Raw genomic sequence first — 115,343 nt, forward strand, 5'->3', positions numbered from 1 at the left:
GGTCCCTCGGGGCCGCCATTTCCGTATCCGCAAAGGCCGACAGCCGCCGCTGCGGGGAGAACGGCAGCGGTGGTTCAGAACTTGTCGGTCGTCGACGATTTGCCGGTCTGGAGCCGGTATTCCACCGGGGTGTCGCGCTCTATGGGGACGGTCCAGTCGGCGTTCGCGTAGAGGCGCATGGCAGGCAGCGATGCGCAGTTCCTGCCCGCCGCGTCGCATTGCCGGCCTTCGGACATCTCCACGCTGGCATTCGAGCCATTGTGGAACGTGATCGCCCTGGCCGTTCGCGTGGCCGTGACTTTGCCGGTGGCCACTGCCGGGCGGACGATAATCAGCACGTCGTAGCCGATGAAAACCTTCAGCGCGCTCTGTTCTGCCGATATCGATCCCGCCACCGGCTTGATCGCCAGGCGATAGACCCGCTCGTCCCTGCCGCGCGGCGCCACCAGCGCTACCCGCACCAGCTTGCGCTCGCCGGGTTCCAGCACCAGTTTCTGCGGCGTGACCAGCAGGCCCGTCACGGCAGGGTCGGCGGAATCCACGCGCTTTTCCTGGGGCGTGCCCGGAGCCTGGATCACGGCAGGCTCGGCCAGGACATATTGGCGCTCGTTGCTGTCGTTGCTCACTTCTATGTCGTCGCGCGGCGGGGTGTCGGCGGGCAGGTCCACGATCACCTTGCTCAAGGCGATGCCCGCCTCTGCGGGAACCGCGCCGGCCATGGCGGCAAGGGGCAGGGCGGCCCGGATCGCGATGCGGCGCAGCAACTGCGGTTGCGAAAGGCTGGGAGCAGGCATCATCATGGTTCGACCTTGGTTTGGCTGGGCGGAGAATCGGAATCGGCGGCCAGCCGCGCGACCGGCTGGCAGATGAGGTCGCCCACGGCGGCATAGCCGTCGACGGGATCGAGGGCGTCCAGGGCGACCTTGCAGACCGAGCCGTCGCGGCTGCGGACGATCAAGGTCGCGCCCCGGCTGGTCTGGATAAGGAAATGGCCCCGCTCGTCGCTTTGGGCCAGGTCGCCGCCGGCGGCGATCTCGGCCTGGACGATCGGCTGGCCGTCGGCGCGCACCAGTCGCCCGAACACTGCCGCGACCGGCCTTGCGCGCCAGACGAGTTGAACGACATTGCCGGGGTAGAGGCTCACTTGCCGCGCCTTCGCGTCGTAATCGCTGAGAACCTGGCCCTTGGCACGAACGCGCACGGCATAGGCGCGATAGGAGGGCAGCGTCACGGTGAGGTCCTTGCCGCCGCGCGCGGTTCCCATCACCCGGTTGTCCACCAGCACCTCGAAGAAGGCGTCGGCATCGCCGTCGTCGATGTGGACGACCACCATGGCATCGCCGTTCCTGCCTTCGTTGAAGCGGACGCCGCCCTGGCCCACGATCAGCGCCGTGTTCAGCGATGCGGCGTACTGGGTTGCGCCGCCGGAGAAGGGCTGGACCAGATTGACGTTACCCCCGCCCACATCGCTGCGCGCCTGGACTTGCGCCTGGGCGTAAGTAAGGCCGTTGGCGTGCTGCACGCCGCCGTCGGCCTGGACTTCCGCGCCCGCCACGTCGTCGAACCGGCGCGAGACGTTGATGCCGCCCTGTAGCTCGTCGCGCAGGCCCTCGTTGCCCGGACCGACCTGGCCGGCGCCGGTCACCGTGTAGCTGGTGCGGGGGCGGGTGACGATCAGGTTCAACCCGAAGTAGGCCTGCCGCCCCAGGCTCGTGAAGGTGTAGTTCCCGTTGAAATCGAGCGATGCCGAGCGCCAGCGCTTCAGCGGGAGATAGAGGGCCGGGCCAAGCGAATAGTCGCGGCTGGCTTCCTGCCGGCGGTAGGTGCCGACAAGGGACAGCCGCCCTTGCCCGATGCGATAGCCCACCGCGCCGCTGAACTGGGTGTAGGCGCCCGAATAAGGGGCATATTCAAGGCCGCCCGGTGCCGGCAGGACCAGGTCGGTGGTCGCCAGCAGCGGCCCTCCGCCCGGGTTCGCGATATGGCGGGCGTCGAGGTCGAGACTGAGCCGCCCCGCGCTTGTGCGCGAAATGTGGCCGTAGAGCCCCAGGCCGCCGCTGTTCGAGACATGGACCGAAGCGTCCAGTTGCCAGTCGCCCTGGAGCACCGTGGCGCCCGCCGCGCCCCATTGGCGCTTGTCAGTGCCGATCACGCCCAGGTTGACGGCCAGAGCGGGCGAGATGCGCCGCGCCCAGCCTCCTTGGAACAGCGGTGTATGGGTGATGTCTCCGATCAGGCCCCGGTTGTTGCGCACCAGCGCGCCCGCATAAAGGAAGAACGCGTCATGCCCCGTCATCGGCAAGGTGCTGCTGCGCGAGAAGAAGCGCTGCTCGTCGCGCGTCGCGCCCGAAGCCGAGGTAATCCGCAGGATCACCGTGTAAGAGCCTTCCGGCAGTGCGGACGTATCGAGGGCCTGGTTCCCCGCATCGTACATCTGCGATGCCATGATGCGCCCGTTCACCAGAATATCCACCCGCGCGCGCTGATCGAGGAACAGGATCAGCGGGCTGCCCATCAGCTGGTCGCGATCCAGCCTGGTGTTGAACTGCGTGGCGAGGCCGAGGCCGACCATCTTGACGCGGTCCAGCAGGGTGTCTCCCGGAATCCAGAAGGCGCCCGCGGTATAGCGTAGTCCGGGACGGTCGAGTTCGCCGGCCAGCGTGTCGGTCTGGAACCCGGAATAGCTCGCCTGCTGGAAACTGGCGCGGATGCGGCCCGTGCCGATCCCGATGACGGCGGTGTCCTGAAGGTAATACTCGGCCGCTTGCCCGCGCGCGCCGGTGATCGTTCCCGATATGAAGTTGACCAGCGCGGGCGTGTCGGCGGGGGGCGGCAGGTTCTGCATCCGCACCGCCGCCTGAACCGAGAGGAAGCGCGGGGCGACGATGATATCCACCCGGTAGCGCGCCGGATCGAAGACGATGGCAACGACGTCCGGCTTGGGCCGGGGGCAGGGGCTGGAACTCTCCACCGGGCAGATCGCCTCGGGATGGGGATCGAGGTCGGGCGCGCCAAGGGCGGCCGTCAGCCGGGGGCGGTCGCTGATGTCGGGCAGGCTCTCCACCAGCTTCTGCGCGTCCACGAAGCGGAAATGGCCGGGCTGCACCACCGCCACGGCCTCGCCTATCCGCACGCCGCCCATGTAGACATCGAGCACCACCTGCTGCGGACCGGTCAGGTCCTCGAAGCCGGGCGGCGCGTCCACCTTGAGGGCGGGGGCGGCCGCGGCCGGGCTTGCGATCGCTCCCGCGCCGGTGATGGCCATGCCGCCCAGAGCGACGAGAAAGCGTGCCCGCGCCATGCCCCGCCGGTCAGTTCGGCGACACCATGAGCGTCAGCGTTCCGGTATAGGTTCCGGCCTGGGCGGCACTCAGACTGGCGGCGGGCAGGGAGACGATGAGACTGGCACTGCTCGCCAGCAGGCCGCCCAGCGAACAGAGAATGTTGATCCCGTTGGGCGAGGTGAGGGGCTGGCCGGATGTCATGGCCATGCCGCTCGTCTGCCCTCCGGAAAAGGACCATTGCACGGTATAGGCCAGCAGGGCCGCGCCATTGGCGGTATTTGCCAGCGTGAAGGCATTGCTCGCGCCCGATCCGGTGGCCCTGATCGTATATCGCGAAAGGCTGGCATAGACGCACACCGTCTGCGATCTCGTCTGGCTGGCCGTCAGGGACGAAAGCGTGCCGAAGGAGACATCGCTCAGCGCATTGATCTGGAATTGCTGCGCCTGCACCTGGGAGACAGGCAGGAGCAGGCCGGTCAGCGCAAGAGCGCAGCCTGCCGCCCGCCCCATCGACGAAGCCATGAACGGTCCTTCCCTTGGAGAGGCCGCTGCCGCTTCCGCATCGGGCGGGACCCGATGTGCCGAAGCGGCAGGCCCTGGTGAGCGCGCCTTACTGCGGCGTCACCAGCAGGGTCAGTACCCCGGTGTAAGCCGCATTCGCGATCATGGAGTTCTGGTCGGTGGCAAGGATGGTCACGAAGAGCTTCGCGGTCGGGCTGGCGCCGGCGGCGCAGAGCGGGGTGACCGCCGTGCTGGTGAAGGCGGCGGAGGCGACATTGGTCGTCAGCCCGGTGCCCGAAGTTGCGCTAGCCGAATTGGCCCAGGCGACGGTGTAGGGCACGGGCGCGTTAGTGCCGCTGGCGAGTGTGAAGGCGCCAGTCGTGCCATTGCCGGTGGCCCTGATCGTATAGCTCTTGCTGGAGGTATTGCTCCACACGCAGACGTTTTCGGTCTGCTGCGCGTCGGCGGCACCCGTCAGCGCGCTGAATGTGATGTCGGTCAGGTTCGAGATCTGCACCAGCCCCGCGATGGTGGCGTTGATGGTGACGGTGCCGGTGGATGTCGTTCCCAGCGCGCCCTGTGTTGCCGCATGGGCAGAGGCGACAGGAAGAATAGAGCCCATCATGGCAAAGATCATTAAGGAACGGCGCAAGCGATTGTTGTTAATCACATTCATGGCCTTCAATCCTATCAGGACCACCGAAGATGGATATGATCCAATATGACTTCGATTGCGGTCGTTGAAGACCACCTATCTAACTCAATAAATTCGTTCAGTGCCATAGAGATCCCGAATATATTGGATGTCAGACCGGCTGTAATTTTGCACCGATCCAGTTCCATCATTAATAATGACGAAAATCTGTTCATTCGATGATCTGGCGGGGGTGCCGCGGGCGCTCGCGGGGCGGCTGCGACTGTGGCCCTTCAACCCTGCGTAAGGCGCGGATCGACGATGGTGCGGATCGGTGCCGATGGGCCGGACATGTCCGCCATGGCCTGCGCCACTCCGGCGATGCCGATCCGTTCTCCAAGCCAGGGACGCACATCGATGCGTCCATCGGCGATCGCGCGCAGGGCAAGCTGCATGTCCTGCGGCTCCTCACCCCCTGCGAACTGGATGTTGAGCCGCTTGTTCTGGGCCGCGAAGACCAGCAGCTGTTCCGGCTCCATGCAGTAGCCGCCCATGACGATGCGCGCATCGAACCCGACGGAAGAGATGATCTGCTGCAGCATGCCCGGCATGCCGACGTTCTCGTAGACCAGGTTCACGCGCCGGCCGCCAAGATCCGGCAGCGGCGCATAAGGAGAGATCTCGCGCGGATCGACGGCGATTTCCGCGCCCATGGCGATGGCAAGGTCGCGGCGATCCTGATGGAAGTCGGCGGCAACGACCGGCGCGATGCCCAGAAGCTCCAGCCCGGCGATGACGCCCAGGCCGATCGCCCCGCAGCCCAGCACCAGGACGACATCCTCCTTTGTCGGCCGCCCGCGCCGCGCATGCTCCAACCCCACGGCGAGCGGTTCGGTGAGGGCCGCAAGATCGTCGTCCAGATCGGACGGCACTTCCAGCATCATGTCCTCATCGAGGAGCATGTATTCTCCGAAACCGCCCGGGCAGTCGTGGCTGAAGCCGACGATGGCATGGGCGCCCGACTGCCGCATGATCGGGATGGAGGTGACCTTCCGCCCGGGCTTCACCTTGCATGCACTGCCGGGACCGTAATCGATGACTTCGCCGACATATTCGTGCCCGGGCACGAAGGGCCGCGCGAAATCGAGACCGGCGTAAGGCCCGCCGTGCGACCGGGACAGGGCGATGATCGTCTCGCCGGCGTGGAGGAAGTGTGCGTCGGACGCACACATTCCGCAGCTATGCGTTCGCACCAGGGCCTGGCCTTTGCCGGGGACGGGGTCGGGCATGTCGCCAAGGCGGACCAGGCCGTTCTGGATGTAAGCGGCTCGCATGGGACGGGGCCTTTCGGATCAGGGCTGCGCGCGGAGCACCGCGTAGGAAGGGTCCTTTGCATCGCGCCGGGACAGCGGGTCGGCGGAGAGGCCGCCTATGTCGCGCATCTCGTCGAAATCGCGAATGGCCATGCGGTGATCCAGCGCCCAGCGGCCATCGCGGCGCGACCAGCGATCGACGTAACGGGAGCAGGTCGTGATCTGGAACGGCGTCTCTCCGCGCAGGCCTTGAAGCGTGGCGGTGACGTAGGACTCGCTGCCGGCGGTGTCGCCGCGCAGTTCGATCAGGATGTTCGCGATCTGGTGCGAATGGCGTAGCAGTTTGCGGTGATCGGCGCAGATCCTGTCGATCACATCCCGCCCGCGCCCGCTGTAATAGCCGCCGCCGTATTCGGCCGTCGCATCCACGTGCCAGACCGAATGCCCGAGCGGAATGTCGAGCCGGTCGACGGCCCGGCAATAGCGATGGATCTGTTCGGTGATCGCCTGCTTGTCCAGAAGGGCCTGAATGTCGCGGGCCTGGATATCATTGCGCCCCGTCATGCCGAACACCTCAATTTCGTGTGCTCCCGGCCATGTCCGCCATGGCCTTCTCGACCATCAGGATGCGCTCGCGCCGCGCTGCCGCCGATTGGGGCGCGTAGCCCTGCTCGTCATCGGCCAGCCCCCAGTTATGGACTGGGCCATGGGGCAAGCGCTCAAGCCCCACCCGCGCGACGTCTTCGGGCGAGGCGAGGCCGCCGGGGACGGGCGCGCCGCGGCTCTCCAGCAGGCGCCGCAGCTCCGGCGTATCGGTGCGGCCGAGCAAGAGGTTCAGCACATCGACGCCGTGCCCGCGCAATTCGGCCCAGAGGCCCTCCCCGAAGCACAAGTCGAACGCTTTCGTGCCGGAGTAGACGCCAAGCCCCCGTGCGCCGCCGTAGCAAGCCCCGGAGCCGACCAGGATGATCCCTCCGCGCTTTCGGGTCTTCATCGCCCCCGCGAAATGATGGCAGGCCAGCATCGTCGTCACGACATTGCGCTTCACGAGATCGAGCCAGGCCTGCGGATCGTTCGAGAGAAAGCTGGAACTGTTGGGATCGGCACCGGCATTGCTGACGAACAGGCCGATTTCCCGCCCTGCGCTGACAGTCTTGAGCTGTTCGGCGGCACTGTCGGAGGCCAGATCGATCGTTTCGGCGGTGCATTCGATGCCGTGGGTCGCCGCCAATTCATGGGCAAGCGCCTCAAGCGGCGCGCGCCTTCGGGCGATCAGCACCAGGTTGAAACCGCGCGCCGCCAGTTCGCGAGCGAAAGCCGCTCCGGTTCCTTCGGATGCACCGGCGATCAGCGCCCAAGGGCCGTACTTCTCGGTAAATGCCATGGCAGGCCGCTCCCCCTCGTGTTGTTTCATGGGGACATAAAATGGCTGTACCCATGCATCCATTTCAATTTACGTGCTCCTGTCATCGCAGAATGAGATAGGTCGTCATATGGAAATGCGCCGCCTGAGCTACTTCGTGCGGGTCGCCGAAGATGCCTCGCTGACCCGCGCGGCAGGGGTTCTCAATATCGCGCAATCGGCCTTGAGCAGGCAGATGCGCTTGCTTGAGGAGGAACTGGGCGTCGCGCTGTTCGCCAGAACGCCGCGCGGCATGCGCCTGACGAGCGAGGGCGCGCAGCTGCGAACCGCCGTTGCCGGGCCGTTGCGCGAACTGGAGCTGGCTATCCAGAACATGCGCGCGCTCCCTTCGCAGATCGACGGCAACGTGGCGCTCGGCCTGACGCCGGGCATCGCCGATCTGATTGCGCGGCCGCTGGCCGAGGAACTTCACGCGACTTTCCCGAGAGTCCGTTTCCGGCTGAGCGAAGGGCCGACGGGCAGCCTGGAGGATTGGCTTCGGCGCGGGATGATCGACCTGGCGGTGCTGGAGCAGCCCTCCCAGAGCGAGCAGCTGGTGGTCGATCCGCTGGCCGATCTGCCGTTCTGCCTGTTCGGCGCAAGCGCGGCATCCGAACTCGGGTCGCAGGCGCCGGACACGCTTCTGAGCCCGGATGCGGCCTTCGCGTTCCCCCTGATCGTGCCTTCCCACCATATGGGCATGCGCCCGGCCATAGACGATGCCGCGATGCGAACGCGCGTGCAGCCCCGGATCGCGTTCGAGGCGGACTGCACCCGGCTTATCAAGGATCTGGCGCTTTCCGGAATGGGCCACGCCCTGCTGCCGCTGGCCTACATCGGCGCGCAGGACGGGAATATGCGCGTGCAACGGATCGACGATCCCCTGTTCACGCTGAGGATTTCGCTCTGCACGCGCAAGGACAGCCAGATCTTCGGCAGCAAGCGCGCGATGATCGATGCCGCCATTGCCCGGATCCTGCGCGAGAGGCTGGCGCTGGTTTAGGGCAGGGCCTACAGCTTTCCCCGTATGGATGCCCACCGAGACGAGGGGCGCGTGATTGTCGCCCCGTCACCGCGCGGTCCCGACGCTCACCAGCCACGCAGTAAATATGCTAATGAGAATCGGTTGCAATAGCTGACCTGTCTGGCTAGAGGCCGCCCCAACAAAACAACAGGGGTCGCCCAATGCATATTACACTCGCGCGAGCGTTGTTCGCGACGGCTATGGTCGTGCCTGCCATTCCGGTGCAGGCGCAGGACCAGTCCGCCTCCGGCACGGTCGAGCAGCAGTTGCCGGCAGTCGTCGCGGACGGAGAGCGGGCCGATGAAAGCTATGTCATGGGCACCGGCGCGGAGGCCGGGACGACGCGGATTACCGAGAAGGAAATTCGCGCCCGCGCGCCGGGCTCCGGCGATGCCAACCAGTTGCTGAAAGCGTTGCCCACCGTGCAGTTCCGGCGCGACGAGTACATGGCAACGCGCGAGGATATCCAGGATATCCGGCCGTCCGACATCTCGATCTCTGGCGGGCGCTACTACGAGAACCTCATTACGCTCGACGGCATCGATGCCAATGCGCGGGTGGATATCACGGAGAGCAAGGCCGCGAACTTTGCCGAACCCGTGGGCGCGTCCGCGCAGGCGCTCTGGGTCGACACCAATCTGATCGGCGAGATCACGCTTCGTGATTCCAACGTCTCGGCAGAGTACGGCCGTTTCACCGGCGGCGCGCTAGACATCAAGACCCGCGCACCGAAGCGCGAGTTCGGCTTTACCAGCACAGTGTCCTACAGTTCGGACGCGATGACCCATTTCAGGATCTCCGAGGGATCGCGCGAAAGCCTGGACGGAGAACTTCCCGCAAAGCCCTCGTTCGAGAAGTGGCGCTATGGTGCGACCGTCGACCTTCCCGTCAGCAGCGCCATCGGCCTGCTCCTGGGCTACAACCGATCGCAGTCGCGGGTCACGTATACCAAGGCGGAAGCCTACGGCAGCAAGCCTTACGGCCAGTCCAGCACCAGCGACAACTTTCTCGCCAAGGCGGATGCGGATCTTGCCGGCGACCTGAAGCTGACCGGGCAGTTCTCCTACACGCCTTACGAGAGCGAGGCCGAGGTGAACAACTCTATCGATTCGCAGATGGTGTCACACGGGGGCGGCGTGACCAGCCGGCTTGAACTGGCCAAATCGGGCGAGACCAACTGGTCGCTTTCCGCCAGCTTCTCGCACAGCGATACGAGCCGCGATGCGCCCGGCACGCTCTACAGCATTTCTTCGTGGACCGAAGTGGGCAGCGGATGTTCCACCTCCGCCAACTGCGCGATCGGCAGCTTCGGCGATATCCGGCAATGGCAGAACAATTATGCGTTGACCGGGCGCTGGTCGATGCCGCTGGGGCCGGGCCGTCTTGCCGCCGGCTTCGACTACCAGCGGATCGAGGCCATGCGCAGCCGCCTGGAGGACAATTATTCCTACCGGGGAACGACGGACCAATCGGACGCGGCGACCATCGCCTGCGCACAGCCGGACAGCCTGACTTGCACCACCGGTGAATATGCGCTGACGACCGCTTCGCTCTATCAGGCCTATCGCGCCCGCGTGAACCTGGACAGCGTGTCGGGATGGGCGGAATACACGGCCGAGATCGGCGATTTCACGCTGCGCGGCGGGCTGCGCTACGATTACGAGAGCTTCCTCGGCAATAGCAACTTTTCCCCGCGCCTTTCCGCGACGTATGCGCTGCCGTGGGACGGCTGGAGCGTGACGCTGGGCGCCAATCGCTATTACGGACGCTCCATGCTGGGTTATGCGCTGCGCGAGAAGTACCCGGACAACTACATCTATACGCGCACCGGCGTCACGAGCAGTGGGATCACCACCTATTCCGACGAGGACTGGTATCTGTCCAGCACCAGCCATACGGCCAGCTATTCGGACGGCAAGAAGAAGACGCCCTATTCGGATGAACTTTCGGCCGCACTGTCGGCACGCCTGCTGGGCGGCAGCCTGAGGATCAAGGGCATCTACCGCGAGGGGAATGACGAGTTCACCCGCTCGGCGGGTGAGAAGGTGAGCAAGACTCTCGATAACGGTAAAATCTCGACCTATACGCAGTACGTCCTCACTAACGACGGCTACAGCAAGTACCGGGGCGCCTCCTTCGAATGGACGCGCAGCTTCGGCAAGCACTCGGTCGCCTTCAATACCAACTTCTCGAAGACCACATCCACCAACGACGACTACATGGTGGAGGTGGACGACGACCTGGCGAACCTGATGGTGTCGTTCCAGGGACAGGTCCTGAGCTATTCCGAGGTCATTGCCCTCAACCAGCGGCCCGACATGGCGGTGCCGTTCATGGCCAACATGACCTGGACCGCGCTCTGGCTGGACGACCGGATCACCACCAACGTCAATCTGCGCTATACGGACAAGTTCAAGCGTATCGAGGATACCGGCAGGAACGAGACCATCGATGGCGCCAGTTACGATGTCTACGACTATGTGAAGTATCCGCGCTCGATCGACGTGAACCTCAATGCGCAGGCCGAACTCGTCCGCCCCAGCTATGGCGTGCTGACTGCGGACGTGCGCGTGGCGAACCTGTTCGACCGGATTCCCTCGCCGAACAGCACGGCGACCGCGCAGCCCTACCAATATGGACGCTCGTTCTGGGTCGGCCTCAACTATCGGTTCTGATCGTCTCGATGTCCGGTGTCCGCCTGCTGCCGCGTATCGTTCTGACACTCGCGATCCTCGCGGTCGGGGGGAGTGTCGTGGGCCGCGCGCAGCAGGCGGGCGGGGAGGGAGTTCCGGCAGTGGGGGCACTGCGGGCGCTCTATGCGGGCGGTCCGGCAACATGGCCGCGCCCGCGCCTGGGGGAGGGGGCTCGCTTCACCGAGTTCGGCCCGCTTCCCCGGCTCCCCGAAGCCTCTCCGCGCGAAAAGGCGCTGGCGGAGATCGGCAGGCGCATGTTCGACGATCCGGCGCTGTCGCGTTCCGGCCAGATCGCCTGCGCCTCGTGTCACAGCCCGGAACTGGGCCTGGCGGACGGGCTGCGCACCGCGTTCGGGCATGACCGGCAGCGGGGGCGGCGCAATGCCCAGTCGCTCTATGCCGCGGCCTGGATGACGCCCTTGTTCTGGGACGGCCGCGCGGCAACGCTGGAAGAGCAGGCGCTCCACCCTCTGCTCGACGGCAAGGAGATGGCGGGCAGCGCGCGCCTGATCGAACCGCGCATCAACCGCGACAAGGACTACCGCGCCGCGTTTCGTGAATTGAATGGCCATCGCCGCGTGACCTTGCAGGACGCCGCCGCCGCGATCGCGGCGTTCGAGCGGACCTTGCAGCCCCCGCGTTCGCGTTGGAGCCGGGTAATGGAGCGGGGCGTCTCGGTGCTGACCGATCAGGAACTCGCGGGCCTGCATCTGTTTCGAACGAGGGCGGGGTGTGCCGCCTGCCACAATGGGCCGCTGCTGAGTGACGGGCAGTTCCACAATCTCGGCATCAGTTTCCATGGGCGGTCTCGCGAGGATCTGGGGCGCTACGAGGTTACGCGCGATCCGGCGGATGTCGGTCGGTTCCGCACACCCTCCCTGCTGGGCGTAAGCCGCAGCGCGCCTTATATGCACAATGGTCTGTTCCCCACGCTCGAGAATGTCGTTGCGCTCTATGACGGCGGGGGCGGACGGGATCGGGCGAGGCGAATGGGCGAGGCACCGGCGCCGATACCCGACCCGCTGGTTTCGAAGCTCGGTCTGACGCGAGACGAGCAGGCCGCGCTCGCTGCCTTTCTCAGGACGCTTTAGCGTGAGCGCGTCTGGCTACGAGATAAGTGAGCGCGGGCGGCAGGATCGCCACCGGTGCGATCCAGGCGAATGGATCGGCAAAGCCGAACAGCAGGCCGAACAGGCCGAAAACCAGCGCGGCGCCGTTCACGAGGGTCTGAAACACGATGCGGCGGCGAAGCGGGCACAGGATGCGGGCGACATTGCCGAGCCAGAGCAGCGCCAGCAGCGCGAAACCCGCCACCAGAGCATGCTCGGGAGAATTGCCGAGCGCATGCAGCGACAGCAACTTGCCGACGAACCCGAGGCAAAGCAGCGCGTAAGCGCTATTCACGGAAAGGGCCAAGGTATCCAGCCAGCGCAATTTCATCGCAGTTTCCCGATATGCTATTGCGACACGATAGCAATAAAAACAGGCGACGCGCAATGAATTCGTTCCGAATCTCGTCGCTTGCTCTGACTTGCGCCGTCCATGTGACTGTTCTCGGACTGGCGTGGATGGCGTTTGGTCCCTCCAGACAAGTGGGCGAACCCGGGCACAGGGGCGTCGTGTCGTTCCGCTCCGTGGACCTGTCCCGGCCGGACGAGACGCCGCAGGCCGAGCCCGCGCCGGATCCGCCTCGCAAGTCCCTTGCCGTAGCGAATGCGACCGATGTGCCCGCGCCGACCGTCAGGCCTCTGGTACAGGTGGTCGCCCCGGTTTCCCCGCTGCGCCTGTCGGACGACATGGCTCAGGCACCTGCCGTTCCGCTTCTCGCGGCATCTCGGCCGCCGTCTTCGAACCCTGGGAGTGGATTGACGGCGGGGTCGTCATCCGGCGAGGGCAAGGCAGCCGCGCAGGACCGTGCCGCGCCGCCGTCTGCGGGTAGCCGGGGCGAGGATTCCTATGCGCGCCGGGTCTTTGCATGGATCGGCCGCCACAAGGGTTATCCGGGGCGTCTCGCCCGCAAGGGCTGGGAGGGCACGGCCTTGGTGCGCCTGCTGATCGACGAGAACGGCCGCCTCGAAACGGCCGAACTGGTTGGCTCCAGCGGCCATCCGCCCCTGGACGGCCTCGCGCTGAAACAAGTGCGCGACGCAGTGCCCTATCCGCGTCCCCCCAAAGGCCTCCCGCGTGCCGGACGGCAGTTCCTTGTGCCCATGACTTATCAGCTGGAAGGATGAGCGGCCGGTTGATTCCCGTGATTCAGCCGGACGAACTCAAACCGCGGGTTCCAGTTCGACATGGAGGTTCGCGAGGCCTCGCATGCTATAAGTGGGCTCGAAATCCAGGATGCGGTTCTCGGCGGTGCCGTGGCGATCTTCCGACAGCGATATCCAGCGCGTGTGTTCGAGGAACTTCTCGAAGATGATGCGGACCTCATAGCGCGCCAGCGGCGCCCCGGCGCAAGTATGGGCGCCGCGGCCGAAGGCGAGGTGCTGTTTGATGCCCGGCCGCCCGAGCCTGAATGCGTGAGGTTCCTCCCACCGGCGTGGATCTCGATTGGCGGCGGAAATGGCGATCACCACCTTGGTCCCCGGTTCGATCTCCATGTCGCCGACCCGCATGGCACGCCTGGCAAGGCGCTTGACCACTTTCGTCGAGCCTTCGAGCCTCAGCACCTCCTCGAGAAACGCCGGGATCAGGCTATGATCGTCGCGGAGTTGCTGCTGCAGGCCCGGCACGTCGACGAGATAGCGCATGGCATTGCCGATCAGCTTGGCGCTGGTGTCCTGCCCCGCTCCGAACAGGAAAGTGGCGAGACGGATCAGTTCCGGGATGTCGGGCTGGGTGCCGTCCGGATAGCGGGAGTGGGCGAACTCGGAAAGGACGTCGTCCCGGGGCGGCTGGGCCCGGCGCTCGGAAATGTAGCGGTAGAAATAGGCGGCCATATATTCGAGCGGATTGACTTCTTCGGTCTCGCGCGGCCTTGCAGCCCATTCCGCTTCCTTGCCCGGAGGCGGCGCGGCCTCCATGTTTCCGGGCGGCGGGGCAAGGTCGATGATGCGGCGAAAATCGTCCCGGTCGGCTTCCGGCACGCCGAGGATATCCGATACCACGAAAGTGACGAAGGGGCTGGCGATCTCGCCGATCAACTCGCATCCGCCCTGCGCGACGACGCCGCGAACCATGCGATCGGCGAGCGCGGTGACGTAGGCCTGGTTGGCCTTGAGGCGCGAGGGCGTGAAGAGGGCGGAGATCAAGGCCCGCGATTGGACATGCGGCGTGCCGTCCTTGGCCACGAGGAGATCGGCAAGCGGGATGTCGCCGCGGTGCTCCTCGATCTGCCCGGAGATGTCCTCGGCGTCGGGTTCGAACGGCAACGGCAGAAGCGGGCCGCTGACACTGATCGCGTTCGACCAGTCGGCCGCGTTGTTGAGCAGCTCGACCGCTTCCGCAAAGCCGGTGACGAGGACCAGGTCGCGGTTGGCCATGCGGCATACCGGCCCCTTGGCGCGCATTTCCTCGAACCAGTCGTAAGGATCCAGCAGGACCGTGCGGTCGGTGTAATAGTCGCGCTCCGTCGTGTTCATGATGCTCTCCCGTCAGATAGGGCCAGGGTCTCGGTCCGCACGGGGCAGGACCGCCGCCCATCGGCGCCGCTTCGAATGATTTTAGGCATATGAAGGCCGGCAAATGCCTTGACGCGGCGGGCCATTCGATGATGACGCCGATACCACCGCGTCGATGAATGAGCAGGCCGCCTTGCCGTTTCGGCACGCCGCGTATTACCGTCAGCGTGCAACAGAGGATTGTTCGAGTGTCGATTCCAGACCGCGCCCGCGAACGCATCAGCAGACCGCACGACGCCCGCGTGACGCGCTCTCGCGAAGCGCTGAAGACAGCGCTGCTCGAACTCATAGACACCAAGCCCCTCGATCTCATCACCATCAAGGAGATCACGGCGCAAGCGAAAGTCAGCTACCCGGTGTTCTTCCGGCAATTCGCCAGCAAGGAAGACCTGCTGGCCGATGTCGCGACCGAACAGGTGCGCCATCTGCTGCGCCATTCGCAGCCCGCGTTCGAGCGCAAGGCCACCAGCTCGCTCGATGACTTGTGCCGCTACGTGAACGGTCATCGCAAACTCTGGTCGACCCTGCTGACAGCCGGCGCGAACGAGAAGATGCGCGCGGAATTCTCGCGCATCGCCAACGAGATCGCGGAGAGCAGGCCTCGCGCCAACCCGGCTTTGCCGGCCGACCTCGTTACCGAACTCGTCACCAACGCCATATTCGACATATTGCGCTGGTGGCTGCGCCAGGACGAGGACTATCCCGTTGGCAACGTGGTCAAGTTGCTGGACACGCTGGTCGTGCGCGCGTTCACGCGGCCGATCGCGATCCATCTGGACTAGGCTGCCCGTCATCGGCCGGCTCAGGAGTACATGCCGCCGTTCACGTTGATCTCCTGCCCGGTCACGTATCCGGCATGGTCCGAACATAGCCAGTCGCAGGCAGAGGCAATGTCTTCGGGCATGCCGATCCGCTTCAGGGGGACGCCCTGCACCATCGCATCGATGCGCGGGTTGCTGCCGTCGACCTCGGTACGGCGGCTCAGCCCGGTATAGACGATCGCCGGCGGGATCGTGTTGGCCGTAATGCCCAGTTCCGCGAATTCGCGTGCCACCGCCTTGGTCAGCGACGTGACGCCGCCTTTCGATGCCGAGTAATGCGCCATGCTGGGCGCGCCGACTTGCGCGCTCATGGACGAGATCGTGACGATCCGCCCCCACTTGGCCGCGATCATGTCGGGGATGGCCAGCTGGATGCAGTGGAACATGCCGGAGAGGTTGACGTCCAGCATGCGCTGCCATTCTGCCACGGTCATTTCGACGAAGGGCTTGTATTCCGAGATGCCGGCATTGGCGATCAGCAGTTCGATCGGTCCAAACGCCTGGCGCGTTTCGGCGACAGCCGCTTCCACCTGATCGCGATCCGCCACATCGACGGTGAAGGGACGCGTGTCGAAGCCCCGCGCATTGAGCGTGTCCGAGGCTGCCCGCACCTCATCCCCATTGCGGTCCATCATCGCCACCCGGTGCCCCTTGGCGGCAAACCACTGCGAAACACCCAGGCCGATGCCGGAAGCAGCGCCCGTCACGATTGTCACTCGTCCCATATCGAGTCCTTTTACATTATTAGGAATAACGTAAAATCCGAAACCTCGCAGGTCAATCCACGCCGGAGCGCGCGATGGGACTTCGCCCCGGCGTTGTTTCACGGTCGGGCTGGCTCGCTGATCCCGATCAATCGCAAAGCGCCTGATCTCCCCGCAGCGGCAAGTTCATCAGACAGTGCGCAGCCTGTCACGGTTGGTGCGTCCGGCGACGGGACATTCCAGAGGGTGGCGGCATTCCGGTCATCAGTACCGGGCCGCTACCCTTCAAAGATTTAATCCAACAGCCGCCGAGCCGGAGCCGCCGCCTTTGTCGCCACTTCGATGGCCGGTCAGCGCACGGCTTTGCGACATTATCTGACGCAGGCGATATACTCAGACTAATTTTTGATTGTCGAATCGATTTGAGAAAGATAAATGAAACTCAAATATACAGATATTCCCGATCATACGGACCTTTAGTGGGTCGTTAGATCAGCGGAATTGGGGAAACGGGGGAGATGCCAGATGCTTAAAGTCGGACTGTATCTATCGTGCGCCTGTGCCGCGTTCGCGGCGCCTGCTTATGGTCAGGACATCGCACGCGATGAGGCCAATCAAACGGATCAGAAGTCTTCGCAGCAGGACAAGGCCGATACTGCGGCTTCGGATCCTGTCTCGGCTGAGGACATCATCGTCACGGGCTTCCGGGCCAGCCTGTACAATGCGGCGCAGATCAAGCGGGAATCCGATGCGATCGTCGATGCCATCGTTGCGGAAGACATCGGCAAGCTGCCGGATAACAACGCAGCGGAATCGCTTGCGCGGATATCGGGCGTCCAGGTCAGCCGGTCCGGCGATGAAGCCAACCAGGTTCTTGTCCGCGGCCTGCCCGATGTCGCCACGACTTTCAATGGACGCGACATATTCACGGCGGAATCTCGCGGGGTCGCGCTCTGGGACTTCCCTCCGGGCGCGTTGCGCGCGCTTGAAGTCTTCAAATCCGGCACGGCCGATCTGGTCGAGCCCGGGCTGGCCGGTCTCATCAACGTCCGCACCTGGCGCCCGTTCGACTTCAAGGGGTTCGAAATCGCAGGCGCCGTTCGCGGTACTTACAACGACCAGTCGAAGAAGTACGATCCGGCCAATGCCAATCTCCAGATCACCGACCGCTGGCAGACCGGTATCGGCGAGATCGGCGCGCTCATCAACTTCGCCTATACGCAGCAACAGTTCCGTAATGCTGCCCGGTGGAACAGTGCCGACGTATTGGCGCCAGATGTCGCCAATACGGTCGAACCGGAATCGGTCGGCCGCGACTTCGTGTTTCCCGAGGCCGTCGGCGTCTTCTACAACAGCGGCATCCGCAAGCGTCCGTCGATCAATGCCTCGCTTCAGTGGAAGCCGGCGCCCAATCTCGAAATCTACGTCGATGGCCTGTGGCAGGCCTATCGCGGCCGCGACGCCAACGACTTCTTCGCGACATCGCTTCGCTTTGCCGGCGCGCAGCTCAGCAATGTCGTGCTCGATCCCGACGAACCGAACAAGGTCGCAAGTCTGACCAAGACCGGAGGCTGGCGCCCGGACATCTATCGTTCGACCGTCAATGGCGACACCAACACCTACCAGGGCGCGATCGGCGCGATCTGGACGACCGGCAAGGCGACGATCTCAACCGACTTCGCTTATACCGACAGTACCTTCAAGCAGACCGAATGGAGCCTCGATTCCGCCCTGACATCGGCCCCGACGGTGGATGCTGCGTTCGACGTGAAGGGATCGGCTGCCTTCTCCCTGCCTGGCTTCGATGCAACCGACCCCAGCCATTACCAGTTCCGCGGGTTCTTCGACCGCACATATGTCGGCAAAGGAAACGGCATCCAGTGGCGGGGCGACATTTCGCTCGAAACCGACATCCCGTTTCTTCCGCAGTTGCAGGTCGGCAGCCGCGTGACCACGCGCAATTCTTCGGTCCGCTCAGGTTCGCGCTATGCCTACCTCATGGACCTTGGCATCGGCATGAACGAACTCGGCCTGGGCGCCATGTCGCTGGTGGACGACAGCTTCCGGGGCGGCGTGCAGGGCTTCACGCAATGGCTTGCCCCTGAACGGTCGGCCATCCGCAGCAACATCGATGGCCTGCGAGCGATCGCCCTTGCCGGTTTGCAGCAACTCTCGGCTCTCAATCCGAACGATGCCGGGCTTGCCGACAACGTCGCGCGTTGGTCCAGCACCGACGTGCCGATCGACCCATTGGCATCGTGGGAGGCCAGCGAAAAGACATATGCCGCCTATGCCCAGGGCAAATATGCTTTCGACATCGGCGGAGTGGATGTCGGCGGCCTTGTCGGCGTGCGCATCGTCAACACCGACGGCGTCTATTCGGGCACGTCACTGGTGGACGGAGTTCAGACCCCGGAACAGAACCGGCAGAACTACGTCGACGTCCTGCCCAACGTCAGCATGCGCATTCGTCCCACCGACAAGCTTCAGGTTCGACTGGCCTATACCGAAACGCGAACCCGGCCGACTTTCGGCCAGCTCAATCCGGCGGTGAACATCACGCGCGCGCAGAACACCGGGGGCACGCCGGGGCGCTATGACGCTTTCGGGCGCGCCGGCAACCGCGATCTCGCGCCGCTGACCTCGCGCAATTACGACGGTACGATCGAATACTACTTCTCACCCCGGGCGGCGGCAGGGATCTCGGTGTTCTATCGCGATCTCGACGGCTTCATCAGCGACTATACCCGCGATGTACAGGATCCGGTCTATGGCCTGATCCAGGTCGTGCGCCCTGAAAACGCGGGTTCCGGACGTATCAAGGGCATCGAGGCCGGGTTCCACAGCTTCTTCGACTTCCTGCCGGGCTGGCTTTCCGGGTTTGGCGTTCAAGCGAACGCAACTTATCTGGACGGCAAGAACCAGCTTCCCAACGCTCTAGGGCAAGACACCAAGATGGTGGCCATTCCCGGCGTGTCGAAGTGGAGCTACAACGCCGTATTGTTCTACGAGCGGGGTAAGCTCTCGACCCGCCTTTCTTACAACTATCGCTCGAAATTCACCAATTTCTATTCGCCGGATGCCAATGGAAATCTCTACGTAGGCGAAGGCACCAAGCCGATCGCACGGTTGGACTACTCCCTTTCCTACACCGTCATTCCGGCCATCACGATCACGGCGGACGTCAGCAACATCCTGGGCAAGCCGTTCAACAACTACCGGTACTTCAACCAGACCCAGACCTACCCGCGGGATATCCGATACGAAGGCCGCTATTTCGGATTGGGCACGCGCTTCCGCTTCTGAGGACTTGCAGGCGCCATTCAACCTTCCGCGCCTGCAGCCACTAACCCGTCCGGTTCAATGATCGGACGGGTTCCTTGTTTGCACAGATGATCTTGTGTCCTTCGCATTCTGCCTTGTTCGGCCGCGCTGCCCCTGAAACGCTCAAGCGTGGGAAGCCTTTGCCCGGGATTGCGGAGGGCGTGCCGGATCCGCAGGAACTTGTCCATGCCGATCGATTTTGGCACGCATCGCGGATCGCTGCATCATTCACGATGGACTTAAGCGCTGCCTCTTCGTAGCAATTCCTGACGAGGCGGAAGCGGTTGGTCTTTGGCCGGGAGAGAGCATCGTGAGCGAGAACCAGGGCAGCGCCAGATCCGCGATTACCGTGTTATCCCCGCAGCATTTGCCCTCTCCTTAGGTGTCGTGGATTTTTCCCGAGGTGGCTGATGGGCTGAAGCTGGGGCGTATTGGCGTGCGTTCGACTTTAGCGGGAAAATTCGGCTCCAAATCGTGAGTTTGGTTGGAAAGGACACATCCTGATGAATGCGACGCTTTTCCGGGGTGTGCTGGTCGGCGCATTGGCCGGGCTCTTGTTCGGGTTCGACACGGCGGTGATCGCCGGCACCACGGAAGGCATCCGGACCGCCTTCGGCCTCGACGCCACCGGCGTCGGGGTGACCGTCTCCAGCGCGCTCTGGGGCACGCTTGCGGGCGCGCTGCTCGCAGGCATTCCGGGGGACCGCTACGGTGCGCGCGCGTCGTTGTCGGTGATCGCGCTGCTTTACCTGGTGTCCGGGATCGGTTGCCTGCTGGCGGTGAACTGGCCGATGCTGCTCATCATGCGGGTGTTGGCGGGATTTGCGGTGGGCGCATCGTCGGTACTGGCGCCGGTCTACATCGCCGAGATCGCCCCGGCCGAGCGGCGCGGCATGATGGTGGGCGCCTTCCAGCTCAATGTCGTGCTGGGCATTCTGGTCGCCTATCTCAGCAACTATTTCGTATCGAGCCTTCATCTCGGCGCGCTCGACTGGCACGTCAAGTTCGGCGTCACCGCGCTTCCGGCCGTGCTGTTGCTGGTGATGATGCGAACCATCCCCGACAGCCCGCGCTGGCTCTTCGCCAAGGGCCGCGAGGCGGAGGCCGCCGCCGTGCTCGGCAAGCTGGGCAATGCCGATGTGGCGGGCGAGATGGCCGTCTGGCGCCGGGCGGAGGAGCAAAGCCACGCCCCGCGGCTCAGCTGGAAGCGACACCACCGGCCGATGCTGCTGGCGATCGCCATTGCCGCGTTCAACCAGCTCTCCGGCATCAACGCGATCCTCTATTACCTCAACGACATCTTCGCTGCTGCCGGTTTCACGGGTGTTTCGGCGGACCGGCAGGCCATCGTCATCGGCGCCTGCAACCTGCTCTTCACCGGGCTGGCGCTCACCGTGATCGACCGGATCGGCCGCAAGACCCTGCTGTTGATCGGTTCCGTGGGATTGACGGCCGCGCTGGCGGGGGTGGCGACGATTTTCGGCAGTGGCACTCATCAGGGCTGGCTGCTCTATTTGCTGATCGGCTTCATCGCCTTCTTCGCTTTCTCGCAAGGCGCGGTGATCTGGGTCTATATCAGCGAGATCTTCCCTACCGACGTGCGCGCACGCGGTCAGAGCCTCGGCTCCTCGGTCCACTGGTTCATGGATGCGGTGATCGCCTTCGGCTTCCCGCTCGCTGCCGCGCATGCCCGCGCGCTGCCGTTCTGGCTGTTCGGCGCGATGATGGCGCTGCAGTTCGTGATCGTGCTGGCCTTCTTCCCGGAGACCAAGCGCAGATCGCTGGAAGCTATCGGCGAGGCCATGTAAGGCAGGATCCGTCCGGGACTGGCTGTCCTCCCCGCGTATTCGCAGGGACCGCCGAGCAATCGGGATTGCCATCGTCACGGCCGAATTGACCCCGCCGCCCATCGCGGCGGGGTTTCGCATGTCGGGCCTCTCGTGCATCCTTTCGGGCGATCACGGGCCCCGGCGGATCGGGCAAGGCATGGAGAGCATCATTCACAAGCAGCCATCGGACGCGCCCACCGCTTCGGAACGGGCGGCGAAACAGGGCGAAGCTTCGGGCGGCCGTCGGCGGCTGTCGCAGGCGCGGGCCGAGGCCACGCGGTCGCGCATCCTGCATTGCGCGCGCCAGGTTTTCGCCGCGCACGGGTTTGCCGCGGCCAATGTGCGCGACATCGCGCGCGCCGCCGGCACGACCCATTCGATGATCACCTACCACTTCGGCAGCAAGGACGAACTCTGGCGTGAGGCCGTGCGCGACATGTTCGCCCTGCTCCAGCGTCAGGTCATCGACCCGGTGGAAGCCGAGGCGGAACTCGATTTCGAACAGCGGTTCCGCAAGCTGGTCCACCTCTACACCCGCTACAGTGCCGAGCATCCGGAGCATGCCCGCATCACCGTTTCCGAAACGATTGCGGGCGGCGAAAGGCTGGAGTGGATGGTGCGGGAGTTCGTCAGCGCCAACCAGGCCGCCACGACCGGAAATCTGACGCAACTGCTGGACCGCGGCCTGGTGCCGGACATGCCGCTGCCCTCGCTGCTCTACGCGATGGTCGGCATGATCCAGCTGCCTTTCATGCTGCAGAAGGAGGCGCAGCTCGCGATGGGTTACGACTTCATGACGGACGAGGCCGTGGAGGCCCATGCCGAGGCCGTGGTCAGGCTTCTGACGGGCTCGGTTCACGACCCCGCGACAAGGAAATCTCCGAGCTGATCCATTGACCCGCGGCGCGGCGCAACAAGCCGCTTGACGCGGCTGGCGTTCGCCCGCATTTCTTTTCGTCCAGATGGACGAAAACAGGGGAGGGGGTTTGTGATGTCGCGATCGGCTGGTCTTTCGGCGCGCTTCTCCGCCTTCACCGATGGTTTCGAGACACGCCATGGCGGCGTTCGTCCTGCCATCCGGGCCGACCACCGCCGCTTGAAATCAGGATCGCCGACATGACCCTTCGCCATTCGTTTCTTTTCGCCGGCGCGGTTGCCGCGTCCACGGCCATGCCGGCTGCCGCGCAGGATCGCGGCGCGGCGGCTTCCGCGCGCGCGGAACGGACGCTTGAGGCGATGACGCCGGAAGAGAAGACCGTGCTCACGGTGGGCATCATGCCCATCAAGCTGACGCCGACTTCGCCCGAGCCGCCGGCCGAAGCCGTTCCCGGCGCGGGCTATATCACCGGCATCCCCCGGCTCGGCATCCCGGCGCTTCTGGAAACCGACGCCAGCCTGGGTGTGTCCTATGTGTTCGGCCTTCGCAAGGACGGCGCCACGGCGCTGCCTTCGGGCCTGGCGCAGGCGGCCACCTGGAACCCCGAACTGACCGAGCAGGGCGGCCGGATGATCGGCGCGGAGGCCCGCGCCAAAGGCTTCAACGTGCTGCTGGCGGGCGGCGTGAACCTGATGCGCGATCCGCGCAACGGTCGCAATTTCGAATATTTCGGCGAGGATCCGCTCCTGGCCGGTACTCTGGCCGGCCATGCCATTCGCGGCGTGCAATCGAACCACATCATCGCGACCATCAAGCACTTCGCGCTCAACGGGCAGGAAACCGCGCGCAAGGAAGTCGACAGCGTCATCTCTCCGGCGAATGCCCACGAAAGCGACCTTCTGGCGTTCAAGATCGGCATCGAGATCGGCAATCCCGGCGCGGTGATGTGCGCTTACAACAAGGTCAACGGCCATTCGGCCTGCGACAACGACTGGCTGCTCAACAAGGTTCTCAAGCAGGCCTGGGGCTACAAGGGCTTCGTCATGTCGGACTGGGGCGCGGTGCCTTCGCTCGGCACGGCGCTGAACGGACTGGACCAGCAGTCCGGCTCGGAGCTGGACAAGGACGTGTTCTTCGCCGCGAAGCTGGGCGCTGCGGCGAAGGCGGACCCGGCCTATGCCCGGCGGCTGGATGATATGAACCGGCGAATCCTCTGGGCCGTCTACGACAACGGCCTGGTCGAAAATCCCGTGAAGCCGGGCGGTGCCATCGATTTCAAGGCGCACGGCGACGTTGCCGAGGCGGTGGCGCGGCAGGGTATCGTGCTGCTGCGCAACGCGCGCGGCGTGCTGCCGCTGGCGGCTTCGGCCAAGCGCATCGCCGTGATCGGCGGTTATGCGAACAGCGGCGTTCTGTCCGGCGCGGGCTCCAGCCAGGTGCAGGGCGAAGGCGGCGCCGCCGTGAACGTGCCGCAAGGAGGCGAGGACGATTTCTCGCCCTTCCTGTTCGAAGCCTATCATCGGTCGGTGCCGATCAAGGCCATCCGCGCCGCCGCGCCTCAGGCCCAGGTGAACTATCGCAGCGGCCGCTACATCTCCGAAGCCGTGACTCAGGCCAAGGCGGCGGACATCGCCATCGTGTTCGCCACGCAGTGGTCCAGCGAGGGCTTCGACCAGCCCGATCTGTCGCTGCCCAACGGCCAGGATGCCTTGATCGCCGCTGTCGCCGCAGCCAATCCCAATACCATCGTCGTGCTGGAAACCGGCGGGCCGGTGCTGATGCCCTGGCTGGACAAGACGGCCGCGGTGCTGGAAGCCTGGTACCCCGGGGCAAGGGGCGCGGAAGCGATTGCCGCGGTGCTGTTCGGCCAGGCCAATCCTTCGGGCAAGCTGCCGATCACGTTCCCCACCGGCATCGACCAGTTGCCGCGCGCCACGATCGAGGGCTTCGATACGGTCGAGCCGGACTTTGCCGGAGCGCCCGACGTGCACGGGCAGAGGCTGGTGGCGGACTACAATATCGAAGGCGCGAATCTCGGTTATCGCTGGAACGCGGGCAAGGGCCAGAAGGCGCTGTTCCCCTTCGGCTACGGTCTCAGCTACACCCGGTTCGCGGCTGACGCGCTGAAGACCGACGGCGCGAAGGCGACGGCCCGTGTCACGAACACCGGCAAGCGCGCCGGCGCCACGGTGGCGCAGCTCTACCTGGTATCCCGCGCGGGCAAGCCGGTGCAGCGTCTGGTCGGCTTCCAGCGCGTGGAACTGGCTGCGGGGCAGGGCAAGGCAGTGGCCATGACCATCGACCCGCGTCTGCTCGCCGACTGGCGCGAGGGCAGCTGGGTGCTCGCTCCCGGCGATTACGGCTTCGCGCTGGGTGAGGATGCCGAGCATCTCGGCCCGGTAACGACGGCGCGCCTCAAGGGCCGGACCTGGAAGGACTGATCCCGGCCAGCTTGCCCTGTCCATGAAAAAGCGGCCTGGATGTGCATCCAGGCCGCTTTTCCCCTTTGCTTACGGGCAGGCAGCGAAGGCAGCTTACGCTGCCCCTCTGGTCCCGGGGTTCAGCCGGCGGCCTTTTGCGCCGATACCCAGTTGTCGACCACGCGTTCCAGGACCGTCAGCGGCATGCCGCCGCCGGCCAGGGCGGTGTCGTGGAAGCCCCGAATGTCGAAGCGGCTGCCGAGCGCCGTGCGCGCCTTCTCGCGCAGGCGGACCCATTCGTTGTGCCCGACCTTGTAGGCACAGGCCTGTCCCGGCCACGAGCAATAGCGCTCCACTTCCGAGGTCGCCCCGCCTTCGGCGCGGCCGGTATTGTCGATGAAATAGCGGATGGCCTGTTCACGGCTCCAGCCCTTGGAATGGATGCCGGTATCGACCACCAGTCGCACCGCGCGGAACAGCAGGCTCTGGTAGAAGCCGACGCGGCCGAGGGCGTCGTTGTCGTAGGCGCCCAGTTCGTCCGCCAGTTGTTCGGCATAGAGGCCCCAGCCTTCGGCGTAGCTGGAGAAGAACATGAGGTTCATCAGCTTGGGCGCGGCGGGGCTTTCCTGCTGCAGGGCGATCTGCAGGTGATGGCCCGGAATGGCTTCGTGATAAGTGAGGGTGGGCAGGCCGAACTTGGGCCAGTTGGCCGTGTCGGTCAGGTTGATCCAGTAGATCCCCGGCCGCGTGCCGTCGAGGCTGGGCGAATTGTAATACCCCTGCGAGGCGCCTTCCTGGATCTCCGGCGGGACGCGCTTGATCTGCACGCCGGACTTGGGCAGGCGGCCGAAAGCCTTGGGCAGCAGGGCCTGCATCGCCGCCATCTGTTCGTTGAGATGGGCGACGAGTTCGACTTTGGCGGCGTCGGTGTTGGGATAGACATTGGCCGGGTTGGCGATCAGCGAGGCCATGCGTTCGCCCACCGTGCCTTGCGACATGCCCTGCTTCTTCAGCATCTCGTCCGAACGCGCGGTCAGGTCCGCCACCTGCTCCAGGCCGATGCGATGGATTTCGTCGGCAGTCATGCGGGTGGTGGTGATGTAGTTCAGGCTATTGGCGTAATACTGCGCGCCCTGGGGCAGGCGCGATACCGAAGCCTCGTGGCCGGCCTTGGGCAGAACGGCCTTCAGGGCGTCGTTCTGGCGCTGAAGGGCGGGATAGACCCGCTCGGCAACCAGCTTTTCCACCCGCGCGCCCCATTCGCCGGGGATCGACTGTTCGTGCGTGCGCCGCATGATCGACTGGACGAGCGTGGATTCTCCGGGCTTCGTGCCCAGCATGCCCGCCTGCAATCCGATGGTCTTCTTGAGGATGAAGTCGGGCGGGATCACGCCCCGGCCGAAGTCTTCGTTCATCCGGTCGGTTTCTGCGGCAAGGACATCCGCGAAGTCTCCGACGCGGGCCACATAGGCTTCGGCATCGGCCGCAGTCTTGATGGTGTGCTGGTTGTCGAGGAAGTCGCCGGTGTTGAGATAGGCGCCGCCGCCCTGGCTGACGCGGTAGACCTGCGGCCATCCGCCCTGCCCATAGGGGATGGCGTAAGTCTTGATGATGGCATCGAGGTTCGCCGCGACGGTGTCGTAATAGATGGCGTCCTGCGCCGTCATCGAGGCGCGGTTCAGAGTGCCCAGTTCGGCGCGTGCCGCGCGGACGCGGGCGCGGTCCTTCTCTTCCTGCTCCAGCGTAGGCACGGTGAGGCGGGATTTCAGCGCGGCGCGGGCCCCGGTATCCAGCCCCAGCTGCGTCGCGGTTTCCGGCGAGGCATCGACCTGGGCTTCGAAATACTTGTCCATGAAGGCGGCCAGGGCGGGATCGGCCGAACCGGCAGCGGCGCCCTTGGGCGCGGATATGCGGGCAAATGCCGGACCGGCGGCGGCGAGTGCGGCCCCCGCGGACGCGGTGGCAAGGAAATGGCGACGGTCGATCATGGCGGCTCCCGCTTTGTTGCGGCGGAAGCCTACGCCACTTGCCCGCACGAATGCAATTGAAGCCATGCCGAAGATTTCCATTGTCCCATCGGTTCGGGCCGGTGCGCCCTATCCTGCCGGGCGGACACTTTTCGAGGAGCGCATGGGGCGGCGATGCGTTGGGAAGGTTTGGTCATTCGAGGAGCCATCATGTCGAAAACCGTTGCCGAACTTCTGGTCGATACGCTTGCACAGCTTGGCGTGGAACATGTGTTCGGGGTGGTCGGCGATGCCCTCAATCCGTTCACTCACGCGCTCGATGCCGATGACCGGGTGGAATGGATCGGCGTGCGGCATGAGGAAGGCGGCGCGCTTTCGGCAGCCGGGCAGGCCAAGCTGACCGGGCGGCTCGGCGTGTGCTGCGGCACCACCGGTCCCGGCGGCAATCACCTCGTCGCCGGACTGTACGAGGCGCGCAAGGACCATGCGCCGGTGCTGGCGATCACCGGCGGCGTGCCGGCCGAGAAGCGCGGCACGGACTATCTGCAGGAAGACGATCCGGCGCTGCTGTTCCGGGACGTGTCGGTCTACAGCCAGGTCATATCCGCCGCGGAACAGGCCCCGGCGGTGATCCGCGAGGCGATCGCGGCGGCTTATGCCGAGCGCGGCGTGGCGCATATCAACGTGCCGCCGGATGTCTTCTCCGCGGCCGTGCCGGGACCGGTACAGAGCCTGGCCACCCTGCGCCCCCGCCCCCAGATCGCGCCGGCGCCTGCCGACATTGCCGAAGCCGCGCGCCTGATCGGCGAGGCGAAGACCGTCGCGGTGTTCTGCGGCAACGGCTGTCACGGCGCTGCGGGCGAGCTGGAGCAGCTCTCGGAACGGCTGAAGGCGCCGCTCATGCACACCTTCCGCGGCAAGGACATCCTGTCGTTCGATCACCCGCACTGGATCGGCGGCGTGGGGCTGATCGGCTCCCGCGCCGGTGTGGATGCCATCAACGCGGCCGACCTGCTGATCATGCTGGGCACGGACTATCCTTATTCCGAGTTCCTGCCCGGCCACGGCCATGTGATCCAGATCGACGAACGCGCGCTTGCGCTGGGGCGCCGGGCTCCGGTGGCGCTCGGCATCGTCGGATCGGTTCGCCCCGCGCTGACGATGCTGCTGGAACAGCTTCCCGCGCGGACGGACACGGCGTTCCTGGCCAAGGCGCAGGCCGCGCGGGCGGACTGGAACGCCATGCTCGACAAGCGTGCGGACACGGCGCGGACGCCGGGCAAGTTGCATCCCCCGGCGGTGGCACGCGCCGTGAGCGACCACGCCGCGGATGATGCGATCATCGTCACCGATACCGGGGAGGTTACGCTATGGGCCGCGAACTGGTGGCGCCAGAGCGGGCGGCAGCGGGGCACCGGCTCGTTCAACAATGCAGCGGTCGGCACCGGGCTGGGCCTCGCCAACGGGGCGCAGTTGCTCGATCGCGGGCGGCAGGTGATCGCCCATGTCGGCGACGGCGGCATGACCATGCTGCTCGGGGAGTTCATGACCAGCGTAGAGCACGACTTGCCGGTGAAGATCGTGGTCTACGACAATGCCCAGTGGGGTCTCGTCCATCTCGAAATGGAGGCGGCCGCGCTTCCGGCCGCGAAAGGAACCACTTTCCCCAATGTCGATTTCGCCCTGTTCGCGCGGGCCTGCGGCGCGCAGGGCTTCACCGTCAGCGACCCGGCGCGGCTCGACGCCACGATGGCGCAGTTCCTGGTGGCGCCGGGGCCGGCCATCCTCCACGCCATCGTCGATCCCGACGAGTTGCCGACGATGCCGCACATAGAACCCGCCCAGGTCGTACGCTTCGGCATCGCAAAAGTGCGGGAGGCCTGGCGGGGGCTGCGCAAGACCGGCAGCTGATCCGGGTTCAGGGCGTCACTCGAACTCGCTGCCGACCGGCTGGCCATCCACGAAGACCTGGCGGCGCGTGACCTTGCGGATCTCGACGCGTCCGGCCTTGAGCGCGGTTTCGAGGCGCTCGACGGCCTCCTGGCCGGTCACGTTGGGCCGCCCCGGTGCGGGGTTCCAAGTGCCGTTCTCGCCCTTCCAGAGGAAGCTCCGGTCGTTGGTGACGATCACGGCCTCGTCGCTGTTCTTCTCGAAGAGAACGGTACAGGCGCCGGAGTATCCGCAGGCATTGTAGTCCTGGAGCTGGTCGTGGAGCGCCTTGGGCAGCACCGTGCCGCGTGGCAGCACCAGCAGGCGCGCGGGGTCGATGGGCGTCTGCCGAGGTTCGATCGAGACCGGGTCGAGCGACCAGCGGTTCTTGGCATCCCGCGCCTTCTTCGCGGCGGCGCGGATTTCCGGCGTGCGGCCGGTTTCGGCGAGGCGGCGGGTGGCAGCTTCACCGGCGCGGCCGAAGTCGAAGCGCATGGCGCGCCAGTCGAACCTGGCCAGCGGTGTCCGTCCGCTCTGCAGCCGGGCGAGTTGGTCGCGCGTGGACAGGGCGCCGAAATTGATCAGCGGCGTGGAGAGTACCAGCGCCACGAGGCAGAGCCCGGCCGCCAGGCGCAAGTTGGCCGTGCGCAAGTGCGGTGCCGCGCGGATGCGCCAGCGCACGAGGACGACGAGATAGGCCAGGCCATAAGCGCAGGCGATGGCCGTGAAGACCACGGCCCAGAGCCGGTCCGGCGTCAGGCCATATTGCTGGATGCGTAGGCCGGTGGAGATCGCGGCAATCGCGCCGAGCGGCAGCATGGCGATGCCGAGCGCGGCCACGCTGCCGCGCAGCAGGGGACTGCGCGCCTCGTGCGGTGCCTCGTCCCCGATCACGGCATTGGCCAGGGATAGTGCGCCGATCACGCAGCCGAGCAGGATCGGGCTGGTCGAACGGGTCGCGTCCCACAGCGGCGCGAGGCCGGTGAAGGGGATCGCCGCCAGGAAAACGACCAGGCCAAGCGCGAGCACCGGCGCCAGTACGGACAGGATCGTCGTCACCACGCGCTGCAGCAGGCGCAGGATGCCGTCACGCTCGCGCAGGAGGCCGATCCCGGCGCCGAGCGCGGCGCCCGTGAGCAGGAGCGCTGCCCAATCCTTTGCCAGCAGGTCCTTGAGCAGGCTGATGCCGATCAGGCGGAACAGTTCGGACAGCAGCAGCACCATCGCCCAGACCACGCCGACGAAGACCCATGCCGCGCACCACAGCACCACATTGGTCCAGGCGTGGCCATGCGCTTCCGGATAGGGAATGGTGAATGACCGGGGGCGTCCCCGCTGCCCATCGGCAGACGAGCCCGGCATCAGGCGGGCGTCCCGCCAGGCCTGGAAGAGGGGCGCCGCGATCACCACGGCCAGCACGGCGCAGACGATCCGCCAGGGCTCTTCGCCATGTTGACTGCCGAAAGGGCCGTTCCAATAGATCGTCAGCGCGACCACCGCTCCGCCGATCGCGGCACAGGCGGCGCTCCAATGGATACGCGTGCGCTCCACGAGGAAACCGAAGATCAGCGACCCGATGCCCAGGAACGTGGCCAAGGCCATGCGGGTCTGCATCAGGTCGTAATCGCCGTGATGCTTGTCCGGGCGGACGATCCAGTAGATCGCCAGGCCCACCACTGCCCCCAGCAGGGCAAGGCCCCAGGATCGCAGCGGCCATTCGCCCGCCTCGGCTTCGGGAGAGGCGGCCCCATGTTGCGGGATCGCGGAATCTTGGGGGCTGTTCATCGCTGTCCTCTCGCGTCTGCTGCTTGTCCCGACAGCTATCGCAAAATTAAGCGGCGTTCAATATCTTATTATACGCTGTGTATTTCGGAGCACGAGGGTGCATTCGCTATAGGGGAATGCTCGAAACCTATCGGCGCGAACTTGCCGCGCTTTCGGCTGACGATGCTCCCGCGCGGTAGTGGCTGCGTTTGCCCGGTGACGGCGAAATGGGCCTGACGCGACAATCGCGAAAGCGCCGGCGGGCGCTCTCGCGATCTTCTGTCGGTCATGCCGGGCGCGAAGCCGGTGCTTAGACGTTCGCCACTACGACGGCGCGCGTGTTGAGATAGTTGTCCAGTGCTTCGGGGCCGCCTTCGGTGCCGTAGCCTGAATCCTTGATGCCGCCGAAGGGCAGTTCCGCCGAGGAAGCCGCGGGCGTGTTCACCCAGAGCATCCCGACTTCGACCCGCCGCGTCAGCAGGTCGGCATTGGCGAGCGACCGCGTGAAGGCATAGCCGGCCAGCCCGAAGGAGAGGCGGTTGGCTTCGGCGATCGCTTCTTCCAGCTTGTCGAAGCCGCGAATTCCGGCGACCGGACCGAAGGGCTCGTCGTTGAACAGACGGGCATCGAGCGGGACATCGGCCAGCACGGTGGGCTGCCAGAAGTTGCCGACTTCGCCGATCCGCTCGCCGCCCGCAAGCAGGCGCGCGCCGCGTGCCACGGCGTCCTGCTGGAACTCGGCCATGGCCGTCAGGCGGCGGTCGTTGGCGAGCGGGCCCATCTGGGTTTCCGCGTCCAGACCGTCACCTACGGAGATGCCCTTGGCCAGCTCGGCCATGGCCTGCGCGAACTGCTCCTTCACGCTGTTGTGGACCAGGAAGCGTGTCGGCGAGATGCAGACCTGCCCGGCATTGCGGAACTTGGCGCGCCCGGCGCTGCGCACGGCGAGGTCGACGTCCGCATCCTCGCAGACGATCACGGGCGCATGCCCGCCGAGTTCCATCGACACCCGCTTCATGTGCTTGCCGGCGAGGCTGGCGAGCAGCTTGCCGACGGGCGTGGATCCGGTGAAAGTGATCTTGCGGATCACCGGGCTGGCGATCAGGTATTCCGAGATCTCGGCAGGGTCGCCATAGACCAGGTTGAGCACGCCGTCGGGAAGACCGGCATCCTGGAACGCGCGAATGAGCGCGGCCGGGCTTGCGGGGGTTTCCTCCGGCGCCTTGACGATCATCGAGCATCCGGCGGCCAGGCCCGCGCCGATTTTCCTGACGACCTGGTTGATCGGGAAATTCCAGGGCGTGAACGCGGCGACCGGGCCGACCGGGTCCTTGATCACCATCTGGCGGACCGACAGGTCGCTGCGGTGCGGCACGAGACGGCCGTAGACGCGGAAGCCTTCTTCGGCGAACCATTCGATGATGTCGGCCGCTGCCATGGTCTCGCCCTTGGCTTCCGCCAGCGGCTTGCCCTGCTCCAGCGTCATCACCCCGGCAATGTCGGAGGCACGCTCGCGCAGGAGCGCGGCGGCCTTGCGCATGATCGTGCTGCGCCTGGCGGGCGTGAAATCGCGCCAGACTTCGAACCCGCGCTCAGCCGAGGCGAGCGCGAGGTCCAGATCCGCGCGGTCGGCATGGGCAACGCGGCCGATTTCCTGCCCGGTTGCGGGGTTCTGCACCGCCAGCGTCCGGCCACCGGCGGCATCGCGCCACGCCCCATCGATGAAAAGCTGGGTATCGGGATAGGCCATTGCTGCACTCCTTTAGGCGGGGCCGGCGCCGGAAGAAACCGCGCTCGGCCGGACCGACCATATCGGAAGCCGAGGCCATGGCCGCAACCGGCGCAAGGCCGGATGGGCCGTGCAATGGGAGTTTCGGGACTTGCCCTTTTCTCATCGTTCGGCGCGCTGGGACTGCCGGCGCGCCGCCGATGAAAACGCGGGCGCGAGGATATCAGGGCAGATTGCTGTCCCGCCGCTTTTCGCTGAGTTTCCGGGCCGCATAGGCGCCCACGGCCGCGGCGGCGATCCCGGCGAGGCCGAAGCGGCGCAGCACGGTTGCAGCCACGACCCCGGCAATCGCGCCGCCGGTTTCATCGACACCCGCCACATTGCGGGCGATCCGTTTGCCCGCGATTCCTCCGATGATCTTGCCTAGCATTCAACAGTCTCCTTCTGAGAAAATAGCGAGCGGGGCCGCCGATGGTTCCGTGCCCGACCGGCTGCGATCCCGTCAGGACCGACCTTGGGTTCTGTCCTTTCGCCCCGAACCTGGCTAGGGCGGCGGGAATTGGAGATAGAGATGAGCGATCCGTCGAAGGCATGGGATGGGGAACAGGTCCGCAAATGGCTGGAGCGCCGGTTCGAGGCTTCCCGGCTGGATCAGGCCGCGGCGGATCGGCGCGGGTATGAAGCGCAGGACGATTACGACAAGGCGGCGGCCGAGGAATGGGTCTGCCGCACGTTGAAGTCTGCCGACTGCACGAACGAGCAGGCCGCCTTCGCCCAGCGTATCAAGGAACTGATCGCTCAGGACGAGTACAAGGTGACGGGCATCTACGATGACACGCGGTTCGAACGGAACGTGCGCGGTCATCTGAGGAAACTGGCGAAGATGACCAAGGCCAATGAAGGCTTCGAGAAAACCCTGCGCTATCAGTGAGCAGGGCCGAAGGGCCGGGCGCGTCCGCGCTCCAAACCCGTCGGCCCCGGCGCTGCATCAGGTCTCCCGGCGGATCGGATAGACCCCGGTTTCCCGGTTGGGCGCGGGCGTGCGCTCCATCAGCCATTCCAGCCGCGCTTCGGGGTCCTGCGCGAAGTGAGCATCGCTTGCCACCCGCGCTTCGAAAGCGGTGCGGATTTGCGCATCGCGGGCCAGCAGCGCATCGGCGATCGGCGCCAGCACGAAGTCCTCGCTTCCCGCTGGCGGGAAAAGCACTTCGGGGAAGAAGCCCCAGGCCAGGAACGAGTCCTGGCTCTCCGGCTCCAGCAGGGCCGCGGCCAGAAGCCCGAGCGGCTGGTCGGACGGTACGCGGATGGTGCCGGCGGGCACTGTCTCTCTTGCCCGGGCATGCTCGAACCTTGCCTGCAGCGGCACCCGGCCGTCGTGCGGGGCCTGGAGGGCGGGATCTTTCAGGCGCACCCGGTCCAGTTCCAGCGCGCGGGCCTGTTCGAGAATTTCCATGCGGATCCCGTGAAGGCGCAGGCGGTCGATCACTTCGGCTTGCGCGGCCGGCACCAGCCAGGCCTTGGGCAGGGTTACGGTTTCCACCGGCTCCTGGCCGACGATCGGCATGCGCAGGGTCTGCGGCCGGGCGGTCCAGCGCTGCTCCATCCGTCCCGAAGCGGGCGAGGCATAGCTTTCGAAGGCGACGCCCTTGAACCCTTCGACCCAGCCCACCGGCTCCTTCGCCGGTTGCCAGCGGGTCAGCAGGGTTTCCGGGCGGGCGGCACGGTCCGCCGCTTTTGCCGCGGCGATGGCGGGGGCATCCTGCGCCGCCAGCGTCATCGCCCTTTCCAGCAGGACGTAAGTGCCGAGCACCCGCTGGCGATAGGGCTTGAGCATGTGGTTCTCGACCAGCACCGTGGGCACGCCGATGAAGTCTCCATAGCCCGTCGAGTAGCGCGGCCCTTCCGGGCTCTGGCGGATGCCGCTCTCCGGGCGGCGCGTGTCGATCGGGCTGGGGTAGATCGTGGGGGTGTGGCCCGCCTTGGCAAGCGCTGCGGTGACGCCGGGGCCGAAGCGCTGCTCCAGCCAGTTCGCCGTCGCGCGGTGGCGCGCATAGCGGCCCCACCCGGCATAAGTGAACGTGATGTCGTACTGCATGTCGAAGCCGCCGCTGACGTGGCAGTCGATGTAAAGAATCGGATCGAGCCGCCGCAGCAGGGCGATCATGGCACGGGTTTCAGGCGCATCGGCCTTGGCATAGTCGCGGTTGAGATTGATGCCGCGCGCATTGCCCTCGGTGCCCTTTTCGTCCGGCCCGCGCACATGGAGGAAGTTCCAGACGCTCATGCGCTCGTGGCCGTCGATGTTGAGGATCGGAACGAAGACCAGGTCCACCTTGTCCAGCAGGCGGTCCTTGCCGCGCACGGCGATATCGCGCAGCAGCATCAGGCCGGCGTCCTTGCCGTCGATCTCGCCCGCGTGGATCCCGGCCTGGACCAGGACCACGGGCTTGGACTTGCCATCGGCGGCAGGGCCCTTGCTCGCGCGGACCAGCAGCATGTCGCGACCTTCGCCGGTCTTGCCGAATGTCTCCAGTGCGATGAGCGGCGACGCCTGGGCAAGGCGTTCGAGCCAGGCGCGCACTTCCGCGTAGCGCGGCGTGGCTGCGAAGTCGGACACTTCGGCCGGGGTGATCCAGGGGTCGTCTTCGCGCGCGACCAGTTTCTCGCTGGCGCCCGACCAGGCGAGTGCCGGGGGCAGGACATGGGGCGGCGCGTGGCTCGCCTGCGCGGAAGGCTGCGCGAGTGCGGGCGAGGCAAGCATGGAGAGCGCCGCGAGGGCGAGGGAAGTCTTCAGCATGAGGAGGGTCTCTCGGAAGATATCAGAAGCGGGCGCGCAGGCCGACGGTGGCGGTGCGAGGGGCGCCCGGCTGCACCCACAGCGGGGTATAGCTGTTGGCGTACCAGTCCGCGTCGAAGAGATTGGTCACGCTGCCGAACAGCGCGACTGTTTCCGTCAGTTCCAGTTCGCCGAACACGCGGGCCAGCGTATGCGCGGGCAGCGTGAAATCGGTGCCGGTTTCGCCGCGCCGCCGGCTGACATGCTGCACGCCGCCCCCCAGTGTCGCTTCGCGCGAACCGATGGCGAATGTGCGGGCGATCTGCATGTTGACGTTGTGGTCCGGGATGTTCGCCAGCGGATCGCCGGGATTGACCTGGAAGGAATAGGCGGGGTCGAGAACGCTCGAACGGGCCTCCGCATCGATATAGGCATAGCTCAGCAGAAGGTCGAAACCGCCGGGGAGCCGCCCGGCAAGGTCCAGTTCCACGCCGCGGCTGCGGGCCTTGCCGATCGCGACCGAGAAGCCGGGGTTGTTGGCGTCGCTGGCGAGCACGTTGGACTTTTCGAGTTGAAACATGGCCAGGGTTCCATTCAGCTTGCCGCCCAGCAGCGAGAGCTTCACGCCCGCTTCCAGGGACTCGCTGGTCTCGGGATCGAAGATCAGCCCGGCCGCGTCGGTCCCGACATTGGCGTGGAAACCCTGGCCGTAAGCGGCATAGAACGTGACCGGCGCGCTCAGCTTGTAGACAAGCCCGGCCTGGGGGCTGAATCGACCCTTGGTCCGTTTGCTCCGGGTGGCGGTCAGGCGGTTGTCGGTTTCCAGCGTCACGCTGTCGTAGCGCCCGCCCAGACGAACCTGCAGGCGATCGGTCAGTTCGATCTGGTCCTGGACATAAGCGCCACCAGCGCGTTGCCGGTCGACCCTGTCAGTGATGACGGCGGTGGCGGGCAGGGGATACTGTCCGTAGACGGGATCCAGAATGTCGATCACGTAGCCTGCCGCAGCGCCGGGGTTCGATGCCAGGAGCGGCGGCCGAAAGCGGCGGAACACCTGGTCGTACGTGAAGGAGTCGTAGTCGGCCCCGATGAGGACGCGGTGGCGCAGGCTGCCCGTATCGAACAGGCCGGCGAGTTCGGCGCGGACGACGGAATGGTCCGCATCGTAGTAACGCGAGCGTCGTTGGCGCGACAGCGAGCGACCATCGCTATAGACCGCCTGGCGCGAAGCCACCGTTTCCGCATCGGAGGAAAAGCCGGTCAGCAGGGTCTTGCGGATGCTGCCGCCGACAAGCAGGCTCCAGCCGCCGCCAAGCTCGTGCTGAAGGCGCAGTTGGTGGCCGGTGGCGCGTGCGATCGTGTCTCCGTCTCCCGGCTCGCCCAGAAAACGGGAGCGTGGAACGGTGTGGAAGTTGCCGTCCAGAACCACGATACCGCGATCGAACGGCACTTCCACCCGGCTCTTCTCGAAATCATAGGTCAGGCGGGTGCGCTCGCCCAGCGAGAGGCCGATGGACGGCAGGAAGCCCCAGCGTTTCTGGTGGACATGGTCGCGGAAGGTGTCGCCGTCCTCGGCATAGCCGATCAGCCGCGCGGTGAGGCCGCCGGTCAGCGCCAGATTGACGTCCGCCTCGCCGCGCAGCCGGTCGAAGCTGCCGTATTGCACCGAGGCAGTGCCGTAAGAGCGGCCCAGTTCGGCCTGCTTGGTCACCAGGTTGATGGTGCCGCCCGGCTCTCCGCGCCCGATGAGGGCAGCCGCCGGGCCCTTGAGCACTTCCACGCGTTCGATCCCGGCCACGTCGCGCGGGCCGCCGAAGCCGCGTCCGCCGTTGAAGCCGTTGACGAGATAACCGCTCGGCATGTTCTCATCGCCGGTGAAGCCGCGAATGGCGAAAGCGTCCCACAGCCCGCCGAGCGTGTTCTGGCGGGCGACCGATGCGTTGAGGTCCAGCGCGTCGCTGAGCCGCTGGATGGTGTTGCGTTGCAGGGTCTCGGCATCGATTTCGGCAATCGACTGCGGGATTTCGGACAAGGCGAAATCGCCGCGATAGGCCTGGCGCACGCCGGTGACGGTAATGGCGCCGCTGCGCTCTTCGCCCGAAACCTCTTCTTCCCGGCGCTGCTCCTCCTCGACCGTTTCCGCAGAGACAGGAAAGGGCGCCATCGCAAAGGCGAGCGGCAGGGTTCCGGCCAGCAGGCGGCCGTCCTTGGCGAAACGAAACATGATGACCCCCGGTAGTGACGTTGCGGCGGAAGCGCGCAAACGCTCCTGACGAGGGGCTTCTGTCAGTGCGCCTTTCGCGCGTCAATGATATGTTGCAACATCACTTAAATTTCGGAGGTGATCCCGTTGTCGTCCCGGCCACCGGTCTCTTTTGCAAGGCCCGCTTACAGCTCAGGCCCGCGACCGGAAGTTATGGGGAATAACCTCGGTCACGGGCCTGAAACTGCGCCGCTATGTCGATCGTGCGACCCGAAGGACTGCGGCGGTGTGGTTCTCCCGGCCATGGGACCGGGAGAGGGTTATGAGGCAGCGACTCTTGTCAGTCGGCCCCATGCGGGAAAACCGGTGTCAGGGCATCAGGACGGTGTCGACGACATGGATCACGCCGTTGGACTGCATGACATTGGCGATGGTGATCCTGGACTTCCCGCCCTTGGCATCGGTGAGCCACCAGGCGCCGGCCTTGTCCTTCCAGGCGGTGAGCTTCTCGCCCTCGACCGTGGTCAGCATGGCCTTGCCGCCGTGCGCCATCGCATTGGCGGCGATGTCGGCGGCGGTCATCCGTCCGGCCACGACGTGATAGGTCAGGACCTTGGTGAGCATCGCCTTGTTCTCGGGCTTCATCAGCATGTCCACGGTTCCGGCGGGCAGCTTGGCGAAGGCGGCATTGGTGGGTGCGAAGACGGTGAAGGGCCCCGGTCCCTTGAGAGTGTCCACCAGCCCGGCAGCCTTGACGGCGGAGACGAGCGTGGTGTGATCCTTGGAATTCATCGCATTGTCGACGATGTCCTTGGTGGAATACATGGCAGCGCCGCCTACCATCGGATTGCTGGCCATCGGATTGCTGGCCATCGACTTGCCGGCCATCGCCTTGTCGGCGGGCGCCTTGGCACCGACCGAAGCGGCGCCGGAAAGCAACAGGGCGGCGGTGAATGCGGTTGCAAGCGTGCGGGGTAGGGCGTGCATGTCTGACATCCTCTCTTCCGTTTCGCATTCCGTTTCCTGGGATGCGCTCCAGATACGGTACGGCGCACGGCCCGGATGCAGAGGCGATCAGATTTCCGAGATTTTTCCGGTCATGACCGGCGCGGCGCTGGGCGCCTGGTGCGGTGCGGTGGCCGGATCCTCCATGGTGATGGCCAGCGTAGCCCCGGTTTTCAGGAAGGGCCGCATGGGATCGGCGACCGGCATTTCGGCGCTACCGGCCTGAATGAGCCCCAGCGAGCGCGGTACGCCGTCCTTCGGGATAACCCATAGTTCCGGACTCTTGCCGGTGCCGGTGGGAGAACCGGCGTCGAAGCGCAGGACCCCGCGGCGGGGATCGAACGCGACGGCCATGATCGCGCCGCCTTCCACGCCGGACATCTGCGACACCGCCATGCTGCCGTCGGGCACGGTGGGCGCCGGTCGCATCGCCACGAACAGCGCTAGGCTGGCGGCAAGGGCGCCCGCGCCCAGCGCGGCGGCCCGCCAGGCACGCAGCCCGCGCGGAGCCGCGGCGACCGGCGCGCCGATCCGCGCCGCAATGGCGTTCCACACCGTGGATGAAGGCTCGGCGGCGGGAACTGCGGCCAGCATGGGCGAAAGCCGGAGCTGCCATTGTTCCACCCGCCGCGCGAAGGCCGGGTCGCTCAGGCAGAGGCGCAAGGCGGCGGCGCGATCAGCGCCGTCAAGGAGGCCGAGCGCAAGTTCGGCCGCCAGGCCGTCGCGATCCTGATCTTCGGGCATCTCAACCATCGCCCAGGCAATCCTTCAATTTCTGCATTCCCCGTCTGATCCAGCTCTTGATCGTCCCCAGCGGCGTATCCGTGCATTCCGCCAGTTCCTGATACGTCAGCCCTTCCAGGAACGCGCGGCGGATCGCCTGCGCCTGCTGCGGTTGCAGCCCTTCCAGGCAGAGCCGCAAGCGCCGGTGCTCGTCGTCTCCCTCGATCACCGCATCCGCCAGCGGGCTTTCATCGGCTATGGCTTCCACGACACCCTCGGGCGCCGCGTCGAAGCGCCGGTCGGAGCGGCGCCAGTCGATCGCGGCATTGCGCGCAATGGCGGCGAGCCAGGTGATCGGGCTGGCTTTCGCGGGATCGAAGGCCGAGGCGCGGCGCCAGACCTTGACATAGACGTCCTGAAGCACGTCTTCCGCCGCCTCCCGGTCTCCGCAGATGCGCAGGCAAATGCCGAAAAGCTTCGCGCACGTCATGTCGTAGACTCGGCGCAAACCCGCAGGATCGCCAGCGGCGGCCAGATCCATGGCCGAAACCAGTCTTGCCCGCTCGTCTGCCACGGCTGTCTCTCTCATCCGTCCGTCCTGACCTCAAGCCTTCCCCGATCAACGGCCGACGGCGCAATTGGCTGCCCGGGCTTCCGGGCGAATTCGCATGATATACGCAGCGGGCCGGTGCGCGGATGCACCCTTGTCGCAATCCGCAATTTCAGCGCCTTGTCGCGCCGATCTGCGCGCTTCGTCAAATGCCTGTAACCGAAGGCGGGAAGGGGCCTTGCGCCAGACCGGCATTTTTTCGGAGCCTTCATGACCCTGTCCGTCCTCGTCCTTGCCGCCGCCGCGATTGCCGCCCAGCCTGCCCCTGTTCCTGCACATGCGCCGAAGATGAACGATATCCAGGCCGTTGGCACGCACAATAGCTACAAGCAGGCGATGAGCGATGCCGTCCGCGCCCGGATCGCGGCGCAAAGCGAGAAACTGGAAATGGCGCTCGACTATTCCCACCGCCCCTTGTCGGAGCAGCTCGACCATGGCGCGCGCCAGTTGGAGATCGACGTCAACTACGATCCCGCGGGCGGCTACTACGCCAAGGGCGCTTCCGACGCGGAACTGCTGAAGCCGGGCTTCAAGGTGCTGCACATGGCCTTCAGCGATGCGGCCAGCAGCTGCGAACGGCTCGTCACCTGCCTGGCGGAGATCCGCGACTGGTCCGACGCCCATCCCGATCATGCGCCGATCATGCTGATGTTCAACGCCAAGGAAGACGCCGATCCCGAGCACGGCAAGGCGGCGCTGCGCTTCGACGAGAAGGCCTTCGACGCGCTGGACCGCGAGATTCTCTCGGTCATCCCGCGCGGGAAACTGATCCTGCCTGACGACGTACAGGGCCGCTATCCGACCCTGCGCGAGGGCGTGCTGGCCGGAAACTGGCCCAGCCTTGCCGCGGCGCGGGGCAAGATCTTCTTCGCGCTCGACGAGCACGAGGCCAAAGTCGCGATCTACCGCGGCAAGCGCAAGTCGCTGGAAGGGCGGGTCTTCTTCGTGAACACCGACGAGAACTCACCGGCTGCCGCCTATCTCACCCTCAACGATCCCATCGCCGAGGCCGACCGCATCGCGCGCGACGTGAAGGCGGGGTTCATGGTGCGGACCCGCGCCGATGCCGATACATGGGAAGCGCGCGCGGGAACGCTGGCGCGTCTGCGCGCGGCCTTGGGGAGCGGCGCGCAGTACATCTCGACCGACTATCTCTGGGAAGACCCGCGCCTGCCGGGATACCGCGTGTCGCTGCCGGGCGGCGCGCCGGTTCGGTGCAATGCGGTGCGGCATGCCGGTCAGGACCTGGCGGACTGCACGGCGGACCTCGCATCGGTTCGGTAAGGGCCTGGAGGCCTCTCAGGCCTGAGCGGACGGCTCGCCCGAGGGCTGGTCGTCCCGCTCGCGCAGCAGGAGCAATGCTCCTGCCGCGACGAGCGAGCCCATGCCCATCAGAACGGAGACGATCGACAGGCCGAACCCGGCATTGAACAGGAAGCCCGCGACGATCGGGCCGAGCGCGGCACCGCCCCGGCCGATGCCGATGACGAAGCCGGTGCCGCCCGCGCGCACTTGTGTGGGGAAGACCCTGGCGAAGAGGGCGTAGAGGCCGACCACGCCGGCATTGGTGCAGAAGCCCGCCGCTCCGGCGATCAGCGCCAGTCCGGCGAGGGTCTCCTGTCCCTGGCCGAACAGCGAAACCAGTACGGTGGAGGCCAGCATGGCCACGATCACCAGCTTGCGCACCGCGATCCGGTAAGTCAGCAGGCTCAGCAGCGTGGCTCCGGCCAGGCCGCCGACATTCGCCCAGACCAATACGTCGCCCGCCTTGGATGCGGCATAGCCCATGTCCACGACGATCTTGGGGATCCACTTCAGGATGAAGTAGAAGGTCATGATGTGGCAGAAGTAGCCGAGCGTCAGCAGGACGGTGCTGCGCGCGAGGCCGGGGGCGAAAAGCTCTGCGATGGACGCTCTGGCGGCGGTGAGGGGCGCAGGCGGAAGCGCGTCGACCGTTTCGTGGCCGAGGCGGCGCAAGGTGGCGTTGATCCGCTCCAGCGCGCCGGGGCCGCGCTTCTGCAGCAGGAAGCCGATCGATTCCGGCAGGAGGAACCAGGCGATCGGCAGGAACACGGCCGTCACTACCGCGCCGAACATGAAGACGTCGCGCCAGTGGCCGGTCGCCAGCAGGCCGGTGGCGATCGAGCCGCCGACGATGGCGCCCATCGGATAGCCTGCCGCCATGATCGCCACCGCCAGGTTGCGATGGCGGTCGTTGGAGAACTCCGCCACCAGGGCATTGGTGCAGGCCAGCATGCCGCCGATCCCCAGCCCGGTGACGAGCCGGATGATCGAGAGGTTCACCACCGAACTGGCCGTCGTCGCCATGGCCATGCCGCCCGCCATGATGACGAGGCAGGCCAGCACCGTCGGCCGCCGTCCGATCCGGTCGGCCAGGTTGCCCAGCGCCACCGAGCCCACCGCCATGCCGATCAGTTCCATCGACAGCACCAGGCCAAGGGCGGCCCGGTCGATCCCCCATTCCGAGGCGATGCCCGGCGAGGCGAAGCTGATCGCCAGCACGTCGAACCCGTCAAGCGCGTTGAGCAGCACGCAGAGCGTCACTGCCGCGATTTGCAGGGGTCGCATCGTTCCCTTGGACAGGATAGTCTGGGGCGACAGGATGGATTGGGGATCTCTGGTCATCGTCATGTCCGGTCTTGCGCGTTTACGCCCTAAAGCGACGGCGGATGGTGAACGGCGCGGTCGATCCGGCCGTAGGTTCGTTCCAGGCACCCCGCGGCCATCATGACCAGGGGCACCGGCAGCGCGAGGCACAGCAGCGAGGTGCCGCTTTCGACATCGCGCATCGTCAGGTAGCCGATCAGCAGCGGCCCGCAGGCCGCGCCGATCCGTCCCAGGCCCAGTGCCCAGCCCAGGCCGGTTGCGCGCGCGGCGGGGGGATAGAACAGCGAGGCGGCGGCGATCATGCCCTTCTGCCCGCCGCCGATGCCGACCCCGGCCAGCATGGCGGCGGCATGGAACGGTGCGCCGCCCCTGGCCGCGAAAGTGCCGAGGAAGACGATGCCGGTCAGCCCTACCGCGCTCATCGCCACGAGGGCGCGGAACGGGCCCATGCGGTCCGCCCACCAGATCATCGGCAAGGCGCCCAGCGCGGTGCCCAGCGTGAACATGCTGGTTGCCGCGACGGCGCTGGAATAGGACAGCCCCTCGCGCGCGGTCAGCAGCGGAAGCCAGGACTGGAGCGCGTAGAACAGGCCCAGCCCGATCGAGAACATGATCCAGAACAGCACCGTTCCGGCGCGCAGGCGCGGCGCGAAGAGGGCGGCGAGGGGGCTGGCGCTCCGTGGCTTGATCTCCTCGACGGGCAGCGCCGCGCTGAGCATCGCGGCGATGAGCAGGGCCAGGGGCACGGTCGCTCCCCAGGGCGCGCGCCAGCCGGAGCGGGGGACGACCCAGCCGCTTACCAGCCCTGCCGCCAGGAAGCCGAGCGAGAAGGCGACATAGATCCCCACCACTTGCGCGCCGCGCCAGCGCATGCGCCCATGCTGGCTGGCGATGGAAACCGCGCTGGGCAGGGCGGCGCCTATGGCGATGCCGGTCAGCACCCGGCCGAGGAACAGCACTTCGAACCCCGGCGCGACCACGCAGACCATCGTTGCCAGCGCCAGGCCCAGCATGGCCCCGCAGAGCACCGGCCTTTCGCCCACGCGATCGGCCAACGGCGCGACGAAGATGTAGCCCAGGAGCAGTCCGAAGATCGCGGAGGACAGCAACGGGCCGATCAGCGCGCTTTCGAGCTGCCAGTCGTGGACCAGTCCGGGCATCGAGAAGCTCAGGGCCTGGAACGCATAGCCGCTGACGAACAGGGCCATGGCGCAGTAGAGGACCACTTGCCGTTCGCGTCCCTTGGACCGCACCACCCGCACACCGTCTCCCGCCGCCCGGCCGCGCCACGGGGGGCAGGCCCCCGTCCCGGCAGATGCGACCATCGGGAAAGCGGAACCGGCCACCGCGTCAGAACCGCAGGGTCATCATTGTCTGGACGAACAGGTTATCGCCATAACCCGCGCGGCGTAAGACCTTTCCGGCGTCTACGTAATTTACGAAGCCGGTGAGTGCGACATGCGGGTTCAGCGCCCAGTTCGCCTTGAGGCGGGCGACATTGGCGACATGCTTGCCCGCCACGTTCTGCGTGCCGGCGTAGACTTGCGAGTTGCCGCGATAGACGGCGTCGTTCTGGTCCGGGCGCCAGTAGAACCCGGTTTCGCCGGTCAGTGAGAATGTCTTCGTCACCGGCACCACCAGCGTCGGCGCCACGCCCATCAGGTTGACCGCGCCCAGGTAATTGTCGTCGCTGAAAATGATCGTGGCGTTATAGAGGAAGTTGAACGAGCCGACTTTGCCCGAACTGTCGAAAGTGCCGCCGCCCGAGGCATAATCGGCATGGAAACCGAGCCGGGGCGACGAGGCGCCCTTGGCCAGCGCGACCGACTGGTTGGTGCTCACGGCCCAGGCATCGACGGCGCGGGCGCCGAAACGGCCGTCCTGCTTCATCGCCGTCCAGTCGAAGGCGACCGGGCCGAGGTGGCCCCAGAGCCGCGCGCCGTAGGTCTCGCGCCGGTCTTTGCCGGAAAGGCGGCCTAGGGTGCGGTCGTCGTCCTCGAAGTGATAGTAGAAAGGATCGAGGTAGACCGCCGTGCGGCCCTTGGGCGCGCCGCCGGCAACCACGAAGCTGGAGTAGATACCGCTCAGGGTCTCGCCGTTGCCGATCTTGTCGTCCAGCAGGCCGGTGCCCTGCTCGGTCGGCACGAAGTGGAAGGCGCTGAAGCGGAACCGCCGCCAGTCCATCGACAGGCGGGCGCCGTTCATCGAGACGCGGATGTTGGGATTTTCGCGCGGGCTGATGATGAAGCGGGGGCCGTCGAAGAACTCCTGCCGGCCCACCGTCACCCGTGCCGTGCCCGCGCCGACCGGCGCGCGCACTTCGGCGAAGAGCTGCTGGACGATCAGGTCGTTCTGCTGGATCGCAATGTGCCGGTTCTCGTTCTTCCCGAAGATCCGGCCTGACGCCAGTTCGCCGTAGAAGCGTACCGCGGGGCCGATCCTGAGGTCGGCGCCCAGAGTCGTGCGCGAGAGCACTTCCACGCGGTTGGTCGTGTCGGAAAGCAGGGGCCGGGTGGAAAGGCTGACGCTGGCGCGCTGGTCGCCGTTCAGGGTCAGCGAGACGTCGCCGTCCGCCGCCAGCGGAATGAACTTGAGCGGAGAGGCCCATTCCCGCTTCGCCTTCTGGCTTCGCAGGAAGCGCCAGTCTTCCGCCCCGCGCAGCATCATGTAGTTGGGTCCGGTGCGCGGCCCCTGTCCGTCCGCTTCGGCCGGATAGGGCGACTTCAGCGGATCGCGTGCCGGGGTGCCGGCGGGAATGACGGGCTGCGGCGACGCGGCGACCACCGTCTGCGCGGGAACCGGCTGCACGTCATCGCCCGTGGCTGCGAAAGCGCAGCCCGGCAAGAGCAGTCCGATCGTCACGCATCCGGTGAGGCCCCGATCGCGCAGCGGAAAAGTCCGGTTGCGCATGATCGTCCTCTCGCGGCTTATCCGAGGGGGATTTCCATGAGATCGCGGCCGACCACGATCTCGCCCTTGAAGTGCCTGGCCACTTCGCTGCGCCACATGTCGTCCGTGATCCACTCCATGTCGCCGGGCACGAAGTGGCTGAGCACCAGCTTCCCGACTCCGGCGCGGGCGGCGATCCGGCCGACCTGTTCGGCGGTGGTGTGGCTCTCGATCAGGTGGTTGCGGAAAGTGGGAGTGCCGTTGGCCCGCTTCACCAGTTCGTCCACGCCGGGGACGTAGAGCACTTCGTGAACCAGCACGTCGGCGCCCTTGGCGAAATCGGCCAGGGCGGGATTGTAGGCGGTGTCGCCCGAATAGACGACACTGCCGTAAGGCGTTTCGAAGCGATAGGCCAGGTTGTCGAGCGGGGGGTGGGGGGTGGTGAAGGCGGAGACCTTCACGCCGCCGTCAGACATGACCGGCCCCTGCTTCGGGGCGAAATCATGCGCGCGCAGCAGCGTGGCGGGATCGACGCGGCCCTCGTCCGACATGCGGGTGGCGATGTCCATGTGATTGAGGCGCCAGAAGTCCGCCGCCATCGCCTCTATGCCCACCGGGCCATAGGCGTCGACCGGGCTGCGCAGCGCGCCTGCGGCCCACATGTTGTAGACGAGATTGCCGAATTCGAGCTGGTGGTCCGAATGCATGTGCGAGATGAAGATCGCGCGGATATCGGCGAGGCCGAGCCCGGCTTTCACGATTTGCGCGGTCACGCCCATGCCGGTGTCGATGACGTAGACCTTGCCGTCCACCACCAGGGCATTGGCCGGGTTGGAGCGGGTGCCGCCCACGCGGGGACCGCCCTTGGTGCCGAGCAGCACCAGCTTCGCACCCTTTGCCGAGGCCTTGGCGGTGCTGGCCGGTTGGGCGAGCAGCGAAAAGGCGGAACCGGCCAGCAGGCCGCCGGCAGCGGTGGTCATGGCCGCCTGCAGCAGGCCGCGGCGGTTGAGCATGGGGATGCGCGACGCGAAATTCATGGAACTCCTCTCCACTCTGGGATCCAGCCCTGATCGGGCTTGTTGGCCTTCGCCTAACATCGCCCCGCAGAGCGAGTCAACCAGAATGCGAATCTCATTCGGTTTATGGAAACGTGGACAAGCGGCGCGCTATCGGCAATGCCTCTGTCCATGACGGAGGCGGCGGTGGCGATCGAGATCGAGGATGACCTGGCGAAAGTAGGGGTGACGCCCGCCGTGCAATCGCGCAGCCGCGCCTTGCGCGATCGCCTCATTCGCGAGGCGCTTGCCATCGCGCGCAACCAGCCCTTCGATGATGTCAGCATCATCGATATCTGCGCGGCGGCAAGCTGCTCGACGGGGGCCTTCTATTCGCGGTTCCCAGACAAGATCACGCTGTTCAAGGCGGTCATGGTCTTCGCCGCGGCGGAATCGGGCCCGCTTCTGGAAGGCATCGTGCGCGAGGCGCCCTTCGAGGAGATCCTGCCCAGGCTGGTGAAGGCGCAAGTCGACCGCTATCTGCGCCAGTCGACCTTCTTCAGGTCTGCCTTCAAGGTCAGCCTCGATGCCGAACAGGCGTGGGAGCCGTTTCGCCGCAATGCCCAGAACCTGGCGAGCGCCTATATCGAGCGCCTGCTGGCGCTGCCGGCAATCGACGCGGAGCACGTGAGCCTGGAACGGGTGCGCTTCGCCTTCCAGGTGATGTACGGGGTGCTCAACAATACCCTGATCAACCGGCCCGGCCCTTTCGTCCTCGAAAGCGACGAATTTCCCGCCCTGCTGGAGGACGCGATGCTGGCGACCATGAAGCTGCCGCCGATCCCGGCCTGACCCACGGCGCCCGGGCTTGGCCGGGCGTGCCTGTGCGAAAGGGGGGCGCCGAAGCGCCCCCATCCCTCGCGCGCGCGGTCAGAACGGCTCGTTGAGCCGGGCCAGCGCGCCTTCCAGCAAGGCCTTGTGCCGGTCCGGTGAGCCGTGCTCCAGTTGCAACCTGCCGATGCCCACGCTGCTTTCGATCACATCGCGGCACCGTTCGAAGCGGCGTTCCTCGTAGGCAGCCAGACCTTCTGCGACCGTGTCTGCCCGGGCCAGTTCCTCGGCCAGGACGACGCCGCTTTCCACCGCCATCCCGGCGCCGGAGGCCAGATGGGGGGTGGTGGCGTGAACCGCATCGCCCACCAGCACGATCCGCCCGTTGCTCCAGGACCGGGGCTGGAGCGCGGCGGAGAGCGGGCGGTAGTTGATCCAGTCCCCCCGCGTCATGTTGTCGCGGATCCATCCGGCATTGCCGCCGAAGTCCGCGAGCAGCCCCTTCAGGGTGGTATAGAGTTCCTCTTCGTCCATGAAGGTTTCGCGCGGTTCGTGAGGCGTGAGCATCCACATGTAGACACTGTCCGGGCTGCAGGCGGTGATGCCGCAGGGGTTGTCGTGGCCCAGGAAGAATTCCCCCGCCTCCAGACCGGGGGGCTTGCGGATCGAGATGCGCCAGCAGCCCTGGCCGGTCGGCTGCGCCGGGGCCATGTGGGGGAAAGCGATCTCGCGTACGGTGGAATAGACGCTGTCGGCCCCGACAACGAGGTCGTAGCGGCCCGTGCTATCGTCCGAGAAGGTGACGTCCACGCCGGTTTCGTCGGTTTCGAGCGTGGTAACGGTCAGCCCCAGGCGGACGGGGATGGCAAGGTCCTGCACCCGGCGCTGCATGATCCGGTGCAGCACCGGGCGCATGATGCCGCCGGTTGCGGGCAGACCTTCCTCGATCACGGGTTCGTCGAGATCGTGGAGATGCGTGCCGTCATGGCGGAACAGGCGGGTCTTGTTCGTGATGGCGCCGGCCTTCTTGATCTCCTCCAGCAGGCCGAGCCGCCGATAGGCCCGCAAGGTCGGCCCGGTTATGGTTATGCCCGCGCCATAGACCCGCCATTCCGGATCGAGGTCGATCAGGTCCACCCTGACGCCGCGTTCCGCAAGGCTGATGGCCGTGGCCATGCCGCCGATCCCCCCGCCCACGACCAGTGCCGTGGCGATGCTGCTGATGCTCTCCCGTATCATGACGACGAGAGGTAGCGCGCCCGCTCCGCCAGACAAATCCGAACTGTGGATGCCTGGCCATCGATACAATCGGTGTGACCGGGAGCGATGGCTTGGCTAGCCCTGTGGCCAAGAACAAACACAACGGGAGGAGCGCCATGCGCAATCGACTTATCCATTCATCGAGTCTGGCCGTCCTGGCGCTCGCCGTTTCCGCAGCCGCCGCGCCGGCCGCGGCGCAGGAGGCGGCACCCGCCGCGAGCCCGCCGGCGCCGGACAACGCGGGAATCGGGGACATCATCGTCACCGCGCAGCGCCGCTCGGAAACGCTCCAGAGCGCGGGCATCGCCATCGATGCCGTGGGCGGCGAGAACCTGATCCGGCAGGGCATCACCCAGGCCGACGCCCTGAACAAGGCGGTTCCCGCGCTGACCGTGACCAATGGCGGCGGATCCAACACCTCGATCTTCCTGCGCGGCGTCGGCAATATCACCAACAACAGCTACAACGATCCCGCCGTCACCCCCAGCTACGATGGCGTGGTGCTGGGCCGGGCGGCCGGTGCCTTCGGCTCGGCCTTCTACGACCTCGCGCGCGTCGAAGTGCTGAAGGGGCCGCAGGGCATTCTCTATGGGCGCAACGCTACCGGCGGCGCGGTCAACATCATTCCCAACCGTCCCGAACTCGGCCGCAATTCCGGCGGTTTCACGCTTTCGGTGGGCAATTACGACGCCGTGGGCGCGGAAGGGTTCTTCAACCTTGGCCTGGGCGACAACGCCGCCTTGCGCGTCGCCGCCACCCACCAGTACCACGACGGCTACAATCGCGACGGCAGCGACGATGCCAACCGCAGCGGCATCCGCGCGCAACTGCTGTTCGAGCCTACCGACAAGCTCAGCATCCGTTTCGGCGGCGATTATACCCATGTCGGCGGCGTGGGCGCGGGATCGAGTTATATCGGCGCCTTCACGCCCGGCCCCAACGGCTTCACTTTCGCGCCCGCGACGGGGCTGGGATCGTCCGAGGGCTTCAACACGGATGCGGCCAATGCCTATCGCCAGACCCAGCTCGGCGCGCCCGGCTTCGGCTTCCTGAATGCGCTTAACCGGCAGCAGATGATCGACGCGACCTATTGGGGGCTCAATGCCGAAGTCACGCTGGAAACCGGAATCGGCACGCTGACGGTGCTGCCAGCCTATCGCAAGACGGACTTCACGACCTACTTCTACGGACCCGCCTTCAACACTGCCTATAACGACGAGCAGGACCGCCAGGCCAGTCTCGAAGCGCGCCTTGCGGGCAAAGTGGGGATGTTCGATTACGTCGTGGGCGGCTTCTATTTCGACGAGAAGATCCGCAACGTCGGCGAATACAACCAGGAATTCGTGCTGCCCATCCAGCGCTATACCCACAAGACCACCAGCTGGGCCACCTTCGGCCAGCTCACCGCCCATGTCACCGACCAGTTCCGGCTGATCGGCGGCCTGCGCTATACGCACGACAAGAAGTCGATCAACGGCATCATCAACAACTTCATCGCCTATTGCGGCGGGCTGCCGCCCGTCACGCCGCCGGGATCGTTCGCGCAGGGCTGCGCGGTGCCGGGCAATCTCCCTCACTTCCCCAATTTCACCACGACGGGCGAGACGGTGAACTGGCTGATCGAAAACGGCTATATCGCGCCCGGCAGCACCGACGATGCGAACGGGCAGTTCTATCCGCTGCTGAACGGGGCCGGGATCATCCAGAAGACTTATTATCCTGTGGTCGATTCCGGCAAGTTCAGCCGCGTGACCTGGAAGGCGGGTGCCGAATTCGACATTGCGCCGGAATCGCTGCTCTATGCTTCGGTGGAAAGCGGCTACCGTGCCGGCGGCTTCCAGCTCTCCGAAGGCAATCCCAGCTACGATCCCGAATTCATCACGGCCTATACGATCGGATCGAAGAACCGCTTCCTGAACGACCGTGTCCAGCTCAACCTCGAAGCCTTCTACTGGAAGTACAAGGACCAGCAGATCAACTACTTCACGGTTTCGCCGGATTCCGTCCTTATCAACACCATCGACAATGCCGGCCGTGCCGACATCAAGGGCTTCGACGTCGATCTCATGGTCAAGCCGATGCGCAGCACCACGCTTTCCGCCAAGGTCCAGTATCTCGACACCGAGTACAAGGAGCTGACGCTTACAACCGCATCGCCGCGCAACAACATCAATTGTCCCTATACCGCCACGGGCAACTTCCTCAGCGACGGGAGCACCCCGATCCTGGCGTTCGACTGTTCGGGACGTCCGCTGCTCTATTCGCCCAAGTGGACGATCAACCTGGGCGCGGAACAGATCGTGCCGCTGGGTGACAAGTACGAACTGGTCGGCAGCGTCAACACGTCCTGGCGTTCTTCGCAGTACGGCGCCTTCGAGTACCTCGATTTCGAGAAGATCCGGCCCTACTGGCTGACTGACGCCAACCTGACCCTGCGCATGGCGGACGGCGGCTTCTCGATCGGGGCCTATATCCAGAATATCGAGAACAAGCGCAGGATCGCCACGCCGCAGTCTTCGCCCATCGGCTTCGCCGTGGCGCGCTATACCGCGCCGCGCACTTATGGCCTGCGTCTCTCGGCGAGCTTCTGAGAATATGGCCGAGGAAACGAGGATGCCTGCCGATCGCCGCCGGGTGCTGGGATGGCTGGGCGCGACGACCGCACTCGTCGCGCTTGCCGGGCCGGGAAGGGCGCTTGCCCGCCCGGCCCCTCCTTCGGGACGCCTGCCGAACATCGTCTACATCATGGCTGACGACCTCGGCTATGCGGACCTTTCCGCCACCGGATCGCATGCGATCCGCACGCCGGCCATCGACAGTCTCGGCCGTGACGGGGTGCGGTTGACGCAGGGTTATGCCAGCACGCCGATCTGCTCGCCCACGCGCACGGCGCTGCTGACCGGCTGCTACGCCCAGCGTTTCGCCATCGGTATCGAGGAACCGCTGGGCCCCGGCGCGCCGCCGCATATCGGGGTGTCGCTGGACCGTCCGACGATCGCCTCGGTCCTGCGCGACCGGGGCTATCACACCAAGCTGATCGGCAAGTGGCACTTGGGCGAGCCGCCCGAACACGGCCCGCTCCAGCACGGCTATGACGAGTTCTTCGGCGTCGTCGAAGGCGCGGCGGACTATTTCCGGCATCACATGGTCATGGGCGGCAAGGACGTCGGCGTGGGCCTTGCCCAGAACAATGCGCCCGAACGGCGCGAGGGCTACCTCACCGACTTGTTCGGGGACGAGGCGGTCAAGACCATCGAGGGGGCAGGCGACAAACCGCTGTTCCTGTCCCTCCACTTCAACGCCCCGCACTGGCCCTGGGAAGGGCGCGAGGATGCGGCGGTGGCCAAAGTCCTGCCCAATTCCTTCCACTATGACGGGGGCAATCTCGCCAAGTACAAGGAAATGGTGGAGGCGATGGACCAGAACGTCGCCAAAGTGCTGGCCGCGCTGGAACGCACCGGCAAGGCGGACAACACCATCGTCGTCTTCACCAGCGACAACGGGGGCGAGCGCTTCTCGGAAACCTGGCCCTTCATCGGCCACAAGGGAGAAGTGCTGGAAGGCGGCATTCGCGTGCCGATCCTGATGCGCTGGCCCGGGCAGATCGCGCCGGGATCGATCTCCGATCAGGTCATGGCCTCGATGGATTTCCTGCCGACGTTCCTGACGATGGCCGGGGGTGACGTGGCCAAGGCGGGCAAGTTCGACGGTGTTGACCTCTCCGCCCAATTGACCGGCAAGGCGGCATCGGTGCCGCGCACCCTGTTCTGGCGCTTCAAGGCGAACGAGCAGGCCGCCGTGCGCCAGGGCAACTGGAAATACGTGAAACTCGGCGGGAAGGAACACCTCTACAACCTGGCCGAGGACGAGCACGAACGCGCCGAACGCGCTGCTGCCGAGCCCGCCAAGCTGGCCGAGTTGAAAAGCCTTTGGGACGGCTGGAATGCCCAGATGCTGCCCTACCGCGTCGATGGATATTCCGAGGACGTGCGCAAGGCGTACTCGGACAGATACTAGGAGAAGAACGTGAAAGTGCTCGTCACCGGCGCCGGCGGTTTCGTCGGCCGGCAACTGGTTCGCCGCCTGCTGGATGCGGGCCACGCGGTCGTGGGGATCGACAGCCATGCAGGGGCCATTCCCGCCGGCGCGCAGGCGGTGGAAGGCGATCTGGGCGATGCCGCCGTGCGGGCGCAAGCTCTGGCGGAGGGCTGCGACGCGCTCGTCCACCTCGCGACCGTGCCGGGCGGTGCGGCGGAGGCCGATCCTCTGGCTTCGCGCCGGATCAACATCGATGCCATGTACGACCTGCTGCTGGAGGCAAGCGCGCGCACGCCGGGCTTGCGGGTCGCCTATGCCAGCTCGATCGCGGTCTATGGCGATCCGCTGCCGGCGCATGTCGACGACCGGACCCCGCTTTCGCCCAGGATGATCTACGGCGGGCACAAGGCGATGATGGAGCATGCCGTGGCGATGTTCTCCAACCGCGGGCTGATCGACGGCGTGACGGTGCGCCTGCCCGGCATCCTCGCGCGGCCGAAAGGGCCTTCGGGCATGAAATCGGCTTTCATGTCGAACCTGTTCCATGCCCTGAAGGCGGGCGAGGCCTTCACGTGTCCGGTCTCGGCCGCGGGCACGATCTGGGCGGAATCGCTGGAATGCGCGGCGCGAAACTTCGTACACGCCCTGACGCTCGATACCGCGCTGCTGCCGCCGACCCGCGCGGTGACGCTGCCGGCGCTGCGCCTGACGATGGGTGAGCTTGCCGCCGAGATCGCGCGCCAGTGCGGCGTCTCCGCCGATCTCGTGCGCTACGAGCCTGACGCTGCGCTGGAGGCCGCCTTTGCCGCGCAGCCGCCGCTTGCCACGCCGGCGGCGGATCATGCGGGCTTCGCGCATGACGGCGATGCTGCTAGTCTCGTCGCCAGCGCCCTTTCGACTTTGGAATAACCACTAGCGAAACGGGGAGCGGGAGATGGCAATGCGTTTTGGAAGACTGGACCTCAACCTGCTGGTCGCGCTCGATGCGCTGCTGAGCGAGAAGAGCGTCTCGCTCGCGGCGGACCGGCTCTGCCTCTCGCAATCGGCAACCTCCAGCGCGCTGGGCCGCCTGCGCGAGTATTTCGCAGACGATCTGCTGGTGGTGAAGGGCCGCAACATGATCCTCACCACCCGCGCCGAGGAACTGATCGAACCGGTCCGCGCGGTGCTGGAGCAGATCCGCACGACCATCTCGGTCGCCCCGGCCTTCGATCCCATGACCGCCGACCGGCAAGTGCGGATCATGGCCTCCGACTATTCCACGCAGGTCCTGCTGGCCGAGGCGCTGTCGGAATTCGAGCGCGATGCCCCGCAGATGCGCTTCGAGATCCAGCCGATGAACGACTTTCCGATCGAGGCGCTCGAACGCGGCTACATCGATCTCCTGCTGACCATCGATTACGCGATTTCCGCCGATCACCCCAGCCTGATCCTGTTCGAGGACGACTATGTCGTGGTCGGCTGGGAGGGCAATCCGGCGATGCAGGGGCCGATGACCAAGGACGTCTACTTCGAACTCGGCCACGTCACGGCGCGGTTCGGCAAGGCGCGGGTCCCCGCCTTCGACGACTGGTTCGTGCGCCGCCAGAAGCAGCAGCGGCGCGTCGAGGTGGTGGCGCCGACGTTCCTCTCGATCTCGGGCCTGGTGATCAATACCAACCGGATCGCCACGATCCACCGGCGCCTGGCCGAGCAGGTGGTGCAGAACATGCCTCTCATCATGCGGGAGATCCCGTTCGATTTCCCGCCGATCCGCGAGGCTCTGCAGTGGCACTTGTCCAACAGCAACGACCGCGCCCTGCGCTGGATCGTCGAGCGCCTCCAGCTCATCGCCGCGCGCAAGGTCGACGAACCCGGCAATGTCGTGGCGTTCGCCGCGCAGCGGATCGACCGCGACGCGCTGGAAGTCGAGTATCGGATGAACCACCCTCAGCCGCCGCGCTGAGCGGCCTGCGGTCCAGGAATTGACGGCCTAGTCCTCCGCCTCGCGCGCGTCGAAAGCGACGCGTGCGGCAAGGATGGAACCCTCGTTGGCATTGACCCAGTCTATCATCGCCCGCGCCTGCAGGGCCAGCGCCCTCCCCAGCGGGGTGAGGGCATAGCTGACGCGCGGCGGTACGTCCGCACTGATGCTCCGCTCCACGAAGCCGTCGCGTTCCAGGGCGCGCAGCTTCTGCGTCAGCACACGCTGCGAAACGTCGCCTTCGTTGGACAAGTCCGACAGCAACCGGCGCAGCGCGGCATGGCGGCATGGCCCGGTGGTCAGCACCAGCAGCACCAGCGTGGTCCAGCGGTCTCCCAGCGCCCCCATGACATTGCGCACCGGCGCATCGCGGGCGGTGCCATGCGCCGCCATGTCGGCCGCCAGCGCGACGATGCCCGGCCGCGTGGGCAGGTCGTCCTCCGCCTCTGCCATCATCGCGCCGGTCCGCCCGAGGGTACAAAAAAGTGCCGTCTTCTCACCATCGAAGGCCACTTTATGACCAGTGAGGACAGGGTCAATCGCTGGCTCGCAAACGGGAGAGAAACATGGCCATCGACGCCATCCGCCTCGACGGGAAAGTGGCCGTCGTCACCGGCGGGGCAGGAGGGATCGGCTCGGCGACAGCGCGGCTGATGGCGGCGCGCGGCGCGCGGGTCGTCATCGCGGACATTGCGGAAGAGGCCGCGGCGGCGCTCGCCGAGGAACTGCCCGGTGCCATTGCGGTGCCTCTCGATCTGGAGCAGGAAGCCTCGATCGAGGCGCTGATCGCCCGGACGCTCGCGCATTTCGGCCGGCTGGACGTGCTGCACAACAACGCCGCGCTGCTCGGCCCCGACATCGCGCAGGCCGATGGCGACGTGGAGCACATGGCCACCGCGCTCTGGGACCGGACTTACGCGGTCAACGTGCGCGGCACGATGATCGCCTGCCGCGCCGCCCTGCCGCACTTGCGCGAGACACGCGGCAACATCGTCAACACCGTCAGCAACCTGGCGCTGCAGGGCCACATGATCCAGGCGGCCTATTCCTCGTCCAAGGCGGCGGTGATCCAGATGACCCGCGCCATCGCCGCCAGCCACGGCCTCCACGGCGTGCGCTGCAACGCGGTCGCCCCCGGCATGACGATGACCCCGGCGCTGCGCGAAGCGTTCCCGCCCGTGCTGCGCCAGGCGGTGGAGGACGAAACCCTGCGCGACCGTCTGGGTGAGCCGGAGGACATTGCCGAGGCAGTCGCCTTCCTCGCCTCCGACGCGGCGCGCAACATTACCGGGCAAGTGCTCGTCGCCGATGGCGGCTGCGCCAGCCACGTTCCCGGAATCGCACAGTTCCGGGCCTTCTTTTCGGGAGAACAGTGATGAGCCAGTACGACATCGTCGTCATGGGTGGGGGCCACAATGGCCTCGTCGCCGCCGCCTACATGGCCAAGGCGGGCAAGAAGGTGATCGTGCTGGAGCGTAAGCCCCACTACGGCGGGGGCGTTTCCACGCGCGAACTGATCCAGCCCGGCTTCTGGCATGACGAGCACTCCAACGTGCACATCATGATCCAGGGCAACCCGATGCTGCGCGAGGACGAGCTGGGCCTGCTGGGCAAATTCGGCCTGGAATACATCTACCCCGAACTGCCCCACGCCTCGATCTGGGAAGACGGGACGATGGTGCGTTCCTGGCGCGATCTGGACCGCACTTGCGAGGAAATCGCCATGTTCTCGCCCCGGGATGCGGAGGCCTATCGCAAGTTCGCCACCGCATCGATGGCGGCGCTGCCGATGTTCATGTCCGGCCTCTACGCCCCGCCGTTCCCGATGGGCGCTTTCGTGGCGATGATGGACCAGTCGGACGAAGGGCGCTTCCTGCTCGACGTCATGCAGCGTTCCGCGCTCGATGTGGTGAACCAGTATTTCGAAAGCGACCTGCTGCGCATTCACATCGTCCGCATGGTCACCGAGAACCTGCAGATGCCCGATGAACTGGGCACCGGCATGGGCGCTTTCCTGATGCCGGGGATCATCCATGCCTATGGCTGCTCGATGCCCAAGGGCGGCTCCGGCCAACTGAGCCACGCGCTGATCCGCGCGATCGGGCATTTCGGCGGCGAAGTGCGCTGCAATGCCGAAGTGCGCCGGGTGATCGTCTCTGGTGGCAAAGCCACGGGCCTCGAACTGATCGACGGCGAGACTTTCATGGCGAAGGACGGCGTGATCGGCGCGATCCACCCGCACGTCCTGCGCAAGTTCGTGGCCGAAACGCCCGAGCCGGTGCTTGAGCGGGCGGAGCGGGTCACCCAGTCCACTTTCTCGATCAACCTCACGCACCTGACGCTGAAGGAGCGCCTCAGGCTCAAGGTCGGCAATGAAACCAATGCCATGATGACCGAGCTGATGGACTTCTACACCATGCGCGACATGCTGCTGGAGTACGACAAGCTGCGGCGCGGCGAAGTGTCCGAACGGCTGATCGCGGGCGGGGACAACACGATCTTCGATCCCAGCCGCGCCCCCGAAGGCGCGGGCGTGTTCTACGGCGTGAACTTCGCTCCCTACGATCTTTGGCCCGGCGGACCGGCTTCGTGGGACGAACGCAAGGAAGAGATCGCCGACAAGGCGCTGGCGCAGTACCGCAAGTTCTACGCGAACCTTGATGACGACAACATCACCGGCCGCCTGATCCGATCCCCCGTCGATCATGAACGCGACAGCCCGGCCAGCTTCCTGAAGGGCGATATCCACGGCTGCGCGCCGTTCTTCTACCAGTCGGTGGGCCACCGTCCGACGCCGGATCTCGGCTCGTTCCGGGTGCCGCAGATCGACGGACTCTACCTCGTCGGGCCGTTCATGCACCCGGGCGGCGGCGTGTTCGGCGCGGGCCGGGCAACGGCGATCCAGATGATGGACGACCTCGACATCGAATTCGACAAGGTCTGCGGGGAGCGGGTGTGATGGCCGATGCCAAGAAGAAAGCGCCGGTCATGCGCATCCTCGACGCGCAGGACAAGGAACTGATGGCGGTGCGCCGGATCGAGCGGGACGGGGAGAACCTCGTCATTCGCGGCAAGATCTTCGGGGCCATGCCGATGGTGGCGAAAGTGACGCCCGAGGAGGCGCGCGCCGCGCTGAAGCTGCTCGATGCGCGGACGATCCTGTTTATCGTCAGTCTGCTGTTCCGCAGGCGCCGGTGAAGGCTGGCCGCATCGGCCCGCTCGATAGCACCGATCCCATTCCATGCGTTTTTCGGCGCGGCCCGCGGCCTCCATAAGGAAGGCTCAAGCAGCCGGGATAGAAACAAGCATGAGCATTCTGGGAGTTGAGAGCGTCCTGTTCGGCGTCGCGGACGTCGCGGAGCACACGCGGTTCTGGACCGATTTCGGCCTGCCGCTGGAAAGCGCCAGCGCGGACGAAGCGGTGTTCCGCCTGGCCTCGGGCAGCCGGGTTATCGTCCTGCGTCACGGCGATGCCCGCTTGCCGAGTCCGGATCCTTTCCCGGGAGACGGCCTCAAGGAGACCGTCTGGGGCGTCGATACCGCCGAAAATCTCCAGACGATCACGGCGAGCCTGGCGGCGGAAGTCCCAGTGACGCGGGATGCGGACGGCACCATCCATGCCGTCTGCCCGGACGGCCAGCCGCTGGCGCTGCGGGTGTGGGACAAGCGCGCGTTCCATTCGGCAGCCAGCCCGGTCAATACCCCCGCCAGCTATCCGCGCTTCAACCAGCACCGCATCTGGCGCAGCAAGGCGGTTCCCAAGACGATCAACCATGTCGTGTTCTTCTCGCCCGACTATGTCGGCAGCTTCGAATTCTACGAACGCCATTTCGGCTTCCGCTACGTCGATCATTCGAAGGGATCGGGCATCTTCGCCCGGGCCGGGGGGACTTACGAGCATCACTCGATCTTCTGGGTGAACTGCGACCTGCCCATCGCACCAGACCACTTCAAGTTCATGCACATTGCCTTCGGCATGGACGATATCGACGAAGTGATGCTGGGCGCCAACATCATGGAGCGAAAGGGCTGGAAGAACGAGAGCATGAACAGCTCGGGCGGTATCTCCCGCCACCGCATTTCCAGCGCGATTTACTATTACTGCGACATGCCCGGCAAGGCGGGCGAGGCCGAGTATCACGCCGATACCGACTATCTCGATGACAACTGGGTGCCGCGGGCCTGGGACTTCCGGTTCGGATCGCTGCTCTGGTCGAACAATGCGCCGCCGATCTTCAGGGGCGACAACATTCCCTGGGACATGGCTTTCGACGCCGACCGCGCCAGCTTCGAACCGTTCCGCAAGGACAGGCCCGGCAAGCGCCCGATAGAAGGCAAGCTGAGCGAGTTGACCGAGGACGATGAGCACGCCCTCTGACGGCGCTCACAAGACCAAGAGATGGTCGAACGCGGCCCATTCGCCAGGCAGCAGCGGGACGAATGCGGCCGGGTCGATCCCGCGTTCCACCAGCCTCGCGCGCAGCCGCAGCGCGGGGTCTTCGCGGGGCTCGTCGGTCAGCTTGAAGGTGCCCCAGTGCATGGCCACGGCAGCGCGGGCGCCAAGGTCGCGCATGATCTGGATCGCCTCTTCCGGGTCGGTATGCTGCGCGGCCATGAACCAGCGCGGGTCATAGGCGCCGATCGGCAGCAGGGCGAGATCGGGCGGGCCGAACTCCTCGTGCAGGCGGCGGAAGATATTGCCGGTGCCGTATCCGGTATCGCCCGCGAAGTAGATCAACCGCTCCCCCACGCGCAGCATGAAGCCGCCCCACAGCGCCATCCGCCGGTCGCCCATCCCGCGTGACGACCAGTGCAGGGCAGGGACGATATGCGCCCGTGCGCCGGGGGCGATGTCGAAGGCGTCGCCCCAGTCGCCGGCCGATACCCGCGCTTTGGGAATGTGGCGCAGGATGGTGCTGTCGTTGCCCAGGGGCGTGACGATCAGCGGCGCGTGCCGGGCATGGAGGGCCTTGAGCGTCGGGATGTCGAGGTGGTCGTAATGGTTGTGCGAAAGCAGGATCGCATCGATCGGCGGCAAGTCCTCGATGCGGATACCCGGCGCCGTCACCCGCTTCGGCCCGGCGAACTGGACCGGGCTCGCGCGGTCGGACCAGACGGGGTCGGTGAGGATATTGAGCCCGCCGACCTGGATCAGCAGCGTGGCATGACCTACCATGGTGACGCGCAGGCCCTCCACCCGGCTTTCGGGAACGACGGGGGTGACGGCTATCGTCTTGGGCCATTTCGTGGCGGGCGCGGTACGGCGCCAGCGCAGGATATCGCTGAAGGAACGATCGGTTTCCGGTTCACCGGCAGGATTGAGAAAGCGCGTTCCGTCGAAATGGTCGGTGACGGGTCCGGTATAGTAGCGATTGCGATCTGGCATGCGGGGGCGACCTCCGCACGCCATGTAGGAACGGCCTGCGGAAGTGCGAGGGCAGAACCGCGTTAAATCAACGCGAAGTGCTCGACCGAGGGCGTGCCGACGAAAAACGGCCCCGCCAGCGCGCGCCAGGCCTGGAAACCTTCGGACTCGCGAAAGTCGACCATGTGGGCCTCCACACTCTCCCAGCCGACGACGAGGTGATAGCGTTCGGGATTCTCCACCGAGCGATGGAGCGCGAAGGAGACGTACCCCTTTGCCGCTTCGAAATGCGGTCGGGCTTCTGCCACGGCAGCCTCGAATTCGGCGGCGCGGGCAGGGTCGATGGTCAGAGTGGCTATCTCGTGGATCACAGGTTCGGCTCCTCGACGAATTCGATCAGATTGCCCGCACAGTCGCGGATGAAGCAACCCTTTCCGAAAGCTTCGCGCACGACGAAGGCGATGTCGGCCTGCTTCTCTTCCATCTCCGTCAGGAATGCTTCGAGGTCTTCCACCCGGAAGGCGACGTGCTTGTTGCCGTGCGTCTTGAGATCGCGCGGCGGGAAGCGGCGGTCTTCGGGGAGGGCTGCGGCGCCCTCCACCTCGAAGATCTCGAACCGCAGCGGCCCCTTGCGGACCATCGCAGTGCGGGACTTTGCCGCCTTTATGTAGAACGTCTTCTCGACCTCGAACCCCAGCACGCGGCCGTACCAGTCGATCGCCTCGTCAAGGCTTGGGACTGAGACGCCCCCGTGGTGGAAAGTGAATTCAGCCATGGCTCTTCTCTTGTGAAATGAAGCGTTCCAGCAGTCGCCGCGCGCGGGTGCCGCCCTGGTCGATGCCGAGCGAGAGGGGTTTCTCGCTCCAGAAATCGCGGCCTTTCACGTTGGCGTAGGCGGCCTCGATCATCGGTTTGTCCTCCAAATCGAAAGCCTCTCCGAACAGGGCGCGAAGCGCGGCATCCGTCTCTTCGGAATCGAGATCGTCGTAGCGGGTAGAGGACCAGAAATAGTGGGTTTCGTGCTCGCTTGCCGGGGTCAGGATATGTGCCTGTGGCACTTCGAAGCCGCTCTCCCGCTCCGTGCCATGCGGACAGACGCCGACCGTGAGCCGCATCGCGGCGGGCGCGTTCCAGCGCATATCCAGCCAGTGGTCGACTTTCGCATCGGCCGGGAAATACGGCCGCGCGACGGAGGGCGGCGGGATATCGGGCATCCACCAGTTGGAATGGAGCGTGCGATCCTCAACTTCCACCGCGTGCTTGCCGGCGAAGATCACGCCTTGCCCGGCAAAGGTGCCCTTGTGGACGAACTCGATGTGGGAGAGGTCCAGCAGGTTGTCGGTGCCGTATTCGTAGTTCGCCTTCATCAGCGTGTAGCCGCGTACGGTGCGGCTGTGCGGGGTATCGGGCACGAAGGAGAAGTCCGGGATCAGCGCTGCATCGGCCGTGTCCGGATCGCCGCCCCAGAGCCAGACGATGCCGTCGCGTTCGGCGGCGGCGAAGCGGGGTATGGTCGATCCCGCCGGGATGCGGTCGGCAAAGGGATTGCGCACGCAGTGCCCGTCCGGCGCGAAGGCGAGGCCGTGATAGCCGCAGACCACCACGTCCCCCTCGCGCGATCCCTTCGACAGCGGCGCGAAGCGGTGTGGGCAGCGATCGAGCAGAGCGGCCAGCGAACCGTCCTCCAGCCGGTAAAGATAGACCGGCCGGTCGAGAATGCGGCGGGACAGGCCGGTTTCGCCTACTTCGTCGGACCAGCCGGCCATGTACCAGCAATTGCGCAGATATCGTTCCATTCGCGGCCTCTCCCCAGACCTCTTTATCGTTGTTCAGGCGTAACGGGTCAGCCCATTTCCGCGAAAGTCTCCGCGCACCAGTCGGCAATGTAGTCGCGCATGCCGGTGCCGTTGTCGGCGCCGCAATGCTCCACTTCGAAGTCCTTTTTGGTGAAGACGCGAAGCTTGCGCTTGGGGCTGTTCACCGCCTGATCGTAGCTGAGTTGCGCATTGAAGGCGGGGATCTGGCGGTCGTTCTCGCCATGGGTGATGAGGAAGGGGACGCGGATCTTCTCCACCTGACCGTCCAGCGTGATCTGGTCGGCATATTCGAGGAACGCGTCGCGATCCTCGATGCCGAACACCCACATGACGTGGTCCCAGTAATGCGGCACCGGGTTCTCGCCCTCGTTGGCGAGGCGTTCGCGCTGACGACGGCCCCAGACGTGGTTGGCGCCCATCACCGCGCAAAGCGCATAGCGCGGCTCGTTCGCGGCGATGCGCGGGGCGTGGTAGCCGCCGAAGGAGAGGCCGAAAATGCCGATCCGGTCATGGATAACATCATCGCGCGTCAGCAGGTATTCGAGCGCGGGTGTGCCCCAGCGTTCGCCGTCGAACACGGCGGGAAGCCCGCGCTTGCGGATCGCCTCGCCAGTGCCAGGCTGGTCGACGAAGAGGGTGTTCATGCCCCGCTCCAGGTTCGACTGGCCGTGGCCCGCCATGCAGACCTGCTCCTTCATCGAATCGAGCCCGTTGACCGAGACAAGCGTGGGGCGCGGCGTGCCGGAACCGTCGTGGACGAAGATGCCGGTATAGGCGCCGTCCTCGTAGGGGATTTCCACTTTATCGATGTGCAGTCCGCGCAGCCTGGCGCCCTTGTGGAAGAGTTCCAGTCCCTTGTCGTAAGCCGCCCAGCGCGGGGCGTAGTCGCGGCTCTGCATGCGCTCGGCAGCGAGATAGTAGCCAGAGGCGCGCAGGTACTTGGTGCCGGCGGAGAGCAGGTAGCCTGCCGCCTCGTCGGCGTCGGCATTGGCGCAGACCTGATCGGCCACGGCGATCCAGCTATCGAACATCTGCGCGGAGCCGGCATCGGCGCCGGCCTTGCTCGCTTCCATGATCGGGCGGTTGGCCTCGTCGATCTCGCCATAGTTGCCGCCACAGGCGAGCGCGAGGTTGGTGGCGAGGTTCCAGACGTAGTTTCCGGGAAACGGTTCGAACATGATCTATCCTGCGATTTTGAGATGATTATTCGGCAGTCCAGCCGCCATCGACGACGAGGCTGGTGCCGGTCATGAGCGCGGAAGCGTCGGAAGCGAGGAACAGCACCGCGCCCATCAGATCCTCCACCTGACCGATGCGGCCCAGCTTGATCTTGGAAAGGACGCTGGCCTTGAACGCTTCGTCTTCGAAAAACGGCTTGGTCAGCGGGGTCTCGATGAAAGTCGGAGCGATGGTGTTGGAACGGATGCCGTGGGGGGCAAGGTCCAGCGCCATGGCCTTGTTCATGCCTTCCAGCGCCCATTTGCTGGCGCAGTAGAGTGAGCGGTTCGGCCCGCCGACATGGCCCATCTGGCTGCCCATGTGGATCAGGCTGCCCCTGGTGTCCGTGGCGAGCATCCGCTTCACGCAGGACTGCGCCACGAAGAAGGCGGACTTGAGATTGAGATCGAGCACGGCGTCGTAATCGTCCTCGCTCACTTCCCACATCGGCTTGGGCCGGTTGGTGCCGGCGTTGTTGACGAGGACGTGAAACGGCTCTCGGCTTTCGAAGAACGCGGCGACGGCGTCGAGGTTGGAGACGTCGAGCGTCGCGGCCTCCGCGCCATTGCCGATCTCGGCGGCGGCGGCCTCGATCTCGGCCGAGGTGCGGGCGACGAGCGTGACCTCGGCACCCGCGGCGGCCAGCGCGGCAGCGGCGCCGAGGCCGATGCCCCGGCCCGCTCCGGTCACCACAGCCCGTCGCCCGTCAAGGCGCAGGCTTGGCGTCTTCGGAAGTCTCACGGTCACGCCGCCGTTTCGGGTGTCGGTTCGGCCTGCCCGGCATAGGGCACGTTGCGGCCACCGAAGCGGCGCACGCGGATATTGGCCTGTTCGCCATGCCCCGCGAAGCCTTCCAGCGCACAGAGGCGCGAGCAGTATTCGCCGATCAGCGCCGAAGCCTCATCGGTGGTGACGCGCTGGTAAGTGCAGGTCTTCAGGAACTTTCCGACCCACAGGCCGCCCGTGTAGCGCGCGGACTTCCTGGTGGGCAGGGTGTGGTTGGTGCCGATCACCTTGTCGCCGAAACTGACATTGGTGCGATTGCCCAGGAACAGCGCGCCGTAGTTGGTCATGTTGTTCAGGAAGTAGTCCGGGTCAGCCGTCATCACCTGCACGTGCTCGCTGGCGATCTCGTCGGCGACCTTGACCATTTCCTCGTAGCTGTCGGCCACGATCACTTCGCCGAAGGTTTCCCACGCCTTGCGCGCATGGTCGGCGGTGGGGAGGATCTGGAGCAGGCGGTCGATCTCGGCCATGGTTGCGCGGGCGAACTTCTCGGAATTGGTCAGCAGCACGCCGGGGCTGTCCGGGCCGTGCTCGACTTGCCCGAGGATATCGGTGGCGGCGATTTCAGGATCGCAGCCGATCTCGTCGGCAATGATGAGGGTTTCGGTCGGTCCGGCGAAAAGGTCGATGCCGACGCGGCCGAAAAGCTGGCGCTTGGCCTCGGCGACGAAGGCATTGCCGGGGCCGACCAGGATGTCGACCGGATCGATGCTCTGCGTGCCGATCGCCATCGCGCCCACCGCCTGAATGCCGCCCAGCGCATAGATCGCATCGGCCCCGGCCATGGCCTGCGCGGCGACGATGGCGCGTGCCGGCTGGCCCTGGAACGGCGGGGCGCACGTAATGACGCGCTTCACGCCCGCGACCTTTGCGGTGATCACCGACATGTGCGCGGAAGCGAGCAGCGGATACTTGCCGCCGGGCACGTAACAACCGGCCGAACCCAGCGGGATGTTCTTGTGGCCCAGCACCACGCCGGGCAGCGTCTCGACTTCGACATCCTTCATTGAATCGCGCTGGATCTGGGCGAAGTTCTTCACCTGTGCCTGCGCGAACTCGATGTCCTTGCGTTCCTGCGGGGTCAGGCTGTCGACGCAGGCGTCGATCTCGGCCTGGCTGAGGCGATAGTCGTCGCGGTCCCAGCCGTCGAACTTGATCGACATGTCGCGCACCGCTTCATCGCCGCGCTTCTCGATATCGGCGAGCGCCGCCTCGACGATGTCGCGGACCTTGCGGTCTGCGTCTGCCTTTGCCTCGGCAGTGGCGCCGCGCTTCAGCCAGATGGCCATGATATTCTCCCGATCCGGTGTGACGTGATTTTCACCGGACCTAGCGCCGGGGAGCGAGCGGGGACCATCGCATGTTATCGATGCCTTGCTATCGATCCTATGCCGTTGTTGCCGCACGGGGGCTTCGCTAGCCCGGTTCCCAAGCACAAAGCTTTCGACACGGCATTCTTGGGAGAACAAGGAACAATGCGCCTCGCCACTCTCGATGACGGCACCCCGGACGGGCGCCTCGTCGTCGTTTCGCCCGAAGGCGATCGTTATGCCCACGCGCCGGTGGATACGCTGCAACAGGCGATGGAAAGTTGGGCTTTCGTCGCGCCCGTACTGGCCGAGATTTCCGAATTTCCCGAAGCGCTCGATGCCGCGCTGCTGCGTGCGCCGTTGCCGCGTGCGTGGCAGTGGCTCGATGGTTCGGCTTTCGCCTGCCACGGGGAACTGATGGACAAGGCGCTGGGCGTGGTGCCGGTGAAGACCGGCAAGCCGCTGATGTATCAGGGGACTTCGGACAAGTTCTACGGTCCTGCCGAGGATGTGCGCTACCTCACCGAAGAGAACGGCATCGATTTCGAGGGCGAGTTCGGCGTGATCGTCGATGCCGTGCCGATGGGCACTTCCGCCGAGGATTGCATGAAGCACATTCGCCTGATCGTGCAGATCAACGACTGGTCGCTGCGGAAGCTGGCCGGGCCGGAGATGAAGACCGGCTTCGGCTGGGTCCAGGCCAAGCCGCCCTGCTCGATGGCGCCCTTCGCGGTCACGCCGGAGGAACTGGGCGACCAGTGGCGCGATGGCCGCGTCTGCATGGACCTGCTGGTGGACTGGAACGGCAAGCGCTTCGGCGCCGCCAATGGCGAGCCGATGGGCCATGGTTTCCACGAGCTTGTCGCCCATGCCTGCGCCACGCGCGATCTGGTGGCGGGCACGGTGATCGGATCCGGTACCGTCTCCAACGAGAATTACCGCGAAATCGGCTCCTCCTGCATTGCCGAGCGGCGCGGGATCGAACTGGTCGATTTCGGTGAGCCGCGCACGGAATTCATGCGCTTTGGCGACAGTGTGCGCATGCAGGGAACCCTTGCCGACGGCCGCGCGCCGTTCGGCGTGATCGAACAGAAGGTTGTGAAGGCATGAGCGAGGTTCTTTCCGATTCCGGTCTGCCGCCGGTCCAGCGCGTCGTCACCGGACATGACGAGAATGGCCGTGCCGTGTTCCGCTCCGAAGACGTGACGCCGACCAGGATGGTGCCCTCTGGCGATGCCTCGTTCCTGACGATCTGGACCACCGCCACCGTCCCTGCCGACAACAATGACGAGACCGAGGGCCGCGAACGCCCTACCGGCACCACGCTGGAAGGCGGCTCGGTGATCCGGGTGGTGGACATGCTGCCGGGCAAGCAGAGCCCGATGCACCGCACCAACTCGATCGACTACGGCATCGTGCTGAAGGGCGAGATCGAACTGGAACTGGAAGACGGCTGCAAGAAGACGGTGCGCGAAGGTGGGATCATAATTCAGCGCGGCACCAACCACCTCTGGCGCAACACCACCGCAGAAGTCTGCCGCATCGCCTTCATTCTGATCGAAGCGCCCGCTTACCTCCACGATGGCGTGCCGCTGGATGAGGCCAAGCCCGAGCAGGTCGACCCGGTCTACAACGAGGCGGCGAGTAAGGCCTGATGTTCGACCTTACCGGCAAGAGCGCGATCGTCACCGGCTCCACGCGCGGGATCGGTCGCGCCATTGCCGAAGGGCTGATCGCCCAAGGCGCGCGCGTGGTGATTTCCAGCGAGGATGCAGGGGATACCGCGCGCGTCGCCGCCGAACTCGGTATGCCCGGCCAGCCTTGCGATGTGACCGACGATGCCGCGCTGGCCGCATTGGTGGACCGCGCGGTGGCGGAGTTCGGCGGGTTGGATATTCTTGTCTGCAATGCCGGGATCACCGGCAAGGCGGGAGCCTTCGCCGATCTCGACATGGCCGACTATGCCCGCGTCATGGCGATCAACCTCACCAGTCAGGTTGCGCTCTGCAACCTTGCCCTGCCGCATATCGCGGCGCAGGGCGGCGGCGCGGCGGTGCTGGTTTCCAGCCTCTCGGGCCTGAGGGGCAATGGGCGGATCAATGCCTATGCCCTCGCCAAGGCGGGCGTGGCGCAACTGGCGCGCAATCTGGCGGTGGAGTGGGGGCCGCGCGGCGTGCGCGTCAACGCGATCTCGCCCGGCTTCATCGCCACCGAACTGTCCGCACCCTTGCTGGCGGACGAGACTTTCATGGCCCGCCGCATGGCAATGACTCCGCTGCGCCGACCCGGCACGCCGCCGGAAGTGGCAGGCGCCGCCGTGTTCCTCGCCTCCGATGCCGGGGCTTTCGTCACTGGACATAATCTCGTCGTGGACGGGGGTACGCTCATCACCGACGGAAGCTGAAAACTGTGTTTCTATCGGCCCGGAGACAGGCGGCCGAAGAAAGGGAGATAATGACACGCCATCCCGAGCCGGGCCTGCTGACCGGCATATCGCTGCTGCTGCCGATCACGCTGACGACCATGGCCATCGTGCTGCTGGCGCCGATCATCCCGGATCTGATGGCACACTACGCCGCGGTGCCGGGCCATGAATACTGGGTGCCGATGATCCTCACGCTGCCTTCGCTCTGCGTGGCGTTGCTCTGTCCGCTGGCGGGGATACTGGGAGACTGGTTCGGGCGGCGCCGGCTGCTGCTGGCGGCATTCCTGCTCTATGCGGTCGTCGGCGTGATGCCCGTGTTTCTCGACGATCTCACCCATATCCTGATCTCGCGCGTGGGCGTGGGCATTGCCGAGGCCCTGATCTACGTGCTCTCGACGACGATGATCGGCGACTATTACAAGGGTGCCTCGCGGGACAAGTGGCTGGCTGCGCAGACGGCCTTCGCCTCGATGTCGGCGCTGCTGTTCTTCAACCTCGGCGGGGTGCTGGGAGAAGGCGGCTGGCGGACGCCGTTCTGGGCCTATGCCTCGGCGCTGGTCATGTTTGCGCTCGTCTGGAAGTTCACATGGGAGCCATCGCGCGATGGCACCGCCGATGACGAGGCCGATGCGCCGCCGCACAACCGCTCCTGGGCGGGCTTTCCCTGGGTGACGATGGCGATGATCGTGGTAATCACGGTCTATGGCTCGGTGTTCTTCTATACGGTGCAGATCCAGGCGCCCAGCGGGCTGGCCGAACTCGGCTTGGCCAGTCCGGCGGAGCGGGGGTTCCTGACATCCATCGCCTCTATCGGCGTGCCGCTGGGGACCTTCATCTATTCGCGCATTGGCACGCGGCTGGCAGTGGGACGGCTGCTGCTCCTCGAATTCGCCCTGCTGGCCATCGGCTTCATGCTGATGGCAAGGTCCGGCACCGTTCCGGGCTTCCTTGCCGGATGCTTCGTCAACCAGATCGGGGCAGGGCTGCTGCTGCCGACTTTGCTGGTCTGGTCGATGTCGATCCTCAGGTTCGAATTTCGCGGCCGGGGGACGGGCTTCTGGCAATCGGCCTTCGCGTTCGGGCAGTTCCTCTCCCCGCTGGTGGTGACTTTTGCGGGACGGCACACAGGCGGCCTGCTGGGGGCCTTTTCGGTCCTGTCGCTCGCCGCGCTGGGCGGGGTCGTCGTGGCGCTGATCGCTTCGCGCGCATCGCACGGCGGCAATGGGGCGATGGCGCATGGCTGATCGTCTTGCGGGCAGGATCGCCGTGGTCACCGGTGCCGCGAACGGCATAGGCGAAGGCGTCGCGCGCATCTTCCGGCACGAGGGCGCGCGGGTGATCGGCGTCGACCTTTCGGGAACCGACGAGGCCTGCAATCTCATCGACGAGGCGGCCACCCGCGCGCTCTTCGCCAGGATCGGCGCGGAGCACGGCCGGATCGACGTTCTCGTCAACGCGGCAGCATTCGCAGTCTTCTCGTGGATCGAGGACCTGAGCTATGCCGACTGGAAACGGACGCTGACGGGGGAGCTGGACATCGTCTACCTGGCAACCCGCGCGGCCTGGCCCTGGCTCAAGGCGAGCGGCACGGCCAGCATCGTCAACTTCGCATCGGCCAATGCGCGCCATGCGCTGGAGGGTTCCCCGGCGCTGGCGCACTGCGCGGGCAAGGGCGGCGTGCTGGCGATGACGCGGCAACTTGCCATGGAAGGCGCCCCGCACGGCATTCGCGCGAATACGATTGCGCCCGGTTTCATCAGGACGGCGGCCACGGCCCGGCACCTGGAGGCCGATCCCGACTTCGGGCGCCGGGTCCTGGCCGGAAACATGCTGAAGCGGCTGGGCGAGCCGGAGGACATCGCCTGGGCCGCGACCTGGCTTGCTAGCCCGGAGGCGCGTTACGTCACCGGAGCGGACATTGCCGTGGATGCAGGGGCTACGGCCTGGTAGATCTCACGATAGCCGTGCGCCGCCGGTGCATTCGGCCGCCATTTCGCCGCTCTGGCGTGCCGCGCTCCGGCCGCTCGTCAGGAGCAGCGCCGCCAGGCCGATGACGGAGGTTGCCGCGCCGGCCAGGGCTACGGCAGGATAGCCCAGATCGAGAGCGATCACGCCGCCGCCCAGCGCCGCGCCCAGCGCATTGCCCAGGTTGAAGGCGCCGATGTTCATGGACGATGCCAGGTTGGGCGCGTCGCTGGCCGCGTCCATGACCCGCACCTGGAGCGGCGGCACCAGGGCGAAGCTGGCGATGCCCCACAGGAAGATCACGATCGCGCTAGGCGCGGCATGGGTCATCGTCATGGCGAAAGCGATCAGAATCGCGGCAAGCGAGGCCAGGGTGACGATCAGCGTGCGATCGACCGAACGGTCCGCGAACTTGCCGCCCAGCCAGTTGCCCACCGTCAGGCCGAGGCCGTAAGTCACCAGCATCGCCGTGACGAAGCCGAGAGAGGCGCCCGTCGCCTCGCGCAGGATCGGGGTGATATAAGTGAACACGGTGAACATCGCGCTGGAACCCACGATCGTCAGGGCCAGCGCGCCGAGAACGGGCTTGCGGATCAGGACGCGCAGTTCGGCCGCCACATCGCCGCCGTCCGTAGAGGGCAAGGGAGGCAGGGTCAGGCGCAGCGCCGCCATCGTGACACCGCCCAGCGCCGCGATGCCCCAGAACGAGGCGCGCCAGCCGAGGTGCTCGCCCGCCCAGGTCGCCAAGGGCACGCCCACGACATTGGCGATCGTCAGCCCCATGAACATCGCGGCCACCGCGCCGGCCTGGCGGTGCGGCGGGACCAGGCTGGCGGCGACCACCGAGCCGACGCCGAAGAAGGCGCCGTGGTTGAAGGAGGTCAGCACGCGGGCGGCCAGAAGCATGCCGTAGCTGCCGGATACCGCTGCCAGCAGGTTGCCCAGGGTGAAGATCCCGGCCAGGGCGATCAGCAGCGTGCGGCGCGGTACCCGCCCGGTGGTGAGCGTCATCACCGGCACGCCCAGCACCACGCCCAGCGCATAGGCGCTGATCAGCAGCCCGGCGGCGGGGATGGAGACGCCCAGATCTCCGGCAATGACGGGCAGCAGGCCCATCGGTGCGAATTCGGTGACGCCGATGCCGAAAGCGCCGACGGACAGGGCCAGAAGGCCGGGATTGAGCTTCATCGGATGGTCCTCAGACCAGCGGCGGGTTCAGCCGAGCGAACCCTTCCTGCTGGCGATAGGGGGTGTGGGGATAGGGCGGCAGCACCTCGCTGGCGGCATCGAGCCGGGCGACCTGCTCGGCAGTGAGCGACCAGCCGACCGCGCCGAGGTTCTGGCGCAGCTGTTCCTCGTTGCGCGCGCCGATGATGACCGAGGAGACGGTCGGGCGGCGCAGCAGCCAGTTGAGGGCGATCTGCGGCACGCTCTTGCCGGTTTCCCCGGCGATGGCTTCCAGAACGTCGACCACGGCGTAGAGCAGCTCCGTTTCGACCGGCGGCGCGAACTGCTCGGTATCGTGCAGGCGGCTCCCCGCCGGTACGGGGCGACTGCGGCTGATCTTGCCGGTGAGGCGGCCCCAGCCGAGCGGGCTCCAGACCAGCGCGCCCAGGCCCTGATCCGCCGCGAGCGGCATGAGTTCGTGCTCGTAGGCCCGGCCGACCAGCGAATAATAGACCTGGTGGGCCACCAGCCGCGGCATTCCGTGGCGGTCGGCGACGGACTGTGCCTTCATCACCTGCCAGCCGGGATAGTTCGAGACCCCGGCGTAGCGGACCTTGCCCGCGGCGATCAGCCGGTCGAGCGTGATCATCAGCTCTTCCGCGGGCGTATGGGCATCGAAGGCATGGAGCTGCAGCAGGTCGATCCGGTCGGTATCGAGACGGCGCAGCGCGGCCTCCACCGCGCCGATCAGGCGCGAGCGCGAGGCGCCCCAGTCCTGCGGTCCGTCCCCGGTGGGCAGCCCGGTCTTGGTGGAGATCAGGGCGTCGTCGCGGCGGCCCTTGAGCGCCTGGCCGAGGATTTCCTCCGAGGCGCCGTTCGAATAGACATCGGCCGTGTCGAACAGCGTGACGCCGGCCTCCAGGCAGATGTCGAGCAGGCGCCGCGCTTCGGCGGTATCGCTGCTGCCCCAGGCGGCGAAGAGCGGACCCTGGCCGCCGAAAGTGCCGGTCCCGAAGCTCAGGGCGGGGACACGCAGGCCGGATGAGCCGAGTTGACGATATTCCATGAACAATCCTTCTCGCGGCAGCGGTGAATTTGCTATGCAGGCGCATAGATGACGGCAAAATACCGAAGGCGGTACTGCCCGCGAACGCGAAGGAATTTTGACTGTGACGCAAAGATGCTGAGCGAAGCCAAGCTCGCGGGCGGCACTGACCGGGCCCGTGCGCTCGAACTGTTCGTGGCGGTGGTGGAGCAGGGCAGCTTTTCGGGTGCCGGCCGGCTGCTGGACCTCAGCCCTTCCGCCGTCAGCCGCGCGATCGACAGGATCGAGGCGCGGCTGGGCGTGCGGCTGCTGCTGCGCTCGACCCGGGCGCTGGCGCTGACGTCGGAAGGTCAGTCCTATCTCCAGATGGCGCGCCGTATCCTGGCCGATCTCGACGATGCCGAACAGCTCATCGCCGATCAGGGCGCGCCGCGCGGGCGCTTGCGGATCAGCGCCGCACTCTCGCACGGACGGCTATGCGTGGTGCCCTTGCTCGGCGCGTTCGCAGCGCGTCATCCGCATATCCTGGTGGACATTGCGCTTACCGACACACTGGTCGACGTGGCGGCAGGGCAGGCGGATATCGCCATCCGGTTCGGACCGCTGGCCGACAGCACGCTGACGGCGCGGAAGCTGGGCGAAACGCGCCGGGTGATCGTGGCCGCGCCGGATTACCTCGCGCGGAACGGCACGCCGCAGGAACCCGAGGATCTCCACGGCCATAACTGTCTCAACTTCAACTTTCGCAGGGCCGAGCCGGTCTGGCCGTTCCTGCGCGAGGGGCGCGAATTCGCGCTGTCCGTGAAAGGCAGCATCGAGGCCAACAACGGAGAGACGCTGGGGCAGCTCGCGGCGGCAGGGGTCGGCTTGGCGCGGGTGGGGCGGTTCAGCGTGGAGCGGGAGATCGCGGACGGGCGGCTGGTGCCCATTCTGGAGGCGTTCAATCCCGGAGACGTGGAGTTCATCCACGCCGTGTTCGTCGGCGGCTACAGCACCCCGGCGCGCATCCGCGTCTTCGTCGATTTCCTCGCCGCGAACCTGCGCTGACACGGGCGAGGCGCCGCGAGGCGACCGCTATCCCTAAGCAGGCCGCCGATCGGCCCCAGGCCGCGCAAGGTCCGTTTCGTCAAACCGTCACGGTTGGCGTGCCAAGCCGGGCACTGGCGAATTATGATCGGGGTGCGACAGATGGATGACCGGACGCATGGCTACGACGTCTCGGTAGGCTACACTTACGGCTATTGCCGGGAAATGGCGCCTGCCTGGATGGATCTTGCCGCGGGAGCGGGCGAGACTTCGGCGGCAGGGGGCGGGCGCTTCCTGGAACTCGGGTGCGGGCAGGGCTTCGGACTGTGCCTGCTGGCGGCGGCCAATCCGGGCAGGGCGTTCGTCGGCATCGACCTGATGGCCGAGCATGTCGACCATGCGAACGGGATCGCGGCATCGGCCGGTCTTGCCAATGTGCAATTCGTCCAGGGAGACTTCGTCGAGCTGGCACGATCCTGGCCGGAGGCGCTGGGCCGGTTCGATCATGTCGCGCTCCACGGCGTCTACAGCTGGGTCACGGCGCCGGTGCGCCAGGCGCTGCTGCAGTGCATCGGGCAGGCGAGCGCGCCCGGGGCGCTGGTCTACATCGGCTACAATGCGCAGCCCGGCTGGCTGGCGACGATGCCCTTCCGGCACATGGCGCGGCTTATCCACGAAGAAGGGGCGGCGCCGGTGGCGGAAGTGCTGGACCGTTCGATCTCCCTGTTCGAACAGCTGCGCGGCGGGGGCGCTGCCACCTTCCAGTTGCTGCCCGGGCTCGGCGCGAGGCTGGATTCGCTGCGCAAGCGCGACATTGCCCAACTGGCCCACGAATATCTGCACGAAGGGTGGGAGCCGATGTGGCATTCGCAAGTCGCCCGCGAGGTGGCCGGGGCCGGGCTGGCCTTTGCGGGCTCGGCAACGCTGCCCGAAGCGCTGCTGCCCGCCTTCCTGCCTTCGGCTCTGCGCGACACGATCCTGGCACAGGGCGATCCGCTGCTGCGGCAGGACGTGCAGGACTTCGTCATCAACCAGTTCTATCGGCGCGACGTCTACCGGCGCGGCGAAGCGCCTGCCACGCCCACGCCCACGCTCACGCCCACGCCCGGCGAGCGGGCGGCGCAGACCCGCTTCCTTCTGCTCGATGCCCCTGCACCCGGGGCAACCCTGTCGGTGCGCACGCCCTTCGGCGAACTCGCGCTGCAACCGCCTGCCTATGCCGGGATCGTCGAGGCTCTGGCGGAACGATCGCTGACACTGGCGGAACTGGCAGTGCTGCCGAAGGCCGGCGGCAAGGATCTGACGGAAGTGCTGCAATTGGTGCTGATGCTGCTACATGCCGGAACGCTCGGCATTGAGGCGCCGCGCACTGACCACGCACCCGCCCAGCGCCTGAATGCGGCCATAGCGCGCGAAGCGGTACGCGGCATGCCTTACGACCATCTCGCGGCGCCGGCGATCGGCGGCGCCGTGCCTGTCGACTTTGCCGACCTCATGCTCATCGATGCCTGGCTCGCGCTTGGCGGCCTGGCCGACGAGACGGCGCTGTCCGAACGGCTGGTCCTTTCGCTCGCCGGATCCGGCAGGACGCTGCAGCGCGGCGGAAGCCCGCTCGAAGGCGTCCAGGAACGCCGCGAGGCACGCAGCCGCGCGCGGACATTCCTGGACCGTGACTTGCCGAGATGGCGAAGGCTCGGCGCGCTCGCCTGAGCGGGTGCCGGAGTCAGGTCAGGACGCGCCGCGCGAAGTTCGTGGCTGCGACGAGACCGTCCTGGCTCACGCCGTGGCCGATCCCCGGCGAGACATGCGTCTCTACCGGCACGCCGGTTTCGGTGAGGACGGTGGCGGCCATCTCCATCGAGCGGAACGGCACGACTTCATCCTCGGTGCCGTGGATGAGCAGGACCGGCGGGCGGCTGCGGATGTCCGCCTGCAGGCTTTCCGGCGCCACGAGCATGCCGGAAATGCCGACGATGCCGGCTGCTGCATCGGGGCGCCGAAGGCCGACGTGAAGCGCCATCATCGTTCCCTGGCTGAAGCCGACGAGAAGCAGGCGGTCGCTGGAAAGGCCGGCCTTTTCCAGTTCCGCCGTGATGAAGGCGTCCAACCCGGGCGCGGCCGCCGCCGCACCCGCGGCGCGCTCGGCCATCGAGAAGGTCTCGATCGGCCACCATTGGTAGGCGGCGGCCATGTGCGGCAGCTGAGAGGGGGCATTGGGCGCGACGAAGGCCGCGCCGGGAAGCATGGGCTGCATCGCGGCCGCCAGCGCGATGAGGTCATCGCCGTTGGAGCCATAGCCGTGGATCAGGACCACGAGCGCATCGGCACTGGAGCCGGAGAGGGGGGCAAGGCGGGGGCCGTCAAGCAAGGCGCATATCCTTTCGGCGGATCGGGGAGATCCTGGTCGCAACTCTGAGAGGCCGAAATTCGCCTGACGGCAAGCGTGAATTTCCCTTTCTAAAGTGCCACGGCGCCGAGAGCCTGCGGAGCGTTGCGAAATTCCGGCCGCCGGTTCCCGCCGCTGGCGGGCGGCTCAGTGTCCGGCGCGGGAAGGCGGCTCGCAAAGCGAAGCTGCCTGCTCGGCCAGCGCGAAGTCACCGGCCTGGAGCGCTGCACGCTTCGCGCTGGCACATTTTCCATCGGCCACGAGTGCGCCCACCGTCTCGCGAAGTTCCTGCCCCTTGCGGGCCTGCGCGAGATTTTCCTCGTCCTCCCGGCGCTGCTGGTTTTCGTTTCGCTGCCGCTCCAGTTCCTGGAAGGCGGAATAGCGCTGCCAGGCCGGGTTGTCGCTGGCCCCGCCGGATCGGACGCTGCAACTGGAGACATTACCCAGAAGGTAGCAGGTCGAGGTCTGGGCTGCAGATGGCAGCGACAGGAAGGCGGCAAGAGCGGCCGCGCCGGAAGCCAGCACAAACTTCATGGATTAAACCCCCTAAAGCGAAACCGCGAGGAACCGGCGCCGCGCAATTTCATGAGGCCCTTAAAGTAGCGCTTTGGCCCTCTCGTCAAGGTCTTGATCCTGCCATGATGCCGGGCGCGCGCAGTGGCACGTTACTTGGATAGTGGCCCGCGATGTTCATGGACTTTGTCACGGCCAGCGGAACTTCGACTGCGCGGAGCCCTTCCTAAGGGGTGGAGAACGTCCCCGAGCGGGCGGCAGAAACGGGAAAGCAACCGGATCGGCTGTTTCCCTTCATGCCCGATCACGGGGAAATTAAGTTTCCATAGATACAGTGGCCTTGCGTGCAAAACAGCGGATGTCTCATGTGATTGACTTTCAAAGCACTATTTTGGAGATGATTGCCAAGGGTCAGCCGCTATCCGAGACGGTGTATCGTCTTTGCCGTGAAGTTAATCGCCTGGCGCCGGATGTAATCTGCTCCGTTGTGACTGCTGATGCCGATGGATGCCTCCGTCCGCTGGCGGGTCCGGGGCTTCCTCCTGCCTTTTGCGATCTGGTCAGCGGCGTTGAAATCGGACCGACCATCGGGGCCTGCGGGGCCGCGCTCTATTTCGGGACCGAGGTGCTTTCCCAGGACATTGCGGAAGATCCGCATTGGGAGGGCTTTCGCGATCTCATCCTGCCGCTGGGAATACGCGCCTGCTGGTCGAGCCCGATCCTGGGGGCGAACCGCGAGCCGATAGCCACTTTTGCCTTCTACTTCGGAGAGAAACGCGGGCCGACCCAGAGCGAGCGGGAGATCGTCGATCAATGCGTCCACTTGTGCGCCATCGCGCTCGACCGGGAACGGCGGGTGGAAGACCATAACCGCCGCGCCCATACTGATGCCCTGACGGACTTGCCGAACCGGGCGGCTTTCAATGCCGCGCTTTCCGGCCTGAGCTGCGAGATCCCGGGCGCCTGGGCACTGGCGGTGATCGATCTCGACAACCTGAAAGTCACCAATGACGCCTTCGGCCACCAGGCTGGGGACAGCCTGCTGCAACTCGTGGCCAAATGTCTCTCCCGTGCAGCCGCGCCGGAGCCGCTGTTCCGGATCGGCGGGGACGAGTTCGCCGTGATCGTCCAGGACCCGGCCGCCCTGCGCGCGCTGGATGAGACCATGGCCGGCTACCTCGCGGCGCTGGCCCGCGCCGGCGGGCAGGTGGACAACCCCATCGTGCCGCGTGCCACCATCGGCTATGCCGAACTGGCCCCGGGCGACCTGCTGCCGGAGCGCGTGCGACAGAAGGCCGACTTTGCGCTCTATCACGCCAAGGATACCGCCCGCGGTTCCCACGTTCCCTACTCCGACGAAATCGGATCGCGCATCACCCGCAGGCTCGCTGCCGTTCGCGAGGTCGACGTCGCCTTGCGCGAGCACCGCATCGAGACGTTCTATCAGCCGATCGTCCTGATCGAGACCGGTGAGATCGTCGGCGTGGAAGCGCTTTGCCGCATGCGCAGCGGCGACCAGCTGGTGTCGGCCTCCGCCTTCCATGAGGCGACGTCCGACGCCGGCGTGGCGACGGCGCTGACCAGGCAGGTGATCTCACAAGTGGCCAGGGACGTCCGTGGCTGGCTCGATCTGGGGATCGCATTCCAGCATGTCGGCATCAATGTCTCGTCGGCCGACTTTCACAGCGGCACGATCTACGCGGTGCTAGCCGAGAGCTTCGACCGGGAGAATGTCCCGCTGAAGCATGTGATCGTGGAAGTGACCGAAGTGGTCTGCATGGATGACGACGCGGGGATCGTTCGCAAGTCCATGCAGGCGCTGCGTTCGCGGGGCATCCGGCTGGCGCTGGACGATTTCGGCACGGGCTATGCCTCGCTCACCCATCTGATGACGGTGCCGGTGGACATCATCAAGATCGACCGGAGTTTCGTGGAAGACCTCGTTTCGAGAGGCCCGAGCGCCGCCATCGTCGAGGGCGTCATCGGCATTGCCAAGCGGCTGGGCATCAAGGTGGTGGCCGAAGGAATCGAGAATGCCGACCAGGCCCGCGAGCTGCTGGCGCTCGGCTGCCTGCTGGGACAGGGTTTCCACTATTCGCGGGCGGTTCCGGCTGCGGAGGCGGGGGCGATGATGCTCAAGCTGGCGGAGACCGTCTAGCCGCCTGAGGGCAACCGCAGCCCGCCCTGTCAGGCCTTGAGGCTGGCAGGCATCCACACGTCGTTCGCGGGACGGCGAATGGAGCAGAGCTTCCGGGCGCCTTCCCAAAGTTCCGCCGAACGCTTCGAAGCCTCGCGGTGCGCGATGACGAGCGCGCCGGTCATGTCCGAAGCCTTGAATTCGAGACGCCGAGCCACGCCGATATCATCGTCCGAGAACTTCAAGGTATAGGTCTTCATACGTGGCTCCAGCTAACCGGATGTCGTTGCACGCAACCGGTAAAGCGTGATTCTGGTTAAAATTTCGACGGTTAAGGTTGGCAAAGGGCAAAAAGTTCCTGCGCGGCCGGGGCGAGAGCGCGGTGGGCGTCGGAACTTGCATTTTAACCGGCAAGCCGTTCGACCTGTCCAAACCATGCGCTGGCGAGAGCACCGCCGTCTGTGAAAGCCGGGAAGCTACCGCGATAAACAGGCGGCCGGGCAAGCGGGCGACCGGGAAGGCGCCCGAACCACACGCTCTCTTTCGGCGCCGGGACCTGGTTCGGAACCTTGCCGGTCTTGCGGCTTTGCCTTTGAGCGAGGAGGCGAGATGCGACGGAACATTTTCGGTGCAGGTCCGAGACCGGAAAGGGTTCGGCGTTTGAAGGTGCCCCCTTGTCTCTAGACGTCGGCGCCGCGCCGAAGTGGGAGCCGCGCACCCCGCTCCATGATCTTGCCGCAGCAGTGGGCGTCATGCGCGCCTGGCGAAGCGCCGAGGGAACCGAGTGTCTGGTTGCCGACGAAGTGCTCGTCTCGGTGCTGGGTGCGCTGGGCTATGCGGCCGGGTCGGACGACGAGATCAGGCAGAGCTTCTCCCGTTGGCGGGAAGAGGCTCTGGCGCTTCCCGGTCTGATAACGGCGGAGCAAGGATCGCCCGTCCGCTTGCCCAAGGCGCTTGCCCACTTGCACCGGGTGGATCTCGTTTCGGAGGACAGCTGCACTTCGCGCGCCTTGCCTGCGCACGATGGGCTGGTCATGGCGATCGAGGAGCCCGGCTATTATCACCTCCATGCCGGTGGCCAGTCGGTTCGGTTGGCGGTCGCTCCGCACCGTGCCTTCTCGCTCGGCCATGACCTTCATGGATTGAGGACATGGGGGGCGGCCATCCAGATCCCTTCGCTGAGGAAGCACGGCCCCGCGCCATTCGGCGACCTGGGGGCGCTGGCGGATGCCGCGGTCCGCTTTGCAGGGCTTGGCGCCGACGCGCTCGCGATCAGTCCGGTACATGCGGTCTTCGCCGGTCAGTCGAGTGGGTTCAGCCCCTATGCCCCATCGAGCCGCCTGTTCCTGAACGCCGCGCTGGCTGCGCCCGAACTCGCGGGCCTGGAGCCTTACGCGGAGCCGGAGGGTGCTGCCCTGATCGACTGGGACGAAGCCCTGCCGCGGCGCCTGGCATCGATGCGAAAGCTCCATGCCGCTTGCGGCAGCGAGGTACGGGAACAAGTCGATGCCTGGGCTGCAAAGGTAGCGGGTGCCTATGGTCATGCCCTGTTCGATGCGCTTTCGCTGCATTTTGCGGCGCATGGCCGGGGCTGGAAGAACTGGCCCTCCGGCTATCACGATCCCTCCGGCAGGGAGGCGAAACGGTTTGCCGGGGACCATGCGGAGGAGATCCGGTTCCACCTCTTCGCGCAGTGGCTTGCCGCGCGGTCGATGAAGTGCGTGCAGCAGTCCGCGCTGGAGGCCGGGATGAAGATCGGCATCGTCAAGGATCTCGCGGTCGGGATCGATCCGCTAGGCAGCGATGCCTGGGCGATGCAGGAGAGTGTCCTTTCCGGGCTGACCATCGGCGCCCCGCCGGACCCGCTTGGCCCGGATGGGCAGAACTGGGGGCTGACCAGCTTCTCGCCGCGTGGGTTGGTGGCCAGCGGGTTCGAACCGTGGCTGGCCATGCTGCGCGCGGGGCTGCGCGATGCGGGCGGCTTGCGGATCGACCATGCCTTCGGGCTGGCGCGACTATGGGTGATCCCGGAGGGTGAGCCGGCCAGCAAGGGCGCCTACCTCAACTATCCCATTCACGACCTGACGCGCCTGGTCGCGCTGGAATCGTACCGTGCCCAGGCCTTGATCGTGGCGGAAGACCTGGGCACGCGGCCTCCGGGCTTCGACCATCTGCTGAGCGACCGGGAATTTCTGGGCATGCGCGTGCTCTGGTTCGAACGTGACGACGACGGAGGCTTCCAGGCCGCGTCCCGCTACGACCGTTCGAGTGCGGCGATGACCGGAACGCACGACACGGCGACCGTGGCAGGCTGGTGGTCCGGCCGTGACCTCGAATGGAACCGTGCCCTCGGGCGCGGCGCGGCAGGCGAGGCTGCGGACGACCGGCGATCCGCCGACCGGGCGGCGCTGTGGCGCACGATCGGCGAAGGAAAGCCTCAGCCTCTGCCGAGCGAACCGGCCGACGCCGTCGACGCGGCGATCCGCGAGATTGCGCGGGCGGGGTCCGACCTCGCTATCGTGCCGCTGGAAGATATCCTCGGCCTGGAGGAACAGCCGAACCTTCCGGGCACCGTGGACGAACACCCCAACTGGCGCCGCCGCATGGCCGCGCCGCTCGATGCGATCCTGGACGGTGAGCGCGTCGCGGCGCGGATCGCGATGCTGGATGGGCGGCGCAGCATGGCATTTCCCGAGGAGGAGGCCGCGAGCCGGTCTGCACCGCCCGCCGTTTGAAGGGGCGCGCCTGCCGTCAGCGGCCCTGCAGCAGGCTGCTCTTGAGCGTCAGCTGCAACGTGACCGAGCGCGGGGGGCTGGCCGTGCCCAGCACGTCGCCCTGAACCGTCGCGGCGGTGCCCGTCCCGCTGGCGGTGGCGCCCACGACCGAGCCGGCGACGACATAGAGCCTGTTCGTGAGATTGCGGCCGATCAGCGCCAGTTCCCACGGTTTGTCCTCCCCGCCGTTCAGGGTTACCGCACCGTTGAGCAGCCAGTAGGAGCCCTGGCGGTTCAGCGGATTGGCTTCCGTCTGGGTGATGTAGCTGCTCGAATAGCTGGTATCGACGGCCAGGGTGCCGCCCAGACGTTCGGAGAAACTGTGGTCGTAGGCGGCGCCCGCGGTCAGCGTGAACAGCGGTGCGCGGAACAGCCGCTGTCCGGTCTGGTCCTGATCCTGATAGGGGTTCGCTGCCGTGCCGTATGTGGAGGCGGCGAGGCTCGGATTGCGGGGGTTGAGATTGCAGCCGGCGGCCACGGACTGGCCGGCGTAGCATCCGCCGATAAAGTCGGTGTAGCGCGAGTGGTTGTAGGCCGCCGCCGCATTGAGCGAGAGCCCCGCAAGCGCGTCCGGCCGCAGGGTCACGCTGGCCTCCACGCCCTCGATCTCCGCGCCCCCGGCGTTCTGCGTCAGCTGCGTGAAGGAGGCATTGTCGTAGCGCGAAAGCTGGAGGCCGGAATATTTGTAGTAGTAGCCGACGAGGTCGAACAGGATTTGTCGTCCGGCGAGGTATCCCTTGATCCCGGCTTCGCCGCCTTTCGCGGTCATCTGGCCATAGGACAAATCCACGCGGGGAAGCGAAGGGTTCGCCTGCGAGCGCAGTGTCGTGGGCACTGTGTTGAAGCCGCCGGAAGTGAAGCCCTCGCGATAGGCCGCATAGAGCGTGAGGTCGTTGCTCGGCCGCCAGGTGAGGGTGACTTCCGGCGAGAAGTCCTCGTAAGTCCGCCGCGGGTTCAGCACGTCGATCGGGCTGGCGAAGGAAGTGCCCTGGAGGGACTTGTCCTCCCACGAATAGCGACCACCCGCCGCCAGTTCGAGGTCGTCGGCCAGCTTGTAGCGGCCTTGTCCGAAGACCGAATAGGCGCTGGTATGCACGTCATAGAAAGTGGAGCCGACGAGGAAAGGCCGGGTCGTCCCGCCGAAGTCGACGGCGAAGGCCTGCCGGATCTTGAAGTGCGCGTCCTGGAAGAAACCGCCGAAGAGCAGGTTGAACGGCCCGTCGAAGTCGGTCGCGACGCGGATTTCCTGGCTCACCCCGTCCGCGACGATGTCGTTCGATGCGCCGAAATAGGGGACATTGGAGAAGGTGAAGGGATCGACCGACTTTTCCCCGAGGCGGTAATAGCCGGTTACCGACGACAGCGTGAGTTCGTCGGTAAGGTCCTGGTCGATCGACAGGGAGGCGAGGAACTGGGTCGACTTCACGAAGGGGACGCCGTCACCCAGCGTCGGGTCCAGCGCCGTCATCCGGGCGGGCAGGATCACGCTGTAGAACTTGCGGTTCAGCTTGCAGTCGATGGCGCCGGACAGCCGGCTGACGCCGCCCGGGCAGAAGACGATCTGCGACCCGCCGGTCGGCCCCACACCGTCGCGGGTGCGGCGGCCATAAGCGACTTTGGCGGTGGCCCTGGTGGCGCCGCTCGGCGAATGGAAGGACAGCGTGCCGCGCACGAACACGTCTTCGGCATTGTAGCTGTCTGCCGCCGGGCCGGGCGTGACGCCGGCGATCGGCACCGCGACATTGCGGAACCAGCCATCCTCCTTCGAGTAGTAGCCCACCACGCGGGCGCCGACAGTCTCGGTCAGCGGCGCCGAGACGGAGCCTTCCACGAAGCGCTGGTCGGCTGCGAATTCGTAGCCGGTGCGCAGCTTCGCCTCGAAACTGGAGCCCGGATCCTGGGATACCAGCGAGATGATGCCGCCGGGGCTGTTCTTGCCGTAGAACAGGGCCTGCGGCCCCTTGAGCACTTCGACGCGGGAGAGGTCGATCTGGCCAAGGCGGATCGCGTTTCCGTAGCTGATCGGGATGCCGTCTATGTTGAGGGTGACTGCCGTTTCGGTCGAAGGATTGGAAATGCCGGAGCCGATACCGCGCAAGTTGATCGAGCCGCCCACCTGGTTCTGCGATTCCGCGATGACGAGCTGCGGCACCTGCTGGCTGATCGAGGTGAGCGTGACCGTGGCATAGCGCTGGAGCTGCTCCTGGGACAGCGCCGAGACCGCGACCGGGACGTCCAGCAGGCGTTCGCTGCGCTTGCGGGCCGTGACGATGATCTCGCCCGATCCGGCAGCGGCGGCACTGGGAGGCGCTTCCTGGGCGCGGACTTCAGGCGAGGTGAGAGATATGCCGAGAATTGCCGCGGCAAAGCCCACCGCCAGTTGTTGCCTGTCCATCGTCTTCTCTCCGCCGCACATGAACGGCGAGGGTTGGTGGACAGGCATTTTGTGTCAATCGACCGGAAGCCAATGATCGGCGGGGCGACGTTTGCTTCCTCTCCAGTCAAGTCATCATGGGATCAGGCGCAAGCAGCACCCCCTTATTCGTTCCAATGCGCCTGAATGAAGCGCCGAATTTCCGCCTCCAGTTCCGCGTCTTCCGGAGTGCCGCCCATGAAGCCGCCATGCGGCATCGCCTCGAAGACGTGAAGTTCGGCCGCCACGCCCGCCTGCCGCAGCGCGCGGTGCATCCTGACGGTGTTCGACAGGAAAAGGTCGCGCGTGCCGGATTGCAGGAATGTCGGCGGGAAGCCCTGCAGGTCCGCGAACAGCGGGGAGAGGCAGGGATCGGCGAGATCGGCGCCGCCTGCATAGAGACGGTTGTTCGAGGGCAGCGGGCGTGGCAGCACCACGTCGAGCATGCGGTTGGTCTCGAAGCTGTCCCCGGATTCGGTCAGGTCCACTTGCGGCGAGAGCAGAATGAGGCTGGCCGGCATCGGCAGGCCTTCCTCCCGCGCCCTGAGCAGCATGGCCGCAGCCAGGTTGCCTCCGGCGGAGCGGCCGCAGATGGCGATGCTGCCCGGAGCATGGCGTTCCAGAACGACGCGATAGGCCGCCAGGGAATCGTCCAGCGCGGCCGGATAGGGATGCCCGGGCGGCATCCGGTAATCGACGCCGTAGCAGGCGATGCCATGCTGATCGGCCTGGCGGCACGCGCCGATGCGGCAGGCCTCTCCGCCGCCGACGACGAGGGCGCCGCCGTGGAAGTCGATCAAAGCCCTGCTGTCTTCGGCCGGAGCCTCCGGCATCGCGACGTGCATCGTGGCACCGCCCTGTTCCATGGTCGTTGCGGCGGCGCGCAGGCTGCCGGCGAGACCTTGCACGGCGGCGGCGTATTGCGCGTCCGCTGCGGCCTTCATGCGCATCCAGCCCGCGAAATCGTCCGGTTGCGGCATCTCGTAGTGGGCATGGAGGGGGATGCCGTCCTCGCCGACGAGACGAGCCAGCGCCGCCTGCGCCTCTTCGCTGATCGACCGGGGGATCGGGATCGCCCTGGGTCCGAGCTTCACGGCGCCTTTGTCGCCGGTCTTGCTGCGATCCGTGCCGCCGTTGCCCGCTTTGCTATTGTTCATTGTCTCGCCGCATGCTTGTTCGTCCATGACCAAGTGTTCGATATCGCGTCGAAAGGCGGCCGGATGGCGTTCACTATGTCCTGCCGCCAGCGCCCGTGCAAGCCGTGCCGCCTGGCCCCAACGATCGGAAAGACCATCATGACGCTGCCGGATATCCTAGTGCCTACCTACCTCCAGATGCTCGGCGCCTTGTCGGCATGGCTCGGCAAGGCCGAAGCCGGCGATCAGGCCGATGCGCTGATGGCGGCGCGCCTGGCTCCCGACATGTTTCCTCTGTCCACCCAGGTCCGCTTCGCCTGCGTCCAGGCACAGGAAGGCATGTTCAGGCTGCGCGGGGAGCCTCTTCCGCCCTCGATCGCGGAACTGCTCGACGAAGGACGCAAAGGGGGAGAGCAGCCCGGCTCGATTGCCGAGGCGCGCACCAGGATCGCCGAGACCGTGGCGATCGTGGAGCAGGCGGCGGTCGGCATGCCTGAGGTCGATCCGGCAGCCGCCATCGCTCACGCCCTGCCGCAGGGCATGGTCTTCGATCTGGACGCGGCCCAATATGTCCGCGACTGGGCGCTGCCGCAGTTCTACTTCCACGTCATGACCGCCTACGCCATCCTTCGCGCCCAAGGCGTGGACCTGGGCAAGGCGGACTATGTCGCGCACATGTTCCCTTACCTCCGGCCGGGCACCATGCCCGGGCAATAAGCGCGGACCGAAGCTGTCACGGGTTCACGCTTCGGCGGCCGCGCGCTGACGGGCGCGGCTCGCCTCCGCCATGTGCCGTTTCCAGCGCTGGCGCAGGGTGCTGGCCCGGACTCCGTGCCGATCGTCCAGGAACTCCGCCTGGAGCACGCGGTCGGCGCGGAAGTGGCGGAAGTCCTCGCGCATTTCGCACCAGGCTGCCAGCATGCGGGCATTTTCCATGAAGCCCACGATCACCGGCCAGATGGTGCGCCGGGAGGTCCGGCCCTGCTCGTCACGATAGTCGAGGACGATCTTGCGCCCCTCGTGGATCCAGGTGCGGGTGCGGGCCAGGTCGATGCCGTCAGGCGCCATGGACCGGCCCGGCCACTGCCCGCTGGACGGCGTGCCGATGGAGGGCGTGGCGATGACCGAGCGCAAGCGTTCGGGCGCGACGCAGGTGATCTTGGCGATGAGGTCCCGCGCGGCGCGGGCCAGCACCGGATCGCCGCGGCCCATCACCCATTGTGCGCCCAGCACGGCAGCCTCGATCTCGTCCGTCGTCAGCATCAGCGGCGGCATGTCGAACGCGTCGTCGAGGATATAGCCGAAGCCGGTCTCGCCGCGGATCGGCACGCGCTGCCCGACGAGGTCGGCGATGTCGCGATAGACGGTGCGCTGCGAGACTTCGAGTTCGCCGGCGATCTCTCCCGCCGTCACCGCCCGCGACGACCGCCTGAGGATCTGGATGATCTGGAAAAGTCGGTCCGCCCGTCGCATCGCATGCCTCCTACTGACAATATGCTGTCAGTAGGGCTTCTCTATCGGGAACTTCGCGGCGTGACCATGCACCGCGAGAATTCCAGGAGACCTACCGATGCTCACTTTGTTCCATGCGCCGAATTCGCGTTCCTCCCGCATCGTCTGGATGCTGGAGGAATTGGGCGCGTCCTACGAAATCCGGCCAGTGACCATCTTTCGCCCGATGACGGGAGAGGGCACTCCGGACGCATCCAACCCCCATCCCGAGAAGCGCGTGCCGGCGCTGGACCACGACGGTGTCTTTCTGGCAGAATCGCAGGCCATCGCCCTCTACCTCGCGGATGCCTTTCCCGAGCAGGGCCTGGCGCCGAAGCCCGGCGATCCGCGCCGCGGTGAATACCTGACCTGGATGGCCTGGTATGTGGCGGAAATGGAGCCGGCTCTCTTTGCCGGATTTACGGGAGAACTCGAAGGATCGCCAGAGAAGCGGCGCGGCTACGATGCGGTGCTGCGAAAGCTGGCCAGTGCCTTTGCGGCGGGTCCCTACGTCATGGGCGAGCAGTTTACGGCTGCCGACATTCTCATCGGCAGCGCGCTGAACTTCGCCCGCCGGGCGTTCCCCGAGGATGCCGCGATGGACGCCTATGTCGCGCGGTGCCGCAAGCGCCCCGCCGCCCAGCAGGCATTGGCGCGGGACGGTGCCGCCGGTCTGCAGAACGCGGCCTGACCCTACTGACGGCACCATCGCCCGGCCCGGCGATGGCGCCTTCGGCAAACCGGACTTCACGATGGACCGGGAGCTTGCGAAAAGGCCGGCGCAGGCTCGGGAGCCTGGCCGGCCAGGGCAGCCTGGTCCATTGTGGAATTCGGACAGGCCTTCGGGTCGCATGGGGAAACTGGCGCGGGGCAAGTGCCGGGTCGATCCGGGAAATTCCCGGTGTTCCGAAATTGGGGGCCGGAAACCTAGACCGCTTCCCCGCGGCTGAGAGCGATGAGCTGGGCCAGGCCGTTGGTCCTTGTCTTGGTGACGATGGCCGCGCGGTGATCTTCCACCGTCCGCGCGGAGATCGCCAGGCGCTCGGCGATCTCCTTGTTGGAGTGGCCGCGCACCAGCAGGTCGAACACGTCGCGCTCGCGCCGGGTGAAGGCGGCGGTCATGGCGGCGATGCGCCGCTCCCGCGCGGACCAGCCCAGGCCTTCGGCCACGGCGGCGATCAGGCGCGGTTCGTCGATCGGCTTTTCGAGATAGTCGATCCCGCCGTGGCGGCGCACCGCATCGACGGCATGGGCGGTCGTCGGCCAGGCGGTCATGAACACCAGCGACACGGCCGGATCGCGGGCGCGCAAGACGTCGGCGAAGGCAAAGCCGTCCATCTCGCCCATCTGGATGTCGCTGATGACGCAGCCGAATGCGCAATCGGGCAGGATGGCCAGAAGCGCCCGGGGGTCCGTGAAGGCCCGCGCATCCATCCGGTTGCGCGCCAGTAATCGCGCCACGCTGGCGCCGAGATCGGCATCGTCGTCCAGCACGGCGACGAGAGGGGCGGCGGGAGAGGTGGCGGGGTCGGTCATGGCAGGGGTCCGGCGACGAGGGGCAGGGACAGAACGAAGCGCGCGGTATCGACGTCGTCCTGCCGGACGAGCGTGCCGCCATGCGCCTCCACGATGGTGCGGGCAATGACGAGACCGATCCCCATGCCCGCCCCCAGGGGCTGAGCGTCGGTTTTCCGTGCGGCCAGGAGCGGATTGGTCACTTCGATGCGGACTTCGTCGGCGACGGCCCCGGCGCGCAGCGCGATCGCTTCGCCGGGGCTGGCCGCGACGGCGTTGCGCAGCAGGTTCACAAGGGCCTGCGTCAGTTCGATCTCCTGCGCCTGAACGGCAAGGTCCGGGGCGATGCCGAGACAATCGATCCGGCCGCCTGACGCGCGTAACTCGGCCGCGACGATCTGGCAGGCGGTCTGCAGCAACATCGAAACGGGCAGCAGCGAAGGCTCGTCCACGTCGCGGCCGCCGAAGCGGCGCAGGCGGCGCACGAGGTCGGATAAGTCGCGCGCCTTGCGATCGACCAGCGCGGCGCTCTCGGCGATGTCGGCGTCAAGATGTTCGGTCGCCCGGGCGAGGTGGCCGGCCTCGATGGCCAGGGTGGAGAGCGGCTGGCTGATCTCGTGGATCACCGCCACCGACATCGCTCTCAGGGTCTTGAGTCGCTCGGCCTGGAACAGCAGGCGGTTGCGTCTCTCCAGCATGATCCGCGCGGTCTTCTGCGCGTCGGAGAAGCTCCCCGCGAGCCAGGTGACCAGCACGACCGCGGCAATGCCCAGATGCAGCTCCAGCCGCGTCGCATCGTCCAACCGGCCGGACGAATAGGGAAGGAAGGCCAGGACTTGCGCCACGATCGCCAGCCAGGCGGCAATGCGGCCGTGGCGCAGGCCGATCCAGGCGCCCGCCAGCAGTCCCGGCGCCGGCTGCGCGCCCAGCCCGGCGCGCCACAGGGCAATCGTCAGCAGCAGGCAGCCCGACAGGACGAGCGCATCCTCCAGTACCGCACGCCGCGCGGGCGGCCGGGGCAGAGCCTGCCGCGGGCCGCCCGTCAACGCCGCGATCCACAGCAGGGGCGGCGCCAGCACGAGGATGCCGAGCAGGTCTCCCACGGCTAGCCCGGTAAGCGAGATCGCGATGTCCACACCGATGCGGTATCGCCCGGCATCGGCCGGCAGCAGGGCGTCGATGGGCGCCACGAGCAGGGCATTGAGCGCCGGTGCCGCAACCGCGGCCAGCCCCATCATCATCGGCGGCAGCGAAAAGGTGTCGTCCTTGCTCCGCGCAATCCCGCGCGTGACGGCCAGCGCCAAGCCATACGTCAGCCCCGGCCGCATCGCGCCGATCACCGCCTGAAGCAGGCCCGGAGCCCCGATGTCGATGACGCCGGCGCTGAAGTCTGCGGCCAGTTCGGCAAGGACCAGCCAGGGCGCGAAGCGGGCGCCCCGGCTCCACAGCACCGCGAAACGCAGACCAGCGGGCGGGTACCATAGCGAGAAGAAGCCCGCACCGCTCCAGGGGCTGGCCGTCCAGTGCAGCAGCGCGAACGCGAGCGCGTAGAGGACCAGCAGAGGCAGATCGCTCGCCCGCAAATCTATCATTCGCCCCTTTATCCGGCGGTCATGATGGTGTGGGAGCGCAGTCATCGGCGCAAGCTGTGGCAGATCGCAAGGCGCGGATAAACCCGGAGGTTTTACGGTAGCGGGACGATCGCGCCCCGGAGCGGACGAACCGCGGGTTCCTGTTGCCCGGCACACTTATCGACAAGGCGAGGCAGGGCAAGGCAGCCTTCGGCCGCCTCATCGTTTTCTGAGTCATGACAAATGACACCATCAGCCGCGGTACCCTTCGCGAACTGCTGGATGCTCTGGAAGCGAGCATTCCCGGTTACTGGATCGACGGGCCCTATCCGCCGACATCCCGGGGCGGGGTGAGCAACTGGCAGGCCATGGCCTATCCGAAGGGCGCATCCGAAATGGCCGGCATGCTCGCGGCCAAGCGGCGGATCGACGAGCTGAAGGCGCGCAACCCCATCGTCGTCTGGTAAGCGGGCGCTCCGATCGAACCGTGAGAGGGCCGCGCCGGAACGAACGCGGCCCTTTCTTCAAGGCCCCTACATCCGCATCCCGATCGCGGCGAACAGCGTCCGCGCCTGCCCGGGAACGACGCGCAGGGCATTGCCGGCGGACTGGTCGTAATTGCGGTTGGTCAGGTTTCGCAGCGTCATGCGGGCATAAGCGCTGTGTCCGGAGGCGACTTCAAAGGCGTAGCCGGCGTTGAGGTCGAACGTCGTGTAGCCGTCCAGGAAGAAGGGCACGCTCGTCGATCCGTTCGGGGCCTGGGACAGCCCGCCATAACGCCGGGCGACGCGATAGGCGCCGCCGCCGAGCGAAAGACCGTCCAGCGCGCCGCCGGGCCGGTAGGACAGCGCCAGGCTGCCGGTATGCCGCGCCACGTTCACGACATTGTCCTGGAATGTGCTCTGCGGGTCCCGGGCGTCCGTATAGGCATAGGACAGGATCACGCTCAGGCGGCGCGTGATCTCACCGGCGAGATCGAATTCCACCCCGCGCGAGGTGACCTTGTCGCGGGCTTCGGTGATCGTATTGCCGTCGCCGATATCCACCGTTTCCAGGACGTTGTTTTTCCGGATGTCGTAGACGGCCAGAGTGGTGGTGACCCCGGAAAACAGCTCGGCCTTCAGCCCCACTTCGTAGCTGCGGCTGCGCTCGGGCGGGAAGGGCCCGGAGGCCGGCTGGCTGCCCTCGGCGGGAACCGAGGGGTTCGGCGCGAAGGCGCGCGAATAGCTGGCGTAGACCGACATGTTCGGGCGAGGTTGAAAGACCAGTCCCAGCCGCGGCAGGAAAGTATCGGTCTTCGAACGGTCGCTGACGTTCGAGCCGCTTTGCGTGAAGTCCCGGAAGGTCTCGTAGCGGCCCCCCAGCACCAGTGTCCAGGCATCGTCCAGCATCACCAGGTCCTGAACGTAGAGACCGGCCGTCCTGTAGCGATCGACCGTTGCCGAATTGGGGGTGACAGTCAGCTCCGCAAGGTTCTGGTCCAGCAGGCCGTAGACCGGATCGTATATGTTGAAACCGCCCCGTCGCGGCGAATCCACCTGGAAGCCGCGCAGGCTTTCGTAAGTCTCGTAATCCGCGCCGAACAGCAGCTTGTGGCGCATGCCCAGCATCTGCACATCGCCGTGCAGGTTGAGCGAGAGATAGTCACGGTTGTCGTGAAGGTCGCGGTTGCCGTCGAGACTGCGGATGAGTTCGCCGGTCGCTTCGCCATCGTCGCCGACCACCAGGCTGCGCGGGCGCACCTGAAGGTCGGAACCCGAAGTGCGCTGGATGGCGTACTTCGCCTCCATTCGCCAGCCCGGCGCGAAAGCGTAGCCAAGCAGGACGTTCCCCGAATGAAGCCTCTGCTTCAGCGTGGTGAACGCTTCTCCGAAGTACCGCGTGGCGGGCGTGTCGAGCCGCTTGCCGTTGTAGTATACGCGGCCGCGGTCGAAGGGCTGGGTGCTGTCGGTATATTCGTAAGTGGCCAGAAGGCTGAAGCCATGGCCGCTCCACGAGAGGCTGGGGGCCACGAACGTGCGTTCGATGTCATGTCCGTGCGGGCGCCAGTAGTCGCTGTCCTCGCGCTCGCCGATCAGGCGGAATGCGAAGCCGCCGCCAAGCGGGCCGGTAACGTCGGCCATCTGCCGGCTCTGTCCGCGCGTGCTGGCATTGGCACTGATGTTGTAATGGAAACTGTCGAGCGGTTTCTTGGTCACCACGTTCACCAGGCCGCCGGGCTCGAAACGGCCGTAAAGCAGCGAAGCCGGGCCCTTGAGCACTTCCACCCGCTCGGTCGAGGCATTGAGCGCACGCACCTGCACGCTCAGGTAGCCGTCTCGCAGGACCGAGCCCTGGCCGCTCTCGAAGCCGCGGATCATGAAATTGTCGCCGGTGTTGCCGAACGAATTGGCCTCGGTGATGCCGCTGACGTTGCGCAGCACGTCGGTCAGCGTTTCGGCCGATTGCTCCAGGATCACGGCGTTGGAGATCGCCGTGATCGATTGCGGCGTCTTCAGCACGGGCACGTCGATCTTCATGCCGGTGCTTGCGGTGGAAATGCCGTAGATTCCTTCGGACCGTCCATTCACGACGATCGGGCCGTTTTCTTCGGCAGCCCATGCCGCAGTGGAAAGGACCGGCGCCGCCAGCGCCAGTGACTTCAGAATTGCTAACCTGGAAATGTCGCGCCCCTGTCAAAATGCTGCAGCGCAATAGGCTATTTTGCATATGCGAATCAATCGCATTATCAGCATTTTCGTTCGGAGACGGATCCCGCGGACGCGGATGCAGCGCGTCCGGCCGGTTCAGCCGGTCACAACGTGGCGGCGGCGCGGGCGGCTTGGCTGTAGTCTCCCGAGAGCATGCGCAGCGCTTCGGCCATCTGCGAGAGCTTTTCCTCGCTGAGGGAGGACTTCACGTCGCCGACCAGCACTTTCTCGCGGATTGCGCGATAGGCGTCGCAGAATGCGATGCCGGCAGAAGTCACTTCGATGACCTTTTCCTTGCCGACCTTGCGCGTCTCCACCAGTCCGGCGCGGGAGAGCTTGCGCACGGCGTAGTTCACCAGATGTGCGTCCTCGACATGAAGCACCAGCATGAGGTCCATGAACCGCTTCGGGCGGTCGCGGTGGCGGACGGAGTGGAGCACCAGCACTTCCAGCGGCGCGAGTTGCTGGCCGGCGGCGGCGGCGCAGCGCACGATCCATTTCTGGTAGGCATTGGCCGCCAGCGTCAGGCTGAATTCCAGCTCGGAAAGGGCGGGAGACGCGCCATCTGCCAGATGGGCGGAGGAAATGATCGGACCCGGTTCGATGGCGCTCATGCGGTTTTATGAAATCCCGGCGGAGCGCTTGTCAATGATGCCGGGCCTGCCTGCACCCAGCTTGACAGGCGGGGCCAAGACCCCTCATTGATAATTTATCGATAAAATATCGGAGTGTGCGATGTCGTCGGGTTGGCAGTTCTGGATAGACCGTGGCGGCACGTTCACCGACATCGTCGGCCGCAGGCCGGACGGCACTTTCGTTTCCACCAAGTTGCTCAGCGAAAACCCGCAGCGTTACCGCGACGCCGCCACTGCCGGCATTCGCAGCCTGCTGGGGCTGGAGGCGGACGAGCCTTTGCCCCACGGACTGGTGGCCGAGGTGAAGATGGGCACCACCGTCGCCACCAATGCCCTGCTGGAGCGGCAGGGCGCATCGCTGCTCCTGGTCCTCGACGAAGGGTTCGGCGACTTGCTGGAGATCGGCGACCAGAGCCGTCCCGACCTGTTCGCGCTGGATATCCGGCGACCTTCGCAGCTCTATACGGCTGTCGAGGAAGTGGGTGGGCGCTGCGACGTACATGGCCAGACGATCTCGGAACTGGACGAGGACGCGGCGGCGCGGATGTTCGCCCGCCACCGGGCCGAGGGGATATCGGCCTGCGCCATCGCCCTGGCGCATGGCTGGAAATACCCCGCGGCAGAGCAGCGGCTGGCGGAACTGGCCAGGGAGGCCGGCTTCACGCAAGTCTCCACCAGCCACGGCACCAGCGCGCTGCTGGGCCTGGTGCCGCGCGCGTCGACGGCCGTGGTCGATGCCTATCTCTCGCCCGTACTGAGCGACTACGTGGGCCGCGTGGTAGACCGGCTGGGCGATGTGCCGCTCTATTTCATGCAGTCCAACGGCGGCCTCACCGAGCATGACAAGTTCCACGGCAAGGACGCGATCCTGTCCGGCCCGGCAGGAGGCGTGATCGGCGCGGCCCGGACCGCGCAGGCGGCAGGCTTCGATCGCATCATCGGCTTCGACATGGGCGGCACGTCCACCGACGTGGCGCTTTATGCCGGGGCGCTGGAGCGGGTGGTCGACGCCGAAGTGGCAGGTGCCAAAGTCCGCGTGCCGATGATCGCGATCAATACGGTGGCGGCGGGCGGCGGATCGATCCTGCACTTCGACGGCGCGCGCTACCGCGTCGGGCCGGACAGTGCCGGGGCCGATCCGGGGCCGGCCTGCTATCGCCGCGGCGGCCCGCTGACGGTAACCGACGCCAATGTCATGCTGGGCCGGATCGCGCCCGCGTTCTTCCCGGCGATCTTCGGGCCGGAAGGAACCCTGCCGCTGGACCGCGAGGTGGTGGAACAGGGCTTTGCCGCGCTCGCACAGGAGGTCGCGGCGGCGACGGGGCGGTCTTCCGACCCACGCGAAGTGGCAGAGAGCTTCGTGCGCGTGGCCGTGGCCGCCATGGCGCGCGCCATCAAGGAAGTCTCCACCGAGCGCGGGCACGACCTTGCCGATTTCACCTTGCAGTGCTTCGGCGGCGCTGGCGGCCAGCATGCCTCCATGGTCGCGCAGGAACTGGGCATCTCCACCGTCTTCATCCATCCCTTCGCGGGCGTCCTGTCGGCCTATGGCATGGGCCTGGCCGACCGCAGCGAAGTGCGCCGCGTGGCCGTGGAGCGTCCGCTCGATGGCGCTGCGGCCGCCGCGGCAAGCGCGGATGCGCGGCAGATCGCGGCGGACCTGGCCCGCTCGATCGTGCAGTCCGGCGACGAAGCGCTGCTGCGGACCGAGGCCCGCGTGCACTTGCGCTACGAAGGCACGGATACCGGCATTGCCGTTGCGCTGGACGATGACGCCGCCATGACCCTGGCCTTCGATGCGGCGCATGTCGCGCGTTTCGGGTTCTCCACGCCGGGTCGCGGGCTGGTGATCGACAGTATCGAGGTGGAAGTGATCCTGCCGGGCGAACCGGCGGCGATGCCGCGACTGGCGCGGCGGCCGGACGGCGCGCTGCCGCCGGTGCTCACGCGCATGCCGCTCTGGGCGAACGGCGCGGAGGCCCTGGCCGACGTTCATGACCGCGCGGCTTTGCTGGCGGGGGACCGCATCGTCGGCCCGGCGCTCGTTCGCGAGCCGCTGGCCACCACGGTGGTCGAACCCGGCTGGACGGCAACGACCGACGACTGGGGCAACCTCGTCCTGCGGCAGGGAGGCGCATCGGCAGACCGCAAGCGCCGCGACGATGGCGGCGTGGCCGATCCGATGATGCTCGAACTGTTCAACAACATGTTCATGGCGGTTGCCGAGCAGATGGGCGCGGTGCTGCGGCACACCTCCACCAGCGTCAATATCAAGGAGCGGCTCGATTTCTCCTGCGCGCTCTTCGACGCGGGCGGCCAGCTGATCGCCAATGCCCCGCATGTGCCGGTCCATCTCGGCGCGATGGGCGAGAGCGTGCGTGCGGTGCTGGCCGCGCGGGGCGACAGCCTCCAGCCCGGGGACATGGTCGCGCTCAACGATCCCTACCGCGGCGGCACTCACTTGCCCGATGTCACCCTGGTGGCGCCGGTCTTCGACGAGGCGGGCGAGCACATCCGCTTCTTCGTGGCCAACCGCGGCCATCATGCCGACATCGGCGGCATCGCGCCGGGCTCCACGCCAGCGGATTCGACCAGCCTGGAGGAGGAAGGCGTCGTCATCGACGATTTCCTCCTGCTCGAAGGCGGTGCATTCCGCGAGGCGGCCCTGCGCGAACTGCTGTCCTCTGCCCGCTATCCGGCGCGCAATCCCGACATGAACGTCGCCGATCTCAAGGCCCAGGTGGCGGCCAACGAGACCGGCATCCGCGAGATCCTGGGCCTGATGCGCCGCTATGGCTGGCCGACGGTCTCGACATATGTCGGCCACATGATGGCCAATGCCGAAGAGAGCCTGCGCCGGGTGATCGACCGCATCGGCGACGGTGCATTCGATTACCGCATGGACGACGGCGCCCGCCTGCGGGTGAGCGTGACGGTGGACCGCGCGCGCCGCAGCGCCACGATCGACTTTACCGGCACCGATGCACAGCGGCCGGGCAACTTCAACGCCCCGCCTGCCGTCACGCGCGCTTCCGTGCTCTATGCTTTCCGCTGCCTCGTAGATGCCGACCTGCCGCTCAACGAAGGGTGCCTCGTGCCGCTCGACATCGTCGTGCCGGAGGGAACCTTCCTCTCGCCCCATCCCGGCGCGGCGGTGGTGGCCGGCAATACCGAGGTGAGCCAGGCGGTCTGCAATGCCCTGCTCGGCGCGCTCGGCGCCACGGCCAGCGCGCAGGCGACGATGAACAACTTCCTGTTCGGCAACGAGCGGGTGCAGTACTACGAGACGATATGCGGAGGCGCCGGGGCCAGTCCGCGCGCGCACGGGGCTTCTGCCGTTCACACCCACATGACCAACACGCGCATCACCGATCCCGAAGTGCTGGAAATGCGCTACCCGGTGCGGCTCGAAACGTTCGCGATCCGCAAGGGATCGGGCGGAGAGGGGCGGCATCGCGGCGGTGACGGCGTGGTGCGCAGGATCATGGCGCTGGAGCCGCTGACCGCCACCATCGTTTCGTCGCGGCGCAGCGAAGGGCCGTTCGGTCTCGACGGCGGCGCGGCGGGGCAGCCGGGCCGGCAATGGGTGGAGCGCCGGGACGGATCGCGGAGCGATCTGGCCGGCACGGCGGAAACGCCGCTGGCACCCGGCGACGCCATCGTCATAGAAACGCCGGGCGGCGGCGGCTTCGGGGCGCCGGCCGATTCCGACGCCGCGGTCTGAACCGCTTCGAGGGGAAAGCATGACATGCTGGTTCTGTTAGCCGTCGTCGTCCTGGTCGCCGGGCTCGTCGTCCGGGTCAATCCGCTGGCCGTGGTGCTGGCTTCGGCCGCTACGGCGGGGCTGGCGGCGGGCCTGCCGTTCCTCGACCTGCTCGCCCGGTTCGGCGCCGCCTTCAATGCCAACAAGTTCGTCACGGCGGTCTTCCTGGTGATCCCCACCATCGGGCTGCTGGAACGCCACGGGCTGCAGGAGCGCGCGAAACAGCTCATGCGCGGTTTGCGCGGCATCACGCTGGGCCGCCTGCTGCTGGCTTACCTGCTCGCCCGCCAGCTGACTTCCGCCGTGGGCCTGACGCAACTTGGCGGACAAGTGACGATGGTGCGCCCCATGCTGGCGCCGATGGCGGAAGCGGCGGCCGAGAAGGACGGATCCGGGCACGACAGCGACCGCGCGAAAGCGCTCGCGGCGGCGACGGACAATATCGGCCTGTTCTTCGGGGAGGACATCTTCCTCGCGATCGGCTCCATCCTGCTGATGAAAGGCGTGATGGAAGGCTATGGCATGAAGGCCGAGCCCTTCGCGCTTTCGATGTGGGCCGTGCCGACGGCGATCGCGGCCTTGCTGATCCATGGCACGCGGGTGATGCTGCTGGATCGCCGGAAGCGCCCAGGTGCGGATGCTGCTGCAGATTCATCGACGGATTCAGCAGCGTGATCGGCCTCGAACTCGTCTATGCGCTGGCGGGCGCCATGTTCCTTGGCTTCGCGCTGGTCACGGCGTGGCACCGCCGGGACCGCAAGGGCCGCGCCACGGCGCTCCTCTGGGGGCTGATCGCGCTGAGCTTCCTGCTGGGCGACTATATCGGCGACATGGCCAACGGTCTGCTCGCCATCGTCATCGTCGTCGTCGCGGCTTCGGGACGTACCGGAGCCGCGCCGCCCGAGAGTGACGGCACCGCGAGCGCAACCGCGCTGGAAGCCTCTGCCCGGCGCTACGGCAACCGCCTGTTCCTGCCCGCTCTGGCCATCCCGGCCATAGCGCTGGGAGGAACGGTGCTGTTCAAGTCGGTGCCCGGGATCGTCAAGGCTTCCGACGCCACCCTGGTCTCGCTGGCGCTGGGGGCGGTGGTCTCGACCGTGATCTGCATGGTCTGGTTCCGGACGAAGGCGCAGGCGCCGCTGCGCGAAGGCGTGCGGCTGGCCGACGGCCTGGGCTGGGCGATCCTGATGCCTCAGCTCCTCGCCAGCCTTGGCATCATCTACGCCGCGGCGGGAATGGGTTCGGCGGTGGGGCACCTGCTGGACTACGTCGACACCGGCGGCAGCCTGCTGGCGCAAGTGGCGCTCTATTGCACGGGCATGGCGCTGCTCACCGTGCTGATGGGCAATGCCCTGGCCGCGTTTCCGGTGATGTTCGCGGCGATGGGCGCGCCTCTGCTGGTCAACGTGCAGCACGGCGACCCGGCAGCCGTGGCCGCAATCGGCATGCTGGCCGGGTTCTGCGGCACGCTGCTCACGCCCATGGCGGCGAATTTCAACCTGGTGCCGGCGGCCCTTCTGAACTTGCGCGACACTTACGGCGTCATTCGCGCGCAGGCGCCCACCGCGCTGGCCATGCTGGTGGCCAATATATTCCTTCTCTACTTCCTGGGGTTCTCGCGATGACCACGATCCTGACGGCGGAACACGCCTCGCGCTTTGCGCAGCTCACCCTTGGCCACCTCGGCCGCGAATATCCCAACAAGCTCGACCATGTGCTAGCCGGGCCGGAGGACGCGCAGACGCCTTCCGCGATGCATCCCGTGTTCTACGGCAGTTTCGACTGGCACAGCTGCGTCCATGGCTGGTGGCAGGTGATGCGGCTGCTGCGCCAGTTCCCCCAGATCCCGGAAGCGCCGGCCATTCGCGCGCATGCGGATGCGATGCTGGTGCCCGGGAAGATCGCCGGCGAGATCGCCTATCTGGCCCGCCCCCTGTCGCAGGGCTTCGAACGGCCTTACGGTTGGGGATGGCTGCTGGCGCTCCATCACGAACTCTCGCTGCATGAGGATGGCGCCTGGGCGGAGGCCCTGGCGCCGCTGGCGGATATCTTCGCGCAGCGTTTCGCGGGCTACCTGCCGAAGCTCACTTACCCGATCCGCCACGGCATCCACAGCAATTCGGCCTTCGCGCTTGTCCTGGCCCACGAATGGGCGGCATCGCGGCGCGCCGACCTGGCCGGTCTGATCGAGAGCCGGCTGCAGGACTGGTTCGCCGAGGACCGGGCGGCCCAGGCCTGGGAGCCGTCGGGCGACGAGTTCCTCTCGCCGACACTGACCGAGGCCCTGGCCATGAGCCGCGTCCTGCCCCCGGCCGCCTTCGCGCTCTGGTTCGATGCTTTCCTCCCGGACATTGCCGAGGGGCAGCCCCGGACTCTCACGGTTCCGGCTTTCGTCTCGGACCGCACTGACGGCAAGATCGCGCATCTCGACGGGTTGAACCTCAGCCGGGCCTGGTGCTGGCGCCAGATTGCGGCGCGGCTGCCGGAAGGCCATTTCGTCCGCCGCGAAGGCGCCGCGATCGCCGAACGACACCTGGAGGCCGCACTGCCTCATGTCGCGGGCGACTATATGGGCGAGCACTGGCTGGCGACGTTTGCCCTGCTGGCAATCGGCAGTCCGGGGCTCTAGCGCCGGGCGATCGGCAAGCGGGCCCGCGCCGGCTCTGGTGCGCGGGCTCGACGGCCCCTGCCGGGACCGCTAGTCTGCCGGGCGATGCTGCATGTCGTCCACCATCCCGCATATGTGGTCCCGACAAGGGCGGCCGGGACATTTCTTCACGACAAGTATGCGCTGGTGATGCACGCGCTTCGCGCCAGCCATGCGCCCATGACCGAGCACGTGCCGGAAGAGATGCCGCGCCGCTGGCTCGAAGCCGTCCATGACCCGGACTATGTCGAGGAAGTTCTCAGCTGCACCGTTCCGGCCGCGAAGGTGCGCAGGATCGGGTTTGCGGTGGACGCGGGCATTTCCCGGAGATCGCAGCTTTCCGTCGGCGGCACCTGGCTCGCGGCGAAGCTCGCCTTGCGGCACGGCTATGCGGCCAACAGCGCGGGCGGCAGTCATCACGCGCTGGCGGATACCGGGGCGGGCTACTGCGTGTTCAACGATCTGGCCGTGGCCGCGAACCGGCTGATCGAGGAGGGCGATGCCGCCCGTATCCTGATCCTGGACCTCGACGTTCACCAGGGAGACGGCACCGCGGCGCTGACTGCCGGTCGCGGCGACATATTCACCTTGTCCCTCCATGCGGAGAAGAACTTCCCCACCCGTAAGGCGCGCTCCTCCCTGGATATCGCGCTGCCCGACGGGATGGGCGATGCCGCCTACATGGATACCCTCGGCCGCACGCTGCCGGGTGTGCTCGATGAATTCATGCCGGACCTGATCCTCATGCAGGCCGGTGTCGACGCCCATGGCGACGACCGACTGGGCCGACTGGCGCTGTCCGATGACGGCCTGCTCGCGCGGGACCGGATGGTCGCGCGCGAAGCGCGGCGGCGGGGCCTCCCCCTGGCGAGCACTCTGGGCGGCGGCTACGGCGCGGACCGCGCCGCCGTGGCGGGCAGGCACGCCCGCACCGTTCTCGCCCTGGGCGCGGGCCTGCACAATGCGGCAGGCGAGGCGGCCGGTCATGGTGCCTGAGATATCGCGGCTTCGGGAACAGGCCGATTTTTCGAAGCGGGGCCTGCGGGAGGTTGCACGGGCGATCCCGCCATGCAACCAAGCGTCTCTGTCACTTTTGAAGGACTTGCATGATGCCGACGATGCAGGACAAGCGCCACGATTTTCTCTGGCTGGTCCAGCTCTGGATGCAGCGGGAAAGAGACGTCGCCGGCTGGACCGCGGCTTGCGGTGACGCGGTGGCGGCGAGCTACCGCATCCCCGCCGACATGACGGCGCGGGACGCCGCTCACGATTTCATGGCCTTCAACAGCGAAGCCTTTCGCGGCGAGGCGGAGAACAAGTGTCCCGACTGGATGAACGCGCTCCAGGATCCGCATTACGAATGATCCCCTCCCACCGGACGGACTGCGGCGCACCGGCCATTCGGAAACGGGGCGGGCGTGTCATCGAAAATGGTATCGCGGCCTGACGATGCGGCCGCATTTTCCCGAAAGACGCTGGATGAAGTATTCTTTGGCCGCCCTGCCGCTCGCCTCGCTCCTTGCCGCGTCTGCCGCTTTTGCCGCACCTGCGGCCAGCGCGCCGGACGTGCCTGCAGGCGATGCCGAAAACCCCGCGCTGTTCCAGCCCGAAGCGGTGCAGTCCACGGGCGCGGTTTCGATCGCGGGTTCGCGCCTGGCCTACCACGCCGTGGCGGGCACGCTGGTGGTTCATGCCAAGGGATGGGAAGACACCGACGCCCTCGATGCCCGTTCGTCCGAAGACGAGGACGACAAGAAGGGCGGCAAGGCCGAGGCCTCGATGTTCTACACCGCCTATTTCAAGGACGGCGTGCGAACGCCCGGACGCCCGATCACCTTCCTTTTCAACGGCGGTCCCGGATCGTCGAGCGTCTGGCTCCACATGGGCGCCTTCGGTCCGGTGCGGGTGGAAACCGCCGACAGCGCCCATACCGGGCCGGCGCCGTACAATACCGTCAATAACGACGCGAGCCTGCTCGACGCCAGCGACCTCGTGTTCATCGATGCACCCGGCACCGGCTTCAGCCGCATCGCGGGGAAGGACAAGGCCAAGGCCTTTTACGGCGTGGACCAGGACATCGACGTCTTTTCGCAATTCGTGGAGCAATTCCTCTCGAAATACGGTCGCTGGAATTCGCCGAAGTACCTGTTCGGCGAAAGCTACGGCACGATGCGGGCGGCCGGCATGACCCTGGCGCTGCAGGCGCGTTCGATCGACCTGAACGGCGTGATCCTGCTGTCGGACATCCTGAACTGGGATCTGATGCCCGACGATCCGCAGTCCAATCCCTCAGTCGATCTGCCCTATATCGTCGCCTTGCCGACTTACGCGGCGACGGCATGGTATCATCGCAAGCTGGCTGACCGGCCGGACGATCTCAAGGCGTTTCTGGCGCAAGTGGAGGCCTTCGCCACCGGGGAATATGCCCAGGCGCTGATGAAGGGCAATGCGCTGACCGACGCCGAGCGGCGGCAAATCGCGGACCGACTGGCGGCCTATACGGGCCTATCGGCCGACTATCTCCTGAAGACCAATCTCAGGATCGAATATGGCGCTTTCCAGAAGGAACTGCTGTCGGACCAGGGACTGACAACCGGCACTCTGGACACGCGCTTCGCCGGGGTGACGCTCGATCCGCTCAGCAAGGTGGCGGACTACGACCCGCAGAGCGCGGCGCTGGAGGGCGCCTACGTTGCCGCTTTCAACCAATATGCGCGCGGCACCCTGCATTACGCGGCGGGCGAGGGCGGCGATAAGCAGTTCAAGCCCGGCATCGGCATCTATGGCAGCTGGGACTATCGGCACAAGCCGCCCGCCGCCGGGAAGCCGTTGATCGCGCTGCCCAATGTGCTGCCGGACCTGGCCATCGCGATGAAGCAGAATCCGACGATGAAGGTCATGGTCAACGGCGGCTATTACGACGTTTCGACGCCCTATTTCGAAGGCGTGTTCGAGATGCGGCACTTGCCGGTGCCACCCGCCCTGCAGGCGAATGTCGAGTATCAGTATTACGAGTCTGGCCACATGGTCTACGCGCACCTGCCGTCACTTCACGCCCTTCACGACAACGTGGCCGCCTTCATCCGCAAGACGTCGGGCGGCAGCGGAACGGGTCGCTGACGGTACTGTCGCAAGCGCCGAATACCGTATGGAAAATAGAAGAGGTCCTGGCCTCTAAGCGCCCGACATTCCCGCATCGCGCGAGGCATTGCCGATGAGGGCGAGCATCTTGAGCCGCGCGTCTTCGGGGTCCCCGCGCAGGATGGCGTCGAACACGGCATCGTGATCGGGCATGGGATCGCGCGATTCCTTGCGTTCGTCGCGGGCGAAGCGAGTGGTCCAGGCGACCACGGCGGTCACCGAAGTGGCCAGATTGATGAGCGCCTCGTTGCGGGTGGCCATCAGGATCAGGTTGTGAAAGCTCTGGTCCGCCGCACGGCCTTCCGAGGTCTGTAGCCCGAAACGGCGCATTTCCTCCAGGGCGTGACCCATGCGCGAGATGTCCTGTCCGTCGCGGCGCATCGCCGCGAACTGGGCTGCGGCGGGTTCGACCACGGTGCGCAGTTCGAAGATGTCCCGCAGGAATTCCGGCGTCGGCCCGGCCTCGAACATCCAGGCCAGAACATCGAGGTCGAGGATATTCCAGCGCAGACGCTCGTTGATGCGGGTGCCGCTCTTGGTGCGGCTATAGACCAGGCCCTTGGCGGAAAGAACACGCACGGCTTCCCGGTAGGCGGTGCGCGAAACGCCCTGTTCCGCGCTGTAGCGCTCTTCCCCCGGAAGCATTTCGCCGGGCTGGTAGCGGCCTCCGACGATCGCGATCGCCAGGTCGTGTGCGATCCGATCATGGATCGCCCGTGTCGGCTGCGTCGCGTGCCGCGACAGGGGATGGTCGTCTTCAACGCTCATCCACCCCTCGTCTGCGGTCCTCGCGCTGACGTCAAGCCCGGAGCGACGTTGTCGCGCACATCTAGTATGAGAAAAAAATACCAAATTTGGCTTTGAAGCAGCGATATGCCGGAATCAGGCTTGTCATGCCGGGAATGATCGGCAATCTAGTATGAGAAATAAAAGACAGACTCGGAGGGGATATCATGAAAACTGGATTTGGTCTGGGCAGCGCATCCGCGATCGCCATCCTTTTCACGCTATCAGGCACCGCCCACGCCGCTCAGGACGCGGCGCGGAACTCCGCACAGGTTTCCGGGCCAGACTCTGCGCAGGATGCCGCTCAGGCCGTGGCAGCCGGGCGCGGGGGCGAAGCGCCGGACCCGGGCGTTTCCAGCCAGGACATCATCGTCACCGGCATGCGGGCCAGCCTCTCTTCCGCGCAGAACATCAAGCGCAACGCCCAGCAACTGGTGGACTCGGTCGTGGCCGAGGACATCGGCAAGCTGCCGGACAACAATGTCGTGGAAGCGCTCCAGCGTGTGCCCGGCGTCCAGGTCGCTCCGCGCGCCCGCGGGGAATCCGCCACCGTGCTGATCCGCGGGCTGCCCGACGTGGTGACGCTCATCAATGGGCGCAACATCTTCACCACCACCGGCCGCTCGCTCTCGCTTGCAGACGTTCCGGCGGATCTGGTGGCCGGCGTCGACGTCTACAAGTCCCGTTCCGCGGAGCAGCTCGAAGGCGGCATCGCCGGTCTTATCGACGTGCGGACCAGGCGGCCGTTCGACTTCAAGGGTTTCCAGCTCGCGCTGGCCGGCCGTGAGGTTTACAGCGAACAGGCCGACAAGATCGACCCCTATGCCAGCGCATTGCTGACCGATCGCTGGTCCACCGGCATCGGCGAGATCGGCGCGCTGGTGAGCGTTTCATTCCACCAGACCCGCTACCGCGACGAGACCATCTTCGGCGGCGGCTACTTCGGCTACAATCTGGACAACAGCCGCGCGCCTTACACGCCCGGCGTACCGCTCGACCCGCGCGGAACCGGCGCCGCCGACCCCCGGGTGTTCCGCACCGATGTCATCGGTGCCTTCGACCGGATCGGCACGCGCAAGCGGCCCGCCGTGAACGCCGCGCTGCAATGGGCGCCGGACGACCGGCTGAGCGTCCATGCCGACGGCCTGTTCTACGGCTACCGCGAAAAGGGCAACGGCAACCAGAACTTCACCTCGATGAACGGCACGCTGCTCTCGCCGCTCCAGTTCGTGGACGACACCAAGCTGGTGCAGTCGCTGAGCATCGCCGGCGGGCGCGTGGCGCAGTTCGGGCAGGCCTACCAGAACACCGCGGACCGCTACCAGGGCGCGCTCGGGGCGGATTGGAAGAGCGGCGACTGGGAGGCATCGAGCGAGTTTTCCTATACGCGCTCCAAGGCCACCGACATCGCCAACAACCTCGATGTCGATTTCATCGCGGCGCGCACGGATGCGGTGTTCAACAATGGTTCGGGAACGCCGACTTTCGTGCTCCCCGCCGACGACATCGCCGATCCGTCACGCTATTATCTTTCGCGCCTCTCGACGACGCGCACCGTGGGTGACGGCAAGGAGCTGGCGTGGCGTGCGGACGTCTCCTACCGCTCGCCATTCCTGATCTTTTCCGGGATCGACGCCGGCGCCCGCATCAGCAAACGGGATGCGAGGTCGGACTCCTTCGTGCAGACCGTCAACTGCTCCGCCACCGGCGCGGTCAAATGCTACTCCATCAAGGCGGACGATCTGCCCGGCCTGATGACGCTGACTCCCGGCGGGTTCTACAAGGGCACGCGGCCTTATGCGCGGCAATGGGCGACGCCTTCCACCAGCTACCTGCTCGATCGGATCGGCGACTTGCGCCAGACCTTCGGCTTGGCCGCCGCCGATCCGGCTTTCCAGGATACGCAGCACTTCGACATCACCGAGAAGAACTATGCGGGCTATCTGCAGGCCAATATCGAGGCGGGGCGGCTGGATGGGCAGATCGGCTTGCGGGTTATCCGCACCGACATCACGTCGAACGCCTTCCTGGTCCTGCGCGGGGCGACCTCGCCCGTCACGATCCGCAATGAGAGCACCGACGTCCTGCCCAGCCTGGCGCTGCGCTACAAGCTGAAGGACAATCTGTTCCTGCGCTTCGCCGCCAGCAAGACGATCACCCGGCCCAGCTTCGCCCAGCTCAACCCGGCAGTGACGCTGACGCCGCCCGTCCCGGGACAGCAGCCTTTCGGACGCGGCAGCAGCGGCAATGCCGACCTGAAGCCGATCCGCTCGGACAATTACGACTTGTCGCTGGAATGGTACATTGATCGGTCCAGCTCGATCACCGCCACCCTGTTCCGCCGCGACGTGACGGGCTTCATCCAGTCCGTCACCAGCAATTTCGATATCGACTACCTCGGGGCCGACAACGGCGTCTACCAGATTACCCGGCCGGAAAACTCGGGCTCGGGCAAGATCCAGGGGATCGAGGGCGGTGTGACCCTGTTCCCCAAGGGGCTGCCCACCTGGCTCGACGGCATCGGCGTGAGCGCGAACGGCACCTATATCGACGGCAAGAACAAGGCGCTCTCTCCCCTGCCGGGCGTCACCGGATACATGGACATCCCGTTCCAGAACGTCTCCAAGTATTCCGCCAGCGCGACGCTGATCTATGAGAAGGGCGGTTTCTCGGGCCGCGCATCCTACGTCTGGCGCGACAAGTACAACGCCGGACTGCACTTCACCGGCATCAATCCGAATTTCATCACCAATGGACAGATCAGCAACCTTGACCTGTCATTCTCCTATGAGATCAATCCGGACTTCACGGTCGTGCTGGACGCGACCAATGTGTTGAAGAACCTTTACAAGACCTCTTTCAACGACCCGGCGCTCTTCCCGCGCGATACGGTCCTTTACACCCGCACCATCGCGCTCGGTTTCCGGGCCAAGATGTGAGGACTTTGGCAATGCTCCCATTCAAGAGGATGACCCGATGACGATATCCAGGGCGATCGCTGCAATGGCCGCGTTCATGACGCTTCCCCTGCCGGTCCATGCGCAGACGGCGGCCGGCAAGGCCGGGACGGCGCTGGCCGATACCGCTAGGGACGTGACCGTCACCGTCGATACCGCCCGGGCCGAGGGCAAGCTGCCCCCCGTGTGGCGGTTCTTCGGTGCCGACGAGCCGAACTACGCGACGATGAAGGACGGCCGCAAGCTGCTGGTCGAACTGGGCAAACTGAAGTCCGGCCAGGTCTACTTCCGCGCTCATAACCTCCTGAGTTCGGGCGATGGCACGCCGGCCTTCAAGTGGGGCAGCACCAATGCCTACAGCGAAGGCCAGGACGGCAAGCCGGTCTACGACTGGACGGTGGTGGACGGGATCATCGACGCCTATCTGGCGCGCGGCGTGCGGCCCTATCTCCAGATCGGCTTCATGCCGGAGGCCCTGTCCAGCGCGCCCAAGGGCACGCCTTACCAGCATAGCTGGCGCCCAGGCTTCGACTACAAACTGATCGCCACCGGCTGGACCTATCCGCCGAAGGATTACGAGAAGTGGGCGGAACTGGTGCGCCAGTGGACGCTCCACAATATCGAGCGCTACGGCAAGGCGGAGGTGGAAAGCTGGTACTTCGAAGTCTGGAACGAACCCAATTCCAACTTCTACTGGTCGGCAAGCCCCGAGGAATTCTACAAGCTGCACGACTACGCCATTGCAGCGATCCGCAAGGCCCTGCCGAGCGCGCGCGTGGGTGGGCCGGATGTGGCGGGGCCCGGCGGCACGTTCATGGACGGTTTCCTCAAGCACGTATCCTCGGGAAAGAACTATGCGACCGGCCAGACCGGCACGCCCACCGATTTTCTCTCGTTCCATGCCAAGGGCAAGCCCTCCTTCGTGGACGGGCATGTCCGCATGGGCATAGCCACGCATCTGCGCGAGACCGATGGCGGTTTCACCAAAGTGCTGTCGATCCCTGCGCTGGCGGGCAAGCCGGTGGTGATCGGAGAAAGCGATCCGGAGGGCTGCGCGGCCTGCCCCGGCCCGCAGAACGACTATCGCAACGGCACGATGTATTCCAGCTACACGGCGGCCAGCTTCGCGCGGATCTGGGAACTGGCGCAGAAGCGCAAGGTCAACCTGGAAGGCGTGCTGTCCTGGTCCTTCGAGTTCGAAGACCAGCCCTGGTTCGCCGGCTATCGCCAGCTTTCCACGAATGGCGTCGACCTGCCGGTGCTCAACGTATTCCGCATGTTCGCCCAGCTTGGCGAGACGAAGCTGGCGACGGTCAACGCCGCGCAGATCCCGCTCGAAGCCGTGATGGCGCAAGGCGTGCAAGGCAATGCCGACATCGGCTCCATCGCCACGCGAACCGCCGAGGGCAAAGTGGCGCTGCTGCTCTGGCACTATCACGACGATGACGTCGCCGGGCCCGACGCCCAGGTGACCGTCAACCTCAAGGGCCTCAAGGTCCCGCCCGCCGGGGCGAGCCTGTGGCGGGTGGACCGCGACCACGCCAATGCCTTCGCGGCCTGGCAGAAGATGGGATCGCCCCAGTCTCCCGACCAGAACCAATATGCCCAGCTGGAAGCCGCGTCGCGCATGCAGGCGGAGCGGATCGCCGTGAGCGCAAGCGGCAAGGATGCCCGTGTCTCGCTGCGCCTGCCGCGTCAGGGTGTCGCCCTGGTCATGCTCGACGCTCAGTGAGGATGGCGGACGTGGAAGCCGTGGCCGGGACAGGGGCAAGGCCTGAGACAGGATCAGGTCCGATACGGGGACGCTGGGCGATTGCGGCCATGATCGCCGTCGCCATCGCCATCAGCTATCTCGACCGCCAGACCCTGCCCTGGGCGATCAAGTATATCGAAGCCGATATCCCGATCGGCAACCAGACCAAGGCCTTCCTCGATTCCGCCTTCCTGACCACCTATGGCCTCATGTATCTGGGTGGTGGCTGGCTGCTCGACCGCGTGGGAACGCGTGCCGGCTTTCTGGCGATCATGGTGTTCTGGTCCCTGGCCTGCGCCAGCCACGGGTTTGCGGGCGGGATCGTGGCGCTGGTCGTCAGCCGCCTGCTGCTGGGCATGGGGGAGGGCGGGGGCTTCCCCGCCGCCACCCGCGCCATCGCCGAATGGTTCGCGCCCCGCCACCGCGCGGCGGCCATGGGACTGGTCAATGCCGGCACGGCGGTCGGCGCGGTCATCGCACCGCCGCTGATCGCAGGCGTGCTGGCCTATGGCCATTGGTTCGGCCTGGCGAGCTGGCGCTGGGTGTTCTTTCTTACCGGCGGCCTCGGCCTGGCCTGGGCGGTCTGGTGGTTCCTGACCTATCGCACGCCGCCCGAGAGCGCGGACGCGGAAGTGACGAGCGGCCCCGCGCCGACGCTGGCCGGGCTGGTCGCCCGCCGCGAGGTGCGCGGCGTCGTCTGCGCCAAGTTCCTCAGCGACGGCGCGTGGTACTTCTACTTGTTCTGGCTGCCCAAGTACCTGTTCGAGGCGCATGGCTTCGACCTCAAGCAGGCCGCCACCATCGGTTGGATTCCCTATGCCGCCTCGGGCGTGGGCAGCCTCTGCGGCGGCTGGCTGTCGAGCCGCCTGCTTTCGACGGGTCATTCGGTCAACGCCGCCCGCAAGATCGCGCTCGCCGCCAGCGCCGCCTGCATGCCCTGGGTCATGTTTGTGCCGGCGACCGCTTCGGTCGCCGCCGTGATCGCGATCTTCAGCCTCGCCTTCTTCGGCCAGCAAAGTTGGTCCACCCTGGTCATGACCCTGCCGACCGACCTGGTTCCGCGCCGCGCGCTGGGGCGGCTGGCCGGGCTGGTCGGCCTGGGCGGCGCTTTCGGCGGCATCGTCATGGGGCAGGCGGCAGGCTTGGCGCTCGACATGGGGCTGGGCTACCCGCCCGTGCTGACCGTGGCCGCCATGCTCCACCTGATCGCCTTCGCGCTGATCTGCCTCACCATTCCCCGCATCTCGCAACTTGATTTTTCAGGAAAGGTCCTGCCTTGAAGATCACCGAAGTCCGCACCCGCGTCGTCCAGTGGCAGGGCGATACCGTGCCGCTGCCACCGCATTTCTGCACCAATCCCATGGACCTCGTGTCCCCCATGCTGTCGCCCGAGACCATGGGCACCTTCACGTTCCATGGCTGGCTGATCGTGGAGATATTCACCGATCAGGGGCTTGTCGGGATCGGCAATGCCGCGCTGGCGCCGCTCGTCACCAAGCAGATGATCGACCAGTACCTCGCGCCCCTGCTGATCGGGCAGGATCCGTGGGACAGCGAGTTTCTCTGGCAGCACATGTACCGCAAGACGATGGCCTTCGGGCGCAAGGGCGTGGCGCTGGTGGCCATTTCCGCGCTCGATATCGCGATCTGGGATCTCATGGGCAAGTCTGCGAAACAGCCGGTATTCCGATTGCTGGGCGGGCGCACCAAGGCGAAGATCCCGGTCTACGCCAGCCGTCTCTATTCGGTCCCGCTGGACGAACTCGCCCAAGAAGCCGCCCGCTACAAGGCGCAAGGCTACAAGGCGATGAAGCTGCGCTTCGGCTGGGGGCCCATCGACGGCGCAGAGGGCATGGCCCACAACGTCGAACTGCTCCGCACCGTGCGCGAGACCGTGGGGGACGAGATCGACATCATGGCCGATGCCTACATGGGCTGGAGCCTCGACTATGCGAAGCGCATGATGCGGCTGATAGAGCCGTTCAACTTGCGCTGGCTGGAAGAGGCGATCATCCCCGACGACATCAACGGCTATCACGAGCTGCGCCGCTTCGGCACTACCCCCATCGCGGCGGGCGAGCACGAATTCACCAGCTTCGGCTTCCGCCAGATGATCGAGGCCAGGGCGCTCGACTACTTCCAGTTCGACACCAACCGGGTGGGCGGCATCACCGCCGCGCGCAAGATCCAGGCGCTGGCGGAAGCCTATTCCATCCCGGTCGTCCCCCATGCCGGGCAGATGCACAATTACCATGTGGTGATGGCCAGCCTCAATTCTCCGATTGCGGAGTACTTCCCGATGGTGGACGTAGAAGTCGGCAACGAGCTCTTCTGGTACATCTTCAAGGGTGAGCCGCAGGCGGTGGACGGGTACATCGACCTGGACGACAATCTTCCGGGGCTCGGCCTCGAAATCGACGAGGATGCCCTCTCGCGCTTCAAGGTGATCGGATGACGAGGATGAAAGTGGCCGTGCTCGGCCTGGGTATCATGGGCTCCGGCATGGCGCGGCAATTGCTGGCAGCGGGCTTCGAGGTCGCCGTGTGGAACCGCAGCGCGGACAAGGCGCAGCCGCTGGCGGATGAGGGCGCGCGGATTGCGGCCTCACCGGCGGATGCCGGAAACGGGGCTGCGATCGTCATCGCCATGCTGGCCGACGATGCGGTGTCCCGCGCGGTCTGGACCGGCGAAGACGGCGCTCTGGCGGCCATGCACGAAGGGGCGATCGCCCTGGATTCCAGCACGCTCACTGGCGGTTGGGTGACCGAACTGGCGGCGCTGGCCGAGGCGCGCGGCGTGCGGTTCCTGGAAGCACCGGTGACCGGCAGCCGCGATCAGGCGGCGCAAGGCGCGCTGCGCTTTCTCGTCGGCGGGGCAGCGGACGTCCTCGAAGCCGCGCGTCCCGTGCTGGACGCGATGGGAAGCGCGACGGTCCATCTCGGCCCGGTCGGCAGCGGTGCCACGGTGAAGCTCGCCAACAACTTCCTCTGCGGCGTCCAGGCGGCCAGCCTGGCCGAAGCCCTGGCGCTGTTCGAAAAGCGCGGACTCAACGTGGAGCAGGCCGTCTCGGTCCTCACCGAAGGCGCCCCGGGCAGTCCGCTGCTCAAGGCCGTCTCGCGTCGCATGCTCGACCGGGCCTACGATCCGCACTTCTTCGTGCCGCTGATGGCCAAGGACCTGAGCTACGCCGGTCAGGCCCTTGCCGAGGCCGGAATTCCGTCCGCCATTGCGGAGGCGGCGCGGGGGCGGTTCCTCGATGCGGCGGCGGCCGGACATGGGGAACAGGACATCGCCTCGATCATCGAACCGCTGCGGTAATCCCGCGGGCCCTTGCGGGGGGGGCGGCGATTGCGGTGCCGGAAGCATGACGGCGTCCAATCCCGGTTGCAGCATCCTGTTCGGCGAGGTAGAACATGACGAGAACTTTCAACGGGAATCGTCATGCTCAACACCGAGGAAAAACGCGCCCGCTTTCGCGCATTGCACCAGGATGGCTTCTTCATTCTCCCCAATGCCTGGGATGCCGGCAGCGCGAAACGGCTTGAAGCCCAGGGTTTCCAGGCCATCGCCTCCACCAGTGCCGGTGCGGCCTGGGCGCTGGGCAAGGATGACGGCCAGCTGAGCTGCGACGAAGCGGTCGCGCATCTCGAAATGCTGGTCGCGGCAACCGGCCTGCCGGTGAATGCGGATTTCGAGAACGGGTTCGCGGACGCACCTGATGTGGTCGCCGCCAATGCCGTGCGCGCGGCGGCCACCGGCATTGCCGCCCTGTCGATCGAGGATTGGTCGGGTAGCGCGATCTACGACCGAAGCCTTGGGGCCGAACGTATCGCGGCCGTGCGCGAAGCGCTCGATCCCGATGTCCTGCTGGTGGGGCGAAGCGAATTCTTCCGCGCGCCGGAAACGCCGGCCGCCGAATGGATCGCGCGTGCGGTCGCCTATAGCGAAGCCGGCGCGGATGTCCTGTTCGTGCCTTTCATGCTCGATCATGGCGCCGTTGCCGAACTGATCGCCGCCGTCGCGCCCAAGCCGGTCAACGTGCTGGTCGCCAGTTTCGACACCATCCCGGATTACGCGCGACTGGGCGCCCGCCGCTGCAGCGTGGGCGCGGCGCTTGCCGGTACGGTCTGGAAGGCATTCGATGAGGCTGCGGCCGCGTTGAAGGGCTTCGAAGCCTGATCCGCGCCTCGCGGCGATCTGCCGCGAGGGCGCGATTCTTTCTGCCGGCCGGTGAGAGCATTTCCGGTTCGACCGGCTGCAGAACCGTGCAATGCCATTCGCGCCAGACCGACGCAGCGTCTATTCTCGGTCCATGTAGCAAAACTTACATTATAGTCGCTTAGTCGCGGGCCGTCCTCTTCTCGCTGCCGAGCCATTCGCCGTGACCGCGCCTCAAGTTCGCCCGATTGATCGTTGGTTCGTCGACGAAGTCCTGCCGCATGAGCGGGCCTATCTCGCTTATGCGCGCCGCACCGTTCGCAACGACGAGGAGGCGGGCGATATCGTGCAGGACGTCTACGCCAAGCTGTTCACGCTCGATGGGTGGAGCGCCATTGCCAATCCGCCGGGCTATGTGATGCGCATGATCCACAACCAGGCGATCGAGCGTATCCGCCAGGCCCGGGTCGTGACCATGCAGCCGCTGCCCGAACTGTCGCTGCACGAAGTTGCGGACGATACGCCCGACAGTTTCCGCACCGTCGCCGCGCGGATGCAGATGGCGCATGTCCAGAAAGCTATCGCAACCCTGCCGGAGCGTTGCCGGATCGCGCTGGTGCGCCGCCGCTTTGCAGAGGAAACCCCGCGAGAGATCGCCAGCGATCTCGGCATCAGCGTGTCCACTTTCGAGAAACGCCTGGCGCGCGCGGTCGAACTTCTGACCCACGCCTTGACCCCGCAGGACCGCACTTGCGAGGCGCCATCGGAAGACGTGCGGGAGAAGATGCTTCTCTGATTTGCGCCAGCTTGATAGACGAGGGTCTCAGGACCGACACTTAGCCGATCGCAACCCACTGCAGACGCCGCGATACATGACGAATTCGAAAGATCCTCTGGGTCAGGATGCCCTTCTTGCGGAAGCCTCGCGCTGGTTCGCGGCGCTGGACGCGGGAACCGCGCGTCCGGATGAGTTCGAGGCGTGGCGCACCGGCAATCCTGCCCACGCCGTGGCCTATGCGCGGATCGTCGCGAAATGGGAGGGCATCGCCGGGGCTCCGGTCGCCCCGGCCGTGCCTTTGCGCGTCAGTCGGCGGCAGTGGCTCAAGGTTGCCGCCGTGGGCGTGCCGATGGCCGTGCTCGGCTCCGGCTTCCTGGCCGAGCGCGCTTATGCCTGGGATTCGGCGAAGACCGGGATTGGCGAGACGAAGCGCGTGGCCTTGCCCGACGGCAGTGTCGCCTACCTCAATACTGACAGTGCACTGTCCTGGCGGTTCGGCCGCCACGAGCGGACACTCCGGCTGGACCGCGGCGAGATGGCGCTGGACTTGCGGCACGGCGGCGCGGCGACCTTGCGCGCCAACGACGCTTCGCTGCCGCTGGCGCCGGGCCTGTTCGACGTCAGGATCGAGGACGGCCATGCGGAACTGACGCTGGTGGACGGCGCGGCGCTGCATCTGCCGCAGACCGCGAGCGGCCTGACCTTGCGCCGCAACGATTCGGTCATCCTGGTCGAGGACGGCTCGCCGCGCCTGGAAACGCGCAGCACGGAGCAGGTGGCCTCGCTGATGGCATGGCGGATGGGCGAGATCGTTTTCCTCGACGAATCCGTGGCGGAGGCGGCGAGCGAGTTCAACCGGCATCTCACGCGCAAGATCACGGTGGGCGATTCCGAACTGGCGCGTGAAAAGATCGGCGGTCGCTTCGATCTCGACCGGCCGGACCAGTTCCTCCAGGCCGTGTCCCTGAGCCTGAACGCACGTGTCGTGACCAATGCGGCGGGTTACGAACTGATCCGCTGAATTTTTTTGCTTCGACTTGGAGGCAAACCTTTTCAATCCCGTCATCCCCGCGAATGGCGCAGACGTTGCGCCATATCGGGGGTAAGATTTTCATGTCCGTCCGTAGGTTCAATTCGCTTGTCGCCGCCATGGTCGCCTCGACCGCGATGCTTGCCGTTCCGGCGCAGGCTGCCACGATCTATTTCGACGTTCCGTCGCAGTCGCTGGGCCAGGCGCTGATCGCATTCTCGAAGCAGGCCAAAGTGAAGATCGTCTATCCGGCGGCCAAGATCCGCGGGCTGACGGCGGCCTCGGTGCGCGGCACGATGACCCGGCAGGAAGCGCTGAGCCAGCTGATCGCCGGTTCGGGCCTGCGCGTGGTGGGCGATGACGGTCAGGTGGTGGCGCTGGCCCAGGCCACGGAGGGAAACGGTCCCGTTGCTGCGGCGAGTGAACCGGCCCCGGAGCCCGACATCGTCGTGACCGGCTATCGCCAGTCGATCGAGGAAAGCCTGGAGCAGAAGCGCCAGGCCAATGCCTTCGTCGAAGTCATCAATGCGGAAGACATCGGCAAGTTTCCCGACAAGAACGTCGCCGATGCCCTGCAGCGCATGCCCGGCGTGGTCATCACCCGCGACGGCGGCGAAGGTTCCCGCGTCAGCATTCGCGGGTTGCAGCCCGGTCTTACGCAGACCTTGCTGAACGGCAACTTCCTGGCCGGCGCCGACAGCGGCGATCCCCAGCGCTCATTCAACTATGTGATGCTGCCCGCCAACTTCATCGCCAGCACCGAAGTCTACAAGTCTTCCGAGGCACGACTGGAAGAAGGCGGCATCGGCGGCACGATCATCCTGAACACCCGCCGTCCCTTCGACGTGCCTGCCGGATCCGGCTTCATCTCCGCCGAAGGCACGTATTCGGACAATAGCGACAAGTTCGAGCCGCAGATCGGCGCGCAGTTCTCGTGGAAGAACGAGGACGAGACGATCGGTTTCCTGGTCGGCGGCGTCTACCAGAAGCGCACCAACCGCGAGATGCGCTCCACCGCGGGCACCTGGCGCTGGTGGAGCGATCGCGGCGCCGATGGCCAGGTCCTCGAACGCGCGACCGACGTGAACGGCAATCCGATCGCCAACGATGCGGCGGTCTCCTACTGGACCGGCGGCGGCCAGAGCACGATCGACGGCGATCACTACACCGGATACTGGGCGCCGCAGTCCGTGCGCGCCGAAGTCTTCGACCAGGATCGTGAACGCTTCGGCATCCAGGCGACCGCGCAGTTCCGTCCGACCGAAAACCTGACGATTACTGCGAACTACTTCCGTTTCGAATATAGCAGCGACTATGTGATGAACCAGCTAACCATTCCCGAGTGGGGATATGGCAAGTTCTTCAGCGACGCGGTGTTCGACCAGAGCGGCACGGTGATGAAGTCCGCCGCCTTCTCGGTCGACGGCGCGCCCTGCCTTGCCGCGACGCCGATGTGCACGATGGAGACGCCGCGCCTCACGGGCTATTATTCCAAGGAGAAGCAGCACTCGCAGACGTTCGAAGGCGAGGCGCATTACAAGCGCGACCGTTTCGACGCCGTGCTGAAGGTGGGCAAGACCGCGTCCCGCGGCGGCCCGACGATGCGGTTCCAGATCGCGGCCAAGCCGCGCATCACCGTGACGGGCCAGGAGCAGAACGGCAACTTCCTCAGCGCCTGGGATCTCAGCAGCAAGGGCGTGGCGATGGAGTTCTCGCCCGAACTGCAGCAGAACCTGATGAACGGCGTGGCCCAGATCGACATCGGCGGCACCAATTCCAGCTTCACCAACAGCGCGATCGATCAGCCTTACGTCCAGCTGGACCTCACCCGCTCGTTCGATGGCAGCTTCCTGCGCTCGATCCAGCTCGGCGGGAAATGGCGCCGCCTGAAGGTCCACCGCGAGACCGGGCGCAACGAATGGTACGCCGATGCGGAGAACAAGATCCGCTACCAGAACACGCCGGCCGGCGCCGTGGCGCAGCCGGAATACTTCTACGATACGCCGATGGGCAACATCAACGGCGGGTTCAGCGCCAACCTCTATCCCGGCGTGGATTTCAAGCGCTATCTCGACATCATCAATGAGCGCTACGGCCCCTCGGTGCGCGAGCCGGAGCCGAACAACGTCTACAATCTCAGCGAGGAAGCGCTGGGCGGCTATGCCCAGGCGAACTTCGGCAGCGGAGGCCTTCGCGGCAACCTGGGCCTGCGCGTCGTCAAGACCATCCAGCGCGACGAGACCTCGGACCGCCTCCAGTACCTCGTCGACTACTGCGTCGACGGACCGGGCGGCCCGTTCGATCCCAATCGCCCTCTGGGCGCGGACGGCAATTGCCAGGTCCTGCCGCTGGCCAGTCGCGAGATCATCGAGAACATTCGCCTGCACGAACGCAAGAGCTACACCGATGTCCTGCCCAGCCTGAACCTGTCCTATGACATCACCCCCACGCTGCTGCTGCGCGGCGCGGTGGCCAAGGTGGTGTCTCGGCCCTCGATCTCGGACCTCGCCGGGGCGCGTTCGCTGACCTACAAGTCGGAAGCCTATGCCTTCGACCGTGACCAGTTCGGCGAATTCGCCGGCTGGTCGGGCAGCGGCGGCAATTCGCAGCTCAAGGCGTTCAAGGCCTGGCAGTACGACATCGGCCTGGAATGGTACTTCCGCCCCGGATCGGTCGTCGGCGCCACGGCTTTCCGCAAGGACGTGTCGAACTTCATCGTTCCGCTGGTGATGGACGTGACCCGCGACGTGGCCGGCGATCAAGTGCTGATCGAATCGTACTCCACGGTCGCCAACGGATCGAGCGCCGTCTCGCAGGGCGTCGAAGTCTATGCGCAGCACACGCTGCCCTTCGGCCTCGGCGCGCAAGTGAACTTCACCTACAACGACACCTCGACCGCCGACGTGACGCTCGACGGAGAGAAAGTCGGCACCTCGCCGCTGGTGGGCAGCGCCAAGACGCAGTTCAACGCCTCGGTCTTCTACGAGACCCGCCGCATGCTGCTGCGCGCCTCGTACAACCGCCGCGGAACCGTGGTGGGCGGCCTGTCCTCGGGCCTCAACAGTTATACCGCGCCTTACGAGCAGGTGGACCTTAACGCCTCCTACGAGATCCGGGACGGCCTGATGCTCACTGCCTCGATCATCAACCTCACCAAGTCGCACGAGTGGCAGTACCTGGGCAGCG

At 66.2% G+C, this 115,343-nt stretch carries 94 protein-coding genes (1 of these 94 cut by a window edge); 49 read left to right on the top strand and 45 right to left on the bottom strand.

Features of this window, described 5'->3' with window-relative positions; translation table 11 throughout:
- Positions 1-74: 74 nt before the first annotated feature.
- The 7 genes from EDF57_RS11280 to EDF57_RS11310 form a co-directional block, all read right to left on the bottom strand.
- Positions 75-800 carry a fimbria/pilus periplasmic chaperone gene (locus EDF57_RS11280; RefSeq protein ID WP_134094312.1) on the bottom strand — a complete coding sequence of 242 codons (726 nt, stop codon included), beginning with the start codon at positions 798-800 and terminating at the stop codon, positions 75-77.
- On the bottom strand, positions 797-3,301 hold the full coding sequence (locus EDF57_RS11285; RefSeq protein WP_134094313.1) for a TcfC E-set like domain-containing protein: 2,505 nt from the start codon (positions 3,299-3,301) through the stop codon (positions 797-799). The genes EDF57_RS11280 and EDF57_RS11285 overlap by 4 nt, the downstream gene beginning before the upstream one ends.
- Positions 3,302-3,311: 10 nt before the next feature.
- Positions 3,312-3,806 (bottom strand): hypothetical protein, encoded by a 495-nt coding sequence (locus tag EDF57_RS11290; protein ID WP_134094314.1) that lies wholly within the window; start codon positions 3,804-3,806, stop codon positions 3,312-3,314.
- A gap of 88 nt (positions 3,807-3,894) precedes the next feature.
- Positions 3,895-4,410, bottom strand: coding sequence for a hypothetical protein (locus tag EDF57_RS11295; RefSeq protein WP_134094315.1), 516 nt, complete (start codon positions 4,408-4,410; stop codon positions 3,895-3,897).
- 302 nt (positions 4,411-4,712) lie between these two features.
- A complete protein-coding gene (locus EDF57_RS11300) occupies positions 4,713-5,753 on the bottom strand; it encodes a zinc-binding dehydrogenase (RefSeq protein WP_134094316.1) in 1,041 nt (346 codons plus the stop codon).
- Positions 5,754-5,771: 18 nt separating this feature from the next.
- Positions 5,772-6,296, bottom strand: a complete 525-nt coding sequence (locus EDF57_RS11305; protein ID WP_134094317.1) for a nuclear transport factor 2 family protein — start codon at positions 6,294-6,296, stop codon at positions 5,772-5,774.
- Positions 6,297-6,306: 10 nt separating this feature from the next.
- The gene (locus tag EDF57_RS11310; protein ID WP_134094318.1) at positions 6,307-7,116 is read right to left on the bottom strand and encodes an SDR family NAD(P)-dependent oxidoreductase; all 810 of its coding nucleotides are present in this window, start codon (positions 7,114-7,116) and stop codon (positions 6,307-6,309) included.
- A 109-nt stretch (positions 7,117-7,225) separates the two neighbouring features.
- Between EDF57_RS11310 and EDF57_RS11315 the strand changes: the two genes are divergently transcribed.
- The 3 genes from EDF57_RS11315 (at position 7,226) to EDF57_RS11325 (ending at position 11,942) form a co-directional block, all read left to right on the top strand.
- Entirely contained in the window at positions 7,226-8,137 is a 912-nt protein-coding gene (locus EDF57_RS11315; protein ID WP_134094319.1) for a LysR family transcriptional regulator, read from the top strand.
- Between the two features lie 182 nt (positions 8,138-8,319).
- A complete protein-coding gene (locus tag EDF57_RS11320) occupies positions 8,320-10,833 on the top strand; it encodes a TonB-dependent receptor plug domain-containing protein (RefSeq protein ID WP_134094320.1) in 2,514 nt (837 codons plus the stop codon).
- 8 nt (positions 10,834-10,841) lie between these two features.
- The gene (locus EDF57_RS11325; protein WP_134094321.1) at positions 10,842-11,942 is read left to right on the top strand and encodes a cytochrome c peroxidase; all 1,101 of its coding nucleotides are present in this window, start codon (positions 10,842-10,844) and stop codon (positions 11,940-11,942) included.
- Here the strand turns inward: EDF57_RS11325 and EDF57_RS25460 are convergent.
- Complete coding sequence (locus tag EDF57_RS25460; protein WP_166675248.1) at positions 11,929-12,291, bottom strand: hypothetical protein; 363 nt, start codon at positions 12,289-12,291, stop codon at positions 11,929-11,931. The two genes, EDF57_RS11325 and EDF57_RS25460, sit on opposite strands and share 14 nt — an antisense overlap.
- A 179-nt stretch (positions 12,292-12,470) precedes the next feature.
- On the opposite strand from EDF57_RS25460, the gene EDF57_RS25465 reads away from it, so the two are divergent.
- The gene (locus EDF57_RS25465) at positions 12,471-13,085 is read left to right on the top strand and encodes a TonB family protein (RefSeq protein WP_166675249.1); all 615 of its coding nucleotides are present in this window, start codon (positions 12,471-12,473) and stop codon (positions 13,083-13,085) included.
- 36 nt (positions 13,086-13,121) lie between these two features.
- On the opposite strand, the gene EDF57_RS11335 is transcribed toward EDF57_RS25465, so the two are convergent.
- Complete coding sequence (locus EDF57_RS11335) at positions 13,122-14,435, bottom strand: cytochrome P450 (RefSeq protein WP_134094323.1); 1,314 nt, start codon at positions 14,433-14,435, stop codon at positions 13,122-13,124.
- 227 nt (positions 14,436-14,662) lie between these two features.
- Between EDF57_RS11335 and EDF57_RS11340 the strand changes: the two genes are divergently transcribed.
- The gene (locus tag EDF57_RS11340; RefSeq protein WP_166675250.1) at positions 14,663-15,256 is read left to right on the top strand and encodes a TetR/AcrR family transcriptional regulator; all 594 of its coding nucleotides are present in this window, start codon (positions 14,663-14,665) and stop codon (positions 15,254-15,256) included.
- 20 nt (positions 15,257-15,276) lie between these two features.
- Here EDF57_RS11340 and EDF57_RS11345 read toward each other — a convergent pair whose 3' ends face one another.
- A complete protein-coding gene (locus EDF57_RS11345) occupies positions 15,277-16,011 on the bottom strand; it encodes an SDR family NAD(P)-dependent oxidoreductase (RefSeq protein WP_208324849.1) in 735 nt (244 codons plus the stop codon).
- A gap of 513 nt (positions 16,012-16,524) precedes the next feature.
- Between EDF57_RS11345 and EDF57_RS11350 the strand changes: the two genes are divergently transcribed.
- The 4 genes from EDF57_RS11350 (at position 16,525) to EDF57_RS11365 (ending at position 24,470) form a co-directional block, all read left to right on the top strand.
- A complete protein-coding gene (locus EDF57_RS11350; RefSeq protein WP_134094326.1) occupies positions 16,525-19,305 on the top strand; it encodes a TonB-dependent receptor in 2,781 nt (926 codons plus the stop codon).
- Between the two features lie 521 nt (positions 19,306-19,826).
- Positions 19,827-21,131 carry a sugar porter family MFS transporter gene (locus EDF57_RS11355; protein ID WP_134094327.1) on the top strand — a complete coding sequence of 435 codons (1,305 nt, stop codon included), beginning with the start codon at positions 19,827-19,829 and terminating at the stop codon, positions 21,129-21,131.
- Positions 21,132-21,216: 85 nt separating this feature from the next.
- Complete coding sequence (locus EDF57_RS11360; RefSeq protein WP_134094328.1) at positions 21,217-22,041, top strand: TetR/AcrR family transcriptional regulator; 825 nt, start codon at positions 21,217-21,219, stop codon at positions 22,039-22,041.
- 281 nt (positions 22,042-22,322) lie between these two features.
- A complete protein-coding gene (locus EDF57_RS11365) occupies positions 22,323-24,470 on the top strand; it encodes a glycoside hydrolase family 3 C-terminal domain-containing protein (protein WP_243841044.1) in 2,148 nt (715 codons plus the stop codon).
- A 119-nt stretch (positions 24,471-24,589) separates the two neighbouring features.
- Here EDF57_RS11365 and EDF57_RS11370 read toward each other — a convergent pair whose 3' ends face one another.
- A complete protein-coding gene (locus EDF57_RS11370) occupies positions 24,590-26,437 on the bottom strand; it encodes a DUF885 family protein (protein WP_134094330.1) in 1,848 nt (615 codons plus the stop codon).
- A gap of 189 nt (positions 26,438-26,626) precedes the next feature.
- Between EDF57_RS11370 and EDF57_RS11375 the strand changes: the two genes are divergently transcribed.
- A complete protein-coding gene (locus tag EDF57_RS11375; RefSeq protein ID WP_134094331.1) occupies positions 26,627-28,327 on the top strand; it encodes a thiamine pyrophosphate-binding protein in 1,701 nt (566 codons plus the stop codon).
- A gap of 15 nt (positions 28,328-28,342) precedes the next feature.
- On the opposite strand, the gene EDF57_RS11380 is transcribed toward EDF57_RS11375, so the two are convergent.
- The 3 genes from EDF57_RS11380 to EDF57_RS11390 form a co-directional block, all read right to left on the bottom strand.
- On the bottom strand, positions 28,343-30,130 hold the full coding sequence (locus EDF57_RS11380) for a DUF4153 domain-containing protein (RefSeq protein ID WP_134094332.1): 1,788 nt from the start codon (positions 30,128-30,130) through the stop codon (positions 28,343-28,345).
- A 289-nt stretch (positions 30,131-30,419) separates the two neighbouring features.
- A complete protein-coding gene (locus EDF57_RS11385) occupies positions 30,420-31,859 on the bottom strand; it encodes an NAD-dependent succinate-semialdehyde dehydrogenase (protein ID WP_134094333.1) in 1,440 nt (479 codons plus the stop codon).
- Between the two features lie 202 nt (positions 31,860-32,061).
- A complete protein-coding gene (locus tag EDF57_RS11390) occupies positions 32,062-32,268 on the bottom strand; it encodes a hypothetical protein (protein ID WP_134094334.1) in 207 nt (68 codons plus the stop codon).
- Positions 32,269-32,409: 141 nt separating this feature from the next.
- On the opposite strand from EDF57_RS11390, the gene EDF57_RS11395 reads away from it, so the two are divergent.
- Positions 32,410-32,769, top strand: a complete 360-nt coding sequence (locus EDF57_RS11395) for a hypothetical protein (protein ID WP_134094335.1) — start codon at positions 32,410-32,412, stop codon at positions 32,767-32,769.
- A gap of 57 nt (positions 32,770-32,826) precedes the next feature.
- On the opposite strand, the gene EDF57_RS11400 is transcribed toward EDF57_RS11395, so the two are convergent.
- The 5 genes from EDF57_RS11400 to EDF57_RS11420 all read right to left on the bottom strand — a co-directional run bounded on the left by EDF57_RS11400 (position 32,827) and on the right by EDF57_RS11420 (position 39,134).
- Positions 32,827-34,599 (bottom strand): M14 family metallopeptidase, encoded by a 1,773-nt coding sequence (locus EDF57_RS11400; RefSeq protein WP_243841045.1) that lies wholly within the window; start codon positions 34,597-34,599, stop codon positions 32,827-32,829.
- 58 nt (positions 34,600-34,657) lie between these two features.
- Positions 34,658-36,838 carry a TonB-dependent siderophore receptor gene (locus tag EDF57_RS11405; protein WP_134094337.1) on the bottom strand — a complete coding sequence of 727 codons (2,181 nt, stop codon included), beginning with the start codon at positions 36,836-36,838 and terminating at the stop codon, positions 34,658-34,660.
- A gap of 348 nt (positions 36,839-37,186) precedes the next feature.
- Positions 37,187-37,705 carry a fasciclin domain-containing protein gene (locus tag EDF57_RS11410; protein ID WP_134094552.1) on the bottom strand — a complete coding sequence of 173 codons (519 nt, stop codon included), beginning with the start codon at positions 37,703-37,705 and terminating at the stop codon, positions 37,187-37,189.
- Between the two features lie 186 nt (positions 37,706-37,891).
- Positions 37,892-38,575, bottom strand: a complete 684-nt coding sequence (locus EDF57_RS11415) for an anti-sigma factor (RefSeq protein WP_134094338.1) — start codon at positions 38,573-38,575, stop codon at positions 37,892-37,894.
- Entirely contained in the window at positions 38,568-39,134 is a 567-nt protein-coding gene (locus EDF57_RS11420; protein WP_134094339.1) for a sigma-70 family RNA polymerase sigma factor, read from the bottom strand. Before EDF57_RS11420 ends, EDF57_RS11415 begins: the two co-directional genes overlap by 8 nt.
- A 231-nt stretch (positions 39,135-39,365) precedes the next feature.
- On the opposite strand from EDF57_RS11420, the gene EDF57_RS11425 reads away from it, so the two are divergent.
- The gene (locus EDF57_RS11425) at positions 39,366-40,439 is read left to right on the top strand and encodes a Ca2+-dependent phosphoinositide-specific phospholipase C (protein ID WP_134094340.1); all 1,074 of its coding nucleotides are present in this window, start codon (positions 39,366-39,368) and stop codon (positions 40,437-40,439) included.
- 15 nt (positions 40,440-40,454) lie between these two features.
- On the opposite strand, the gene EDF57_RS11430 is transcribed toward EDF57_RS11425, so the two are convergent.
- The 4 genes from EDF57_RS11430 to EDF57_RS11445 all read right to left on the bottom strand — a co-directional run bounded on the left by EDF57_RS11430 (position 40,455) and on the right by EDF57_RS11445 (position 45,709).
- Entirely contained in the window at positions 40,455-41,801 is a 1,347-nt protein-coding gene (locus tag EDF57_RS11430; RefSeq protein ID WP_279587442.1) for an MFS transporter, read from the bottom strand.
- A gap of 29 nt (positions 41,802-41,830) precedes the next feature.
- Entirely contained in the window at positions 41,831-43,036 is a 1,206-nt protein-coding gene (locus EDF57_RS11435) for an MFS transporter (protein WP_243841017.1), read from the bottom strand.
- 97 nt (positions 43,037-43,133) lie between these two features.
- A complete protein-coding gene (locus EDF57_RS11440) occupies positions 43,134-44,693 on the bottom strand; it encodes an alginate export family protein (protein ID WP_134094343.1) in 1,560 nt (519 codons plus the stop codon).
- Between the two features lie 17 nt (positions 44,694-44,710).
- Positions 44,711-45,709: an MBL fold metallo-hydrolase gene (locus EDF57_RS11445; protein WP_208324850.1), complete on the bottom strand. Its 999-nt coding sequence runs from the start codon at positions 45,707-45,709 to the stop codon at positions 44,711-44,713.
- 138 nt (positions 45,710-45,847) lie between these two features.
- Between EDF57_RS11445 and EDF57_RS11450 the strand changes: the two genes are divergently transcribed.
- The gene (locus EDF57_RS11450; RefSeq protein ID WP_243841018.1) at positions 45,848-46,519 is read left to right on the top strand and encodes a TetR/AcrR family transcriptional regulator; all 672 of its coding nucleotides are present in this window, start codon (positions 45,848-45,850) and stop codon (positions 46,517-46,519) included.
- Between the two features lie 78 nt (positions 46,520-46,597).
- Here the strand turns inward: EDF57_RS11450 and EDF57_RS11455 are convergent, their stop codons facing one another.
- Positions 46,598-47,737 (bottom strand): FAD-dependent monooxygenase, encoded by a 1,140-nt coding sequence (locus EDF57_RS11455; protein ID WP_134094344.1) that lies wholly within the window; start codon positions 47,735-47,737, stop codon positions 46,598-46,600.
- Positions 47,738-47,874: 137 nt separating this feature from the next.
- Here EDF57_RS11455 and EDF57_RS11460 point away from each other — a divergent pair, with 137 nt between their 5' ends.
- The 4 genes from EDF57_RS11460 to EDF57_RS11475 are packed head-to-tail and all read left to right on the top strand — an operon-like array spanning position 47,875 to position 53,741.
- Positions 47,875-50,349, top strand: coding sequence for a TonB-dependent receptor (locus tag EDF57_RS11460; RefSeq protein ID WP_134094345.1), 2,475 nt, complete (start codon positions 47,875-47,877; stop codon positions 50,347-50,349).
- Between the two features lie 22 nt (positions 50,350-50,371).
- Positions 50,372-51,775, top strand: coding sequence for a sulfatase-like hydrolase/transferase (locus EDF57_RS11465; RefSeq protein WP_134094346.1), 1,404 nt, complete (start codon positions 50,372-50,374; stop codon positions 51,773-51,775).
- A 9-nt stretch (positions 51,776-51,784) separates the two neighbouring features.
- Positions 51,785-52,705: an NAD-dependent epimerase/dehydratase family protein gene (locus EDF57_RS11470; RefSeq protein WP_134094347.1), complete on the top strand. Its 921-nt coding sequence runs from the start codon at positions 51,785-51,787 to the stop codon at positions 52,703-52,705.
- A gap of 31 nt (positions 52,706-52,736) precedes the next feature.
- Complete coding sequence (locus EDF57_RS11475; protein ID WP_132266850.1) at positions 52,737-53,741, top strand: LysR family transcriptional regulator; 1,005 nt, start codon at positions 52,737-52,739, stop codon at positions 53,739-53,741.
- Positions 53,742-53,768: 27 nt separating this feature from the next.
- Here EDF57_RS11475 and EDF57_RS11480 read toward each other — a convergent pair whose 3' ends face one another.
- Complete coding sequence (locus tag EDF57_RS11480) at positions 53,769-54,212, bottom strand: helix-turn-helix domain-containing protein (protein WP_134094554.1); 444 nt, start codon at positions 54,210-54,212, stop codon at positions 53,769-53,771.
- Between the two features lie 113 nt (positions 54,213-54,325).
- Between EDF57_RS11480 and EDF57_RS11485 the strand changes: the two genes are divergently transcribed.
- The 4 genes from EDF57_RS11485 (at position 54,326) to EDF57_RS11500 (ending at position 58,137) form a co-directional block, all read left to right on the top strand.
- Positions 54,326-55,135: an SDR family oxidoreductase gene (locus tag EDF57_RS11485; RefSeq protein WP_134094348.1), complete on the top strand. Its 810-nt coding sequence runs from the start codon at positions 54,326-54,328 to the stop codon at positions 55,133-55,135.
- Positions 55,135-56,718 carry an NAD(P)/FAD-dependent oxidoreductase gene (locus EDF57_RS11490; protein WP_134094349.1) on the top strand — a complete coding sequence of 528 codons (1,584 nt, stop codon included), beginning with the start codon at positions 55,135-55,137 and terminating at the stop codon, positions 56,716-56,718. Before EDF57_RS11485 ends, EDF57_RS11490 begins: the two co-directional genes overlap by 1 nt.
- Entirely contained in the window at positions 56,718-56,957 is a 240-nt protein-coding gene (locus EDF57_RS11495; protein WP_134094350.1) for a hypothetical protein, read from the top strand. Before EDF57_RS11490 ends, EDF57_RS11495 begins: the two co-directional genes overlap by 1 nt.
- A 109-nt stretch (positions 56,958-57,066) precedes the next feature.
- Entirely contained in the window at positions 57,067-58,137 is a 1,071-nt protein-coding gene (locus EDF57_RS11500) for a VOC family protein (RefSeq protein ID WP_134094351.1), read from the top strand.
- Positions 58,138-58,143: 6 nt separating this feature from the next.
- Here EDF57_RS11500 and EDF57_RS11505 read toward each other — a convergent pair whose 3' ends face one another.
- The 7 genes from EDF57_RS11505 to hisD all read right to left on the bottom strand — a co-directional run bounded on the left by EDF57_RS11505 (position 58,144) and on the right by hisD (position 64,234).
- On the bottom strand, positions 58,144-59,145 hold the full coding sequence (locus tag EDF57_RS11505) for an MBL fold metallo-hydrolase (RefSeq protein WP_134094352.1): 1,002 nt from the start codon (positions 59,143-59,145) through the stop codon (positions 58,144-58,146).
- 62 nt (positions 59,146-59,207) lie between these two features.
- Positions 59,208-59,495, bottom strand: coding sequence for an antibiotic biosynthesis monooxygenase (locus tag EDF57_RS11510; protein ID WP_132266839.1), 288 nt, complete (start codon positions 59,493-59,495; stop codon positions 59,208-59,210).
- Entirely contained in the window at positions 59,492-59,899 is a 408-nt protein-coding gene (locus tag EDF57_RS11515; RefSeq protein WP_134094353.1) for a VOC family protein, read from the bottom strand. The genes EDF57_RS11510 and EDF57_RS11515 overlap by 4 nt, the downstream gene beginning before the upstream one ends.
- Positions 59,892-60,920, bottom strand: a complete 1,029-nt coding sequence (locus EDF57_RS11520) for an aromatic ring-hydroxylating dioxygenase subunit alpha (protein ID WP_134094354.1) — start codon at positions 60,918-60,920, stop codon at positions 59,892-59,894. The genes EDF57_RS11515 and EDF57_RS11520 overlap by 8 nt, the downstream gene beginning before the upstream one ends.
- 47 nt (positions 60,921-60,967) lie before the next feature.
- The gene (locus tag EDF57_RS11525; protein ID WP_134094355.1) at positions 60,968-62,119 is read right to left on the bottom strand and encodes an alpha/beta hydrolase; all 1,152 of its coding nucleotides are present in this window, start codon (positions 62,117-62,119) and stop codon (positions 60,968-60,970) included.
- A gap of 25 nt (positions 62,120-62,144) precedes the next feature.
- Positions 62,145-62,900, bottom strand: coding sequence for an SDR family oxidoreductase (locus EDF57_RS11530; RefSeq protein ID WP_134094356.1), 756 nt, complete (start codon positions 62,898-62,900; stop codon positions 62,145-62,147).
- A gap of 2 nt (positions 62,901-62,902) precedes the next feature.
- Positions 62,903-64,234 carry a histidinol dehydrogenase gene (gene hisD / locus EDF57_RS11535; RefSeq protein ID WP_134094357.1) on the bottom strand — a complete coding sequence of 444 codons (1,332 nt, stop codon included), beginning with the start codon at positions 64,232-64,234 and terminating at the stop codon, positions 62,903-62,905.
- Between the two features lie 186 nt (positions 64,235-64,420).
- On the opposite strand from hisD, the gene EDF57_RS11540 reads away from it, so the two are divergent.
- From EDF57_RS11540 to EDF57_RS11560, 5 genes are read left to right on the top strand one after another with little or no spacing between them, the layout of a single operon-like run.
- On the top strand, positions 64,421-65,365 hold the full coding sequence (locus tag EDF57_RS11540; RefSeq protein ID WP_134094358.1) for a fumarylacetoacetate hydrolase family protein: 945 nt from the start codon (positions 64,421-64,423) through the stop codon (positions 65,363-65,365).
- A complete protein-coding gene (locus EDF57_RS11545; protein ID WP_134094359.1) occupies positions 65,362-65,910 on the top strand; it encodes a cupin domain-containing protein in 549 nt (182 codons plus the stop codon). The genes EDF57_RS11540 and EDF57_RS11545 overlap by 4 nt, the downstream gene beginning before the upstream one ends.
- Positions 65,910-66,659: an SDR family oxidoreductase gene (locus EDF57_RS11550; RefSeq protein WP_134094360.1), complete on the top strand. Its 750-nt coding sequence runs from the start codon at positions 65,910-65,912 to the stop codon at positions 66,657-66,659. The genes EDF57_RS11545 and EDF57_RS11550 overlap by 1 nt, the downstream gene beginning before the upstream one ends.
- Before the next feature lie 50 nt (positions 66,660-66,709).
- The gene (locus EDF57_RS11555; RefSeq protein ID WP_134094361.1) at positions 66,710-67,924 is read left to right on the top strand and encodes an MFS transporter; all 1,215 of its coding nucleotides are present in this window, start codon (positions 66,710-66,712) and stop codon (positions 67,922-67,924) included.
- The gene (locus EDF57_RS11560) at positions 67,917-68,630 is read left to right on the top strand and encodes an SDR family oxidoreductase (RefSeq protein ID WP_134094362.1); all 714 of its coding nucleotides are present in this window, start codon (positions 67,917-67,919) and stop codon (positions 68,628-68,630) included. Before EDF57_RS11555 ends, EDF57_RS11560 begins: the two co-directional genes overlap by 8 nt.
- 3 nt (positions 68,631-68,633) lie before the next feature.
- Here the strand turns inward: EDF57_RS11560 and EDF57_RS11565 are convergent, their stop codons facing one another.
- A complete protein-coding gene (locus EDF57_RS11565) occupies positions 68,634-69,833 on the bottom strand; it encodes an MFS transporter (protein WP_134094363.1) in 1,200 nt (399 codons plus the stop codon).
- A 10-nt stretch (positions 69,834-69,843) separates the two neighbouring features.
- Entirely contained in the window at positions 69,844-70,878 is a 1,035-nt protein-coding gene (locus tag EDF57_RS11570; protein ID WP_134094364.1) for an aldo/keto reductase, read from the bottom strand.
- Between the two features lie 114 nt (positions 70,879-70,992).
- On the opposite strand from EDF57_RS11570, the gene EDF57_RS11575 reads away from it, so the two are divergent.
- Entirely contained in the window at positions 70,993-71,904 is a 912-nt protein-coding gene (locus EDF57_RS11575; protein ID WP_132266818.1) for a LysR substrate-binding domain-containing protein, read from the top strand.
- A 141-nt stretch (positions 71,905-72,045) separates the two neighbouring features.
- On the top strand, positions 72,046-73,593 hold the full coding sequence (locus tag EDF57_RS11580) for a class I SAM-dependent methyltransferase (RefSeq protein WP_166675252.1): 1,548 nt from the start codon (positions 72,046-72,048) through the stop codon (positions 73,591-73,593).
- 13 nt (positions 73,594-73,606) lie between these two features.
- On the opposite strand, the gene EDF57_RS11585 is transcribed toward EDF57_RS11580, so the two are convergent.
- Complete coding sequence (locus EDF57_RS11585; RefSeq protein ID WP_134094366.1) at positions 73,607-74,251, bottom strand: prolyl oligopeptidase family serine peptidase; 645 nt, start codon at positions 74,249-74,251, stop codon at positions 73,607-73,609.
- A 165-nt stretch (positions 74,252-74,416) separates the two neighbouring features.
- The gene (locus tag EDF57_RS11590) at positions 74,417-74,803 is read right to left on the bottom strand and encodes a hypothetical protein (protein ID WP_134094367.1); all 387 of its coding nucleotides are present in this window, start codon (positions 74,801-74,803) and stop codon (positions 74,417-74,419) included.
- 376 nt (positions 74,804-75,179) lie between these two features.
- On the opposite strand from EDF57_RS11590, the gene EDF57_RS11595 reads away from it, so the two are divergent.
- A complete protein-coding gene (locus EDF57_RS11595) occupies positions 75,180-76,940 on the top strand; it encodes a GGDEF domain-containing protein (RefSeq protein WP_243841019.1) in 1,761 nt (586 codons plus the stop codon).
- Between the two features lie 29 nt (positions 76,941-76,969).
- Here EDF57_RS11595 and EDF57_RS11600 read toward each other — a convergent pair whose 3' ends face one another.
- Complete coding sequence (locus EDF57_RS11600; protein WP_132266810.1) at positions 76,970-77,179, bottom strand: hypothetical protein; 210 nt, start codon at positions 77,177-77,179, stop codon at positions 76,970-76,972.
- A 414-nt stretch (positions 77,180-77,593) separates the two neighbouring features.
- Here EDF57_RS11600 and malQ point away from each other — a divergent pair, with 414 nt between their 5' ends.
- Positions 77,594-79,654 carry a 4-alpha-glucanotransferase gene (malQ, locus tag EDF57_RS11605; RefSeq protein ID WP_243841020.1) on the top strand — a complete coding sequence of 687 codons (2,061 nt, stop codon included), beginning with the start codon at positions 77,594-77,596 and terminating at the stop codon, positions 79,652-79,654.
- 16 nt (positions 79,655-79,670) lie between these two features.
- On the opposite strand, the gene EDF57_RS11610 is transcribed toward malQ, so the two are convergent.
- Together EDF57_RS11610 and EDF57_RS11615 are read right to left on the bottom strand one after the other, a co-directional pair.
- Entirely contained in the window at positions 79,671-82,088 is a 2,418-nt protein-coding gene (locus tag EDF57_RS11610; protein ID WP_134094369.1) for a TonB-dependent receptor, read from the bottom strand.
- A gap of 143 nt (positions 82,089-82,231) precedes the next feature.
- A complete protein-coding gene (locus EDF57_RS11615; protein ID WP_134094370.1) occupies positions 82,232-83,263 on the bottom strand; it encodes an alpha/beta hydrolase in 1,032 nt (343 codons plus the stop codon).
- A gap of 138 nt (positions 83,264-83,401) precedes the next feature.
- On the opposite strand from EDF57_RS11615, the gene EDF57_RS11620 reads away from it, so the two are divergent.
- Entirely contained in the window at positions 83,402-83,959 is a 558-nt protein-coding gene (locus EDF57_RS11620) for a DUF1993 domain-containing protein (RefSeq protein WP_134094371.1), read from the top strand.
- Between the two features lie 24 nt (positions 83,960-83,983).
- On the opposite strand, the gene EDF57_RS11625 is transcribed toward EDF57_RS11620, so the two are convergent.
- Positions 83,984-84,715, bottom strand: coding sequence for a YafY family protein (locus tag EDF57_RS11625; protein ID WP_134094372.1), 732 nt, complete (start codon positions 84,713-84,715; stop codon positions 83,984-83,986).
- A gap of 97 nt (positions 84,716-84,812) precedes the next feature.
- On the opposite strand from EDF57_RS11625, the gene EDF57_RS11630 reads away from it, so the two are divergent.
- Positions 84,813-85,424, top strand: coding sequence for a glutathione S-transferase family protein (locus EDF57_RS11630; RefSeq protein ID WP_134094373.1), 612 nt, complete (start codon positions 84,813-84,815; stop codon positions 85,422-85,424).
- Between the two features lie 236 nt (positions 85,425-85,660).
- On the opposite strand, the gene EDF57_RS11635 is transcribed toward EDF57_RS11630, so the two are convergent.
- Positions 85,661-86,269 carry a response regulator gene (locus EDF57_RS11635; RefSeq protein WP_134094374.1) on the bottom strand — a complete coding sequence of 203 codons (609 nt, stop codon included), beginning with the start codon at positions 86,267-86,269 and terminating at the stop codon, positions 85,661-85,663.
- Positions 86,266-87,840 carry a HAMP domain-containing sensor histidine kinase gene (locus EDF57_RS11640; RefSeq protein ID WP_208324851.1) on the bottom strand — a complete coding sequence of 525 codons (1,575 nt, stop codon included), beginning with the start codon at positions 87,838-87,840 and terminating at the stop codon, positions 86,266-86,268. The genes EDF57_RS11635 and EDF57_RS11640 overlap by 4 nt, the downstream gene beginning before the upstream one ends.
- Before the next feature lie 215 nt (positions 87,841-88,055).
- Between EDF57_RS11640 and EDF57_RS11645 the strand changes: the two genes are divergently transcribed.
- Positions 88,056-88,286, top strand: a complete 231-nt coding sequence (locus EDF57_RS11645; RefSeq protein ID WP_132266798.1) for a hypothetical protein — start codon at positions 88,056-88,058, stop codon at positions 88,284-88,286.
- Positions 88,287-88,352: 66 nt separating this feature from the next.
- Here the strand turns inward: EDF57_RS11645 and EDF57_RS11650 are convergent, their stop codons facing one another.
- On the bottom strand, positions 88,353-90,338 hold the full coding sequence (locus EDF57_RS11650; protein WP_134094375.1) for a TonB-dependent siderophore receptor: 1,986 nt from the start codon (positions 90,336-90,338) through the stop codon (positions 88,353-88,355).
- Between the two features lie 275 nt (positions 90,339-90,613).
- On the bottom strand, positions 90,614-91,123 hold the full coding sequence (locus EDF57_RS11655; protein ID WP_134094376.1) for a winged helix DNA-binding protein: 510 nt from the start codon (positions 91,121-91,123) through the stop codon (positions 90,614-90,616).
- Positions 91,124-91,244: 121 nt separating this feature from the next.
- On the opposite strand from EDF57_RS11655, the gene EDF57_RS11660 reads away from it, so the two are divergent.
- The 7 genes from EDF57_RS11660 to EDF57_RS11690 all read left to right on the top strand — a co-directional run bounded on the left by EDF57_RS11660 (position 91,245) and on the right by EDF57_RS11690 (position 100,674).
- The gene (locus EDF57_RS11660) at positions 91,245-94,868 is read left to right on the top strand and encodes a hydantoinase B/oxoprolinase family protein (RefSeq protein WP_134094377.1); all 3,624 of its coding nucleotides are present in this window, start codon (positions 91,245-91,247) and stop codon (positions 94,866-94,868) included.
- 24 nt (positions 94,869-94,892) lie between these two features.
- On the top strand, positions 94,893-95,582 hold the full coding sequence (locus EDF57_RS11665) for a DUF969 family protein (protein WP_134094378.1): 690 nt from the start codon (positions 94,893-94,895) through the stop codon (positions 95,580-95,582).
- Complete coding sequence (locus tag EDF57_RS11670) at positions 95,579-96,532, top strand: DUF979 domain-containing protein (protein ID WP_132266788.1); 954 nt, start codon at positions 95,579-95,581, stop codon at positions 96,530-96,532. Before EDF57_RS11665 ends, EDF57_RS11670 begins: the two co-directional genes overlap by 4 nt.
- Positions 96,529-97,536, top strand: coding sequence for a DUF2891 domain-containing protein (locus EDF57_RS11675; protein ID WP_134094379.1), 1,008 nt, complete (start codon positions 96,529-96,531; stop codon positions 97,534-97,536). The genes EDF57_RS11670 and EDF57_RS11675 overlap by 4 nt, the downstream gene beginning before the upstream one ends.
- Before the next feature lie 84 nt (positions 97,537-97,620).
- Complete coding sequence (locus EDF57_RS11680) at positions 97,621-98,550, top strand: histone deacetylase (RefSeq protein ID WP_134094380.1); 930 nt, start codon at positions 97,621-97,623, stop codon at positions 98,548-98,550.
- Between the two features lie 113 nt (positions 98,551-98,663).
- Positions 98,664-98,918, top strand: coding sequence for a hypothetical protein (locus tag EDF57_RS11685; RefSeq protein ID WP_134094381.1), 255 nt, complete (start codon positions 98,664-98,666; stop codon positions 98,916-98,918).
- Positions 98,919-99,033: 115 nt separating this feature from the next.
- Positions 99,034-100,674, top strand: a complete 1,641-nt coding sequence (locus EDF57_RS11690) for a peptidase S10 (RefSeq protein WP_134094382.1) — start codon at positions 99,034-99,036, stop codon at positions 100,672-100,674.
- Positions 100,675-100,728: 54 nt separating this feature from the next.
- Here EDF57_RS11690 and EDF57_RS11695 read toward each other — a convergent pair whose 3' ends face one another.
- Entirely contained in the window at positions 100,729-101,463 is a 735-nt protein-coding gene (locus EDF57_RS11695) for a FadR/GntR family transcriptional regulator (RefSeq protein ID WP_132266778.1), read from the bottom strand.
- Positions 101,464-101,648: 185 nt separating this feature from the next.
- On the opposite strand from EDF57_RS11695, the gene EDF57_RS11700 reads away from it, so the two are divergent.
- The 9 genes from EDF57_RS11700 to EDF57_RS11740 all read left to right on the top strand — a co-directional run.
- Positions 101,649-104,420, top strand: coding sequence for a TonB-dependent receptor (locus EDF57_RS11700; RefSeq protein WP_134094383.1), 2,772 nt, complete (start codon positions 101,649-101,651; stop codon positions 104,418-104,420).
- 37 nt (positions 104,421-104,457) lie between these two features.
- Positions 104,458-106,170, top strand: coding sequence for a beta-xylosidase (locus EDF57_RS11705; RefSeq protein ID WP_134094384.1), 1,713 nt, complete (start codon positions 104,458-104,460; stop codon positions 106,168-106,170).
- An 89-nt stretch (positions 106,171-106,259) separates the two neighbouring features.
- On the top strand, positions 106,260-107,471 hold the full coding sequence (locus EDF57_RS11710; RefSeq protein WP_134094385.1) for an MFS transporter: 1,212 nt from the start codon (positions 106,260-106,262) through the stop codon (positions 107,469-107,471).
- A complete protein-coding gene (locus EDF57_RS11715) occupies positions 107,468-108,646 on the top strand; it encodes an L-rhamnonate dehydratase (RefSeq protein ID WP_134094386.1) in 1,179 nt (392 codons plus the stop codon). Before EDF57_RS11710 ends, EDF57_RS11715 begins: the two co-directional genes overlap by 4 nt.
- Entirely contained in the window at positions 108,643-109,509 is an 867-nt protein-coding gene (locus EDF57_RS11720) for an NAD(P)-dependent oxidoreductase (RefSeq protein ID WP_134094387.1), read from the top strand. The genes EDF57_RS11715 and EDF57_RS11720 overlap by 4 nt, the downstream gene beginning before the upstream one ends.
- Positions 109,510-109,632: 123 nt before the next feature.
- Complete coding sequence (locus EDF57_RS11725) at positions 109,633-110,370, top strand: isocitrate lyase/phosphoenolpyruvate mutase family protein (protein WP_134094388.1); 738 nt, start codon at positions 109,633-109,635, stop codon at positions 110,368-110,370.
- 202 nt (positions 110,371-110,572) lie between these two features.
- Positions 110,573-111,145 (top strand): sigma-70 family RNA polymerase sigma factor, encoded by a 573-nt coding sequence (locus EDF57_RS11730; protein ID WP_132266766.1) that lies wholly within the window; start codon positions 110,573-110,575, stop codon positions 111,143-111,145.
- Positions 111,146-111,221: 76 nt separating this feature from the next.
- The gene (locus tag EDF57_RS11735; protein WP_134094389.1) at positions 111,222-112,148 is read left to right on the top strand and encodes a FecR domain-containing protein; all 927 of its coding nucleotides are present in this window, start codon (positions 111,222-111,224) and stop codon (positions 112,146-112,148) included.
- 92 nt (positions 112,149-112,240) lie between these two features.
- On the top strand, positions 112,241-115,343 hold the 5' portion of the coding sequence (locus tag EDF57_RS11740; RefSeq protein ID WP_243841021.1) for a TonB-dependent receptor. 74 nt of this gene lie beyond the right edge of the window; only the first 3,103 of its 3,177 coding nucleotides appear in the window; its start codon is at positions 112,241-112,243; the stop codon falls past the right edge of the window.

The sequence above is a fragment of the Novosphingobium sp. PhB55 genome, from assembly GCF_004368805.1.
In the GTDB taxonomy this organism is placed as follows: domain Bacteria; phylum Pseudomonadota; class Alphaproteobacteria; order Sphingomonadales; family Sphingomonadaceae; genus Novosphingobium.

Excerpts from the sequence above, each read along its gene's own strand:
- EDF57_RS11660 (WP_134094377.1), top strand. The coding sequence starts at position 91,245 with ATGTCGTCGGGTTGGCAGTTCTGGATAGACCGTGGCGGCACGTTCACC.
- EDF57_RS11450 (WP_243841018.1), top strand. The coding sequence starts at position 45,848 with ATGCCTCTGTCCATGACGGAGGCGGCGGTGGCGATCGAGATCGAGGAT.
- EDF57_RS11495 (WP_134094350.1), top strand. The coding sequence starts at position 56,718 with ATGGCCGATGCCAAGAAGAAAGCGCCGGTCATGCGCATCCTCGACGCG.
- EDF57_RS11685 (WP_134094381.1), top strand. The coding sequence starts at position 98,664 with ATGCCGACGATGCAGGACAAGCGCCACGATTTTCTCTGGCTGGTCCAG.
- EDF57_RS11625 (WP_134094372.1), bottom strand. The coding sequence starts at position 84,715 with ATGCGACGGGCGGACCGACTTTTCCAGATCATCCAGATCCTCAGGCGG.
- EDF57_RS11575 (WP_132266818.1), top strand. The coding sequence starts at position 70,993 with ATGCTGAGCGAAGCCAAGCTCGCGGGCGGCACTGACCGGGCCCGTGCG.
- EDF57_RS11320 (WP_134094320.1), top strand. The coding sequence starts at position 8,320 with ATGCATATTACACTCGCGCGAGCGTTGTTCGCGACGGCTATGGTCGTG.
- EDF57_RS11610 (WP_134094369.1), bottom strand. The coding sequence starts at position 82,088 with ATGGACAGGCAACAACTGGCGGTGGGCTTTGCCGCGGCAATTCTCGGC.
- EDF57_RS11475 (WP_132266850.1), top strand. The coding sequence starts at position 52,737 with ATGCGTTTTGGAAGACTGGACCTCAACCTGCTGGTCGCGCTCGATGCG.
- EDF57_RS11640 (WP_208324851.1), bottom strand. The coding sequence starts at position 87,840 with ATGATAGATTTGCGGGCGAGCGATCTGCCTCTGCTGGTCCTCTACGCG.
- EDF57_RS11645 (WP_132266798.1), top strand. The coding sequence starts at position 88,056 with ATGACAAATGACACCATCAGCCGCGGTACCCTTCGCGAACTGCTGGAT.
- EDF57_RS11515 (WP_134094353.1), bottom strand. The coding sequence starts at position 59,899 with ATGGCTGAATTCACTTTCCACCACGGGGGCGTCTCAGTCCCAAGCCTT.
- EDF57_RS11580 (WP_166675252.1), top strand. The coding sequence starts at position 72,046 with ATGGATGACCGGACGCATGGCTACGACGTCTCGGTAGGCTACACTTAC.
- EDF57_RS11490 (WP_134094349.1), top strand. The coding sequence starts at position 55,135 with ATGAGCCAGTACGACATCGTCGTCATGGGTGGGGGCCACAATGGCCTC.
- EDF57_RS11295 (WP_134094315.1), bottom strand. The coding sequence starts at position 4,410 with ATGATGGGCTCTATTCTTCCTGTCGCCTCTGCCCATGCGGCAACACAG.
- EDF57_RS11380 (WP_134094332.1), bottom strand. The coding sequence starts at position 30,130 with ATGAACAGCCCCCAAGATTCCGCGATCCCGCAACATGGGGCCGCCTCT.
- EDF57_RS11555 (WP_134094361.1), top strand. The coding sequence starts at position 66,710 with ATGACACGCCATCCCGAGCCGGGCCTGCTGACCGGCATATCGCTGCTG.
- EDF57_RS11595 (WP_243841019.1), top strand. The coding sequence starts at position 75,180 with ATGATTGCCAAGGGTCAGCCGCTATCCGAGACGGTGTATCGTCTTTGC.
- EDF57_RS11390 (WP_134094334.1), bottom strand. The coding sequence starts at position 32,268 with ATGCTAGGCAAGATCATCGGAGGAATCGCGGGCAAACGGATCGCCCGC.
- EDF57_RS11415 (WP_134094338.1), bottom strand. The coding sequence starts at position 38,575 with ATGGTTGAGATGCCCGAAGATCAGGATCGCGACGGCCTGGCGGCCGAA.
- EDF57_RS11280 (WP_134094312.1), bottom strand. The coding sequence starts at position 800 with ATGATGATGCCTGCTCCCAGCCTTTCGCAACCGCAGTTGCTGCGCCGC.
- EDF57_RS11310 (WP_134094318.1), bottom strand. The coding sequence starts at position 7,116 with ATGGCATTTACCGAGAAGTACGGCCCTTGGGCGCTGATCGCCGGTGCA.
- EDF57_RS25460 (WP_166675248.1), bottom strand. The coding sequence starts at position 12,291 with ATGAAATTGCGCTGGCTGGATACCTTGGCCCTTTCCGTGAATAGCGCT.
- EDF57_RS11680 (WP_134094380.1), top strand. The coding sequence starts at position 97,621 with ATGCTGCATGTCGTCCACCATCCCGCATATGTGGTCCCGACAAGGGCG.
- EDF57_RS11300 (WP_134094316.1), bottom strand. The coding sequence starts at position 5,753 with ATGCGAGCCGCTTACATCCAGAACGGCCTGGTCCGCCTTGGCGACATG.
- EDF57_RS11455 (WP_134094344.1), bottom strand. The coding sequence starts at position 47,737 with ATGATACGGGAGAGCATCAGCAGCATCGCCACGGCACTGGTCGTGGGC.
- EDF57_RS11500 (WP_134094351.1), top strand. The coding sequence starts at position 57,067 with ATGAGCATTCTGGGAGTTGAGAGCGTCCTGTTCGGCGTCGCGGACGTC.
- EDF57_RS11425 (WP_134094340.1), top strand. The coding sequence starts at position 39,366 with ATGACCCTGTCCGTCCTCGTCCTTGCCGCCGCCGCGATTGCCGCCCAG.
- EDF57_RS11665 (WP_134094378.1), top strand. The coding sequence starts at position 94,893 with ATGCTGGTTCTGTTAGCCGTCGTCGTCCTGGTCGCCGGGCTCGTCGTC.
- EDF57_RS11395 (WP_134094335.1), top strand. The coding sequence starts at position 32,410 with ATGAGCGATCCGTCGAAGGCATGGGATGGGGAACAGGTCCGCAAATGG.
- EDF57_RS11590 (WP_134094367.1), bottom strand. The coding sequence starts at position 74,803 with ATGAAGTTTGTGCTGGCTTCCGGCGCGGCCGCTCTTGCCGCCTTCCTG.
- EDF57_RS11370 (WP_134094330.1), bottom strand. The coding sequence starts at position 26,437 with ATGATCGACCGTCGCCATTTCCTTGCCACCGCGTCCGCGGGGGCCGCA.
- EDF57_RS11630 (WP_134094373.1), top strand. The coding sequence starts at position 84,813 with ATGCTCACTTTGTTCCATGCGCCGAATTCGCGTTCCTCCCGCATCGTC.
- EDF57_RS11705 (WP_134094384.1), top strand. The coding sequence starts at position 104,458 with ATGACGATATCCAGGGCGATCGCTGCAATGGCCGCGTTCATGACGCTT.
- EDF57_RS11720 (WP_134094387.1), top strand. The coding sequence starts at position 108,643 with ATGACGAGGATGAAAGTGGCCGTGCTCGGCCTGGGTATCATGGGCTCC.
- EDF57_RS11485 (WP_134094348.1), top strand. The coding sequence starts at position 54,326 with ATGGCCATCGACGCCATCCGCCTCGACGGGAAAGTGGCCGTCGTCACC.
- EDF57_RS11675 (WP_134094379.1), top strand. The coding sequence starts at position 96,529 with ATGACCACGATCCTGACGGCGGAACACGCCTCGCGCTTTGCGCAGCTC.
- EDF57_RS11385 (WP_134094333.1), bottom strand. The coding sequence starts at position 31,859 with ATGGCCTATCCCGATACCCAGCTTTTCATCGATGGGGCGTGGCGCGAT.
- EDF57_RS11375 (WP_134094331.1), top strand. The coding sequence starts at position 26,627 with ATGTCGAAAACCGTTGCCGAACTTCTGGTCGATACGCTTGCACAGCTT.
- EDF57_RS11315 (WP_134094319.1), top strand. The coding sequence starts at position 7,226 with ATGGAAATGCGCCGCCTGAGCTACTTCGTGCGGGTCGCCGAAGATGCC.
- EDF57_RS11545 (WP_134094359.1), top strand. The coding sequence starts at position 65,362 with ATGAGCGAGGTTCTTTCCGATTCCGGTCTGCCGCCGGTCCAGCGCGTC.
- EDF57_RS11460 (WP_134094345.1), top strand. The coding sequence starts at position 47,875 with ATGCGCAATCGACTTATCCATTCATCGAGTCTGGCCGTCCTGGCGCTC.
- EDF57_RS11710 (WP_134094385.1), top strand. The coding sequence starts at position 106,260 with ATGATCGCCGTCGCCATCGCCATCAGCTATCTCGACCGCCAGACCCTG.
- EDF57_RS11440 (WP_134094343.1), bottom strand. The coding sequence starts at position 44,693 with ATGCGCAACCGGACTTTTCCGCTGCGCGATCGGGGCCTCACCGGATGC.
- EDF57_RS11410 (WP_134094552.1), bottom strand. The coding sequence starts at position 37,705 with ATGGCCGGCAAGTCGATGGCCAGCAATCCGATGGCCAGCAATCCGATG.
- EDF57_RS11570 (WP_134094364.1), bottom strand. The coding sequence starts at position 70,878 with ATGGAATATCGTCAACTCGGCTCATCCGGCCTGCGTGTCCCCGCCCTG.
- EDF57_RS11350 (WP_134094326.1), top strand. The coding sequence starts at position 16,525 with ATGCTTAAAGTCGGACTGTATCTATCGTGCGCCTGTGCCGCGTTCGCG.
- EDF57_RS11285 (WP_134094313.1), bottom strand. The coding sequence starts at position 3,301 with ATGGCGCGGGCACGCTTTCTCGTCGCTCTGGGCGGCATGGCCATCACC.
- EDF57_RS11695 (WP_132266778.1), bottom strand. The coding sequence starts at position 101,463 with ATGAGCGTTGAAGACGACCATCCCCTGTCGCGGCACGCGACGCAGCCG.
- EDF57_RS11405 (WP_134094337.1), bottom strand. The coding sequence starts at position 36,838 with ATGTTTCGTTTCGCCAAGGACGGCCGCCTGCTGGCCGGAACCCTGCCG.
- EDF57_RS11655 (WP_134094376.1), bottom strand. The coding sequence starts at position 91,123 with ATGAGCGCCATCGAACCGGGTCCGATCATTTCCTCCGCCCATCTGGCA.
- EDF57_RS11650 (WP_134094375.1), bottom strand. The coding sequence starts at position 90,338 with ATGAAGATCGACGTGCCCGTGCTGAAGACGCCGCAATCGATCACGGCG.
- EDF57_RS11620 (WP_134094371.1), top strand. The coding sequence starts at position 83,402 with ATGACGCTGCCGGATATCCTAGTGCCTACCTACCTCCAGATGCTCGGC.
- EDF57_RS11525 (WP_134094355.1), bottom strand. The coding sequence starts at position 62,119 with ATGTTCGAACCGTTTCCCGGAAACTACGTCTGGAACCTCGCCACCAAC.
- EDF57_RS11400 (WP_243841045.1), bottom strand. The coding sequence starts at position 34,599 with ATGCTTGCCTCGCCCGCACTCGCGCAGCCTTCCGCGCAGGCGAGCCAC.
- EDF57_RS11600 (WP_132266810.1), bottom strand. The coding sequence starts at position 77,179 with ATGAAGACCTATACCTTGAAGTTCTCGGACGATGATATCGGCGTGGCT.
- hisD (WP_134094357.1), bottom strand. The coding sequence starts at position 64,234 with ATGGCCATCTGGCTGAAGCGCGGCGCCACTGCCGAGGCAAAGGCAGAC.
- EDF57_RS11465 (WP_134094346.1), top strand. The coding sequence starts at position 50,372 with ATGCCTGCCGATCGCCGCCGGGTGCTGGGATGGCTGGGCGCGACGACC.
- EDF57_RS11355 (WP_134094327.1), top strand. The coding sequence starts at position 19,827 with ATGAATGCGACGCTTTTCCGGGGTGTGCTGGTCGGCGCATTGGCCGGG.
- EDF57_RS11335 (WP_134094323.1), bottom strand. The coding sequence starts at position 14,435 with ATGAACACGACGGAGCGCGACTATTACACCGACCGCACGGTCCTGCTG.
- EDF57_RS11735 (WP_134094389.1), top strand. The coding sequence starts at position 111,222 with ATGACGAATTCGAAAGATCCTCTGGGTCAGGATGCCCTTCTTGCGGAA.
- EDF57_RS11565 (WP_134094363.1), bottom strand. The coding sequence starts at position 69,833 with ATGAAGCTCAATCCCGGCCTTCTGGCCCTGTCCGTCGGCGCTTTCGGC.
- EDF57_RS11325 (WP_134094321.1), top strand. The coding sequence starts at position 10,842 with ATGTCCGGTGTCCGCCTGCTGCCGCGTATCGTTCTGACACTCGCGATC.
- EDF57_RS11420 (WP_134094339.1), bottom strand. The coding sequence starts at position 39,134 with ATGAGAGAGACAGCCGTGGCAGACGAGCGGGCAAGACTGGTTTCGGCC.
- EDF57_RS11700 (WP_134094383.1), top strand. The coding sequence starts at position 101,649 with ATGAAAACTGGATTTGGTCTGGGCAGCGCATCCGCGATCGCCATCCTT.
- EDF57_RS11690 (WP_134094382.1), top strand. The coding sequence starts at position 99,034 with ATGAAGTATTCTTTGGCCGCCCTGCCGCTCGCCTCGCTCCTTGCCGCG.
- EDF57_RS11305 (WP_134094317.1), bottom strand. The coding sequence starts at position 6,296 with ATGACGGGGCGCAATGATATCCAGGCCCGCGACATTCAGGCCCTTCTG.
- EDF57_RS11430 (WP_279587442.1), bottom strand. The coding sequence starts at position 41,801 with ATGACCAGAGATCCCCAATCCATCCTGTCGCCCCAGACTATCCTGTCC.
- EDF57_RS11725 (WP_134094388.1), top strand. The coding sequence starts at position 109,633 with ATGCTCAACACCGAGGAAAAACGCGCCCGCTTTCGCGCATTGCACCAG.
- EDF57_RS11365 (WP_243841044.1), top strand. The coding sequence starts at position 22,323 with ATGCCGGCTGCCGCGCAGGATCGCGGCGCGGCGGCTTCCGCGCGCGCG.
- EDF57_RS11520 (WP_134094354.1), bottom strand. The coding sequence starts at position 60,920 with ATGGAACGATATCTGCGCAATTGCTGGTACATGGCCGGCTGGTCCGAC.
- EDF57_RS11290 (WP_134094314.1), bottom strand. The coding sequence starts at position 3,806 with ATGGCTTCGTCGATGGGGCGGGCGGCAGGCTGCGCTCTTGCGCTGACC.
- EDF57_RS11560 (WP_134094362.1), top strand. The coding sequence starts at position 67,917 with ATGGCTGATCGTCTTGCGGGCAGGATCGCCGTGGTCACCGGTGCCGCG.
- EDF57_RS11480 (WP_134094554.1), bottom strand. The coding sequence starts at position 54,212 with ATGGCAGAGGCGGAGGACGACCTGCCCACGCGGCCGGGCATCGTCGCG.
- EDF57_RS11635 (WP_134094374.1), bottom strand. The coding sequence starts at position 86,269 with ATGACCGACCCCGCCACCTCTCCCGCCGCCCCTCTCGTCGCCGTGCTG.
- EDF57_RS11505 (WP_134094352.1), bottom strand. The coding sequence starts at position 59,145 with ATGCCAGATCGCAATCGCTACTATACCGGACCCGTCACCGACCATTTC.
- EDF57_RS11550 (WP_134094360.1), top strand. The coding sequence starts at position 65,910 with ATGTTCGACCTTACCGGCAAGAGCGCGATCGTCACCGGCTCCACGCGC.
- EDF57_RS11540 (WP_134094358.1), top strand. The coding sequence starts at position 64,421 with ATGCGCCTCGCCACTCTCGATGACGGCACCCCGGACGGGCGCCTCGTC.
- EDF57_RS11615 (WP_134094370.1), bottom strand. The coding sequence starts at position 83,263 with ATGAACAATAGCAAAGCGGGCAACGGCGGCACGGATCGCAGCAAGACC.
- EDF57_RS11445 (WP_208324850.1), bottom strand. The coding sequence starts at position 45,709 with ATGAATTTCGCGTCGCGCATCCCCATGCTCAACCGCCGCGGCCTGCTG.